This window comes from Candidatus Pelagibacter sp., from assembly GCF_052049575.1.
Lineage (GTDB): Bacteria > Pseudomonadota > Alphaproteobacteria > Pelagibacterales > Pelagibacteraceae > Pelagibacter.
Map to the genome: position 1 here is coordinate 170,945 of NZ_JBNGZQ010000001.1, position 115,343 is coordinate 286,287.

Annotated in this window: 117 protein-coding genes, 3 tRNA genes and 2 other RNA genes (2 of these 122 running past the window's edge); 58 read left to right on the forward strand and 64 right to left on the reverse strand. The window is 28.1% G+C overall.

All coding sequences use genetic code 11. The features are described 5' to 3' along the window. The 3 genes from ACTT9C_RS00890 to thyX all read right to left on the reverse strand — a co-directional run. Positions 1 to 896 carry the 5' portion of a hypothetical protein gene (locus tag ACTT9C_RS00890; RefSeq protein WP_440922626.1) on the reverse strand. It extends 337 nt beyond the left edge of the window, so 896 of the gene's 1,233 nt are visible here — the first part of the coding sequence; it begins with the start codon at positions 894 to 896; its stop codon lies beyond the left edge, outside the window. A 245-nt stretch (positions 897 to 1,141) separates the two neighbouring features. Next, positions 1,142 to 1,528 carry an SxtJ family membrane protein gene (locus ACTT9C_RS00895; protein WP_440922627.1) on the reverse strand — a complete coding sequence of 129 codons (387 nt, stop codon included), beginning with the start codon at positions 1,526 to 1,528 and terminating at the stop codon, positions 1,142 to 1,144. 29 nt (positions 1,529 to 1,557) lie between these two features. Beyond that, positions 1,558 to 2,505: an FAD-dependent thymidylate synthase gene (gene thyX / locus ACTT9C_RS00900; protein WP_440922628.1), complete on the reverse strand. Its 948-nt coding sequence runs from the start codon at positions 2,503 to 2,505 to the stop codon at positions 1,558 to 1,560. A gap of 4 nt (positions 2,506 to 2,509) precedes the next feature. Here thyX and ssrA point away from each other — a divergent pair. Further along, positions 2,510 to 2,811, forward strand: a transfer-messenger RNA (tmRNA) gene (ssrA, locus tag ACTT9C_RS00905). Between the two features lie 78 nt (positions 2,812 to 2,889). On the opposite strand, the gene ACTT9C_RS00910 is transcribed toward ssrA, so the two are convergent. From ACTT9C_RS00910 to ACTT9C_RS00920, 3 genes are all read right to left on the reverse strand, one after another. After that, on the reverse strand, positions 2,890 to 3,801 hold the full coding sequence (locus tag ACTT9C_RS00910) for a hypothetical protein (protein WP_440922629.1): 912 nt from the start codon (positions 3,799 to 3,801) through the stop codon (positions 2,890 to 2,892). Positions 3,802 to 3,815: 14 nt separating this feature from the next. Next, on the reverse strand, positions 3,816 to 4,016 hold the full coding sequence (locus ACTT9C_RS00915; RefSeq protein WP_440922630.1) for a hypothetical protein: 201 nt from the start codon (positions 4,014 to 4,016) through the stop codon (positions 3,816 to 3,818). A 171-nt stretch (positions 4,017 to 4,187) separates the two neighbouring features. Then, on the reverse strand, positions 4,188 to 4,559 hold the full coding sequence (locus ACTT9C_RS00920) for a phosphoribosyl-ATP diphosphatase (protein WP_440922631.1): 372 nt from the start codon (positions 4,557 to 4,559) through the stop codon (positions 4,188 to 4,190). Between the two features lie 53 nt (positions 4,560 to 4,612). Here ACTT9C_RS00920 and fumC point away from each other — a divergent pair, with 53 nt between their 5' ends. After that, entirely contained in the window at positions 4,613 to 6,001 is a 1,389-nt protein-coding gene (gene fumC, locus ACTT9C_RS00925; RefSeq protein WP_440922632.1) for a class II fumarate hydratase, read from the forward strand. Here fumC and ACTT9C_RS00930 read toward each other — a convergent pair. After that, the gene (locus ACTT9C_RS00930) at positions 5,989 to 7,572 is read right to left on the reverse strand and encodes a hypothetical protein (protein WP_440922633.1); all 1,584 of its coding nucleotides are present in this window, start codon (positions 7,570 to 7,572) and stop codon (positions 5,989 to 5,991) included. The two genes, fumC and ACTT9C_RS00930, sit on opposite strands and share 13 nt — an antisense overlap. Before the next feature lie 32 nt (positions 7,573 to 7,604). Here ACTT9C_RS00930 and ACTT9C_RS00935 point away from each other — a divergent pair, with 32 nt between their 5' ends. Together ACTT9C_RS00935 and ACTT9C_RS00940 are read left to right on the forward strand one after the other, a co-directional pair. Further along, the gene (locus ACTT9C_RS00935; protein WP_440922634.1) at positions 7,605 to 9,641 is read left to right on the forward strand and encodes an ATP-dependent helicase; all 2,037 of its coding nucleotides are present in this window, start codon (positions 7,605 to 7,607) and stop codon (positions 9,639 to 9,641) included. Next, the gene (locus ACTT9C_RS00940) at positions 9,638 to 11,335 is read left to right on the forward strand and encodes a M24 family metallopeptidase (protein ID WP_440922635.1); all 1,698 of its coding nucleotides are present in this window, start codon (positions 9,638 to 9,640) and stop codon (positions 11,333 to 11,335) included. The genes ACTT9C_RS00935 and ACTT9C_RS00940 overlap by 4 nt, the downstream gene beginning before the upstream one ends. On the opposite strand, the gene ligA is transcribed toward ACTT9C_RS00940, so the two are convergent. From ligA to ACTT9C_RS01040, 20 genes are all read right to left on the reverse strand, one after another. Then, on the reverse strand, positions 11,328 to 13,349 hold the full coding sequence (ligA, locus tag ACTT9C_RS00945; protein ID WP_440922636.1) for an NAD-dependent DNA ligase LigA: 2,022 nt from the start codon (positions 13,347 to 13,349) through the stop codon (positions 11,328 to 11,330). The two genes, ACTT9C_RS00940 and ligA, sit on opposite strands and share 8 nt — an antisense overlap. Before the next feature lies 1 nt (position 13,350). Next, on the reverse strand, positions 13,351 to 14,184 hold the full coding sequence (locus ACTT9C_RS00950; RefSeq protein ID WP_440922637.1) for an outer membrane protein assembly factor BamD: 834 nt from the start codon (positions 14,182 to 14,184) through the stop codon (positions 13,351 to 13,353). A 49-nt stretch (positions 14,185 to 14,233) separates the two neighbouring features. Continuing rightward, a complete protein-coding gene (lpxC, locus tag ACTT9C_RS00955) occupies positions 14,234 to 15,154 on the reverse strand; it encodes a UDP-3-O-acyl-N-acetylglucosamine deacetylase (RefSeq protein ID WP_440922638.1) in 921 nt (306 codons plus the stop codon). A 63-nt stretch (positions 15,155 to 15,217) separates the two neighbouring features. Beyond that, positions 15,218 to 15,925, reverse strand: coding sequence for a hypothetical protein (locus ACTT9C_RS00960; protein WP_440922639.1), 708 nt, complete (start codon positions 15,923 to 15,925; stop codon positions 15,218 to 15,220). Further along, on the reverse strand, positions 15,915 to 16,589 hold the full coding sequence (locus ACTT9C_RS00965; protein ID WP_440922640.1) for a cell division protein FtsQ/DivIB: 675 nt from the start codon (positions 16,587 to 16,589) through the stop codon (positions 15,915 to 15,917). Before ACTT9C_RS00965 ends, ACTT9C_RS00960 begins: the two co-directional genes overlap by 11 nt. After that, complete coding sequence (locus ACTT9C_RS00970) at positions 16,570 to 17,484, reverse strand: D-alanine--D-alanine ligase (protein ID WP_440923114.1); 915 nt, start codon at positions 17,482 to 17,484, stop codon at positions 16,570 to 16,572. Before ACTT9C_RS00970 ends, ACTT9C_RS00965 begins: the two co-directional genes overlap by 20 nt. Position 17,485: 1 nt before the next feature. Further along, entirely contained in the window at positions 17,486 to 18,394 is a 909-nt protein-coding gene (gene murB, locus ACTT9C_RS00975) for a UDP-N-acetylmuramate dehydrogenase (protein ID WP_440922641.1), read from the reverse strand. Beyond that, positions 18,394 to 19,788: a UDP-N-acetylmuramate--L-alanine ligase gene (gene murC / locus ACTT9C_RS00980; protein WP_440922642.1), complete on the reverse strand. Its 1,395-nt coding sequence runs from the start codon at positions 19,786 to 19,788 to the stop codon at positions 18,394 to 18,396. The genes murB and murC overlap by 1 nt, the downstream gene beginning before the upstream one ends. Then, positions 19,778 to 20,842, reverse strand: coding sequence for a UDP-N-acetylglucosamine--N-acetylmuramyl-(pentapeptide) pyrophosphoryl-undecaprenol N-acetylglucosamine transferase (locus ACTT9C_RS00985; protein WP_440922643.1), 1,065 nt, complete (start codon positions 20,840 to 20,842; stop codon positions 19,778 to 19,780). Before ACTT9C_RS00985 ends, murC begins: the two co-directional genes overlap by 11 nt. Further along, positions 20,839 to 21,966, reverse strand: coding sequence for an FtsW/RodA/SpoVE family cell cycle protein (locus tag ACTT9C_RS00990; RefSeq protein WP_440922644.1), 1,128 nt, complete (start codon positions 21,964 to 21,966; stop codon positions 20,839 to 20,841). Before ACTT9C_RS00990 ends, ACTT9C_RS00985 begins: the two co-directional genes overlap by 4 nt. After that, a complete protein-coding gene (gene murD, locus ACTT9C_RS00995; RefSeq protein WP_440922645.1) occupies positions 21,947 to 23,257 on the reverse strand; it encodes a UDP-N-acetylmuramoyl-L-alanine--D-glutamate ligase in 1,311 nt (436 codons plus the stop codon). Before murD ends, ACTT9C_RS00990 begins: the two co-directional genes overlap by 20 nt. Next, positions 23,257 to 24,342 carry a phospho-N-acetylmuramoyl-pentapeptide-transferase gene (gene mraY, locus ACTT9C_RS01000; RefSeq protein WP_440922646.1) on the reverse strand — a complete coding sequence of 362 codons (1,086 nt, stop codon included), beginning with the start codon at positions 24,340 to 24,342 and terminating at the stop codon, positions 23,257 to 23,259. The genes murD and mraY overlap by 1 nt, the downstream gene beginning before the upstream one ends. Beyond that, complete coding sequence (locus tag ACTT9C_RS01005) at positions 24,343 to 27,186, reverse strand: UDP-N-acetylmuramoyl-L-alanyl-D-glutamate--2,6-diaminopimelate ligase (protein ID WP_440922647.1); 2,844 nt, start codon at positions 27,184 to 27,186, stop codon at positions 24,343 to 24,345. Positions 27,187 to 27,188: 2 nt separating this feature from the next. Then, positions 27,189 to 28,859 (reverse strand): peptidoglycan D,D-transpeptidase FtsI family protein, encoded by a 1,671-nt coding sequence (locus ACTT9C_RS01010; RefSeq protein WP_440922648.1) that lies wholly within the window; start codon positions 28,857 to 28,859, stop codon positions 27,189 to 27,191. Between the two features lie 4 nt (positions 28,860 to 28,863). Continuing rightward, positions 28,864 to 29,175 (reverse strand): cell division protein FtsL, encoded by a 312-nt coding sequence (locus tag ACTT9C_RS01015; RefSeq protein ID WP_440922649.1) that lies wholly within the window; start codon positions 29,173 to 29,175, stop codon positions 28,864 to 28,866. Continuing rightward, positions 29,172 to 30,182, reverse strand: a complete 1,011-nt coding sequence (gene rsmH, locus ACTT9C_RS01020; protein ID WP_440922650.1) for a 16S rRNA (cytosine(1402)-N(4))-methyltransferase RsmH — start codon at positions 30,180 to 30,182, stop codon at positions 29,172 to 29,174. Before rsmH ends, ACTT9C_RS01015 begins: the two co-directional genes overlap by 4 nt. Before the next feature lie 18 nt (positions 30,183 to 30,200). After that, positions 30,201 to 31,667, reverse strand: a complete 1,467-nt coding sequence (ftsZ, locus tag ACTT9C_RS01025) for a cell division protein FtsZ (protein WP_440922651.1) — start codon at positions 31,665 to 31,667, stop codon at positions 30,201 to 30,203. Positions 31,668 to 31,685: 18 nt separating this feature from the next. After that, positions 31,686 to 32,141, reverse strand: a complete 456-nt coding sequence (gene mraZ / locus ACTT9C_RS01030; RefSeq protein ID WP_440922652.1) for a division/cell wall cluster transcriptional repressor MraZ — start codon at positions 32,139 to 32,141, stop codon at positions 31,686 to 31,688. A gap of 149 nt (positions 32,142 to 32,290) precedes the next feature. Then, positions 32,291 to 32,645, reverse strand: an RNA gene (gene rnpB / locus ACTT9C_RS01035) — RNase P RNA component class A. Positions 32,646 to 32,689: 44 nt separating this feature from the next. Further along, positions 32,690 to 33,421, reverse strand: coding sequence for an N-acetylmuramoyl-L-alanine amidase (locus ACTT9C_RS01040; protein WP_440922653.1), 732 nt, complete (start codon positions 33,419 to 33,421; stop codon positions 32,690 to 32,692). Positions 33,422 to 33,486: 65 nt separating this feature from the next. Between ACTT9C_RS01040 and ACTT9C_RS01045 the strand changes: the two genes are divergently transcribed. Both ACTT9C_RS01045 and ACTT9C_RS01050 read left to right on the forward strand, forming a co-directional pair. Beyond that, positions 33,487 to 34,275, forward strand: coding sequence for an MlaA family lipoprotein (locus tag ACTT9C_RS01045; RefSeq protein WP_440922654.1), 789 nt, complete (start codon positions 33,487 to 33,489; stop codon positions 34,273 to 34,275). Positions 34,276 to 34,292: 17 nt separating this feature from the next. Beyond that, positions 34,293 to 34,880 (forward strand): MlaC/ttg2D family ABC transporter substrate-binding protein, encoded by a 588-nt coding sequence (locus tag ACTT9C_RS01050; RefSeq protein ID WP_440922655.1) that lies wholly within the window; start codon positions 34,293 to 34,295, stop codon positions 34,878 to 34,880. A gap of 17 nt (positions 34,881 to 34,897) precedes the next feature. On the opposite strand, the gene ACTT9C_RS01055 is transcribed toward ACTT9C_RS01050, so the two are convergent. After that, positions 34,898 to 34,974 (reverse strand) — tRNA-Ile (locus ACTT9C_RS01055). A 93-nt stretch (positions 34,975 to 35,067) separates the two neighbouring features. Here ACTT9C_RS01055 and ACTT9C_RS01060 point away from each other — a divergent pair. Next, positions 35,068 to 35,925, forward strand: coding sequence for a hypothetical protein (locus ACTT9C_RS01060; RefSeq protein WP_440922656.1), 858 nt, complete (start codon positions 35,068 to 35,070; stop codon positions 35,923 to 35,925). Positions 35,926 to 35,935: 10 nt separating this feature from the next. On the opposite strand, the gene ACTT9C_RS01065 is transcribed toward ACTT9C_RS01060, so the two are convergent. The 4 genes from ACTT9C_RS01065 to ACTT9C_RS01080 form a co-directional block, all read right to left on the reverse strand. Continuing rightward, positions 35,936 to 36,010, reverse strand: a tRNA-Val gene (locus ACTT9C_RS01065). A gap of 3 nt (positions 36,011 to 36,013) precedes the next feature. After that, positions 36,014 to 37,840 (reverse strand): RNA polymerase sigma factor RpoD, encoded by a 1,827-nt coding sequence (rpoD, locus tag ACTT9C_RS01070; RefSeq protein ID WP_440922657.1) that lies wholly within the window; start codon positions 37,838 to 37,840, stop codon positions 36,014 to 36,016. Between the two features lie 67 nt (positions 37,841 to 37,907). Continuing rightward, entirely contained in the window at positions 37,908 to 39,683 is a 1,776-nt protein-coding gene (gene dnaG / locus ACTT9C_RS01075; protein WP_440922658.1) for a DNA primase, read from the reverse strand. Then, a complete protein-coding gene (locus ACTT9C_RS01080) occupies positions 39,683 to 40,144 on the reverse strand; it encodes a GatB/YqeY domain-containing protein (protein ID WP_440922659.1) in 462 nt (153 codons plus the stop codon). Before ACTT9C_RS01080 ends, dnaG begins: the two co-directional genes overlap by 1 nt. A gap of 126 nt (positions 40,145 to 40,270) precedes the next feature. Between ACTT9C_RS01080 and carA the strand changes: the two genes are divergently transcribed. Then, entirely contained in the window at positions 40,271 to 41,464 is a 1,194-nt protein-coding gene (carA, locus tag ACTT9C_RS01085) for a glutamine-hydrolyzing carbamoyl-phosphate synthase small subunit (protein WP_440922660.1), read from the forward strand. Beyond that, positions 41,442 to 44,666: a carbamoyl-phosphate synthase large subunit gene (carB, locus tag ACTT9C_RS01090; protein WP_440922661.1), complete on the forward strand. Its 3,225-nt coding sequence runs from the start codon at positions 41,442 to 41,444 to the stop codon at positions 44,664 to 44,666. Before carA ends, carB begins: the two co-directional genes overlap by 23 nt. Here carB and ACTT9C_RS01095 read toward each other — a convergent pair. Next, positions 44,663 to 45,325: a hypothetical protein gene (locus ACTT9C_RS01095; RefSeq protein ID WP_440922662.1), complete on the reverse strand. Its 663-nt coding sequence runs from the start codon at positions 45,323 to 45,325 to the stop codon at positions 44,663 to 44,665. The two genes, carB and ACTT9C_RS01095, sit on opposite strands and share 4 nt — an antisense overlap. After that, complete coding sequence (locus ACTT9C_RS01100; RefSeq protein WP_440922663.1) at positions 45,312 to 46,262, reverse strand: mitochondrial fission ELM1 family protein; 951 nt, start codon at positions 46,260 to 46,262, stop codon at positions 45,312 to 45,314. Before ACTT9C_RS01100 ends, ACTT9C_RS01095 begins: the two co-directional genes overlap by 14 nt. 21 nt (positions 46,263 to 46,283) lie before the next feature. On the opposite strand from ACTT9C_RS01100, the gene trxB reads away from it, so the two are divergent. Together trxB and ACTT9C_RS01110 are read left to right on the forward strand one after the other, a co-directional pair. After that, positions 46,284 to 47,228, forward strand: coding sequence for a thioredoxin-disulfide reductase (gene trxB / locus ACTT9C_RS01105; RefSeq protein WP_440922664.1), 945 nt, complete (start codon positions 46,284 to 46,286; stop codon positions 47,226 to 47,228). A 1-nt stretch (position 47,229) separates the two neighbouring features. Further along, a complete protein-coding gene (locus tag ACTT9C_RS01110) occupies positions 47,230 to 48,177 on the forward strand; it encodes an ADP-ribosylglycohydrolase family protein (RefSeq protein WP_440922665.1) in 948 nt (315 codons plus the stop codon). Here ACTT9C_RS01110 and ACTT9C_RS01115 read toward each other — a convergent pair whose 3' ends face one another. Beyond that, on the reverse strand, positions 48,178 to 49,368 hold the full coding sequence (locus tag ACTT9C_RS01115; protein WP_440922666.1) for a pyridoxal phosphate-dependent aminotransferase: 1,191 nt from the start codon (positions 49,366 to 49,368) through the stop codon (positions 48,178 to 48,180). 36 nt (positions 49,369 to 49,404) lie between these two features. On the opposite strand from ACTT9C_RS01115, the gene uvrB reads away from it, so the two are divergent. Genes uvrB through pgsA form a run of 5 tightly spaced genes read left to right on the forward strand, consistent with a single transcriptional unit; the run spans position 49,405 to position 55,149 of the window. Beyond that, positions 49,405 to 51,573, forward strand: a complete 2,169-nt coding sequence (gene uvrB, locus ACTT9C_RS01120) for an excinuclease ABC subunit UvrB (RefSeq protein WP_440922667.1) — start codon at positions 49,405 to 49,407, stop codon at positions 51,571 to 51,573. Next, complete coding sequence (locus ACTT9C_RS01125; RefSeq protein ID WP_440922668.1) at positions 51,560 to 52,312, forward strand: SDR family NAD(P)-dependent oxidoreductase; 753 nt, start codon at positions 51,560 to 51,562, stop codon at positions 52,310 to 52,312. The genes uvrB and ACTT9C_RS01125 overlap by 14 nt, the downstream gene beginning before the upstream one ends. Beyond that, on the forward strand, positions 52,309 to 52,734 hold the full coding sequence (locus ACTT9C_RS01130; protein ID WP_440922669.1) for a dihydroneopterin aldolase: 426 nt from the start codon (positions 52,309 to 52,311) through the stop codon (positions 52,732 to 52,734). The genes ACTT9C_RS01125 and ACTT9C_RS01130 overlap by 4 nt, the downstream gene beginning before the upstream one ends. Further along, positions 52,721 to 54,556 carry an excinuclease ABC subunit UvrC gene (gene uvrC, locus ACTT9C_RS01135; RefSeq protein WP_440922670.1) on the forward strand — a complete coding sequence of 612 codons (1,836 nt, stop codon included), beginning with the start codon at positions 52,721 to 52,723 and terminating at the stop codon, positions 54,554 to 54,556. The genes ACTT9C_RS01130 and uvrC overlap by 14 nt, the downstream gene beginning before the upstream one ends. 8 nt (positions 54,557 to 54,564) lie before the next feature. Then, on the forward strand, positions 54,565 to 55,149 hold the full coding sequence (gene pgsA, locus ACTT9C_RS01140) for a CDP-diacylglycerol--glycerol-3-phosphate 3-phosphatidyltransferase (protein ID WP_440922671.1): 585 nt from the start codon (positions 54,565 to 54,567) through the stop codon (positions 55,147 to 55,149). On the opposite strand, the gene ACTT9C_RS01145 is transcribed toward pgsA, so the two are convergent. Further along, on the reverse strand, positions 55,146 to 56,027 hold the full coding sequence (locus ACTT9C_RS01145) for a branched-chain amino acid aminotransferase (protein ID WP_440922672.1): 882 nt from the start codon (positions 56,025 to 56,027) through the stop codon (positions 55,146 to 55,148). The two genes, pgsA and ACTT9C_RS01145, sit on opposite strands and share 4 nt — an antisense overlap. A 69-nt stretch (positions 56,028 to 56,096) precedes the next feature. Here ACTT9C_RS01145 and ACTT9C_RS01150 point away from each other — a divergent pair, with 69 nt between their 5' ends. Genes ACTT9C_RS01150 through ACTT9C_RS01160 form a run of 3 tightly spaced genes read left to right on the forward strand, consistent with a single transcriptional unit; the run spans position 56,097 to position 58,504 of the window. Further along, positions 56,097 to 56,534, forward strand: coding sequence for a MarR family winged helix-turn-helix transcriptional regulator (locus ACTT9C_RS01150; protein ID WP_440922673.1), 438 nt, complete (start codon positions 56,097 to 56,099; stop codon positions 56,532 to 56,534). Beyond that, the gene (locus ACTT9C_RS01155; RefSeq protein ID WP_440922674.1) at positions 56,527 to 57,204 is read left to right on the forward strand and encodes a response regulator; all 678 of its coding nucleotides are present in this window, start codon (positions 56,527 to 56,529) and stop codon (positions 57,202 to 57,204) included. Before ACTT9C_RS01150 ends, ACTT9C_RS01155 begins: the two co-directional genes overlap by 8 nt. A 16-nt stretch (positions 57,205 to 57,220) precedes the next feature. After that, on the forward strand, positions 57,221 to 58,504 hold the full coding sequence (locus ACTT9C_RS01160) for an ATP-binding protein (RefSeq protein WP_440922675.1): 1,284 nt from the start codon (positions 57,221 to 57,223) through the stop codon (positions 58,502 to 58,504). On the opposite strand, the gene ACTT9C_RS01165 is transcribed toward ACTT9C_RS01160, so the two are convergent. Further along, a complete protein-coding gene (locus ACTT9C_RS01165) occupies positions 58,482 to 58,730 on the reverse strand; it encodes a hypothetical protein (protein WP_440922676.1) in 249 nt (82 codons plus the stop codon). The genes ACTT9C_RS01160 and ACTT9C_RS01165 overlap by 23 nt on opposite strands. 50 nt (positions 58,731 to 58,780) lie before the next feature. Between ACTT9C_RS01165 and lgt the strand changes: the two genes are divergently transcribed. Genes lgt through ychF form a run of 7 tightly spaced genes read left to right on the forward strand, consistent with a single transcriptional unit; the run spans position 58,781 to position 64,732 of the window. Continuing rightward, a complete protein-coding gene (gene lgt / locus ACTT9C_RS01170) occupies positions 58,781 to 59,557 on the forward strand; it encodes a prolipoprotein diacylglyceryl transferase (protein ID WP_440922677.1) in 777 nt (258 codons plus the stop codon). Continuing rightward, on the forward strand, positions 59,541 to 60,590 hold the full coding sequence (locus tag ACTT9C_RS01175; RefSeq protein ID WP_440922678.1) for an SAM-dependent methyltransferase: 1,050 nt from the start codon (positions 59,541 to 59,543) through the stop codon (positions 60,588 to 60,590). The genes lgt and ACTT9C_RS01175 overlap by 17 nt, the downstream gene beginning before the upstream one ends. Continuing rightward, positions 60,587 to 61,345 carry a peptidoglycan editing factor PgeF gene (pgeF, locus tag ACTT9C_RS01180; protein ID WP_440922679.1) on the forward strand — a complete coding sequence of 253 codons (759 nt, stop codon included), beginning with the start codon at positions 60,587 to 60,589 and terminating at the stop codon, positions 61,343 to 61,345. The genes ACTT9C_RS01175 and pgeF overlap by 4 nt, the downstream gene beginning before the upstream one ends. Positions 61,346 to 61,354: 9 nt before the next feature. Beyond that, on the forward strand, positions 61,355 to 62,287 hold the full coding sequence (locus ACTT9C_RS01185) for a ribose-phosphate pyrophosphokinase (RefSeq protein ID WP_440922680.1): 933 nt from the start codon (positions 61,355 to 61,357) through the stop codon (positions 62,285 to 62,287). 43 nt (positions 62,288 to 62,330) lie between these two features. Beyond that, positions 62,331 to 63,068, forward strand: a complete 738-nt coding sequence (locus ACTT9C_RS01190; RefSeq protein WP_440922681.1) for a 50S ribosomal protein L25/general stress protein Ctc — start codon at positions 62,331 to 62,333, stop codon at positions 63,066 to 63,068. Positions 63,069 to 63,098: 30 nt separating this feature from the next. Continuing rightward, positions 63,099 to 63,659 carry an aminoacyl-tRNA hydrolase gene (pth, locus tag ACTT9C_RS01195; RefSeq protein WP_440922682.1) on the forward strand — a complete coding sequence of 187 codons (561 nt, stop codon included), beginning with the start codon at positions 63,099 to 63,101 and terminating at the stop codon, positions 63,657 to 63,659. Further along, entirely contained in the window at positions 63,659 to 64,732 is a 1,074-nt protein-coding gene (gene ychF, locus ACTT9C_RS01200) for a redox-regulated ATPase YchF (RefSeq protein ID WP_440922683.1), read from the forward strand. The genes pth and ychF overlap by 1 nt, the downstream gene beginning before the upstream one ends. Here ychF and ACTT9C_RS01205 read toward each other — a convergent pair. From ACTT9C_RS01205 to petA, 3 genes are read right to left on the reverse strand one after another with little or no spacing between them, the layout of a single operon-like run. Further along, positions 64,709 to 65,488 carry a cytochrome c1 gene (locus ACTT9C_RS01205; RefSeq protein WP_440922684.1) on the reverse strand — a complete coding sequence of 260 codons (780 nt, stop codon included), beginning with the start codon at positions 65,486 to 65,488 and terminating at the stop codon, positions 64,709 to 64,711. The two genes, ychF and ACTT9C_RS01205, sit on opposite strands and share 24 nt — an antisense overlap. Then, on the reverse strand, positions 65,485 to 66,750 hold the full coding sequence (locus ACTT9C_RS01210) for a cytochrome b (RefSeq protein ID WP_440922685.1): 1,266 nt from the start codon (positions 66,748 to 66,750) through the stop codon (positions 65,485 to 65,487). Before ACTT9C_RS01210 ends, ACTT9C_RS01205 begins: the two co-directional genes overlap by 4 nt. A 6-nt stretch (positions 66,751 to 66,756) precedes the next feature. Beyond that, positions 66,757 to 67,263: a ubiquinol-cytochrome c reductase iron-sulfur subunit gene (petA, locus tag ACTT9C_RS01215; RefSeq protein ID WP_440922686.1), complete on the reverse strand. Its 507-nt coding sequence runs from the start codon at positions 67,261 to 67,263 to the stop codon at positions 66,757 to 66,759. A gap of 91 nt (positions 67,264 to 67,354) precedes the next feature. On the opposite strand from petA, the gene ACTT9C_RS01220 reads away from it, so the two are divergent. The 3 genes from ACTT9C_RS01220 to greA are packed head-to-tail and all read left to right on the forward strand — an operon-like array spanning position 67,355 to position 69,134. After that, a complete protein-coding gene (locus ACTT9C_RS01220; protein ID WP_440922687.1) occupies positions 67,355 to 67,828 on the forward strand; it encodes a tRNA (cytidine(34)-2'-O)-methyltransferase in 474 nt (157 codons plus the stop codon). After that, complete coding sequence (gene hemF, locus ACTT9C_RS01225) at positions 67,829 to 68,656, forward strand: oxygen-dependent coproporphyrinogen oxidase (protein ID WP_440922688.1); 828 nt, start codon at positions 67,829 to 67,831, stop codon at positions 68,654 to 68,656. 1 nt (position 68,657) lies between these two features. Beyond that, on the forward strand, positions 68,658 to 69,134 hold the full coding sequence (gene greA / locus ACTT9C_RS01230) for a transcription elongation factor GreA (RefSeq protein ID WP_440923115.1): 477 nt from the start codon (positions 68,658 to 68,660) through the stop codon (positions 69,132 to 69,134). On the opposite strand, the gene ACTT9C_RS01235 is transcribed toward greA, so the two are convergent. From ACTT9C_RS01235 to ACTT9C_RS01250, 4 genes are all read right to left on the reverse strand, one after another. Next, the gene (locus ACTT9C_RS01235; RefSeq protein ID WP_440922689.1) at positions 69,131 to 70,405 is read right to left on the reverse strand and encodes a CCA tRNA nucleotidyltransferase; all 1,275 of its coding nucleotides are present in this window, start codon (positions 70,403 to 70,405) and stop codon (positions 69,131 to 69,133) included. The genes greA and ACTT9C_RS01235 overlap by 4 nt on opposite strands. 3 nt (positions 70,406 to 70,408) lie before the next feature. After that, positions 70,409 to 70,482 (reverse strand) — tRNA-Gln (locus ACTT9C_RS01240). 31 nt (positions 70,483 to 70,513) lie between these two features. Then, entirely contained in the window at positions 70,514 to 71,359 is an 846-nt protein-coding gene (locus ACTT9C_RS01245) for a 4-(cytidine 5'-diphospho)-2-C-methyl-D-erythritol kinase (protein ID WP_440922690.1), read from the reverse strand. A gap of 1 nt (position 71,360) precedes the next feature. Then, the gene (locus ACTT9C_RS01250) at positions 71,361 to 73,031 is read right to left on the reverse strand and encodes a tetratricopeptide repeat protein (RefSeq protein ID WP_440922691.1); all 1,671 of its coding nucleotides are present in this window, start codon (positions 73,029 to 73,031) and stop codon (positions 71,361 to 71,363) included. Between the two features lie 11 nt (positions 73,032 to 73,042). On the opposite strand from ACTT9C_RS01250, the gene ACTT9C_RS01255 reads away from it, so the two are divergent. From ACTT9C_RS01255 to ACTT9C_RS01265, 3 genes are all read left to right on the forward strand, one after another. Beyond that, positions 73,043 to 73,762: a uracil-DNA glycosylase gene (locus ACTT9C_RS01255; protein WP_440922692.1), complete on the forward strand. Its 720-nt coding sequence runs from the start codon at positions 73,043 to 73,045 to the stop codon at positions 73,760 to 73,762. Further along, positions 73,762 to 74,322, forward strand: a complete 561-nt coding sequence (locus ACTT9C_RS01260; protein WP_440922693.1) for a ribonuclease HII — start codon at positions 73,762 to 73,764, stop codon at positions 74,320 to 74,322. The genes ACTT9C_RS01255 and ACTT9C_RS01260 overlap by 1 nt, the downstream gene beginning before the upstream one ends. Positions 74,323 to 74,441: 119 nt before the next feature. Next, entirely contained in the window at positions 74,442 to 75,512 is a 1,071-nt protein-coding gene (locus ACTT9C_RS01265) for a site-specific DNA-methyltransferase (protein ID WP_440922694.1), read from the forward strand. Here ACTT9C_RS01265 and ACTT9C_RS01270 read toward each other — a convergent pair. Both ACTT9C_RS01270 and ACTT9C_RS01275 read right to left on the reverse strand, forming a co-directional pair. Beyond that, a complete protein-coding gene (locus tag ACTT9C_RS01270) occupies positions 75,509 to 76,654 on the reverse strand; it encodes an FAD-dependent monooxygenase (RefSeq protein WP_440922695.1) in 1,146 nt (381 codons plus the stop codon). The genes ACTT9C_RS01265 and ACTT9C_RS01270 overlap by 4 nt on opposite strands. Beyond that, a complete protein-coding gene (locus ACTT9C_RS01275; RefSeq protein WP_440922696.1) occupies positions 76,654 to 77,634 on the reverse strand; it encodes an A/G-specific adenine glycosylase in 981 nt (326 codons plus the stop codon). The genes ACTT9C_RS01270 and ACTT9C_RS01275 overlap by 1 nt, the downstream gene beginning before the upstream one ends. On the opposite strand from ACTT9C_RS01275, the gene ACTT9C_RS01280 reads away from it, so the two are divergent. From ACTT9C_RS01280 to rnhA, 15 genes are read left to right on the forward strand one after another with little or no spacing between them, the layout of a single operon-like run. Beyond that, positions 77,635 to 78,120 carry a DUF721 domain-containing protein gene (locus ACTT9C_RS01280; RefSeq protein WP_440922697.1) on the forward strand — a complete coding sequence of 162 codons (486 nt, stop codon included), beginning with the start codon at positions 77,635 to 77,637 and terminating at the stop codon, positions 78,118 to 78,120. Continuing rightward, a complete protein-coding gene (locus ACTT9C_RS01285) occupies positions 78,117 to 78,692 on the forward strand; it encodes a thioredoxin domain-containing protein (protein WP_440922698.1) in 576 nt (191 codons plus the stop codon). The genes ACTT9C_RS01280 and ACTT9C_RS01285 overlap by 4 nt, the downstream gene beginning before the upstream one ends. 7 nt (positions 78,693 to 78,699) lie before the next feature. After that, entirely contained in the window at positions 78,700 to 81,096 is a 2,397-nt protein-coding gene (locus tag ACTT9C_RS01290; protein WP_440922699.1) for a chromosome segregation SMC family protein, read from the forward strand. Positions 81,097 to 81,112: 16 nt separating this feature from the next. Beyond that, a complete protein-coding gene (locus ACTT9C_RS01295; RefSeq protein ID WP_440922700.1) occupies positions 81,113 to 81,385 on the forward strand; it encodes an AtpZ/AtpI family protein in 273 nt (90 codons plus the stop codon). A gap of 12 nt (positions 81,386 to 81,397) precedes the next feature. Beyond that, on the forward strand, positions 81,398 to 82,132 hold the full coding sequence (locus tag ACTT9C_RS01300; RefSeq protein WP_440922701.1) for a F0F1 ATP synthase subunit A: 735 nt from the start codon (positions 81,398 to 81,400) through the stop codon (positions 82,130 to 82,132). An 18-nt stretch (positions 82,133 to 82,150) separates the two neighbouring features. After that, complete coding sequence (locus ACTT9C_RS01305; RefSeq protein ID WP_006997791.1) at positions 82,151 to 82,378, forward strand: F0F1 ATP synthase subunit C; 228 nt, start codon at positions 82,151 to 82,153, stop codon at positions 82,376 to 82,378. A gap of 4 nt (positions 82,379 to 82,382) precedes the next feature. Further along, positions 82,383 to 82,973, forward strand: coding sequence for a F0F1 ATP synthase subunit B family protein (locus ACTT9C_RS01310; RefSeq protein WP_440922702.1), 591 nt, complete (start codon positions 82,383 to 82,385; stop codon positions 82,971 to 82,973). Next, entirely contained in the window at positions 82,963 to 83,460 is a 498-nt protein-coding gene (locus ACTT9C_RS01315) for a F0F1 ATP synthase subunit B family protein (RefSeq protein ID WP_440922703.1), read from the forward strand. The genes ACTT9C_RS01310 and ACTT9C_RS01315 overlap by 11 nt, the downstream gene beginning before the upstream one ends. 40 nt (positions 83,461 to 83,500) lie before the next feature. After that, positions 83,501 to 84,961 carry a phytoene desaturase family protein gene (crtI, locus tag ACTT9C_RS01320; protein ID WP_440922704.1) on the forward strand — a complete coding sequence of 487 codons (1,461 nt, stop codon included), beginning with the start codon at positions 83,501 to 83,503 and terminating at the stop codon, positions 84,959 to 84,961. Further along, the gene (locus ACTT9C_RS01325; protein ID WP_440922705.1) at positions 84,961 to 85,812 is read left to right on the forward strand and encodes a phytoene/squalene synthase family protein; all 852 of its coding nucleotides are present in this window, start codon (positions 84,961 to 84,963) and stop codon (positions 85,810 to 85,812) included. Before crtI ends, ACTT9C_RS01325 begins: the two co-directional genes overlap by 1 nt. Continuing rightward, positions 85,799 to 86,866, forward strand: coding sequence for a lycopene cyclase family protein (locus ACTT9C_RS01330; protein ID WP_440922706.1), 1,068 nt, complete (start codon positions 85,799 to 85,801; stop codon positions 86,864 to 86,866). The genes ACTT9C_RS01325 and ACTT9C_RS01330 overlap by 14 nt, the downstream gene beginning before the upstream one ends. A gap of 12 nt (positions 86,867 to 86,878) precedes the next feature. Further along, positions 86,879 to 87,814 carry a Brp/Blh family beta-carotene 15,15'-dioxygenase gene (locus ACTT9C_RS01335; RefSeq protein WP_440922707.1) on the forward strand — a complete coding sequence of 312 codons (936 nt, stop codon included), beginning with the start codon at positions 86,879 to 86,881 and terminating at the stop codon, positions 87,812 to 87,814. Beyond that, positions 87,804 to 88,748 carry a 4-hydroxy-3-methylbut-2-enyl diphosphate reductase gene (ispH, locus tag ACTT9C_RS01340; RefSeq protein WP_440922708.1) on the forward strand — a complete coding sequence of 315 codons (945 nt, stop codon included), beginning with the start codon at positions 87,804 to 87,806 and terminating at the stop codon, positions 88,746 to 88,748. Before ACTT9C_RS01335 ends, ispH begins: the two co-directional genes overlap by 11 nt. A gap of 1 nt (position 88,749) precedes the next feature. Beyond that, positions 88,750 to 89,715, forward strand: a complete 966-nt coding sequence (locus tag ACTT9C_RS01345) for a homoserine kinase (RefSeq protein WP_440922709.1) — start codon at positions 88,750 to 88,752, stop codon at positions 89,713 to 89,715. Beyond that, positions 89,715 to 90,137, forward strand: a complete 423-nt coding sequence (gene rnhA, locus ACTT9C_RS01350; protein ID WP_440922710.1) for a ribonuclease HI — start codon at positions 89,715 to 89,717, stop codon at positions 90,135 to 90,137. Before ACTT9C_RS01345 ends, rnhA begins: the two co-directional genes overlap by 1 nt. Before the next feature lie 29 nt (positions 90,138 to 90,166). On the opposite strand, the gene ACTT9C_RS01355 is transcribed toward rnhA, so the two are convergent. From ACTT9C_RS01355 to ACTT9C_RS01400, 10 genes are read right to left on the reverse strand one after another with little or no spacing between them, the layout of a single operon-like run. Beyond that, on the reverse strand, positions 90,167 to 90,655 hold the full coding sequence (locus tag ACTT9C_RS01355) for a redoxin family protein (RefSeq protein WP_440922711.1): 489 nt from the start codon (positions 90,653 to 90,655) through the stop codon (positions 90,167 to 90,169). Further along, positions 90,652 to 92,025 (reverse strand): threonine synthase, encoded by a 1,374-nt coding sequence (gene thrC, locus ACTT9C_RS01360; RefSeq protein ID WP_440922712.1) that lies wholly within the window; start codon positions 92,023 to 92,025, stop codon positions 90,652 to 90,654. Before thrC ends, ACTT9C_RS01355 begins: the two co-directional genes overlap by 4 nt. Continuing rightward, the gene (locus ACTT9C_RS01365) at positions 92,026 to 92,679 is read right to left on the reverse strand and encodes an SURF1 family protein (protein ID WP_440922713.1); all 654 of its coding nucleotides are present in this window, start codon (positions 92,677 to 92,679) and stop codon (positions 92,026 to 92,028) included. 8 nt (positions 92,680 to 92,687) lie between these two features. Beyond that, positions 92,688 to 93,476, reverse strand: coding sequence for a cytochrome c oxidase subunit 3 (locus ACTT9C_RS01370; protein ID WP_440922714.1), 789 nt, complete (start codon positions 93,474 to 93,476; stop codon positions 92,688 to 92,690). A gap of 8 nt (positions 93,477 to 93,484) precedes the next feature. Continuing rightward, the gene (locus ACTT9C_RS01375; protein WP_440922715.1) at positions 93,485 to 94,018 is read right to left on the reverse strand and encodes a cytochrome c oxidase assembly protein; all 534 of its coding nucleotides are present in this window, start codon (positions 94,016 to 94,018) and stop codon (positions 93,485 to 93,487) included. Continuing rightward, positions 94,015 to 94,140: a serine protease gene (locus ACTT9C_RS01380; RefSeq protein WP_085149179.1), complete on the reverse strand. Its 126-nt coding sequence runs from the start codon at positions 94,138 to 94,140 to the stop codon at positions 94,015 to 94,017. Before ACTT9C_RS01380 ends, ACTT9C_RS01375 begins: the two co-directional genes overlap by 4 nt. Continuing rightward, a complete protein-coding gene (cyoE, locus tag ACTT9C_RS01385; protein ID WP_440922716.1) occupies positions 94,137 to 95,048 on the reverse strand; it encodes a heme o synthase in 912 nt (303 codons plus the stop codon). The genes ACTT9C_RS01380 and cyoE overlap by 4 nt, the downstream gene beginning before the upstream one ends. 20 nt (positions 95,049 to 95,068) lie before the next feature. After that, positions 95,069 to 96,703 carry a cytochrome c oxidase subunit I gene (gene ctaD / locus ACTT9C_RS01390; RefSeq protein ID WP_440922717.1) on the reverse strand — a complete coding sequence of 545 codons (1,635 nt, stop codon included), beginning with the start codon at positions 96,701 to 96,703 and terminating at the stop codon, positions 95,069 to 95,071. Between the two features lie 2 nt (positions 96,704 to 96,705). Next, on the reverse strand, positions 96,706 to 97,518 hold the full coding sequence (gene coxB, locus ACTT9C_RS01395; RefSeq protein WP_440922718.1) for a cytochrome c oxidase subunit II: 813 nt from the start codon (positions 97,516 to 97,518) through the stop codon (positions 96,706 to 96,708). Positions 97,519 to 97,578: 60 nt separating this feature from the next. After that, the gene (locus tag ACTT9C_RS01400; protein ID WP_440922719.1) at positions 97,579 to 98,280 is read right to left on the reverse strand and encodes an RsmE family RNA methyltransferase; all 702 of its coding nucleotides are present in this window, start codon (positions 98,278 to 98,280) and stop codon (positions 97,579 to 97,581) included. 17 nt (positions 98,281 to 98,297) lie between these two features. On the opposite strand from ACTT9C_RS01400, the gene ACTT9C_RS01405 reads away from it, so the two are divergent. The 4 genes from ACTT9C_RS01405 to ACTT9C_RS01420 are packed head-to-tail and all read left to right on the forward strand — an operon-like array spanning position 98,298 to position 101,072. After that, positions 98,298 to 98,960: a haloacid dehalogenase type II gene (locus ACTT9C_RS01405; RefSeq protein ID WP_440922720.1), complete on the forward strand. Its 663-nt coding sequence runs from the start codon at positions 98,298 to 98,300 to the stop codon at positions 98,958 to 98,960. Between the two features lie 24 nt (positions 98,961 to 98,984). Next, positions 98,985 to 99,224, forward strand: a complete 240-nt coding sequence (locus tag ACTT9C_RS01410) for a CDGSH iron-sulfur domain-containing protein (RefSeq protein WP_440922721.1) — start codon at positions 98,985 to 98,987, stop codon at positions 99,222 to 99,224. Positions 99,225 to 99,260: 36 nt separating this feature from the next. Then, positions 99,261 to 100,097 (forward strand): pirin family protein, encoded by an 837-nt coding sequence (locus tag ACTT9C_RS01415; RefSeq protein WP_440922722.1) that lies wholly within the window; start codon positions 99,261 to 99,263, stop codon positions 100,095 to 100,097. Between the two features lie 3 nt (positions 100,098 to 100,100). Then, complete coding sequence (locus tag ACTT9C_RS01420; RefSeq protein ID WP_440922723.1) at positions 100,101 to 101,072, forward strand: quinone oxidoreductase family protein; 972 nt, start codon at positions 100,101 to 100,103, stop codon at positions 101,070 to 101,072. Here ACTT9C_RS01420 and ACTT9C_RS01425 read toward each other — a convergent pair. Further along, positions 101,069 to 101,473: a DUF2721 domain-containing protein gene (locus tag ACTT9C_RS01425; protein ID WP_440922724.1), complete on the reverse strand. Its 405-nt coding sequence runs from the start codon at positions 101,471 to 101,473 to the stop codon at positions 101,069 to 101,071. The two genes, ACTT9C_RS01420 and ACTT9C_RS01425, sit on opposite strands and share 4 nt — an antisense overlap. Positions 101,474 to 101,525: 52 nt before the next feature. On the opposite strand from ACTT9C_RS01425, the gene ubiA reads away from it, so the two are divergent. From ubiA to ACTT9C_RS01450, 5 genes are read left to right on the forward strand one after another with little or no spacing between them, the layout of a single operon-like run. After that, positions 101,526 to 102,392 (forward strand): 4-hydroxybenzoate octaprenyltransferase, encoded by an 867-nt coding sequence (gene ubiA, locus ACTT9C_RS01430; RefSeq protein ID WP_440922725.1) that lies wholly within the window; start codon positions 101,526 to 101,528, stop codon positions 102,390 to 102,392. Then, entirely contained in the window at positions 102,392 to 104,149 is a 1,758-nt protein-coding gene (locus tag ACTT9C_RS01435; RefSeq protein ID WP_440922726.1) for an ABC transporter ATP-binding protein, read from the forward strand. Before ubiA ends, ACTT9C_RS01435 begins: the two co-directional genes overlap by 1 nt. Positions 104,150 to 104,208: 59 nt before the next feature. Beyond that, a complete protein-coding gene (locus tag ACTT9C_RS01440) occupies positions 104,209 to 105,381 on the forward strand; it encodes a 3-deoxy-D-manno-octulosonic acid transferase (RefSeq protein ID WP_440922727.1) in 1,173 nt (390 codons plus the stop codon). Positions 105,382 to 105,390: 9 nt separating this feature from the next. Beyond that, positions 105,391 to 106,347 carry a tetraacyldisaccharide 4'-kinase gene (lpxK, locus tag ACTT9C_RS01445; protein ID WP_440922728.1) on the forward strand — a complete coding sequence of 319 codons (957 nt, stop codon included), beginning with the start codon at positions 105,391 to 105,393 and terminating at the stop codon, positions 106,345 to 106,347. After that, positions 106,334 to 107,200 (forward strand): lysophospholipid acyltransferase family protein, encoded by an 867-nt coding sequence (locus ACTT9C_RS01450; protein ID WP_440922729.1) that lies wholly within the window; start codon positions 106,334 to 106,336, stop codon positions 107,198 to 107,200. Before lpxK ends, ACTT9C_RS01450 begins: the two co-directional genes overlap by 14 nt. A 1-nt stretch (position 107,201) precedes the next feature. Here ACTT9C_RS01450 and ACTT9C_RS01455 read toward each other — a convergent pair whose 3' ends face one another. Next, positions 107,202 to 107,393 (reverse strand): DUF2093 domain-containing protein, encoded by a 192-nt coding sequence (locus tag ACTT9C_RS01455; protein ID WP_440922730.1) that lies wholly within the window; start codon positions 107,391 to 107,393, stop codon positions 107,202 to 107,204. 24 nt (positions 107,394 to 107,417) lie between these two features. On the opposite strand from ACTT9C_RS01455, the gene purD reads away from it, so the two are divergent. Together purD and rsmD are read left to right on the forward strand one after the other, a co-directional pair. Next, the gene (gene purD, locus ACTT9C_RS01460; RefSeq protein ID WP_440922731.1) at positions 107,418 to 108,683 is read left to right on the forward strand and encodes a phosphoribosylamine--glycine ligase; all 1,266 of its coding nucleotides are present in this window, start codon (positions 107,418 to 107,420) and stop codon (positions 108,681 to 108,683) included. Further along, entirely contained in the window at positions 108,680 to 109,240 is a 561-nt protein-coding gene (gene rsmD, locus ACTT9C_RS01465; RefSeq protein ID WP_440922732.1) for a 16S rRNA (guanine(966)-N(2))-methyltransferase RsmD, read from the forward strand. The genes purD and rsmD overlap by 4 nt, the downstream gene beginning before the upstream one ends. Here the strand turns inward: rsmD and ACTT9C_RS01470 are convergent. The 6 genes in view from ACTT9C_RS01470 to ACTT9C_RS01495 are tightly spaced (at most 2 nt apart) and all read right to left on the reverse strand, a layout consistent with a single transcriptional unit that may run on beyond the window. Beyond that, on the reverse strand, positions 109,237 to 110,394 hold the full coding sequence (locus ACTT9C_RS01470) for a glucose-6-phosphate isomerase (RefSeq protein ID WP_440922733.1): 1,158 nt from the start codon (positions 110,392 to 110,394) through the stop codon (positions 109,237 to 109,239). The genes rsmD and ACTT9C_RS01470 overlap by 4 nt on opposite strands. 2 nt (positions 110,395 to 110,396) lie before the next feature. Beyond that, a complete protein-coding gene (locus ACTT9C_RS01475) occupies positions 110,397 to 110,714 on the reverse strand; it encodes a DUF3035 domain-containing protein (protein ID WP_440922734.1) in 318 nt (105 codons plus the stop codon). After that, positions 110,701 to 111,198 (reverse strand): signal peptidase II, encoded by a 498-nt coding sequence (gene lspA / locus ACTT9C_RS01480; RefSeq protein ID WP_440923116.1) that lies wholly within the window; start codon positions 111,196 to 111,198, stop codon positions 110,701 to 110,703. The genes ACTT9C_RS01475 and lspA overlap by 14 nt, the downstream gene beginning before the upstream one ends. Next, entirely contained in the window at positions 111,195 to 113,912 is a 2,718-nt protein-coding gene (gene ileS / locus ACTT9C_RS01485) for an isoleucine--tRNA ligase (protein ID WP_440922735.1), read from the reverse strand. Before ileS ends, lspA begins: the two co-directional genes overlap by 4 nt. Position 113,913: 1 nt before the next feature. After that, complete coding sequence (locus ACTT9C_RS01490) at positions 113,914 to 114,840, reverse strand: bifunctional riboflavin kinase/FAD synthetase (protein WP_440922736.1); 927 nt, start codon at positions 114,838 to 114,840, stop codon at positions 113,914 to 113,916. After that, on the reverse strand, positions 114,834 to 115,343 hold the 3' portion of the coding sequence (locus tag ACTT9C_RS01495; protein WP_440922737.1) for a TIGR01459 family HAD-type hydrolase. It continues 309 nt past the right edge of the window; the window shows 510 of its 819 coding nt (coding positions 310-819); the start codon falls outside the window, past its right edge; its stop codon occupies positions 114,834 to 114,836. Before ACTT9C_RS01495 ends, ACTT9C_RS01490 begins: the two co-directional genes overlap by 7 nt.

Here is a 115,343-nt window from a genome sequence, read left to right on the forward strand (position 1 = left end):
CTATCTTTAATTCTGGCGAATAAATTTGTAAATAAAATAGCTCTAATTTTTTGTAATTTAAAAACAGATATAATTTTTGTGTACAGGTCATCATCTGAAGAACGCTGACTAGTATCTATTTTTTTTTCAGCCAAATCTAATTTTAAAATTCTCTCATCAACAAATATTGAATAAGATTTCTCAATAGATTTTTGTTTTTTTATCAAATCTTGAGTAAAGTTTTTAGAAAAATATTTATTTAATGTTTTTGATTTTTTTTCCTCAATAATTTCTATTAGGTCATTACCTTCATAATACATCCAAAGAATTATTTTTGGATTAATTGTTTTAGTATATTCCTTTAAAGTAGCTAATTCTAGTAAGGGTCCATTATTTGGCTGAGCCAATCCTAAAACAGTTTTATTAGAAATCTTTTTTAATGTTCCAACAAAATTATTTTCGAAATTTAAATACCCACCATGAATAAAAGAATCTCCTATCAGTGTAATATAAACTTCTTTATCCCAATCATCATCTTGGTTATTAAAGCCATATCTATCTGTTGTATAAAATTTATATTCTCCTGTTTCTGAGCCACCAACGTAGAGTTTTTTTGATAGACCTGATAGTGGAAGTATTCTTTTTGAGTTTTGTTCATCATTATCTTTGTCCTCAAAAATTTTAATTTCATTCTCAATCATCCGATAAGGAGTAACTAATAGTGAAACATCTGTACCTTTTTCTCTTAACTCTTTTTGAACTTGAATTGGGGATCTAACATCAACAACTTTTCCATATTTTTCAAAAATAACCTTAGCTCTATTTTCTCTAATTTTTTTATTTTCTTTTATTGAGTCGCTAGACTCTTTGTAAATAGCTCTTACAAGAACTTCTGTTAAATATATAATAAATATCAAAGTAAATAAAAAAAGTAGAATATTTTTCTTAAACTCAGAATTAAAGAATAATAGAACTGAAAAAAAAATGATGCTTCCTGCTGAAAAAAAATAATAAATTAAATAATGATGAAGTCTAAATGAATTGAAAACAAAATATGACTTGTAATGCGTATATAATAGCAAAACTATTGAAAAAAAAAGAAAAATATAAATTAAAAAGTTTGTAAAATTAAAAATTTTTTTATTATTTAAAATCATTTAATCTAAAATTGATTTTTCATATTACTTTTATCATCCTTTTTTTTTATCCAATATGTTTCATCGCTACTAAATCTTAGATTAAGTAAATCTTTTTTAAATATTCTCATTAAAAGACCTATGGGAGTTACTACTAAAAAAAAAATTATTCCCATTATTATTGGGGAAACAATTTTTGATAACAAAATTCCAAATTTAAACCATAATTTATTAAGTGGGTTTAATAATTTTGAATTTAATAATCCAAGAATTAAAAAAATAAATGCAATTAAAATTGCCCAATATCTTATTTCTCCATAATTAATTAATGGCCATAAACCTATAATTAAAAAAACAAGGCTAAAAACAATTCCAAAATTTCTATTAGATGGGCTTTTAATATTTTGATCCATTGTTTTTTATTTAATTTTTATTGAGATGCTTATATTAACTTATCATTTAAACTAAATGCTATCATTAATTCATTCCACTCCCTCTTTGAAAGTCCAGATTCTTCGATTGAAATACTCTCGCCTTTAATTAAATTTTGTAGAACTTTTTTTGCTTTGGCTGAAACTTCTGTTCCACCTACTCTATAATCCATAAAGGCATCATATGTAATTGGAACCCATTTTCTTAAAGTATTTAACATTATGTCTGCATAAACTCTTATTTCATATTGTGCATGATGATCGGCTCTCAATCTTAAAAAGTTCATCAAATTTAGCAAATCAGTTTTCCAATACCATTGAGTATAAGTATTTAGAGTCAAATTCATTCTTGCAAGTTCTCTTGCTAAACCTTTTTTATTCTCATCGATAGTAGAACCGTCATATCTTTCATTTAGCATTGTTTCATAATTTGAATAAGTTCTTTCTGCATCATTTTTTAAAAGTTCTAAAACTTCTTTTGCTTGCTCACCTTCTAAAATATCACCTCTTCCTTGTCTATTAGATGTAGATTGCGCAGCTAAGTTTTCATTTGTTGGCAAATAAAATTCTTTATCTAAAATTGAGTACCGTGCAGAATACTCATTTACATTTGCAGTCCGATGTCTAATCCACTGACGAGCAATAAAAATTGGTAACTTTATATGATATTTAATTTCACACATTTCAAAAGGAGTACTATGCCAATGGCGCATTAAATATTTTATCAAACCTGCATCAGTTGAAACTTGTTTTGTGCCCTTCCCATAAGAAACTCGAGCTGATTGTACAATTGATGTGTCATCTCCCATATAATCAACTACTCTTACAAATCCATGATCTAGAGCTGGTATTGCCTCATAAAGAATTTTTTCTAATTCGGGAACAGTCACTCTTTTTGTTGAATTACTTTGTGATTGTTGATTTTTTATATCTTCTTGTTGTTCTTTAGTTAATTTCATGAATGTTATTGAATCTCTTGCATTTCCTTTTATATTAATAAAGTTGGATTTCCAACTATGACGATAAACGAATTTCGTAATAACCATTGCGGACGTGGGGGCAGTACCCACCACCTCCACCATTTACAACTTATGGGGGTGAACTAGATTCGACGAGTGACTAAAGGCTATTCTTTCGTTCGGAATTGTTCCTCCGAAAAGGGCTATTTTATAATTGCTAACGAAAGTTATGCACTTGCTGCTTAATTAACTTCGTTAATTAAGTAAACGGGGTTTTGGGGCACCTGGCAACAGAACGCCCCTTCCTTCTTTAAAATAAGTTTTAATTATCAACGTAAATTTAAAAATACAACCTAATGACTCGTCCTGTACTCGTCATATAAACTATAATTTCTTTTTTTCTTTGAAATATTCTTTCTTATAAAACTTTATCTTATATTTTTCAGGATCATTTTTTAATGGAATTCTAAAAAATTTTTTCTCATCAAGATTTTTTATATCATCATAAGAAATTCTTTCACCTTTTTTGAAGGTCATGAATTGTCTTGCAAGTTCTAGAGAAGCTATTTTATTATTGTGGAATAATTTCGCTTTATAATAATTCAAAAGATCCTCGGCACTTTTAAGCTCAAGTTCATATAGAGCATCTTCAATGGTTAATGTACTAATGTCTGCATTAAAAATAAAATTTTGTGGTATTATACTTTGTCGAGTTTGACTCGGAGCTTCAAAAAGAAAAAGAATTGGCTTTCCATTCTCATCAAGCTTATATTTTGGTTTTACTAATGATTTATCTGGGGAAAGAGTTCTTCTGGCTATTTGTTTTTCAATATCGGTATATTCACCTGATCTACATTTAATAAAAAATTTCCATTTATTTAATGATATTCCAGTTTGATCAATTTTAATATTTAATCGAGATATTTCATTATTTTCCAATAATATAGAATTATTATAAATATATTTTAATTCTCTATCATTTTCTTGATCAATTACTTTTAATTCATTTTGATAAGTTATTCTTGTAGTGTCGCCATCGTATTTAATTCCCTCTTCAGGAATACCGGTTAATATAATAATTCTTTTCAGGTCTGATTTATCTAAGACTAACTTTTTATTTGTGTCTACTTCCAACTTAATAACTTTTCCAGCCAGAACCTCTTGTTCTGATTTATCAATTTTCTGCTCTTGAAGATAAAATTCATCGATTAAACAATTAGCTTTTATTATATCGGCTTTAGCTTGAATTATTAAAACGAGTGTTGCCCAAGATATAAAAAGTATTAATTTTTTCATCTAAGTTAAATTATTTAATCATTTGTAACAGACAAACTTGGACCTCTTATTGCAGCACAACTAAATCCAGATCTATCACAAATAACAACTTTTTGGATTTTATCATTTGCATAAGCTTTTCCAATAATACCGCTTCCACCATTCATCATCTGAATATTTATTCCTATAATACCAACTGCAATCACAGCTAATACGCCTTTTGTAAATTTATCCATTTTTCCTCCTCTAATATAATTTCAATAATATCAAAATTAAACTCTTTGGCCGAGTCGATTTTGACTCGTCCTCTACTCGTCCTAATACGTTAAATTTATGTGTTTTTGGAAAAATAATTAGCTATAATCAAACAAAGTTCGGGGCACCTGGCAACAGAACGCCCCTTAATTTTACTCTAAAAATTTTTTTAAATTTGGTTTAAAATAGTTAGGTCCCTTCATTACTTTACCTAATTCATTATATATTGGTTTGCCATTTATATCTAATTTACTCATATTTGAATTTTGAACTTCATCAAAACATTTATCAAGATTAATACCAAAAGCATGTCCTGCCCCATATGTAACATAAAGAATATCAGTTAGTGCATCTGCTATTTCGACTAAATCTTTTTTATTCATTGCATTTTCTAGTTCATCAAACTCTTCTTTAATAAGACTTAATCTCAATTTGTTTATTTTGGCACTACTCATAGAAGGTCTTAATTTTACTTCTTGACCAAAAGTTTTCATAAAAGTGCCAACTTTCTCAAAATTTGTCATTTTGCTCCTGTAAGTTATTTAGTTTTTAATATATAAATAGCCATTAACTATCAATGAAATTTCGTAAAGAATTTGACAGTATTGGATCAATAAAAGTACCAAACGATAAGTATTGGGGTGCATCTACGCAAAGGTCAAAAAAATATTTTGATATAGGAGAATTTTTAGTAAGACCTAGATTAATTAAATCTATTGCCATAATAAAAAAAGCAGCTGCGAAAGTTCACTTAAAAGAAAAACAAATTTTGCCTAAAATTTGTAAAGCAATTATTTCTGCATCTAATGAAGTTATTTCAGGGAAACTAAATGACAATTTTCCATTAAAAGTTTGGCAAACAGGGTCAGGTACACAAACAAATATGAATGTGAATGAGGTGATAGCTAATAGGGCTATAGAGATTTTAGGAGGAAAAAAAGGTACAAAAAAACCAGTTCATCCTAATGATCATGTGAATAAATCTCAGTCTACAAATGATGTTTTTCCAACTGCAATGCATATAGCTATCGCTATTGAAACTAAAAATAAATTGATTCCATCTTTAAAATTACTCAATAAAGAACTAAAAAAAAAAGTTTCAGAATTTAAAAATATTATAAAAGTTGGAAGAACACACCTCCAAGATGCAACTCCGCTTTCATTAGGGCAAGAATTTTCTGGCTATCAGTCTCAAATTGAAGACAGTATTAATAGGATTAGTAAAGCATTAAATGAAATTTATAACCTTGCTCAAGGTGGTACTGCCGTTGGAACCGGAATTAACAGTAAAAAAAACTTTGATAAAAAAATAATTAACGAGATTAAAAAAATTACTAAATTACCATTTAAACCTACAAAAAATAAGTTTGCAGCTTTAGCAGCGCACGATGAAATAGTAAATTTTTCTGGGACATTAAATACAACTGCAGTGAGTTTAATGAAAATCGCGAATGACATAAGATTCCTTGGATCTGGCCCAAGAGCAGGTTATGGAGAACTAGTGCTTCCTGCAAATGAACCTGGCTCTTCTATAATGCCTGGAAAAGTTAATCCTACACAATCTGAGGCAGTGACAATGGTATGTGTGAAAGTAATTGGAAATCATAATGGAATTACGATGGCCGGTTCTCATGGACATTTTGAGTTGAACGTATTTAAACCTTTAATCGCTCATAATATTTTACAATCCATTGATTTATTGTCAGATAGTATTAAAAACTTCACAATTTTTTGTGTCAAAGGTATAAAAGCAGACAAATCTAAAATAAAAGAGTACTTAGATAATTCTTTAATGCTTGTAACAGCACTTGCACCCTTTATTGGATATGACAACTCAGCTAAAATAGCCAAACTAGCTCTTAAAAATAAGACAACTTTAAGAGAAGAGGCTATCAAATCAAAACTAATAAACGAGAAAGATTACGATAAAATTGTCAATCCAAAAAAAATGATTTATCCGGCATAAATTTTAAAAAATTCTTTTACAAAATTTCTAAATGTTACTTTATTAAATATATTGTTTTCTTTTCTATTATAATCTTCAATAAAAGAATTTATTTTTTTATTAGATTTATTATCAACAACTAAATTGTTAAGATAAATTTTATTTTCATTAAAATCATAAACAAAATCAGCTTTAATTTGATTAAAGACGTTTCTATAATTTCTTTTAATTTGAAAATATCTAAAAAATTTCTCAACATCATTGAAATCAAATATTATCTCACCAATAAGTTTTTTTTCATCTTTTTCATTTAGAAATTCAATATCTTTAGATCTTAGAGAAACTGATTCATTCCATTTTACATCAAAATCATTTGCAGTTATTCTGCTATCACCTAAAACAACTTTCATATTCAAATTTTTAAAATAATCAAATTTTTCTACTTTATTTATTTTAATATTGAAAACAGCATTTAAATTTGGATTGTATAATAAATCAGTATTAAGAAGGTCATATATTAAATTATCATTATTAAATATTTTTTTTTGACTAACATAGTCAAAGCTTAAATCTGAATAAAAGTAAAATGGTTTTAAATTTAACGTTCCATTAAAATTATCATTTTTAGATAAAAAATTTAATGTTTTATTTTCAATTTTATAATTGAATGAATTTTTTTTATTAAAGAATAAAATGTCAAACGAGCCCATAATATCTTCGCCATTATGCTTAATTGTTGTTTTACTATCAAGCCGAATTTTTCTAGAACTTAGTTCAATAAGTTTTTTTTTATCATAATCATTTCTACTTACATTTAATTTCAATGGAATATTAAAAATTTCAAATCCAGAATTTAATTTTTGTAGTTGATTTGTATCATCATGAAAAAAGTTAATTTCTTGCAGTTTAGATAAAAATAATAAATCGTTATTATTATCCCTAAAAAATAGCTTATTTTTTTTAAATATTATTCTATTTTCCATTTTTAAATTATTTAAAATCTCATTAAAAAAATAAATATTATCTGAATTTGTATTAAATTCTGTATTTTTGAAAATTAAATCTTTAATCTTTAATTCTTTTAATGAGAAGAAATTATTAAAGGAAATATAAAACTTTACATAATTAGATTTTCCTAAAATATCATCCTCAAATAAGATATTTAAATTCTTTGTGAAAAAATATGGACGAGGAAAAAGTCCATAATTTATTTTTTCATTAAATTTAATATCAATGTCATATTGATCGGAAATTTGGTCAGTAAAAAGTTTTTTTATTTCATCTTTATTATAAAAAGCGGGTATAAAAAAATAAGAAAAAAATAATACAACTATCAAAGCGATAGATATGCTTAATTTAGAATTTAAATAATGTAGTTTTTTCTTGTTCTGATTGAATTTTTTTAAATTTTTAAATTTATCAAAAAAACTCTCAATCCTACTGTCTAGGTGGATTATTTTTTTCTTTAAAGGTATTTGTCTATTAGATTGAGATTTAGATCTATCTATTTCTGTAAAAAAACTTTCTATAATTTTAATTATTGGTAATAATATTTTTCTAAATTTTTTTTTGTAAAAGTTTAAATTAAACATAAATTGTTGAGACTTATAATTAAATTATTCAAATGGTAAACTCTGATTATCTTAAAAATCTCAATGATGCTCAAAAAAAAGCTGTATTATCTATAGAGGGGCCATTATTGATAGTTGCAGGGGCTGGATCTGGTAAAACAAAGGTTTTAACCAGTAGAATTGCTCATATTATTAAAACTAAAAATGCTTTTCCAAACCAAATTCTTGCAGTCACATTTACAAACAAGGCTGCTAAGGAAATGCACAGCAGAGTCAGTAAAATTTTGGGTTCATCAGCAGTTGGACTTTCTTGGTTAGGAACATTTCATTCAATTTGTGCAAAACTATTGAGAAAACATGCACCTGCCGTAAACTTAAAATCAAATTTTACAATTATTGATACTGATGATCAAATAAGGCTTATAAAAAATATTTGTAAAGCTGAAAACATAGACGTTAAACAACTTGCCCCAAGGTATATTATCGCAATAATTGATAAATGGAAAAATAAAGGTTTATATCCTGACGAAGTAAATATAAATAAAAAAGATATATATGAAAAAACTATTTTACCGGTATATAAAATTTACCAGCAAAAGTTAGTTGAATTAAATGCCTGCGATTTTGGAGATCTGATTCTTCATTCAGTAAAAATTTTAGAAAAAAATAAAGATATAAGAGAAATTTATTGTAAAAATTTTAAGTACATTCTTGTCGATGAATATCAAGATACAAACTATATCCAAAGTAAATGGTTAAATCTATTAGCAGAAAGAAATAGGAACTTATGCTGCGTAGGCGATGATGACCAGTCAATTTATAGTTGGAGAGGTGCAGAAATAAAAAATTTTTTAGAATTTGATAAAATTTACAAAGATACAAAAGTAATAAGACTTGAACAAAATTATAGATCTACAGAAAATATTTTAACAGTTGCTTCCTCTTTGATCTCTAATAATGAAAATAGAGTTGGTAAAACATTAAAATCAACAATGGAAGCAGGAGATTTGATACAGTTAAATTGCTTTAAAAATGGGAAAGATGAAGCTATTGGAGTATCAGATGAAGTAGAAAAAATAAAAAAAGATTTTTCACTTAATAATATTGCTATCTTAGTCAGAGCAATTTTTCAAACTAGAGAATTCGAGGAAAGATTTTTAAAAATAGGCATGCCATATAGAATTTTGGGTGGAATTAAGTTTTATGAAAGAGCTGAAATAAAAGATAGTGTAGCTTATTTAAGACTAATTTATCAAGATAAAGATGATTTAGCATTTGAGAGAATTGTGAATAATCCAAAGAGATCTGTTGGGGAAAGTACTATTAAAACAATTCATGAATTTTCTAAAACTAGTAAATTAAGTTTAGAAAATTCGTCAAGAAAGATGATAGAAAAAAATTTGATAAAACCTAAGGCAAAAATCGGTTTAAATATATTTTTAGATTTGATTTCCAAATGGCGTAATGATCTTAACATCAAAAAAATAAATCATGTGAAATTGTTAGAAATTATTCTAGATGAGTCTGGATATTCTGCAATGTTAAAAAATAAAAAAGATCTTGAAAATGAAAATCGTCTTGAAAATATTAAAGAATTATTAAGTGCAATGAAAGAATTTGATAATCTAGAAAGTTTTTTAGATCATGTCTCCTTAGCTACATCTATTGATCAAGATTGGGAAGGTGAAAAAATCAACATGATGACAATGCATGCAGCAAAAGGTTTAGAGTTTGATGTTGTTTTTTTACCAGGATGGGAAGAGGGTTTGTTTCCGCATCAGAAATCGATAGAAGAAAAAGGACAGAATGGTCTGGAGGAGGAAAGGAGACTAGCATATGTTGGTATCACTAGAGCCAAAAAAAAAGCAATTATTTCATTCTCAATGAATAGATTTTATCAAGGGGATTGGATAGATAGTATGGCATCTAGATTTATTGAGGAACTTCCAGAAGATAATTTGGAAAAAAATTCATTTTTTGACGATAATACAAATACATTTGATGAATTTGAATTTAATCAAGATGTTGAACTAGATGACGAGTCCAAAAGAAGTCCTGGTTGGATAAGATATCAAAAAAGAATCAAATGATAAGATCAAGAATAAGAAGATTAAAAGACCAGTTTATAAAATATAATTTAGATGGCTATGTAATCCCAAAAAACGATGAGTTTTTTTCTGAATATTCAAACAAAGATAGATTGGGCTTTATTTCAAATTTTAAAGGGTCAGCAGGATACGCAATAATTTTAAAAAATAAAAATTATCTTTTTGTTGATGGAAGATATACCATTCAAGCTAAAATTGAGAGTGGGAAAAATTTTAGAATTATTGACTATAAAGAAATTCGAGATATAAAAATATTTAAAAACTTAAATTTAGGAATAGATCCGAAATTATTCACATCAGATCAGATTAAAAAATTTTTCTTGAAGAATAACAGGGTAAAAATTATAAATGAAAATCTGGTTGATAATATTTTTAAAGCAAAACAAAAGAAAATTATTCCTTTTTACTCCCTTGACACAAAAGTAACTGGTGAAAATCATTCTCAAAAAATACAAAAAATATTATCATTTTTAAGAAAAGAGAGATTAGATTACATATTTATTTCTGCTCCAGAAAATGTAGCATGGTTATTGAATATCAGAGGTTACGATAGTCCAACAAGTCCAATACCAAACTGTCATTTAGTAATTGGTAAAAAAAGAGAAATTTATTTAATTGTAAATAAAAAAAAATCGAAAAATCTTGTAAAAGAAAAAAAATTAAAAAAAAACCAAATTATCGAATTTAAAAATTTTCCTAATTTTTTTAACAAATTAAATGGAAAAAATATTTTAATAGATAGAAAAACGTGTTCTATCTATTTTGAACAAATCTTAAAAAAAAGATTAAAAATTATAAAAAAAGAAGATCCAATTTATCTTTTAAAATCAATTAAAAATAAGATTGAAATTGATAATATGGTAAATGCACACTTAATAGATGGAGTTGCATTAACAAAATTTATTTTTTGGTTAAAGAACAAAAAAAAATTAAATATCACTGAAGTCGATGCCCAAAATAAATTAGAATATTTTAGAAAACAGAACTCAAATTATTTATTTCCAAGTTTCGATACTATAGCAGGTAGTGGTAAAAATGGAGCAATTGTACATTATAGAGCAACGAAAAATAATACAAAACTTTTAAAAAATAATGAATTGTTCCTCTGTGACTCTGGAGGACAATATAAATTTGGCACAACAGATGTTACAAGAACTATTTGTTTCAAAAATCAAAATAGAAAAATAAAAGATATTTTTACTAATGTTTTGAAAGGACACATTGCTGTCGTTAATACCGATCTCAATAAAAAAAAAACTGGGAGATTAATAGATAGTGAGGCTAGAAAATTTCTTATTAAAAATAATCAAGATTATAACCATGGAACCGGGCACGGTGTTGGTTTTTTCTTAAATGTTCATGAAGGTCCTCAAGCTATTTCAAAACAAAATTCAGTCAAAATTCAAAATGGAATGATACTAAGTAATGAGCCTGGATATTATAAACAAGGTAAATTTGGAATACGTATTGAAAACTTAATTTATGCGAAAAAAGTTAAAAATAAGTTAATTTTTGAAAATTTGACTTTGGTACCAATAGAAAAAGATTTAATCAATTTTAAACTATTAACAAAAAAAGAAAGGGATTATATATTTAAATACCATTTTGAAGTTTATTCAAAGTTATCTCCGTTACTTAATAAAAAGGAAAAGAAGTGGTTAGCTAGCTTTATTTAAGCATTTCTAGCCAAGATGACTGATCTAAAATTTTTACTTTCAATCTTTTTGCGGCATCAATTTTTCTATTTGTAGGTTTTTCTCCAACTATTAAATAATTAAGCTTCTTTGTAACATTGCTAACAATTGATCCTGAATTTTGTTCTATCAAAGATTTTGCTTCTGAACGACTCATGCTTGAAAGTTTACCAGTAAACATAAAAGTTTTGTTACTGAAAATACCATCAGTTTTTTGGTTTTCAGCATTTTTCACTATGATTACTTTTTCTAGGTTTTCTAAAACATGTAAATTTGTACTATTTTTAAAAAAATTTTTTATTGAATTAATCTGAGTCTCACCAATTCCATCAATATTAATCAAATTATCAAAATTATTTTTTTTTGATAAAGAGATAAAATTTTTTAATGATTTTAAATTTTTTGTTATAATTTTGGCATTTTCTAAACCTATATGTCTAATACCCAGAGCGTAAATAAATTTTTCAAAAGAAATTGTTTTTTTTTGATTAATTGAATATTTCAAATTTGCAACTGATTGCTTTCCCCATCCTTCTAAATTTTCTATTTTAGTATAATCAAGCTTAAATATATCATGGGGAAATTTTATTAGATTTAAATTCCAAAAATTTTCAACAATTTTTTTCCCAAAGCCATCAATATTAAAAGCCTCTTTTGATACAAAATGTTTTATCTTTTCTATCGCCATTTTTTCACATTCATAACCCTCACTTGAGCATCTTCTAATTGCATCTTCTTTTTTTGTTGTGAAATTAAAGTCTTTTACAGTTTTGGATCCACAAGATGGACAATTTTTCGGAAAATTAAATTTTTTTGAATCTTTAGATCTCAATTTTAAATCTACTGAAATTACATGAGGTATAACATCTCCCGCTCTTTCAATTAAAACTGTGTCTCCAATTCTTATATCTTTTCGGTTTATTTCCTCTTCATTATGTAAAGTTGCATTTGAAACAACAACACCTCCAATATTAACTGGTCTTATTTTTGCTACTGGTGTTAAAGCACCAGTTCTACCAATTTGAATTTCAATGTTTTCAATTTTCGAAATACTACTGTTAGCAGAAAATTTATGTGCGATAGCCCATCGCGGAGCATTTGCAACATTTCCCAATCTTTTTTGCAATGTGAAGTTATTTACCTTATAAACAATTCCATCAATATCAAAATCTATTTGATCTCTTTTTTTTTCGATTTCATTATAATTTTTCATTAAATCTTTTGTTGTTTTAATGGTTTTATTTAAAGGATTTGTTTTAAAACCCCATTCCTTTAACTTTTTTAAAAAATCTTCTTGAGAGGACACTTTCAATCCTCTCTCATAACCAAAAGTATAAGCAATAAATTTCAGAGGAATCTTTTGAGTTTCCTTGGGATCTTTTTGTCTTAAAGAACCAGAGGCAGCATTTCTCGGATTTGCAAATTTATCTTTTAAATCTCTAAAATCGCTATTTTGAATAAATACTTCCCCCCTTATATCTAGCTCCTTAGGAAAATCTTTAAATTGTAATTCATGTGGTATATCTTTAATTGTTTTTAAATTTTCTGTTATATCTTCCCCCTCTTTTCCATCGCCTCTGGATAGGCCAGTTAAAAATTTTCCATCTTTATAAAATAATGATGCTGATATTCCGTCAATTTTGGGCTCTGCACTATATTCAATATTTAATCCTTTTTCATTATTCAAAAAATTGAAGATTTTTTTTTCAAAATTTATTAGATCTTCCTCAGTAAATGCGTTGCCCAAAGACAGCATTGGTGTTTTATGTTTAACTTTTTTAAAGATTTTAGATGGTTTAAATCCAACAGAATTTGATGGGGAACTCTTATGTTTTAAGAAATTATATTTTTTTTCTAAATCAATTATTTCTGATTTTAATTTATCAAATTTAAAATCATCAACTAACGGATTATTTAGATTATAATAGTGTTTGTTATATTTTTGAAATAATTTAATTTTTTTAAGATATTTTTGATTAATTTTTTCATCAACCATATTAAAAAAGATCTTTTATTTTTCTTAAAATTTTACTTTTCTCTTTTTTAGTTTTAGGAATTGATACTTTGTATTTTTTATTAAAAATTTTGTAAGTTTCCGCATACCACTCACCAGAATTGTAATTATAACCTAATAAAGACGCATACTTAAGTGACTCCTCCTCCATACCTAATTTAAAATAAATTTCTACCAGTCTATGGATTGCTTCTTCCACATGTACGGTAGTTTCATAATTTTCTAATACATTTTTAAATCTGTTTAGTGCAGGTATCCACTTTTTTTTTTTAACATAATGCCTTCCTATATAAACTTCTTTTGCTGCTAATACATCATTAATTAGATCAATCTTAAATCTAGCATCATAAGCATAATCAGTTTCAGGATAATTTTTAATAATAAAATTAAGTTCTTTTTTAGAAAGAGTTAAAGGAGCTAAATCTTTTTTTTCTCCCTCAATTGTTTCATAATAACACATTGCTAACAAATAATGAGCATAAGCAATATTTTCATCATTCGGGTAAGTATTAAAGAATCTTTTTAAATTTTGAATGGCCAAAGAATAATAATCTTGCATATAATAAGAATATGATGCCATTAAAACCGACTTAGATGCCCATTGCGATTGGGGAAATAAAATTTCAGCCTCTAAAAATTTTTTACCAGCTGCATAATAGTCACCCATTTCTAGTAAATTCATTCCCTCCTTATAAGCTGAAATCATTTCAACTTTTTGATTAGTCTCTTTTATTAACTTGATTTTCTCAGGCTCTTTACTACATCCAAACAATGTTGCTAAAGAGAAAAGAACTATTATTATTTTATTTTTGAACATCTATGCAAGTATACATAGTTAAAAAAAAATTATAAAGATGAATATTAAATTAAGCTATTGATCTTAATAAAGTTCTATTGATTAATGTATGAGGAAGTGTTCTTTCTTGAATTTCAATGATGGAAAAATTATCTTTGTTGGCAAATACTTCTCTTAATAAATTATTTGTTAAATAATGGCCTCCTTGCGAACATTTAATACTAGCAATCATTCGATACCCACTTGTAAAAAGATCACCAATACAATCAAGTATTTTATGATTTACAAATTCTTTTGAATTTCTCAAACCGTCTGTATTAAGCACATCCTCACCCTTCACAACAACTGCATTATCTAAACTGCCACCTTTTGCTAAACCGTTTTTCTTAATTGCTTCAATATCCTCATATAAACAAAAAGTTCTTGAATTGAAAATTTCAGTTAGATCATCTTCGTAAACATTTATTTTATTTCTTTGATCACCAATAATTTTATTTTGATACTTAAGTTGGAAATCAATATCCAAGCTTAACTTTGATGGCTCAATTGATATAAACTTATCTTTATTTTTAAATTCTATTTTTTTATTTATTTTAATAATTTTGATCGGTTTATCAGAACAAATTAAACCAACTGATAATATTTTTTCTATAAACTGTTTAGCTGAACCATCTAAAATTGGCACTTCTTCATTATCAATTTCAACCAAAACATTATCAATTCCAATTCCAAATAACGCTCCCATCAGGTGCTCTATTGTTGATACACTAACACCAGTGTTATTGCTTATTGTAGTATTTAAAGCGGTGTTGCTAACGTTTGTAAAATTTGGATATATTAAATTGTTTTCTTTTAAATCAACTCTTTTAAATACAATTCCTGTATCAGGATCAGATGGTTTAATACAAATTTTTACCTGTTTTCCACTATGTAGTCCTATACCTGTGAATGATACAGCTTCTTTTATAGTTTTTTGATTTAAAAGTGACACGAGAAACTTTTAATTCACAAAAACTTGATTTTAAAAACAACTAATATTACGAGAAAATACAAATCATTTGAAAAATTCAAAAAATTTCACAAAAAAACCGTTATTTTTGGGATTTTTGTTGGTTATATAAACCTCGTTTTCATTAAGTCCAAACATAACTTTTTGAGCAATTTCGTAAATATTTTTACTTTTATCGCTTGAAAAACCTTTTAAATAAGAATGACTAAATACCTTGTCTACAGATATTTTATACTCACTTAATAATTTTTTAATATTTTTTAACACATAATCGGGCAAACAGACAAAGCTTAAATCAATTGATAAATTTTTACATTTTTTTTTATCAGGAAAGACATTGTAATAATTATTATCAATATGAAATTGATCAATTTTTATGTGTAAAATATCCACATCCTTTAGTGTATCTTTGCAGTAACTCCTAGCATCTACCAATAGTTCATTCACTATCTTTGTATCTAATGAAATTATATCTACTTTATTTTTAATTGAAAAATATACTGTATAAATATTTTTGTAATCAATTATTAAGTGAACAGTTTCTATGAATTTTTTAAGTCTTTTTTCTACTTCAATAATATTTTTTTTTAAAAAGTCACCTAAAGCTATATAATTAATCTCTTTTGCATCATTAATTTGAGTCTCTTTATAAACTTTTTCAAAAAGAATTTCATTTTTTAAATCAGTAACAGTAAGAATAAATTTATTTGGAGCAACTGAAATAAATGTTTGAAAATCTAAATTATTTTGCATCTAATATTATTTGACCCTTTTGACGAAAATCAATCGTTTTTTTATCATTGAAATTTTTTTCTTTGGACAAACGTATAAACAAATTTAAAACTTCACTTATATTTTCTCTTGGTAATTTAATCAAATATCCATTTGAAGTCTCTATATCCCATCTTTTTGATTTATAGTAATATAAATTTAATATCTGCTTAAATTCAAAATTTGAGTCATCAATATTCTTTTTAAATTTTAAAAATTCACTCGTATTTAAATCACCATAAACATATGGCAATTTAGCTATTGATTTATTTTTCTTTATCAATTTACCATTTTTACCAATAAAGAAATCTTCACCATCTTTTTTTGTAACCGCTAAAAATTGAGTTTTCTTAATATTAACAATTAAAGTAGATGGATAATTTTTAAATATACTTAACTCTTCGATTACATTATCAGAAAAAATGTTTTTTTTTATTTCAAATTGATTAATAAAAAAAATATTTTTGGATTTTAAACTTTCAATTACATTCTTAACTTGATTACTTTGATCTAAATCAAATCCTGAGATTTTAATTCGTTCAATTATGGGTAGTCTTAAATTAATAATTGAATTATTATTTACTGTGACTAGTAAAAAAAATAAACATAAGTAAATAATAACTTTTTTACTTATTAATTGATGCATCTTCTAAGATTAATTTAATTAAGTTCATAAAACTAATACCAACATAGGAAGATATTTCAGGTACTAAAGATAGTTTAGTCATACCAGGCTGAGTATTAATTTCTAAAAGATAGAATTTTCCATTATAAAATTTAAAGTCCGACCTAGTAACACCCCTGCATCCAATCAATTTGTGAGCTTTAAGTGTTATATTCATGAGTTTCCTGTAATCCTTTTTAGATAAATCAACAGGGATAATATGTTCTGTTTTAGCTTTGGAATTATATTTTGCCTGATAATCATAAAATTTTCTCTTTGGTTTTAATTCAATTGCACCAAGTTTTTTTTTACCGATTATCGCAGCTTGTATTTCACGACCTGGTATAAATTGCTCAATTAAAACTTTTTTATAGTCTTTTAATAGTTTTAATTTACTGAAAAGATTTCTTCTTGTACAAATAAAGACATTTACACTAGACCCCTCATTAATTGGTTTAATCACAACAGGAAAACCCAATTTTTTATTAATTTCATAAATTAGCTTTTTGTCTGTTTTATTGAAGGTATATAAAAAATATTTTGGTGTTAAAATTTTATTTTTTTTAAAAATTCTTTTTGAGATTTCTTTATCCATTGCTTTGGCAGATGAAATAACACCGGAATGTGTATAGGGAATACCAATTGTCTCTAATATTGATTGAATGTATCCGTCTTCACCAAACTGTCCATGCAGAGCATTAAAAATAATGTGTGGTCTAAAATTTTTAGTTATAGATAAAAAATTTTTATCTGGTTCACATATTTTTACAACATAACCATTTTTTCTAAGTTCCTTAGCAACTTGTTTTCCTGTATCTATACTAATAATTCTCTCTTTTGAGATACCACCTGAAATTATTAAAATTTTTTTTTTCAAACTATTCCAATATTTTAATTTCATTATCTAGTTTAACACCAGTTTTTTCAAAAACTTTTTGTGATACAAAGTCAATTAGTTTTTTCATATCTTTAAAAGTAGCATTTCCTTTGTTAACAAAAAAATTTGAATGTTTATTAGAAATACATGCGTCTCCAAATTTAGTATCTAATGAAACTGACTCTCTAATTAGTTCCCAAACTTTTTTATTTGTTTGGTTTATTGGGTTTTTAAAAGTACTTCCACTAGTCTTAATTTTAGTTGGTTGATTTTTTTCCTTTTCTATTTTCATTTTTAAAATCTCACTATTAATTTTTTGGACATCACTTTTTATCCCTTTAAATGATGCACTTAAAAAAATTAAATCCTCAGGAATATCATTATTTCTATACTCAAAATTAATTTTTTTTGAAGGTATCGTAATTAAATTACCTCTGTTATCTATTGCTTGGATCGATATAAGAATATCTTTAAATTCTTTACCAAAACAACCTGCGTTCATTCTTATTCCCCCTCCAATAGAACCTGGGATGCAAGATAAAAACTCAAATCCACTTAAATTATTTTGAGCTGCGAACTCTGATAAACTTTTGTCTAAAACTGCACTTCCAGATATTATAACATCCTCTCTTAACAATGAGATTCTATTAAAGTTTTTACTTAGTTTAATTACAACTCCATCAAAAGTGTCATCTGAAATCAAAGTGTTTGACCCTGCTCCAATAATAAAAATTCTTTCTTGATTATTTAACAACTGGAGAAATTTTACTAAATCTTTTAAATTATCCGCTCTAAAAAAAACTTTTGATTTACCACCAATATTAAACCAATTTTTTTTTTTAAGATCTTGATCAAAAACCACATTACTTCCAAAATCCTTCAGTAAATCTTTTAGTTGATTTTTTTGCATTACATTAATTCTGGTAACCTTTTTATCCAATTTGAAATTGAACCAGCTCCCATCCCAATTACAATCTTATTTCCATACATATTTTTTTTTATAAATTTTGCTAATTGAATATTGTTATTCACTAAAAATAATTTTACTTTAGAATTTTTTATAATTTCTTTTGCAAAATTATTATAACTAAATCCCAATTTCATTTTCTCACCAGCAGTAAAAATTGGACAAAGAATAACAATATCTGCGTCTTTAAAAGATTCAGAGAATTCTTTTCTTAAATCTTTTAATCTTGAAATTCTATGTGGTTGAAAAATACAAACTTTTTCACTCTTGTTATAAACATTTTTCACGCCCTCTAAGACAGATCTTATTTCTGTAGGATGATGTGCATAATCATCATAAAAATCAATTTTATTATATGAAAAAATTTTATTAAATCTTCTTTGTACTCCCTTAAAATTTATTAAACCTTTTTTTATATTAGATGGTGAGATACCAACTGTAAAAGCAACTGCTATTGCTGCTGTAGAATTTCTAATATTGTGAATTCCTAGTAATGGAATTTTAAAGTTTTTCAAAACTAATTTCTTTTTATTTGGTAAGCTTACAAATAAATCAAATTTTGAGTATTGTTTCTCTTGTTTTATATTTTTTATAAGAAAATTAGCGTTCGATTTTGTTCCATAAGTATAAAAATTTTTGTTTTTGACAGACCTAATTAGTTCATTGTTAATTTTATCATCAACACATATAAATGATTTTCCAAATGATGGAACTTTTTTAATAAATTTCAAGAAATAGTTTTTCAAATCTTTAATAGATTTATAAAAATCCATGTGCTCTCTATCTACATTTGTTATGATTGAATAAGTTGGCGAAATATGAATAAAACTTCCATCAGACTCATCTGCTTCAAGGATCGACCAATCACTTTTACCAAGTTTCGCTGTGCCTTTAATTGAATTTATAATCCCACCATTTATTATAGTCGGATCTAATTTTGTTTTTTCAAAAATTGAACTTACCAAGGATGTCGTTGTTGTTTTACCATGAGAGCCTACCACAACAATGTTTCTCATTAGCGAAACAAGATTAGCCAACATTTTTCCCCTTTTAATGACAGGTAATTTTTTTCTTTGAGCCTCAATAAGTTCTGGATTATTTCTTTTTATAGCAGAGGAGATTACAACAATTGTTACATCTTTTATATTTTGCTTTTTATGACCAATAAATATTTTAATATTATTTTTTTTTAGTTTTTCTATATTTTTATTAATTGCAATGTCGCTTCCTTGAATTTTGAAACCTTTTGCCTTCATTATCAATGCGAGACCACTCATACCTATTCCACCAATACCTATGAAATGGATAATTTCCTTTTTAGCTAATTCAATTTTCATCAATAGTTTCCAATATTTTTTGGTTTATATCATTCCATGAGTTTTGGAAATTATGTTTTTCTAAATTATTTTTTTTTATATTGTACTCAGACTTATTCATAATTATATGATCTAAAAATTTTTCTAAATTAACCTCATTAAAGTCTTTTTGACTCATAATCCAACAGCAACCTAAATTTTGATAAAAATTTGCATTTTCAAATTGATGATTATCTTTTGCTGAAACTAGAGGGATTGTTAAAAATGGTTTATTCATAATTGATAATTCTGCTAAAGTAGATGCGCCAGCACGAGTAATACATAAGTCTGATTGAGTAATAAAATCTACTAAATTCTCTTCAAAATCAAAAATGGTATTTTCAATTTCAGCCTTATCATAAATATTCTTTAAATTATCAGTATTACTTTTATGAGTTTGTTGGATGATTTTAATTTTATTTTTTTTTGACAAATTTACGATAACATTTTTTATTATATTATCAAAAATCTTTGCACCTTGACTACCGCCAACAACTAAAAGACAGAATACTTTATTTTCTGTTTTAATTTTTTTTTTCTCATAAAAACTTTTTTTAACTAGTGGAGATATTATTTTAATTTTATATTTGAGTTTTTCAGGAAAGTTTTTTAAGTTTCTTGTATAAGTAAAAATTTTGTTACAAAAACCCAAAAAGAGTCTATTTGCTCTACCTAAAACAATATTGGGTTCTAGTAAGTATAGCTTTATTCCTAATAATTTTGCACCAAGACAAACAGGTAATGACATATATCCTCCTGTTGAAAAAACAATATCTATCTTATTTTTTTTTAATAATAAGACTGTTTTAATCACTAAATAAATTACTTGGAGTATTTTAAATATAAAAAATATATTCAGATTAAATTTAGGAGTATTTATCAAAACAATATCATTTTTTTTATCATCTAGATATTTCAACCCTCTTAAATCAGTAGAAATAAAAATATTAAAATTTGATTGCAAATGTTCACGAAGAATTTTTGCTGGCACTACATGTCCTCCTGATCCCCCAGTTGAGATTAAAATATTTTTCATTTAATTATTTTTCTTTTCGTTAAATTCAAAATTATACCAGACATAATAGAAATACTTATAATCGATGATCCCCCATAACTTAAAAACGGTAAAGTCATTCCTGTAGTTGGGAATAATCTAATATTTACTCCTATGTGAATCATTGCTTGCATAAGTATTAAACTAATAGATCCAGTTAGTATTAATTTGATCGTTTTATCATTTTCATTGTAAACTTTTTTCAGAACTGAAAATATTAATACTAGGTAGGTCAACAAAATTAACATTATTAAGATTACTCCAAACTCTTCTGAAATTACTGAAATAATGTAGTCAGTATGAGCTTCAGGGACTCTGTTTTTTAATGTTCCTTCTCCAATACCTTTCCCAAAGAAACCTCCACTTACTATAGCTTCTAATGCTTTATCTGATTGAAAGTTATGAGTACCCATTTCGGGATTAAAGAAAGAAAATAATCTATCTTTTATGTATTTAAATTGTGGAAAAAAACTAATGATGAATACTATCCCAGTTAAAGAAATAAAAAAAACTAGGCTCAAAAAAAATATACTTATACCAGAAATAAAAATCAAAACTAACCAACTAAAACCGATTAAAAGAGTTTGACCGATATCTGGTTGAAGTATCAAAAGACACGATATCAACAAAGTTAATAAAAAAGATAAGAAGTATTTCAAATTAAAATTAGTATATTTTTGAGAACAAATTATCATACTTATTATTACTATTAAAAAAGGCTTTACAAACTCGATAGGCTGTATTCTTGGCAAGATTGGTAAATCAATCCATCTCTTTGAACCTTTAATTTCTACTCCAATTATGGGAACAAGTAATAACAAAACTAATGATAAGCAGAAAAATATTACAGAAATTCTAAATATTTCTTTTTCAGGTATAAAAGAAAGAAAAAAAATCAAAAAGAAGCCAAAAAAAACAAAGACCGTATGTTTAAAAAAAAAGAAATATGTATTTGTATCTAATTTATCTGATGCAATTAGAGAAGTTGATACAAGTGAGAAAAATAAACCAACCAAAAATAAAAGTAAGATCAATGATAAAATAGGTTTATCAATACTTTTCCACCACTGATAAAAAGAAATATAGCTAAATAATTTTTCTTTCATTCAAATGTCTTTTTATTAATTCATTAAAATATAAGCCTCTTTCCTCAAAATTTTTAAAACTATCAAATGAGGCGGAAGCTGGACTAAATAGGATTGTGTTATTTGAGTGTTTTTTTTTAAGGATATTCTTAAAAATTGTTGATAGTGCAAGATTTAAATTTTTAAACTTTTTAAACTCTGTCTTCTCCTTTAAATCTTTTGAGAATTTTTTAAAGTTTTTACCAAAAACATAAATCTTAATATTCTTAAAATATCTTTTTGATAAAAATAATTTATCATCTTTTTTTGGAATACCACCAATTAACCAATGAATATTTTCATACATTTCTAATAATTCTTTTGAAGAAGAATAACTTGTTGATTTAGAATCATTAATTATGATTAATTTATTTTTGTTATAGATAATTTTCTGTCTATAATTCAATCCTTTAAATTTATTAACGCTTTTGAATAATTGATTTGATTTTATATTAAATTTTTTAATTACTTCTAAAACAAAAGATAGATTTGCCTGATTTGATCTTGATAAAAAATATTTATTTCTAATTCTTTTCAGAAGATATTTATTTAATTTTGTATCTACATTTACTATTTTTAACTTTAGTTTTTTTTCTTTAATTCTTTTTTGTATTAAATGATCGTTTTTATTAACAAATCCAATTGCTCCTCTTTTTTGATTATTAAAAATTTTAAATTTTGCTCTTATATAATTATTCAGATTTCCGTGTCTCTCTAAGTGATCTGGAGCAATATTGAGAATGGCAGCAAATTTTGATGAAAAAATTTTACTATATTCTAGTTGGTAAGACGAAGCCTCAATTACAAAAATTGTTTTTTTTGAAATCTTTTTAATAGATAGAATTGGCGTACCAATATTTCCTACTAATCGAACATCTTTTTTTTGATCTTTAAAGATATCATACAAAAGTTTGCAAGTAGTAGACTTACCGTTTGTACCAGTAATTGTAATGGAGATATTTTTATAAAATGCGTAAAAAATATCTAGATCTGTATAAATATCTTTATTTTTTTTCTTTAGTAAATTTTTTAACTTACATTTTTTTATATCAATTCCTGGACTTAATATTATTAAATCAAATTTAATATTTAATAATTCTTTAAATTTGAGAATTTTTTTTTTTAAAGGCTTATTAATTTTAAGGCTAAGATTGTCATCAAACAAATACACTTCGTTTTTATTTTTTAAAAAATTAAACGAAGAAAGACCACTTTTTCCTAATCCATAAATTAAAATTTTTTTATTGAAGAAAATTTGTGAATTATCACTCATTATCTTAATTTTAATGTAGCTAGTCCAATCATCGCTAAAATTATAGAAATTATCCAAAATCTAATTACAACTGTTGATTCGGGCCAGCCTTTCTTTTCAAAATGATGGTGAATTGGCGCCATTTTAAAAACTCTTTTACCAGTAATTTTAAATGATATTACTTGCACAATCACTGAAACAGCCTCAAGAACAAATAAACCTCCTGTAATTGCTAAAACTATCTCATGTTTTGTTATTATACCAACTGCTCCTAGGGAGCCACCCAAAGATAAAGATCCAGTATCTCCCATAAAAATTTTTGCTGGAGGTGCGTTGAACCATAAAAACCCTAAGCAAGAGCCAATGATAGCTCCACAAAATATTGAAACTTCTCCAGTTCCTTCTATGTATGGAATTTGTAAATAATTTGAAAATACAACATTTCCAGTGACATAACTTATAAATGCAAAACAAGCTGCAACAAGTATAACAGGCACTGTTGCTAACCCATCTAATCCATCGGTGAGATTTACAGCATTCGATGAACCAATAATTACAAATATTGAAAAAGGTATAAAAAACCATCCAAGATTAATGATAAGGTTTTTAAAAAAAGGAAAGTATAGATTAGTTAAATCTTGATAGTCATTAAAGTAAACATAAAAACTAACACCAATTATTGCTAGTATTATTTGGAAGGTTAATTTTAACTTTGATGAGATACCTGAAGAGTTACTGTACTTTATTTTTTTATAATCATCGAATGCTCCTAGTAAACCAAAAGAAATTGCGATATATAGACAAAATAGAACATTTAAATTTGATAAATCAGCCCAAAATAATACTGATATCAACAAACCAAACAAAATAATTACTCCGCCCATAGTAGGAGTTCCAATTTTTTTAACTATATGATCTTCCGGACCATCATCTCGGATAGGATTTAAAATCTTTTGTTTTGAAAAAAATTTTATAAAAGATCCTCCAATGATTAAAACAATAATCAATGAAGTAAAAAAAGATAAACCAGTCCTAAATGTCAGGTATTTGAAAACATTCAAAAAACTAAAGGTGTCAACAAAATTAAGTAAAAATTGATAAAGCATTTAATTTAATCTCTTTAGGTTATTTGCTATACTATTGAAACCTGTCGCATTTGAGGCTTTAATCATTAAATAATCATTATTATTTAAATCTTTCTCAATAAATTCAAATATTTTCAATTTATTTACTAAGATTCTTCCTCTTTTTACTTTAGTAATATTTTTAAATATTTCTCTGACCATTTTTCCCATAACAAATACTTTATCAATATTTGTCTTATTTATTAAAGGAGCTATTGAACGGTGAAGTTTTTTTGAATGTACTCCAAGTTCCATCATATCTCCAAGCAAAAGATATTTACGATACTTTTTTGTGTCAATATTATCATAATTCTTTAAAGCTGATTTTAAAGATAGAGGATTAGAATTATAACTTTCATCAATTAAATTAATTTTTTTGTTACCAATCTTTACAATAGAACGATCCCCTCTTCCTGCTGGACTTTTGAAATCTAAGAAAATTTTTTCATTTAATTTAAGTACATTTTTATAAATACTAATTACACTTAAAGCACCTAAAATATTATAAATATTATTTTGAAAATTATTAGATATTATGAAATATTTAAACGTATCATTTATTTTAACTTTAATTTTAAATACTTTTTCAACCTTTTTTATATTTATTAACTTAACATTTGCTTTTTTACTTTTAATCCCAAAAGAAATCACATTAATATTTTTATTAGAGGCAATTTTTTTATGTAATTTAAAAAAACTATCATCTGCATTCAAGACAACGAAACCATTAGGTAATATATTTTTAATTATCTCTGCTTTAGCTAAGGCTATTTGTTTAATATTTTTGAAATTTTTTGCATGTGCATAATTAATATTGGTTATTAAGCCAACATTAGGTTTTATAATATTTGTCAGACTATCAATCTCACCTTTTTTATCCATGCCAGCCTCTAAAATTCCAAATTCATCACTATGTCTTAAATTAAGTAAACTTAAGGGTACTCCAAATTTATTGTTATATGATTTTGGAGAAATACTAACACTAGAAAACTTTCTTAACACATTACCTAATAATTCTTTAAGAGTAGTTTTCCCACAACTTCCTGTAATAGCTATTATATTTGTATCGATATTTTTTCTAAATATTTTTGAAATTTCAGTCATAAATTTTAATGTATTTGTTACTTTTATCTGACGTTTACTATCAAATTTATTTTGAATTTTATTTACTACAACTAATGATGCTCTATTTTTAAATGCCTCTGCAATGAATTTGTTTCCGTCATTTTTTTTTCCTCTTATAGCAAAAAAAATATCATTCTTATTTACTTCTTTGGAGTTGATTCTTGCTTTATCTATTTTTATCAAAGGAATTTTATTTTTGATTTTAGATACTTCTTTAATAATATTTATCTTTAAGTTTTTTGATAAGTTTATATTTTTAAGATTGATACAATTTAAAATAATTTTTTTATCTGAAAAATAAATTTTCCTTTTACCAAAATCTTGTGTTTTTTCATGACCTTTTCCAGCAACTAACAAGATATCACCTGTATTTAAATTTTTGATAGCTTCAGATATAGCTTTTTTTCTGTCAGGTATTTCTTTTATAAAAGTATTCTGAATACCTTTTTTAATATCATTTCTAATTTTTCGCGGATCTTCAAATCTAGGATTATCATCAGTTAAATAGATTTCGTTAGAATAATCACTTGCGATCTTTCCCATTTTATATCTTTTATTTTGATCTCTATTTCCACCACAACCAAAAAGTAAAATTATTTTTTTATTAGGAAATTGCTCTTTAAGGTTTGAAAGACATATTTTAAGCGCATCTGGTGTATGAGCATAATCAAGTATTACTTTTGACTTATTTTTGATTTTACCTATTTTTTCAAATCTTCCATCGATTGGTTTAAGTTTTGATAATACATTTAGAATCTTAATTAAACTTAAATTGCTATTTTTTGCTGCAAGAATTGCCATTAAAATATTTTTTAATTGTATTTTTCCAATAAGATTTAAATTTACTTCTCTTGTAAGATTATTGTATTTTATCTTTAATATTTGTTTCTCACCTCTAAAACTATGAGATAAGATTTGAAATTGATTTTTATTATTATTTAAAGCCAGCAACTTTAATTTTCTAGAAATTGCAATTTTTTTTATTGTTTTAAATTCTGGTATTGTTTCATCTGCTATTACATTTCCTTTTTTTTTTATCAAATTTTCAAATAAGTACTGTTTTGCTTTAAAATATTCTTTAAAATTTTTATGATAATCTAGATGATCTTGAGATAAATTTGTAAAAATACCTGATGAAAAATTTAAACCATCTAACCTATTTTGACTAAGACCATGGCTAGATGCTTCCATAATTACATTATTAACTTTTTGAGATTTTAATTTGGATAATATTTGTCCTATTCGAATAGGGTCAATTGTAGTATTTGGTAAATTGAGTCTAATATTTTTTGATTTTACACCTAATGTTCCAATTGAGGCTACTTTTATTTTATTAAGTTTCAATAATTGAAAATAAAAATCTGAAACAGATGATTTTCCATTTGTTCCAGTTACAGCAATTAAATTATTAGGTTTATTATTATAAATTTTAAAAGCGATTTCTGCTAAAAGTTTTCTTATATTTTTAGTGTGAATAAATAAAACACCCTTTTTAAAATTTATAATTCTTTTCTCGCTGACAATAATTTTAGAGCCTTTTTTAATTGCAGTGGAAATAAATTTATTTCCATCATAATGGTTCCCTTTAATAGCAAAAAAAATATTATCTTTTTTAATATCTTTTGAATTGAATGAAATTCCTGAAAAAAAAATTTTTTTTTTACTACTATCTATATTTGCAAAATAATTTCCTAATAACATTGTTAGTTAACTTCTGCGTATTTTGTGGCTAAAATGGGCCCAATTTTTTCTATAATTTGACCAACAACTTCAACCGAAGTCCAACCCGCAGTATTAAAAGGAGTTCCTTTGTATTTTGTTCCTGATCCATCTCTATAATTATAAACATACTCACTATTTGTTTTAGGCTCGTCCAGCATCACGACTAAGCTATACTTAGGACTTGAGGCAGGAAATACAGATGCAAAAGTATTAATTTTTTTTCGTGAGTATCCACCTTCTAAGATTTTTTCAGCAGTCCCAGTTTTTCCTGCAACTTCATAACCTTCCACGTTAGCTAATGTTGCAGTTCCTTCCTTTGTGGCAACAATTTTTCTCAATATTGTAACAAGATTTGTTGAAACATTTTCCTCTAAAATTCTTTCTCCTTTAGTATATTTTTCTTTTTTTAAAAGAGTAGGATTAATCTTAAATCCTCCATTAGTGATAGTGGAGTAAGCGCTAGTTAATTGTAAAATTGTAGTGGTAATCCCATGTCCATAAGAGGTAGTTGCAAGCTTACATTTTCCCCAATTAAACGATATTGGTTTACCCATTTCCTCTATGTCAAATTTTATTGAATTAGTTAAGTCGAGATCATTTAAAAATTTTTTATATTTTTCAATCCCAATTGCTTGGCCGATTCTTACTGAACCTATGTTGCCTGAGCGAATTAATATTTCTTCAGCTGTTAAGTCAGAGGGAATTTTTTTGTCGTATTCACTTATTTTATTTTTTCCACAAGTAATACTTTTTTCTAAATTTTTAAATTCAGTACTTGGCTCTATTATCTTTTCATTTAAAGCTGCTGCCAAAGTAAAAGTTTTAAAAACAGAACCTAATTCATAAACACCCTTAGTTGCTCTATTAATATAATTTACATCTGTAATATTTTCTCTTTGATTTGGGTCAAAATCAGGCAGTGAAATAATCGATAATATCTCACCATTATTAATATCCATTAAAATTGAGGCACTACCCTTAGTTTTAAATATTTTATTAAACCTTATTAACTCTTCTCTTATCAGGAACTGAATATCTTTATCGACAGTAAGTTGAATAGATTTATCGTTTTTTTTTAAATCTAAATCTAATGATTTCTCTAACCCAGAAATCCCTAAGTTATCATCATCTATTTGTCCTATTATATGACTAAATAAATTTTTTTGTGGATAAACTCTTATAAGATTTTTATGTGGTTTTATTGATTTATCACCCAACATCATAATTTTCTCATAGTTCTCCTCTGAAATTTTTTTTTCAAACCAAAAAAATTTATCTTTTGAAAGTTTGGAATTAATTAATTCAAAATCTTTATCAGGAAAAATATATTTTAGATTAAGTAACAATTTTTTTTTATCTATCGCTTCAACTGGATTTATTCCAATATCGATAGAATTAACAGTTTTTGCTAAAAAATGATTGTTTCGATCTAAGATATTTGCTCTCTGAGTTTTTTTAAAAGAGCTATAATTCTTTAAAATATTAGAATTTAAATCTCTAGACCCCAGATGAGTAAGATGAATACAATAGATTACAGAAATAAGAAAAAAAATAAAAAAAATAAATGCAACTCTATTAAATCTAACATCAAAGTTTTTTTTGTCGCTTTTAAATTTAAATTCTTCTTTGTTTTCTTGTAGAATAAACTTCATATTATTATTTTTCGCTATCCGTAATTTTGACATCGCTTAGAAACATTTTTTCTCTTGTGAGGTCAATTATTTCAATTTCATTTATATTCTTTTGGGTCAACTTATTTTCAAAATAAAGATTTTGATAACTAATCAGTTTTTCTGGAGAGCTTAAATAATCAAATTCAAGTTTTACATTATCAAATTCTAAATTTAAATCTGATATACTCTCTTTTAAACTAAACAATTCCTCATCAATTTTCTTCGTAGAATTTTTTATAAAAGAGGTAATTACAATAAGTGAAAAAATTAAACTAATAGTTAGAATTTTTTTCATAAGTTAAGTCTAAGATTTTCAATTTCTATTAAATCTTTAAATTTGTCTAAAATATCGGTTTTAAAATTGTAAAAATTTTCCTTTTTTATTAAACATCTTAATTTTGCAGACCTAGAGGGAGGGTTTTCTTTTAGTTCTAGATTTGAAGGCACTATTGGCTTTTTTTGATATAACTTAAATAAAATTTCTTCTTGAATTTCTTCAGGTTGGTATCTAGATACACTTTTGTGTTCTGAGAGACTTCTAAAGAAATATTTTACAATTTTGTCTTCTAAAGAATGAAAAGTTACAACAACCAAAAGACCATCTTTTTTTAAAACTTTAGCTGCATGGATCATTCCATGAATTAACTCACTTATTTCTTTATTAACAAAAATTCTTAATGCTTGAAAAACTTTAGTTGCAGGATGAATTTTTTTATTATTTTTTTTTTTTGATTTTTCAATAATTTTTACTAAATGAGGGGTGTCTATTTCTTTTAACAATCTGTCTTTAAGAATATTCTTAACGATTAATTTTGCGTCTCTCTCGTCGCCAAAAGATTTGAAAATTTTAATAAGGCTTTTTCCATCTAATTTATTTATTGCTTCCTTAGCTGAAAACTCATTTAAACCCATCCTCATATCCAACGAACCACTAGAACTAAAAGACAATCCTTTTTTTGAGTCTTTAATCTGTGAGTATGAATAACCTAAATCAAATAATACACCTCTTACATTTTCATTTTTGAGTTTTAAATTTCCTAATTTACTGAAATTTAAATTCTTAAAAATAAATCGATCTGGAAATTTTTTTTCAATTTCTTCTGCAATTTTTAAACTTTCAGAGTCTCTATCAAACCCAATTACTTTATTATTTTTATTCTTAAGTATTTCTCGAGTGTAACCGCCTTGACCAAAAGTACAGTCTATAAATGTGCCACCATATTGAGGGGTAATAATGCTAATAATTTCTTTTAGCAGTACTGGATAATGTTTTGTTTTATCCTGTACTATGGTGGCTTCCATTTATTTTTACGAAGACCATTAATTTTTTTGTCTTCTTAAAAATGCTGGTATCTCTAAATCGTCCTCTTCGTCCTCATTTTCTTGAGACAATAGATTTTCTGATGAAGAGATCTCGTTTTCAGAGCTAAATAAGTCTGGTGCATCACTATCTACTCCAAACTCTTTTAGATCATTTTTTATCTCGTCTTTATTTGTTGATTCACCAATAGCCTCTTGAGTGAAAGAACTTTCCTCATCCTCATTAGCTTTTTCAACTAAGCTTTCAACTTGTTGATTTTTTAATAATTCCTCATGGTATTGATCATTAATTTGATTAATATTGTCATTCACAACAGTTTCGCTAACATTTTCACTTGATATTTCATTCTCTAATTTCAATGCATTAGCACCACTTGAGATTGGCGTGCTAGTTGAAAAATTAAAAGAAGTGTTAGATCCTAAATTTGAAAAATCAGAGTATCCAGGATTTCTATTTTGAATCCTATGTACCATATTAATTACTGATTTTGTTTCAGGTTGTTGTCCATCTAAAGCTGTTGCAACAATCGATACTCTAATTTTACCTTCAAGAGACGGGTCAGTAATTGCACCTATAATTACCTCTGCATCAGCCTCAACTTCAGATCTAATTTTGTTAACTACTTCGTCAACTTCAAATAACTTAAGATCTTTGCCACCAGTTATATTTACTAATAATCCTTTTGCACCTTTTAGAGTATAATCATCTATTAAAGGATTGCTGATTGCCATCTCGGTAGCTTTCATAGATCTACCTTCGCCTTCAGCCTCTCCTGTTCCCATCATAGCTTTACCCATTGATGCCATAACTGTTTCAACATCAGCAAAATCTAAATTAATGATCCCAGGTCTTACCATTAAATCTGTTACACTTTGAACACCATGCATTAAAACATTATTTGATAGATTGAAAGACTCCTCAAATGTAGTTTGTTCATTCGCTATCTTAAATAAATTTTGATTGGGAATTACTATTATAGTGTCTACATGTTTTCTTAATTCCTCTAGACCGATTTGGGCTCTCCTCATTCTTGAAGGACCCTCATATAAAAATGGTAGTGTCACTACGCCAACAGTTAAAATATTTAATTCCTTCGCAGCTCTTGCAATTACGTGTGCAGCACCAGTTCCAGTTCCACCACCCATCCCAGCGGCTATAAAAACCATATTTGCACCTTGTAAAACATTCACGATATCATTTAAAGACTCATCAGCTGCAGCTTGACCTATGTCAATTTTTGCACCTGCTCCTAGACCTTTGGTTAAATTTAAACCAATTTGAATTTTTGATTTTGCTTTACTATGTTTAAGATCTTGTGCATCAGTATTAACAGCAATAAATTCTACTCCTTGCATTCCATTTTCAATCATTTCATTAATTGCATTTCCACCTGCGCCACCAACTCCCATTACCAAAAGTCTTGGTTGTAACTCTCTAATCTCAGGAGTTTTAAAGTTAATTGTCATCTTGTTATCCCCCTCTTTTTATTTATTTAATTGATTCTCCCATTTAAGACTTGCACGATTTAAATTTGCTTTTTTTCTTGCATTGACCTTAAATTTTTCAAAAATTGTTGGTTCCCATATCTGAAAAGTCTTACCTTGACCAACAAATACCATGCTATTTTTAATTTTTGCATGTTTTAATAATTTTGATGTGAGTGAAATTCTTCCCTCACTATCAAATTGTAAATTCGTACTTTCCGATAATATTGAAGTAGCAAAAAAATCTCTTTTTTCTTCAAATGGATTAAGAGTGTCTATTGAATTAGAAATTTTTTCAACTCTGTCTTGAGGCCATGCCTCTATTGATTGATTGTTAAATGATGGATAACAAATCACTCCATTATAACCTAAATTAGATAAGTAAGATCTAAAACTTGCCGGCACTGACACCCTTCCTTTTTTGTCTAATTTGTTTTCGTAGGTTGATAAAAACATAAACCATAAATTCCTTTATCCCCTAAAATGGGAATATATGGGATATTATGGGTTTTTAAGCTAGGTGTCAATACATACAATTTATGGTTTAAATGAGTAAATTTGAGTAATTTATTTCATGATTTGTTAATGATTAAAATTTAGAAAAGTTTGCCAGATAAACTATAAGCCGGGTTCTGTCATTTAAACCTATCATTTCTCTAGGTTTGAAATCACTTCCAAACTCAAGCGACTAACCCAGGTGACTAGCCAAGGACGGCTTTTAGTTTTTCAACAATGTCACCTCTACTTAGTCTTGCTCCCAGTGGGGTTTTCCAGCGTTCATTGTTACCAATAGAACCGGTGTGCTCTTACCACACCTTTTCACCCTTGCCATGTTATGGCGGTTTATTTTCTGTGGCACTATCCCTAGGGTTGCCCCCGCCAGGTATTACCTGGCACTGCATCCTTGCGGAGCCCGGACTTTCCTCTTTAAAATTATAAAGCGATAAGTCATTTATCTGGCGATATTAATTTATAATTAAATTATTTTTTTTCAACAATAATTGTCAAAATTTCAATAAATTCTTACTGATTATTAAGCATTCTTGATCAGAAATTCCATTAATCAACCCTTGTCTGAACCTTCTTTGAAAAGCTATGGTTAAAGTTCTTTTCTGAAAATTTAAGTTTTTTTGTGAAATCCTATTATAACCAATTTTTTTTAAATTTTTCATAAAGTTTATTTGTTCAACAAAATTTAATTTGATTAATCTTTTTTTCTTAATTTTTTTCTCATTTAAATTATGCCACTGAGATAGTTTGAACTTTGCTAATCTTTTCCAAGGAAACTTTTCTCCAGGATCTTTCTTTCGATCTGGAGAAATATCAGAATGTCCTAAAACGTTTTTAAAATTAATATTGTACTTTCTTATTAAATGCTTCAATAATTTTTTAGTTGAAATAATCTGTTTTTGAGAAAAATTTTCATAATTATTATCATGACCAGAATTTTGTATTTCAATACCAATAGAATACTTATTAAGGGATTTTAAATTCTTCCAGCTTGACTTACCAGCGTGCCAAGCTTCATAAAGTGGTGGAACAAGATTTAATACTGAGCCATTTTTTTTTATAAAATAATGTGCGCTAACTTTTGATTTGGTATCACAAAGTCTTTTTAAGGCTGATATTTCTTTGTTCATGCCAGTGTAATGAATAATTATAAATTTAATATTTTTTTGTGATCTTTTGATTGCATTAAAGTTTGGTGAATAATTAAGTGATATTTTAGGCCACATTTAAGCTATAATAATGATTTATTCTTATTTTATTTTAATTAACATTGTAATATACAGAATATTAAATGATAAAAAAAATTATAGTAATTGTAATTACAACCCTTACGTTAATTTCAAATGTTTATGCGGGTTCAGACGGAGAACTTATTTTAAAAAAAAATGAACCTTCAGAAATCAAAGATTGCTCTGAAACTTTCAATAAAGCATCTTTTGCTCTTAATCAAGGATTAGATAAAATAATTTTTAAACCAGTTTCAAGTGTTTACAGAACTTTGCCCTCTCCAATTAAAACTGGAGTAAGTAATTCATTAAATAATTTGTCAAATGTAGTAACAATACCTAACAATATTCTTCAAGGTGAATTTGCAATAGCTGGTGTAAATACTGGGAGATTTTTGATCAATACAACAATTGGCATACTTGGTTTATTTGATGTCGCAACATATTTTGGTTTCAGTGAATATGTTAAAGAAGACTACGGACAAAGTTTAGCCTCACATGGTGTTGGCCCTGGTTGCTATTTGGTATTACCTGTTTTAGGTCCAACCACTGCTAGAGACACAATAGCCTCTTTAACAAATTTTATTGGAGGAGATGCTTGGTATAATGTGACTGTGAAAAACGATACTCACTATTTTAGAGATATTGACTATTATGCATCAAGAGTAACTGCCGGGGTAGATTTTAGAGCTAAAAATTTTGACTCAATAGAAAATTTGGAAAAAAATTCATTAGACTTTTATGCTTCAGTAAAAAGTCTTTATTTACAAGATAGACAACAAAGAATCTTGAATAGTAAAAAAATTATTGAAACTCAAGATGATAGTGATTGGGAAGAGATAGAAACTCAATAATTTTCATTTTATAAATGATGAAAAAAAACTTACTGATATTCTTAGCTATTTTTTTTTCAACAACTTCTCTAACGTTCTCAATTGAGCCTGATATTTTTGTTCAATCAACAGTTAATAGAGCCTCAAAATTACTAGGCGAAGATATATCTAAAGATGAAAAGATAAAGAAGTTAAAATTAATAGCCAAGGAGACAGTGGATATTAAAGGAATTGGTTTTTATACACTTGGTATCAAAAGAAAAAGTCTCAATAATGAGGAGAAAGAGAATTATTCGGAACTATTTGAAGAATATTTTTTGAAAAGTTTTTCAAGTCGACTTGCCGAGTATACTAATCCTGAAATCGATGTAACAAACAAAGAAAAGCTTAGTGATAATTACACTATTGTGAATAGTGTTTTAAAATCTACAAATGAGAGACCTGAAATAAATATAGATTGGAGAATTTACACAAAAGACCCTAAAAACCCTTTGATAAGGGATTTAATAATTGAAGGCCTTAGTTTAGCTAGAACACAAAAAGAAGAGTTTGCCTCTGTCTTGAGTTCTAACAATGACGATATTGAAGCCTTATTTAAAGTTTTAAAAGAGTTTTCAAATAATTAAATTTTCTTTGTTGTATTTGGTGGGCCCGCCAGGACTCGAACCTGGGACCAATACATTATGAGTGTACTGCTCTAACCAACTGAGCTACAGGCCCTAAATAAATTTATGTTTACAATGTTTTTTATGACCACGCAAGTTGAGATATTTCATATTTGATTTATGATGTAGTTCTAATGGATATTCAGATATGAATAAAGATACAAAAAAACTTTTAATTTATAGCTTATTCAAGAATTCAAAAAAATATTCGATAAAGTGGAGTAGCTATTTTCAAGTTTATGAAAAAATCTTATCCAAATATAAAAATAAAAAAATTAAATTTGTTGAAATAGGAGTTGCGAATGGTGGATCATTATTTATGTGGAAAAAATACTTTGGTAAGAAAGCGAAAATAATTGGTATTGATCTTAATCCGGGAGCAAAAAAATTAGAAAAAAATGGTTTTAAAATTTATATCGGGAATCAAAGTAATAAAAAATTTTGGAGTTATTTTTATAAAAAAGAAGGTAAGGTTGATATCATTTTAGATGATGGTGGACACAAAAATATACAACAAATTAGCACTGTACACTACTCTTTACCATACATCAAAGATGGAGGAAAAATAATTGTTGAGGATACAAGTACAAGCTATGTAAAAAAGGAATTTAATAATCCTTCTAAATATTCTTTCATAAATTATTCAAAAAAAGTTATTGATAGCATTCATAGAAGATCACCATTGTTAAAAAAAAAATTAAGCTTTTACTCAAAAAAAATTTTTTTAGTTGAATTTTTTGAGTCAATAGTTGTTTTTTCAATTGATTCTAGAAAATGCTTTCAAAATAAAGAAGTTGCTAATGAGGCAAAGAATGAGTGGGCAATCGATTATCGTAATAATGAATATTTTGGAGAATTAAAATCGAAACTTGATAAAAAATATGGTTCTTTAAATAAGCGAAGTTTTTTTAGAAGAATTATCCGAAAAATCTTTTATAGAAACTTTATGTTTAATCTTTTGGATAATATTAAAATCAAAAAAATTTTTAAAGATTTAGATAACTAGAATCATTTTGTGGTGGGCCGTGTTGGTTACGCTCCAACTACCCCTGCAATGTCAATGCAGTACTCTACTATTGAGCTAACGGCCCAAATTAACTTTCTAAGAAGCTTTTAAGTTGTTTTGACCTACTAGGATGCTTTAGTTTTCTCAATGCCTTTGCTTCTATTTGACGTATTCTTTCTCTAGTAACAGAAAATTGTAATCCAACTTCTTCAAGAGTATGATCAGTATTCATCCCTACTCCAAATCTCATTCTTAAAACACGCTCCTCTCTGGGTGTCAATGTTGAGAGTATCTTTGTTGTTGCTTCACCTAAATTTGATTTGATTGCTTGTTCTAAAGGAGCTAAAGCTTTTGTATCTTCAATAAAATCTCCTAAGCTACTGTCTTCTTCATCACCAACTGGTTTCTCTAAAGATACAGGTTCTTTTGAAATTTTTAAAACTTTTCTCACTTTGTCTAATGGCATTCTAAGTTTTTTTGCTAATTCCTCTGGAGTGGCTTCTCTACCAAACTCACTCAAAATAAGTCTCTGTGTTCTGACAATTTTATTGATTGTCTCAATCATATGCACAGGTATTCTTATAGTTCTTGCTTGGTCAGCAATCGACCTGGTAATCGCTTGTCTTATCCACCAAGTGGCATATGTAGAAAATTTATAGCCTCTTCTATATTCAAACTTATCTACTGCTTTCATTAACCCAATATTACCCTCTTGAATTAAATCCAAAAACTGCAGACCTCTATTAGTATATTTTTTTGCAATAGAGATAACTAAACGTAAATTTGCCTCTACCATCTCTTTTTTTGCTATTCTAGACTCTTTTTCACCTTTTTGAACTCTGCTGACTAGTTTTTTAAAATCAGTTACCGACATACCTAGTTTGTGGCTAATCTCAACCAATCTCTCCCTTATATTCTTAAACTCCTCTTTATTTTTACTAAAAAATTGTTTCCATAAAATATTTGTATCTAAAAATTTTTTTAAGTTAGGATTAATTTCATTTCCGATATAAAATTTAATAAATTCATTTCTCGGTATTTTTTGATTCATTGCTAATCTCAAAAGATTTCCCTCTAAAGAAATTATTTTCTTATTTTCTACGTAATGTTTTTGGACAAGATCTTCTAATACTGATGGAGATAATTGTAGTGACTTAATATTTTCTAAAATATCATTAACAGTTTTTTCGTAACCTTTTTCTTTGGAGGTCGAAAAAATTTTTGAATTAAGAACACAATCTAATTTTTCTTTTTGATATTTTATTAATTTACGATATTCTTTTGTAAGTAAGTGAACTGTTTTTAAAACTTTTGGTTTAATTTCTGACTCCATTGCAGCAAGAGTAGGATTAAAATCATCATCGCTGTCTTCAGTTGAGTTCTCATCTTTTTCATCCTCTCCTGCATTTTTTTGTTTAGCACTTGGGCCAGTATTTTCATCCTCCATATAGTTTGTATCTATATCGATTATTTCCCTTACTAAAATTTCGTCATTTTGTAATTTTTCATCCCAATCAAAAAATTGTTGGGCGGTAATTGGACTTTGAGACAATGCAATTAACATTACATCTTTACCTGCCTCTATTCTTTTAGCTATTGCTATTTCTCCTTCTCTAGACAACAGCTCTACTCCACCCATTTCTCTTAAATACATTCTAATTGGGTCGTCGCTTTTCTCGATTGTTTTACCCTCTTCTTTAGATGAATTTTCTTTTTTTCTTAATACTTTAAAATCAGATTTTTTTTCAACTAATACTATTTTTTCATCCAGAATATGAATAAAAGCTTGAGACAAATTTTCGTCTGAAAGATTTCTTTTTCCTAGAGATTTGCTTAGTTCTTCATGTGTGATAAAACCACGATGGGTTCCTCTTCCCATTAATCTAGCAAATGATTTAGTAATAATTCTTTCCACAGCAAATAAAGTTTGAGAGACTTATATAATGCCAAATAATTAAAAATCCATTGCTAATTTATTCAGATTAGTTGGTTTTTCTCTCATTTTTTAGCTCTTTTAGCGCATTAAATGTTGTTTCACTTAAATCTTCTGAAAACTTCGATTCTAATTCTTGTATTCTCAATTCTAAATCATGATTAAATAAATCTTTTGAAATATCATCTAGTAGCTCTATCACTTTATTATCATTTTTAGGTTTATTTTTAAGAATATGTTTTATTGGTGCAAACTTATTTATCTTATCAATCAATTGTTTATCAAAATTAAGAGTTTTAATATCTATGGGCTCATTAGATTTTAATTTTTCACGTAAGGAATTAAATATCTGTTTATTGATTTCTGTGAATAATTTAACATTTTCGAGTAAATGAATATTTGACTGAAAAAAAGACAAATTATTTAAAAGTAGATATAACAACGAAAACTCTTTTAATTCTACACCAGTAATACCTTGGCTATCATTAAAAAACTTTTGTGTTGATTCAAGTGATTTTGTTTTCTTAACAAAAGACTTATTCTTATTTTGATTAGAATGTGGTGTTAATTCTGCAATTTTCTCCAAAAAAAATTCAAGTACATATTTTTTGATAAAATTATCTTTAATTGTCTTTGCTATTGATCTTAGTTTTTTCTCAAATATTGCCATGGAAGAGGGATTATTTTTAGTTTGTTTTTTATAATGGCTTAAAATAAATTGATGAATTGGCAGCTTGTTCTGTTTTGTAAAATCTAAAAAATAATTTTTACCATTTCTATTTACAAAACTATCCGGGTCCTCTTTATCTGGTAAAAATAAGAATGATATTTGTTTTTCAGGTTTTAATTCTTTTATAGAATTTTCTGCTGCTCTTAGAGCAGCTTTATAACCACTTTCATCTCCATCAAAACAGATAATGATGTCATCAAAGAACTGATTTAATGTTAAAATTTGTTTATCGGATAAAGAAGTGCCAAGATTTGCAACAACGTTTTCAACTCCATTTTTACTTAAACCAACTACATCCATATAACCTTCAACTAAAAAGATATGGTCTAACTTATTAGATAATTTTCTTGCTAGGTCTAAATTATAAAGATTTGAACCCTTTTTAAAAAAGTTAGTCTCTGGTGAATTAATATACTTTGCTAAGTAATCTAAATTTTCAATTATTCTACCTCCCAAAGCGATTGGCTGTCCTGAAATATTGTTTATCGGAAATATCAATCTTCCTTTAAATCTCTCTACACATTTTTTTTTCTTTTCATCAAAATAAAATAAACCACTTTCTAATAAAGTTTTTTCACCAAATTCTTTTTTAAGTTCATCAAAAAAACTTGGATTTTTTTCAACGAAACCAATTTTAAATTTTTTAACTTCATTTTTGCTTAATGATCTATTCTTTAAATATTCTCTGGCGTTTGTGAGTTTTTCATTTTTTAATAGCTGGTTATGATAATAATCAACATATTTGCTATAAATTGATAAATACTCTTTCAAATTTTTTTCTCTCTCTTCATCTTGTTTGGTGAATAGATATGGTTGCATTCCAGCAATATTAGCAAGATATTTTACTGCTTCTCCAAACCTTAAGTTTTGAGTTTTCATAACAAAATCAAAAATATTTCCATGCTCTGAAGTTGCGAAACAATGATAAAATTCTTTTTCATCATTAACTGTAAAGGAAGGGGTTTTCTCATTTTTAAAAGGTGATAGTCCAACAAACTCCTTTCCTCTTTTTTTTAAAGCTACAACTTTTGAAACAACACTAGAAACTTTGAGACGAGTTTTAATTTCATCTAAATATTCTTTTGGATATTTCATTATTTATTTAACAATTGTTTTAACAAAGCTCCAGCTTTTGAAAAATCAATTTCATCAGCATGCTTTTTTTTTAATTCACCCATTACTTTTCCCATATCTTTAATGGAGTTTGCACCTAATTTAGAAATAATTTCCTCACATATTTTTTTTGTATCATCGTCATTCAGCTGTTTAGGTAAAAAACTTGATAGAATATTAAATTCATTTTGTTCAATTTCTAGAAGATCAGAGCGATTATTTTTTTTATAAATATCGATTGATTCGGTTCTTTGCTTCATCATCTTTTTTAACAATTTTTTTATATCTTCATCATCTGTTTCTTTTTTGTTAGGACCAGACCTGTTTGAGATATCGAGATCCTTAATTGATGATAAAATTAACCTATAAGTTGAGATTTTAATTTTATCTTTAGATTTTAAAGCATTTTTATATTCTGTTTCAATTGTTTCTTTTAACGACATAATTTTTTAATCTACTTTAAAGAAAAAATTCTTCAAAAGAAAAATTGTTTTTTTACAATTTTATAATACATCTCTGTTGCGATAATAAATCAATTATTGTATTAACCTTTAACTTATGAGTTGTAATTGATCAAAAAATTAAAAAAAGCTCACCTAAAAAATTCTCAAAAAAATACAGGTATTTTAGTTTTAGAAAATAAAAAGATTTTTAAAGGGATCGGAATTGGATATCAGGGAGAGGCAACTGGTGAGGTTTGCTTTAATACTTCATTAACTGGATACCAAGAAATAATATCAGATCCATCTTATGCCGGACAAATAATAAACTTTACCTTTCCTCACATTGGAAATGTAGGTACGAATAAAGAAGATTTTGAATCTGATAAAATATGGACTAAAGGAGTTATTTTTAATTCTGAAATAACATCACCATCAAATTATAGATCTTTTCAACATTTAGATGCATGGTTAAAAAAAAATAAAATAGTTGGAATTACTGGACTTGATACAAGAAGTTTAACAAATTTTATTAGAGATAAAGGTGCTCCAAGAGGAACCATTGCTTTCTCAAAGAAAAGTAAATTTCATATAAACAAGCTTATCAATTCTACGATTAAATGGAGTGGGCTTAAAAATTTAGATCTTGCAGAAAAAGTTACCACACAAAAAAATTACATTTGGAAAGGACTTAAAACTTGGAAAAAAGAACATGGCTATAGAAAAAATAATCAAAATTCATTTCATGTGGTGGCTATCGATTATGGAATAAAAAAAAATATTTTGAGATATTTTTCTGATTTTAAATGTAAAGTTACTGTGGTTTCTTGTAAAACATCTGCAGAAAAAATTTTATCTCTTAAACCTAATGGTGTCTTCTTATCTAATGGACCTGGAGATCCAGCTGCAACAGGAAAATATGCAATTCAAATAATTCAAAATCTTATTAAGAATAAAATGCCATTATTTGGTATCTGCCTTGGTCATCAGTTACTCGCACTTGCGTTAGGTGGTAAAACAAAAAAAATGAAATTGGGTCATAGAGGAGCAAATCATCCTGTAAAAAATTTGATTAATGACAATGTAGAAATTACTAGCCAAAATCATGGCTTTGAGGTTGTAAGAGAAAATTTACCAAAAAATATTCAGATTACCCATAAATCTTTGTTTGATAACAGTATCGAGGGAATAAGATTAAAGAACAATCCAGTATTCTCAGTTCAATATCATCCAGAGTCCAACCCAGGTCCACAAGATAGTGTCTATTTATTCCAGGAATTTATTAACAACATAAAAAAAAATGCCAAAAAGAAAAGATCTTAAAAAAATTTTAGTTGTAGGTGCTGGACCAATTATCATTGGCCAAGCTTGTGAATTTGATTATTCAGGAACCCAGGCTTGTAAGGCATTAAAAGATGAAGGCTATAAAGTTATTTTAATTAATTCAAATCCAGCAACAATTATGACAGATCCTGATGTTGCAGATAAAACTTACATTGAGCCAATTACTTTAAAGGTTTTAGAAAAAATTCTGAAGAAAGAAAAACCAGATGCAATTCTTCCAACCATGGGTGGCCAAACCGCTCTTAACCTTGCAATGGAAGCAGAGAAAAAAGGGATTTTAAAAAAATACAAAATCGAATTAATTGGTGCAAATTCAAAAGCTATTTCCAATGCGGAAGATAGAAAGAAATTTAGAAAAAACATGATTGATATTGGATTAGATCTTCCGAAATCTGAGATCGTTAACAATATAAATCAAGCATCAAAAGTTTTGAGTAAAATTGGTTTACCAGCAATAATTAGACCAGCTTTTACACTTGGAGGTTTAGGAGGGGGAATAGCAAAAAATAAAAAGGATTACCTTAAGATTATTAAAAATGGTTTGCACGAGTCTCCAGTAAGCCAAGTACTTGTAGAAGAGTGCTTAGAGGGTTGGAAAGAATTTGAGATGGAAGTTATAAGAGATAAAAAAGATAATTGTATAATTATTTGTTCAATAGAAAATGTTGATCCAATGGGAATACATACTGGAGACTCGGTTACAGTTGCTCCTGCGTTGACATTAACTGACAAAGAATATCAAGTAATGAGAAATGCTTCTATTTCATGTTTGAGAAAAATTGGGGTTGAGACAGGTGGTTCAAATGTTCAATTTGCAATAAATCCAAAAAATGGGCGAATGGTAATAATTGAGATGAACCCAAGAGTGTCAAGATCATCAGCCCTTGCATCAAAAGCAACTGGATTTCCCATTGCAAAAGTTGCTGCAAAACTTGCGGTTGGATATACATTAGATGAATTAAAAAATGAAATTACCAAAGTTACTCCAGCATCATTTGAGCCAAGTATAGATTATGTGGTAACCAAAATTCCAAGATTTACTTTTGAAAAGTTTTCAACTTCTCCCGCAATTCTAGGCACATCAATGAAATCGGTAGGAGAAGCAATGGCAATTGGAAGAAACTTTAAGGAGTCTCTTCAAAAAGCATTGGTATCTCTTGAGACTGGTTTCTCAGGATTAGACAGAATATTTAATCTAAATAAAAGACAAATTGAAAAAAAACTAAGAGAAAATATTCCAAATAAAATCTTGCTTGTTGCTGAAGCAATGAGGAAAAAAATTAAGCTTAAAAGAATTTATAATTTATCAAAAATTGATCCATGGTTTTTAAACCAAATTAAAGAAATAATAGAAAATGAAATTAAGATTAAAAATAATGGATTACCTAAAAATTTTGATGATTTTAATCAAATAAAATCAATAGGTTTTTCAGATAAAAAGCTTTCTGAGCTTTCAAATTTATCTGAAGATATTGTGAGAAAAAAAAGAACTGCACTTAAAATTTTACCAGTATTTAAAAAAGTTGATACTTGTGCTGCAGAATTCAAATCATTTACACCATACATGTACTCAACATATCAAAGAAATTTTTCAATAAATTCAGAATGTGAGGCTTATCCATCTGCTAAGAAAAAAATTATGATATTAGGTGGAGGGCCTAATAGAATAGGACAAGGAATAGAATTTGATTATTGCTGTTGTCAAGCCAGTTTTGCCCTAAAGGCTGCTGGTTTTGAGACTATAATGGTTAATTGTAATCCTGAGACTGTCTCAACTGATTACGACACTAGCGATAGATTATATTTTGAGCCTTTAAAGGAAGAATATGTTTTCAATATTATAAAGAGAGAGAAAGATATAGGGAATCTAGTCGGTATAATTACGCAATTTGGAGGTCAAACTCCAATTAAATTGGCAAAATTTTTACATGATAATAATCTTCCAATTTTAGGAACTCAATACTCATCTATTGATCTAGCAGAAGATAGAGATAGATTTAGAAAACTTTTAGAAAAATTAAATCTGAATCAAGCTGAAAGTGGAATTGCAAAAAATTTCGAACAGGCAATAGAAATATCTGATAAAATTGGTTTACCCTTAATGGTTAGGCCCTCTTATGTTCTGGGAGGAAGGGCAATGGAAATTGTTTACGAAAAAAGCCAATTAAAAAATTTTGTAGAGGAAGCCTTTAAAGCAGCAGAAAAAAATCCAATTCTTATTGATAAATTCTTAGATCATGCAATGGAGGTGGATGTTGACGCTATATCCGATGGTAAAGAAGTACATGTGGCTGGTATCATGCAGCATATTGAGGAAGCGGGAATTCATTCTGGAGACTCGGCTTGCAGCTTACCTCCAGTTTCAATAAAACCTTTTTTACTAAAAGAAATTGAGAAACAAACAAAAGATTTAGCCCTAGCTCTAAAAGTAAAAGGTTTCATGAATGTTCAATTTGCAATAAAGAAAGATGAAATTTTTGTTATTGAAGTAAATCCAAGAGCTAGCAGGACTGTTCCTTTTGTTTCAAAAGCTAAAGGAATTCCCTTTGCAAAGATAGCCTCAAGAGTTATGGCTGGTGAAAAACTTTCAAAATTTAATTTAAAAGATAAATCTAAAGGAATGTTTGCCGTAAAAGAAGCTGTTTTTCCATTTAATAAATTCCCAAATAGTGATTTATTGTTAGGTCCAGAAATGAAATCAACTGGAGAGGTGATGGGATTTGACAAAAATTTTGGGATGGCATACGCAAAAAGCCAAATAGCATCGTCTAATTCGTTACCTACTAATGGATTGGCTTTTTTATCATTAAAAGACTCTCATAAGGATGAGGGTCTAGGTCTTGCAAAAGAACTTTTAAAGCTAAAATTCCATTTGTGTGCCACAAAAGGAACAGCTGAATATATTCAAAAACATGGCATGAGGTGTAAGATTATTAATAAGGTAAGTAGTGGGTCACCTCATATCGTTGACGTTCTCGACTCTAAAAAAATTGCGTTAGTAATTAATACTGGTGGAGGCAACACTGAGCATAGATTAAACGATGCTATTGCTTTAAGAAGAGCAACACTTAAAAATAAAGTGCCGTACTGTACAAATATGTCAACAGCGCTTGCATGTATTGAGGGTATTAAATCACTTAAAACAAAAAAATTAGAGGTGACGTCTTTACAAAATATTTAATCAACTTTCCAGTCAGTTTTAAATGTAACATAATTGACTTGAACACATCTTCTTTCTTTAACAATTTTTTTCTTTTCCATCCCGTGCCATGTATTTGGACCACTTGTAAACAAATAACCATAATTATGCTTGTAAGGAACTGTCTTAACTTTTTCTAATTTTTCATTATAAAAATCAGTACCTAGTTCCTCTGATTCATTCGCATTATTAACAAAAATAAGTCCTGACATTAATTTTTCTTTAATATCACAATGTGGCTTTAACCAAAAACCTTCACGATCGCATATAACCTCAAGTCTGACATACGAACTAGATAAATCTTTATTAATCATTTTGGAGATCGTTTCACATGTTTCTTTAGATTGAAGTTCATTAATAAATTTTACTAAATTTGGAAATTGAGAAGCATTTTCTTTTGTTACAAAGCATCTAAATTTTATAGCCTTACCACCTGAAGCTATGCCTTCTCTAAATTCGGCAGCACCACCATCAATTGCTCTTGTACCATCGTAATTGAGATCATGTTTGCTTACATCAGGAATGTCTGCGCCTTCAATTTCTTTAATAGCCTCTTCACTTAAAGCATTATTATATTCCCAGTGATTAAATGGGAATTCATACTTTTTTGAGTTTTTTAATATAGAATTAAGAAAAGTCATAATCTTTAAATTGCTCCTCTATATATCCCGATATTCTATGAGTTTCATTAAGTTTTTTATAATTCCATTCTTCGACTGTATCCTCTAAGTTTTTAATTATGTCTAGGGATTTAAAGAGCTCAAAAAATTTTTTGAAACGAATATTTTTTTTAATAGCTGGCATTTGAGCCACATATATTGGTCTTCCTGACATTGCTGCTTCAGATATCATAGATGTAGAGTCGCAGGTTACAATAATATGATTAGCTAGCTTAAGTGATGACAAATAGGCTTTCTTATCAATATCTTGGATTATAATTTGGTCATCATCAAAAAAATTTTGGGCTTTATCTATAATTCTTTGCGGTGTTCTCATTGAGGGTATAAAAATTAGCTGATAACCTTGAGTGATGAAATTTTTTTTAGTTCTAACAAAAATCTTATCAATTATTTCATCATTAAAATCGTAATACTTATTTGGACCACCTGCAATAAACACTATTACTTTTTCTTTTTTAATTCTAGGTTTTAAATAATTAACATTTTCCTCTAACTCTTTTTCGGTAAGATAATGAATTGCTCCTTTGGTTTTTAGAACATTTGTACCCTCAAGACCATCGTGCTCTGGCGCAATAACAAAATCAAAATTATTTAATGATACTTTTGGATCCTGAATATGAATATTCATTATTTTATTTCCAAATTTTTTTTTTAAAAAAATGGATGGAACTACACTTTTTCTCCCACATGAAATTACAACATTGAATTTTTTTGATATATCATTTTTGAAAACAAAATCTTTTACGGGTGTTAATTTCGGAGGAATCATTTTCCAAAAATTATTTAGTTCAATTTTTTCGTGTATAAATTCAAGATTGAGAGCTTTAGCAAGCCCCTCAACTTGGCTAATCATGCCATGCATACCCTCGGTCAATAATAAACCTTTTAATTTAGTCATTAATCACTATATAGCTTTCATATGAGTCAAAATCCAACTAAACACACAAAAGTGTTAATAATTGGGTCTGGTCCTGCTGGATACACTGCTGCAGTTTATGCAGCGAGAGCTATGTTAAATCCAATTTTGGTTTATGGGTCGGAACCTGGAGGCCAATTAACTACAACGACAGATGTTGAAAACTTTCCAGGATTTGCTGATGTGATTCAAGGTCCATGGCTTATGGATCAAATGAAGGAGCAAGCAAAAGCTGTTGGAACGGAAATGATTGAAGATCATATAAGTTCAGTAAACTTAAAAACAACACCCTTTGAGGCTGTAGGTGACACCGGTCAAAAGTATACTGCTGATAGCATAATAATTTCCACAGGCGCCCAAGCTAGATGGTTAAATATAAAATCTGAACAAGAGTTTAGAGGATTTGGTGTATCGGCGTGTGCAACATGTGATGGTTTTTTCTTTAAAGACAAGGAAGTTGCTGTTGTAGGTGGAGGTAATGCGGCTGTTGAGGAAGCAATGTTTCTTACAAAATTTGCGTCAAAAGTAAAATTAATTCACAGAAGAGATAATTTAAGAGCTGAAAAAATGCTTCAAAAAAAACTTATGGAAAATAAAAAAATTGAAATCATTTGGGATACAGTTGTTGAGGATGTAATTGGAGATAAAGATCCAAAAAACGTTAAAGGAATTAAAGTTAAGAATGTGAAAACAAATAAAATTGATGAAATAAAATTAGACGGTGTTTTCATTGCTATTGGTCATGACCCTGCAACGCAATTATTTAAAGATCAACTTAGTATGGATAATGAGGGTTATTTGATAACAAAACCAGATTCAACAGAGACTAATGTACCAGGTGTTTATGCGGCTGGAGACGTAAAGGATAAAACATTTAGGCAAGCGGTAACTGCTGCTGGTATGGGATGCATGGCAGCACTAGAGGCTGAAAAGTTTTTATCTCATTAAAGTGAAAAATAATCTCCATGTTTTCTTAGGCGCTACAGTTGCAGATGCAGCAGCCAGACCACTACATTGGGTATATAATCAAAAAAAATTAGAAGTTTATATTAAAGGAAAAAAGGACTTTTCTTTCTTAAAAAAAAATAGAAGTCCCTTCTATAATATCAAAACAGGAAAAGTCTCTGGTTACAATGAAATTAGCCAAGTGATGTTTCACACACTACTGGATGGACACAAAAATATAGAGAAACGTTTCAAAAAAAAAATCCTCAAAAACTTTGGCCCTGGAAGTAAATATTGGAAAAATTTAAAACTGAGATCTAAATATAAAAAAGTCAAAGACTGGCGTGGTATAGTCAAGGGACCGTGGATACATCAAAATATTATTGAGACGGTAAAAAATATCAAGTTGAAAAAGAAGATCTCTGGTGGTGTAAAAGTCAATGAGTCAGATGGTTTTTGTGCTACTCTTCCATATTTTCTATATGGTTTTGATTTTAAAAGTTTAGAAAAAATTTTCAAAATTGTAACAGTTTCAAAAATAAGTTTTAAATATGCTATGGCAAAATTTTATTTAATAGATTTTGCGTTAAAGGGAGCTGAAGACCCAATCAAAGAATTCATTAAAAAATTCAATAGAAATCCTTTTTTTAAAGGAATTGTTAATGACATTAAAAAAATAAGAAAATTTGGAACAAAGTTTGATCCAACTACGATAAAGAAACTAGGTATGGCTTGTAGCTATCCAGGAACTTTTAACAGCTCAATATATACAATCATTAATTCAAAAAATTATAAAGATGCTATTTTAAAAACAATAAAGGCAGGTGGTTGCAATTGTTCAAGAGCAAATTTTACTGGAGCATATTTTGCAGCTTTAAAAGGTATAAATTCTATTCCAAATAATTGGATTAAAAAAACAATCCCAGCAAAAAAAATTTTAAATCAAAAATAATTATTTGTTTAGAGCTTCACAAAAAGATTTAATTCTCGACATTGCTTTTTTTAAATTCTTCATGGATGTAGCATAAGAAATTCTAAAATAGCCATCTAAGCCAAAAGCAGAACCTTGGACAACAGCAACATTTTCTTTTTCAAGCAATCTTTGAACAAAATTAGTGTCAGTTTTTAATTTTGTTTTTTTATTTAACAATCCTTTACAGCTTGGAAATACGTAAAATGCTCCATTTGGGGTCAAACAACTTATGCCTTTTATACTATTGAGGCTTTTTACAACAAAGTTTCTTCTGTCTTTAAATGCTTTAGCTCTAGTTTTTATAAATCCTTGTTTTCCATTTAATGCCTCAACAGCTGCAGCTTGACTTATTGAAGAAGGATTTGAAGTTGATTGTGATTGGATTTTTCCAATAGCTTTTATTATTTCCTTTGGACCAGCAGCATAACCTATTCTCCAACCAGTCATAGCATATGATTTGCTTACTCCATTCATTGTAAGTGTCCTATCTTTTAACTTAGGAATTTGAGCAATTGTAAAAAAATTAAAGTTATCATACCTGACATGTTCATAAATATCATCACTCAGAATAAAAATTTTTTTGTTTCTGGTTAAAATTTTTGCTAAATCATTAATTTCTTTTTTTGAATAACCTGCTCCTGTTGGATTTGATGGAGAATTAAGAATGATCCATTTAGTTTTTTTAGAAATTGCTTTCTTTAATTTTTTTGGAGTAAGTTTAAACCCCTCTTGTTCAGTACATTTGATTATTTTTGGTTTTCCACCAGCTAACAAAACCATATCTGGGTATGATACCCAAAAAGGTGCTGGTATAATTACTTCGTCCCCTTTATTAAGAGTTGCCATAAAAGCATTGTAAAGAACTTGTTTTCCTCCTGTGCCAACGGTGATCTGATCTAAAGAGTAGTTAATTTTATTTTCTCTTTTAAATTTCTTAATTATAGCTTTTTTAAGTTCAGGTGTGCCATCTACAGCAGTGTATTTTGTGTCTCCTTTTTTTATAGCTTTGATCGCAGCCTTTTTTATATTTTCTGGAGTGTCAAAATCTGGCTCTCCAGCTCCTAAACCAATTACATCTTTACCAGCTGCTCTTAATTCTCTAGCTTTCTGAGTAACTGCGATAGTTGGCGATGGCTTAATTCTTTTTAAACTGTCTGATATTATGCTCATTGAAATATAAATTAATTCTACTACGTTCTTTAATATATGGAAAATACATATCAAGATTTAATTACTGATATTCAGAGTAAAAGTCCAAAAATCAGTGGAAAACTTGAAGGTGGTAAAAAATTTAAAATTAAATCTGATTTCAAGCCAGCGGGTGATCAACCAGAGGCAATTAAAAAATTAGTAAACGGTGCAAATAAAGAGGAATTTAATCAAGTTTTGCTTGGTGTTACTGGGTCTGGAAAAACTTTTACAATGGCAAAAGTGATAGAGGCAACAAATAGGCCAGCCTTAATTCTTGCTCCTAACAAAACTCTCGCTGCTCAACTTTATGGAGAGATGAAGACATTTTTTCCTGATAACGCGGTTGAGTATTTTGTGTCTTATTATGATTACTATACACCAGAAGCTTATGTCCCAAGATCTGACACATACATTGAAAAAGAGGCATCAATTAATGAACAAATAGATAGGATGAGACATTCAGCAACAAGATCACTTTTGGAGAGAGATGATGTTTTAATTGTGGCCAGTGTATCATGTATTTATGGTTTAGGCTCTGTTGAGGCTTATAGTAAAATGACTCTTACACTCCAAAAAAACTACGATTATAATAGAGAACAAATAATAAAGTCTCTAGTTGCGTTACAATACAAAAGAAATGATCAAAATTTTTATAGAGGTACTTTCAGAGCTCGTGGTGAATATTTAGAAATCTTTCCGTCTCATTTAGAAGACAGAGCTTGGCGATTAAATTTGTTTGGTGATAAATTGGAGAAAATTGAGGAGTTTGACCCTCTCACGGGTGACCAAGTTAGAGAATTAAGTTTAGTTAAAGTTTATGCAAATAGTCATTACATAACTCCTAAACCAACTATTGAGCAAGCGATTTTAAATATAAGAAAAGAATTAGAAATTACTCTTAAAAAACATAAAGCAGAAAATAAATTGCTTGAGGCTCAAAGACTTGAGGAAAGAACTAAATTTGATCTTGAAATGATTGAGGCTACTGGATCTTGTGCTGGAATTGAAAATTACTCAAGATTTTTGTCTGGTAGAAAACCAGGCGAACCACCCCCAACTTTATTTGAATACTTTCCAGATAATACTTTAATTTTTGTTGATGAGTGTCATGTAACAGTTCCCCAGCTTAATGGAATGTACAAAGGTGATAGATCAAGGAAAAGTACGTTAGCTGAATACGGATTTAGACTTCCATCTTGTATGGATAATAGACCATTAAAATTTGAGGAATGGGATTTAATGCGAACACAAACAGTATTTGTTTCAGCAACACCAGGACCTTGGGAATTAGAACAAACAAAAGGGAAATTTATCGACCAAGTTATACGGCCAACTGGATTAATTGATCCACCAGTGGAAATAAGACCTGCTAAAAACCAAGTAGATGACTTAATGCATGAATGTAAAAAGGTAATAGAAAAAAATCATAGAGTTCTAGTTACAACTCTTACTAAAAAAATGGCAGAGGATTTAACTGAGTACCTCCATGAAAATGGAGTGAAAGTTAGATACCTTCATTCCGATATTGACACTCTTGAAAGAATAGAAATTATGAGAGACTTAAGAATGGGTGTTTTTGACGTGCTTGTAGGCATAAATCTATTAAGAGAGGGTTTAGATATTCCTGAATGTGCTCTAGTTGGAATTTTAGATGCAGACAAAGAAGGATTTCTACGATCTGAAACATCCTTGATTCAAACTATTGGAAGAGCTGCAAGGAATGTTGACGGCAAGGTAATTTTGTATGCTGATAAAGAGACAAAAAGTATCAAAAAGGCTATACAAGAAACAGAAAGAAGAAGAAAAATTCAGTTAGCTTATAATAAAAAAAATAAAATAGATGCGAAAACAGTAAAAAAAGAAATTAACGATATTCTAGAAAGTGTTTATGAGAAAGATTATGTAAAAATCAGTGAGGGTTCAAACATTGGTGGAAATTTAAAAAAACATTTAAAAGCTTTGGATAAAAAAATGAAAGAAGCAGCCTCCAATCTTGAGTTTGAGGAAGCAGCAAAAATCAGAGATGAAATAAGAAAATTAGAGAGTACTGAATTAGAAATAACATTAAATCCAAAAATAAGACAGTATGATGTTAAAAATAAACTTTATCCCAAAGGAAGATCCACTATGGGTATGCCTGGCACCAAAGTTACAAAAAAAAAGATAAAAAATGGAAGCACGTAAAATAATCATCACAGGTGGAGCAACAAGAATAGGTGCTGCAATTGCAAAAAAACTTTCAGGTCTAAATAAAGAGTTAGTTCTTCATTTTAATAAATCAAAATCTAAAGCAGTAATTCTCAAAAAAAAATTAGAGGGGATTGGAACTAAAGTTTATTTAGTCAAAGGTGATTTAAGTAAAGAAAAAGATATCATCAAAATTATCAAATTAGCAAAATCTAAATTAAAATATTTTGATTGTCTTGTTAATAATGCTTCGTTATTTGAAAATGACAAATTAGCAAATTTTAATAACAAAAGTTGGGAGAAACATATATCAACCAATTTAAAAGCACCTGCGCTTTTAACTAAAGAATTTTCCAAAAATATTAAAGGAAATAATAACAATATTATTAATATTATTGATCAAAGAATTTTTAAACTAACTCCATATTTCTTTTCTTACACTATTAGTAAATCTGGTCTTTATACTTTGACAAAAACCAGTGCTATGAGTCTTTCTCCTAAAATAAGGGTTAATGGTATTGCCCCAGGACCTACTATTAAAAATCAAAGACAGACTGAAAAACATTTTAAAAAACAATATCTTGCTACTCCTTTAAAAAGACAGGTTGACGTTAATGAGATTTGTAATGCTGTTGACTTTTTTATAAAAAGCAGATCTATTACTGGTCAAGTACTGGCAATTGATAGTGGCCAAAGTTTAAACTGGCAAACACCAGATGTTCTAGGTAAGGAATGAAAAAAAATAATTTTAAGATTGTTAAAATTGATAAAGAAAAATCTCTTTTCAATTACGAAAAAAAGATCCTTATAAACGAGTTAATACTGGATTTAAAACTCGGATATTATGATTTTGAGAGAGAAAATGCTCAAAAAGTAAAATTTAGCCTTGAAATAGATTATCAAGATAAAAAACCATCAAATGATAAAGATTTAAAATCAATAGTGAATTATGGAACAATCGTGAAACTAATAAGAAAACTGGTTAGGAAAAAACATTATAACTTTTTAGAAACTCTTGCAGAGGCTGTATTTGACGAATTATTTAAAGATAAAAGAATTGCTAAGATAATGCTTAAAATTGAAAAATTAGAAATTTTAAAAGAATGCTCATCTGTTGGTATTCAAATTACCAAAAAAAGAAGTCATGATAAGTTCTGATATTGGAAAAGAAATAATAAAAAAAGAACTGCACTTAATCCCAAAACTTCCTGGTGTTTATAGGATGTTGAATGAAAAAGAAGAAATTCTTTATGTTGGTAAAGCCAAAAATTTACCCAATAGACTTAAAAGTTATGTAGCTGAAAAAAACCATATTATTAGAACTGAAAGAATGTTGTCACAAACTAGAAAATTGGAGATCACAACTACTTCTAATGAAAGTGAAGCTTTACTTCTAGAAGCAAATTTAATCAAAAAATATAAACCAAAATTTAATATTTTACTAAGAGATGATAAATCTTTTCCTTTTATATTCATTGGCAACAAAGATAAATGGCCGCAAATAAAAAAACACAGAGGAAAAAAAACTACCGAAGGTTTTTATTTTGGACCTTTTGCATCTGCTGGATCAGCTAACTGGACAATAAAAATGATACAAAAAATATTTCATCTTAGAGTTTGTGATGATACTGTTTTCAAAAACAGAGAACGACCATGTATTTTATACCAAATTAAAAGATGCTCTGGACCATGCGTTGGTTACATAGAAAGTGAGGAATATAAGAAGACTGTTGACGATGCTATTGAGTTTGTTTCCGGTAAATCTAGGAAAATACAAAAAAGCCTCTCAGAGCAGATGGAAAAAGCTAGCGAAAATTTAGATTTTGAAAAAGCAGTAATTTTGAGAGATCGAATAAAGTCATTGAATATTATTCAATCATCACAAAGAATTAATGAAGCTAATCTTATAGAGGCAGATGTGATCGCTGGTTATAAGGAGTCCGGCAAAGCGTGTATTCAGGTTTTTTTTTATAGGTCAAAACAAAACTGGGGTAATCAATCTTTTTTTCCAAAACATGACCCCGATGAGAATTTAAGCAATATAATTAATTCTTTTATCACACAATTTTATGAAAATAAAAGCGTCCCCTCCTCAATAATATTATCTGAAGAGATAAAAGAAAAAGTTTTAATCGAAAAAACGCTTTCTCTTAAAGAAAAAAAACAAATTACTATATCTATAGCTAAAAAAGGATCAAAATTAAAAGTGATTAATCAAGCAATAAAAAACGCGAAAGAGAGTTTAAATAGAAAGCTTTATGAAACTCAAAATAATAAAGATTTATTTGAAGCGGTGGCAAGTAAATTTAATCTGGAGACCAATATTAATCTAATTGAGGTTTATGATAACAGTCATATACAGGGAACAAACAGTGTAGGTGCATTGATAGCTTACGGTGATGATGGATTTATTAAAAAAAGATACAGAAAATTTAACATCAAGCTAAAAAAGAATGAACAAGACGATTATGGAATGATGAAAGAAGTTTTGAATAGAAGATTTAAAAGAGCAATACAAGAAAAAGATAACTATTTAACTTTTCCTGATCTGGTAATGGTAGATGGAGGAAAAGGACAATATTCAGTAGCTAGAGAAACTCTAAATGAACTCGGGCTTCATGATATTCCTATTATTGCCATTGCTAAAGGTAAATATAGAAATAGTGGAAATGAGACTTTCTTTCATAATGGAAAGGAATTTAAATTCATTAAAAATGATCCTACTTTATTCTTTCTTCAGAGAATAAGAGATGAATCTCATCGTTTTGCAATTAGTGCTCATAGAGCAAAAAGGAAGAAGGGTATAAGTAAATCACTGTTAGACCAAATTGACGGAATAGGTTCCATAAGAAAAAGAGCCCTATTAAACCATTTTGGATCAGCCAGGGCAGTTGAGTCTGCAAGTCTAGATGAAATTAAATCTGTAGAAGGAGTTGAAGAAAAAGTTGCAAAAAAAATATATAACTTTTTTCATGAATAAAAAAGATTATGCTTAAAAAAATACCAAATATTTTAACTATAGGAAGAATTTTAATTGTTCCTTTTTTTGTTTTAGCATTTTACTTGCCAGGTTTTTATGGAGATTTGACAGCGTTAATTTTATTCATAGTTGCATCTTTCACAGATTTTTTAGATGGGATGCTAGCAAGATTTCTTGGAGAAGAGTCTAAACTTGGAGAATTACTTGATCCTATTGCAGATAAAATTATCGTTGCAACTGCTTTAATACTTTTGGTAATGGACGGAACTATAAGAAATTATGAAGTAATAGCAGCAATCATTATCTTAACTCGAGAAATTTTGATATCTGGATTAAGAGAATTTTTGGCAAAGGGAAAAATTAAACTACCAGTTTCAAATCTAGCAAAATTAAAAACTGTATTACAAATGATTGCTATTGCACTTTTACTTTCAGGTGAAACTGGAAACAAAATTATTAATTTTCAAGATTATAATGCTCAAACTATTGGAATAATTCTTTTGTGGCTTTCGGCTGCTTTAACTCTTTTTACAGGATATGAATATATGCGAAGAGGTATTGACCACGCGATCTCAGAAGATAATAAAGATTAAGCTGCTTTTTTCTTTCTGACAAGTTTCTGATAACTCTCGTTAAGACCAATAATTAAATCACAAACTTTAAATTCATTTTCAGCGATACACGATACCGGAGTTACCTCTGCTGCAGTTCCAGTTAAAAAACATCCAACAAAATCCTTTAGCTCCTCAGGTTTAATTTTTCTTTCATTTACCTTTATATTTTTGGAATTTGCTATTTCTATTACTGTTCGTCTTGTAATTCCATCCAAAAAGGAGTCTGGAGTTGGAGTATGAAGTTCACCATTTTTATCTTTAAAAAAAATATTTGCACCAGTTGCTTCAGCAACATTTCCCTCATGGTCTAGCATAAGTGAATCCGTAAAGCCATTTTTTTCTGCTTCATGTTTTGAGAGTGTACATATCATGTAAAGTCCTGAAGCTTTTGTATCCCATGGAATAGTATTGGGAGCTGGTCTTCTCCAATTTGAAATATTTAATTTAATTCCCTCAATTTTTAATTTTGGATCAAAATATGAGCCCCACTCCCAAGTTGCTATTGCAACATGAATTTTTGTTTGTTGAGCTGAGATTGCCATCATCTCACTTCCTCTCCACGCAACAGGCCTTACATATCCGTTCTCAACTTTCTGATTTTTAATAATAGAATTAGAAGCATTATTAATTTCCTCTTCACTAAATGGTATTTCAAATCCCATTCTTCTTGCAGAGTGAAAAAATCTTGATGTATGTTCTTCTAATTTAAAGATTGAACCATTATAAACTCTCTCTCCCTCAAATACACAACTTGCATAATGTAATCCGTGGCTTAAAACGTGAACTTTAACATTTGACCAATCAACAAATTCGCCGTTGTACCATATTTTACCTGATCTTTTATCGTAAGGTATCATGTGTGAATTTTAAAAATATTACTGAAAAATATCTATGTATATATAATATGTCAATATAACTTACCTGTGATGAAAGAGCTCTTGTATTTAAAAGATGAACAATTGAAACATTTAATTGAAAAATTATTTGTTGGTTATAGAGAAACATTTTCAGATTCTAAAAAAATTTTAGATAAATATCATATCGGTATAGCTCATCAAAAGACTATACATTTAATATCAATGTATGAAGGTATTTCTATTTCTGAACTAATGAGAAAATTAAAAATTACTAAACAAAGTCTTAATCGAGTTTTGAGAGATTTGATTAAACTTAAGGTGATTTTTTATAGTAAGGATGAAAAGGATACTAGAATAAAACATGTTTTTTTGAATGAAAAAGGAAAAAAAATCTTTAGCGAAATTTTTGAAGTACAAAAAAAAAGAATTTACAATGCGCTCCTAAATTCAAGCTCACAAGAGGTTCTTAATTTTGATGAAGTTTTAAAAAAAATAATTAATGGATAATTTTATAGCACATATATTAGTAGTTGATGATGATGAAGGTATTAGGTCTTTAGTAAAAAAATACTTAGATGAAAAAAATTATTTAGTCACAACAGCACATGATGCAGAAAACGCCTCAGAGAAAATAAAAGTTATCAAATTTGATCTAATTATTTTAGATATAATGATGCCTGGAAAAAGTGGCCTGGAGTTTTTAAATGAACATAAAGAAAATATTAAGACACCAGTTATTTTACTAACCGCCAAAGGTGAGCCTAGTGAGAGAATTGAGGGATTAGAGATGGGTGCTGATGATTATTTATCCAAACCCTTTGAACCCAAAGAACTTGATTTAAGAATCAAAAATATAATTAACAAAATCAAAACAGATAATCTAAAAAGAATTATAGAATTCGAAAAAGTCAAAATTGATTTAAACAAACAAATAATTTTTCAAAATGATCTAGAATTTAAAATAAATAATACAGAAAAAATCATATTAGAAAAAATGATTAATAATCCTGGAAAAGTATTTGCAAGAGAAGAAATCGGTAAATTGATTAATATAGATAAGGAGAGATCGGTTGATGTGATCATAACAAGATTGAGGAAAAAAATTGAAATTAATCCAAAAAACCCAAAATTTCTTCAAACTATAAGAGGAGCTGGATATGTTTTATGGATTGAGTAAATTTTTTAAAAATTTATTGCCTAAAAGACTATTTTATAGAGCATTACTTATAGTTGCTATACCAATAATCTTAATTCAGTTGACTATAACAATTGTTTTTTTTGATAGCCTTTGGATAAAAACTAACAAAGGTATGACAAGAGCAATCGTGGGTGAGATACAAACTTTTATTGAAGTATATAGCAATGATGATTATGAAAAGAATGAAATTAAAAATATTTTCTCTTTATATCAGGATCTAAATATTGAATTTGTTGAGGATCAAAACTTCCAATTTTTATATAATGAAAGATGGTTTAGCCCCTTAGACAGAACATTAAGAAGGGAATTAAAATCTAAATTTGGATCTGAAATTTTTTGGTTTGATACAACTAGCTACAAGGAATTAGTTGATTTAAGAATTAAGTATCAAAATGGATATTTCAAATTTATATTTCCAAAAGACAGACTTACCAGTACATCTGCAAGATTATTTGGATTATGGATAACTGTTCCTGCAGTCATAGTCGTTATTATTTCTCTTATATTCTTAAAAAATCAAACAAGACCAATTACAGCATTGGCCAAAGCAGCTGAAAAATTTGGAAGAGGTGAAAATGTTGATGAATTCAAGCCCTCTGGTGCAGCTGAGATACGTCAGGCAGGATATGAGTTTGATAGAATGAGAAAAAGAATAATGAGACATTTAAATCAAAGATCTGAAATGCTATCTGGGATTAGTCATGATTTGAGAACACCATTAACAAGAATGAAATTACAAACAGAGTTTATAAAAGATAAATCCTTAGCTAAAAGGTTGACCGAGGATATAAATGAAATGGAAAAAATGCTTAATGAATATTTGCAGTTTACAAGTTCATCATTTATGGAAAAGGATGAGCTGTTCAATCTGAGCAATTTAATGGATGATATTATAGGTAAATATAATAATAAAAACATCACAAAAGAAATATTACCAAGTGTCTATTTAAATGGTCGAAAAAATCTAATTAAAAGATGTCTTAATAATCTGATAGAAAATGCAATTAAATATGGGAATAAGATAAATATTGAACTTCAAAAAAAGAAAGCAAGCTTAATAATAAAAGTTGAAGATGATGGTCCAGGAATAGTAGAAAGTGAATATGATAATGTGTTTAAACCTTTCTACAAAATAGACAAGGGAAGAGCAGATTCCAAATCCAGTGTAGGGCTTGGTCTGTCAATAGCATCTGACATTGTGCGTTCTCACGGTGGTAATATAAAGTTGAATAAATCTAATTTGAATGGACTTGAAGTTAAGATTTTTTTACCCGTTTAATCTTTTTTTTCAAAACCTCTTTTTTTTCAAGTTTTTTCTCCAAATTTTCGACTCTTTTAGAGAGAATATCAAACTCATCCTTACTCGTTAATTTCATTTTAAATACAATTTCATCTCTTTTTGATTTTAAAATGTTTACTATCTCATTTTTTAAGTCTCTAGAAGAGATTAATCCTTGTTCTAAAAGTTTAGTAAATTTATCAAATACGAATTTTGAATTTTTCATATATTTATTAAATAAGTTAATATATCTTTACTCTATTATTATAATTAAAAATGTTCATTAATAATTTTGACCCAGTTGCATTTAGTTTGTTTTCTTTAGAGTTTAGGTGGTATTCTATATCGTATATACTTGGAATTCTTGCTGGATGGTTCTTGGCAAAAAAAATTTTTATAAAAGACGATAATTTAAAAGAAAAATTCGACGATTACATTACTTTTGTAATCTTGGGTATTATAATTGGTGGCAGATTAGGTTACGTAATTTTTTATAATTTTGATTACTATTTAGTAAACCCTGTTGAAATTTTTAAAATTTGGAATGGCGGAATGTCATTCCATGGTGGATTATTAGGTGTAATTGTGATGAGTATATGGTTTGCAAGAAAGCATAGTCATAATTCATATATTTATCTTGATGTTGTCTCTTTAGTTGCTCCTATAGGAATCTTTTTTGGACGTATTGCAAATTTTATTAATTCGGAGCTTTATGGGAAAGAAACTGCCTTACCATGGGGAGTTAAATTTGAAAAAATTGATGAATTATATCGTCATCCATCTCAACTTTATGAAGCTTTTTTTGAGGGACTGTTGTTGTTTTTTATATTGATATATTTTCATAAAAGATCATCAGCTAAAAATCCTGGTTTCATATCTGGAATATTTTTAATATTTTACTCTACATTCAGATTTCTGATAGAATTTTTAAGAATTCCAGATGAACAATTAGGTTATGTCTTGTTTAGCTTTAGTATGGGACAAATTTTATGTTTAGTATTTTTTATATTTGGTTCTTATTTGACTTTAAAAAAATATGATCATCAAAAATAATTTTGAAATCTCTTTAGATAAATTTATCAATTTTGCTCTGTATGATAAAAAAAAAGGATACTATATGCAAAAAAGTCCTTTCGGACGAAAAGGTGATTTTATAACTGCACCAAATATTTCAAGAATGTTTTCTGAGATGATAGCTATTTGGATTTTAGGGTTTTGGGAAAATTTAGGAAATCCAAAAAAAATTAATTTGGTAGAGCTTGGTGCGGGAAATGGTGAAATGATGAAAATTTTAATTGAAACTTTTAAAAAGTTTCCATTATTTTTTGACTCCTGTAATATTTTTATTCATGAAAAAAGTTTAAAATTAAAAAAAATTCAAAAAGATAAATTAGACAAAGATAAAATAATTTGGATTTCGGACTTGAAAGAAATAAAAAAATTTCCAACAATCTTTATTGCTAATGAATTTTTTGACGCAATGGCAATAAAACAATTTATTAAAAAAAAAGATTTTTGGTTTGAAAGATATGTAATTTTTAAAAATAAAAAAAAAGCTTTTTTTAATGAAAAAATTTTTAATATGATAAAATTTGAGAAAAAAATTGGTTATAATATTTCAAAAAATCAAAAATTTATTGAATACTCATTAGTTGGAGTAAGTTATTTAAAAAAAATCACTAACATAATTAAAAAAAATGATGGTGGTCTTCTAATAATAGATTACGGGTATATGGAAAAAAAGATGAAAAATACTCTTAAATCAATTTCAAATCATAAACACAGCAATGTTTTAGAAAATATTGGGAAATCAGATATTACCCATAATATTAATTTTTACCTTTTTAAGAAAATAATTAATCAATTGGGTGGCTTAAAAGATTTAATAACAACTCAAGGAAGCTTTTTAGTAAAATTAGGAATAAAAAATAGAGCTGAAATAATTTCACAAAATCAAAGCTTTTCAAAAAAAGCAGATATTTATTATAGATTAAAAAGACTAATAGATGAGAAAGAAATGGGAAATTTATTTAAGGTAATGTTTATTAAAAAGAAAAATAATAAATATAAATTGGGGTTTAATTGATAGTTTCAAAAAAATTATCTAGATTAAAAGAAATCAAACATGGTTTTTTCAATAATAAAGGCGGATGCTCGATAGGTATTTATAAAAGTTTAAATTGTGGACCAGGTTCTAATGACTACAAAACAAAAGTTCTTAAAAATTTAAGAATTGTTAAAAAAAAAATTAGTGAAAATTCAAAAAATATTTTTTTACTCCATCAAATACATAGTAATAAATTTATTTTTATCAATAAGTATTCTAAGTACCTAAAAAAAAAGAGAGCAGATGCAGTTATTACTGACATTCCAAGATTGCCAATTGGAATTCTTACAGCAGATTGCGTACCAATATTAATTTATGATAAAAAAAAAAAGATGGTAGCTGCTATTCATGCTGGATGGAAAGGTGCATATAAAGGAATTATTTCAAAAGTAATAAATTTCATGATTAAAAAGGGCTGTGAAAAAAAGAATATAATTGCTGTTATAGGTCCTTGTATCGCCCAAAAAAGCTATAACGTAAAAGAAGATTTTAAAAGAAAATTCATAAAAAAAGATAAAAGAAATAAAGTTTTTTTTAAAAAAAGAAAAAACTTAATTTATTTTGATTTATCAAAATATGTTAAATTACAACTCAAATTAATGAAAATCACAAATTTAGAGACAATAAATATTGATACTTTTCCCAAAAAAAATAATTTTTTTAGTGCAAGAAGGTCTTTGCATTTAAATCATGATGATTATGGTAGAAATATTTCATTAATTATGATTAATTAGACTTTTTCAATGAAATTATTAACTGGAAACAGCAATAAAGTTTTAAGTAAAAACATTGCTAAATACTTAAAAACTAAACTTGTAAATTCAAGTATTAGAAAATTTGCTGATGGCGAAATTTATATTGAAATAAATGAAAATATAAGAGGAAACAGTATTTTTATTGTTCAATCTATCTCTTCTCCAGCAAATGATAATTTAATGGAATTATTATTATGCATTGATGCTCTTAAGAGATCATCGGCAAAAAATATAACAGCGGTAATACCATATTTTGGATATGCAAGACAAGATAGAAAAGTTGTTCCAAGAACTTCCATATCTGCAAAACTTGTTTCAAATTTAATAACTAAAGCAGGTGCTGATAGAGTAGTAACAGTAGATTTGCATGCAGGTCAAATTCAAGGTTTCTTTGATATTCCTGTTGATAACTTATTTTCAACTCCAATATTCGCAAGACATGCTAGAAAGAAAATTAAAAGTAAAAAAATTATTTGTGTTGCACCTGATGTGGGAGGAACAGAAAGAGCTAGAGCACTTGGAAAACTTTTAAATGTAGGACTAGCTATTGTTGACAAAAGAAGACCTAAACCTGGACAATCACAAGTTATGAACGTCATCGGTGATGTAAAAGGTCAAACCTGTATTATAGTTGATGATATAATTGACTCAGGTGGTACAATTGTTAATGCAGCAAAAGCTTTGAAATCTCGTGGTGCAAAAGACGTTTACGTTTATATTACTCATGGAGTTTTAAGTGGAGATGCAATCAAAAAAATTAAAAGTTCAGTAATTAAAAATTTAGTTATAACCGATACAATAGACAATGTTCATAAAACTAAAAATGTTAAAAATATTGAGGTTTTACCCATATCAGGTCTTATGGGTGAAGCAATAAAGAGAATTTCAAATTCAACATCCGTATCAGATTTATTCAAATAAATTTCTTGATTATTTGTAAACATGGGTTAAAAAACTCTGTTTTATGAATTCAATAGAAGCTAACATTAGAGACAATACTACCAAAGGACAGTTAAACGCTATAAGAAATAGTGGAAATGTTCCGGCTATTATCTACGGTGGTAAAGATAAAAATCAAAAAATATCTATTTCTAAAAAATTACTTAAAACTTTTATTGAAAAAGAAAATTTCTTCTCAAACATAATTACTCTGAAGGTAGATGGTAGTAATCAAAATGTATTACCAAGAGAAATAAAATATCATATTTTAACTGATGAACCAATTCATGTAGATTTTTTAAGAGTGCTACCAGGTGTAAAAATAAAAATTGAAATTCCAGTAAATTTTATTAATCACGAAAAATCTCCCGGTCTTAAAAAAGGTGGGGTGCTAAACATTGTAAGAAGAAAAGTAGAATTAAAATGTCCAAGTGAAAAAATACCTGAAAATTTAACAATAGATCTAGAGGGTGTTGATATAGGTGAAAGTTTTAAAATTTCTTCAGTTAAATTAGATCCAGAAGTTGTTCCAACGATTCAAGGAAGAGATTTTGTAATAGCAACATTAGCAGCTCCAACAGTTATGAAAGAACCTGAAAAACCTGCTGAAGCAGAAGCTGCAGAGGGTGAAGAAGGTGCAGAGGGTGCAACTGCTGCAGCGGCCGATGGAGATAAAGCTGCTCCTGAGGGTGATAAAGGAGATAAAAAAGAAGGTGATGATAAAAAACCTGCTGACAAAAAACCTCCTGAAGAAAAAAAATAATCAACTAAATTGAAAATTAATCAATAGATCATGCTTTTATTTGTAGGATTAGGTAATCCAACACCAGACAGCGAAAATAATCGACATAATGTTGGGTTTAAAATTATAGACGCTATAAACAAAAAATTTAGTTTATCAAAACAAAAACCAAAATTTAAAGGCTTATTAACCACTGGTAATATAGGAAATGTTAAAGTCTATGCCATCAAACCCTTAACCTTTATGAATAATTCGGGAATTTGTATTAGAGAGCTTATTGAATATTTTAAAATTGATGCTCAAGATGTAATAGTTTTTCATGATGATCTGGATATAGAATTTGGAAAAATCAAAGCTAAATTTGGAGGATCAAGCGCAGGACATAATGGAATTGCCTCAATTGATAAGTTTATTGGTAAAGATTATTCTAGAGTTAGAATAGGTATTGGCAAACCCAAAGGAAACATCGAGGTTGCAGATTACGTTTTACAAAATTTTGACGAAGATGAGACACTGGGTATTGAGAAAATATCTAACCATATAAATGACTCAATTTCTTTTCTTGTTGAAAAAAAATTAGATCTTTTTTCTAGTACAGTAAATAATAAATAATGAGTTTCAAGTGTGGGATCGTTGGTTTGCCAAATGTAGGTAAATCTACTCTCTTCAACGCATTAACCAATTCAAATAAAGCTCAAGCAGCTAATTTTCCATTCTGTACAATTGATCCAAATATTGGTGTGGTTAATGTACCTGATTATCGATTAGAAAATTTAGCTAAAATTTCTAAATCAAAAAAAATTGTGCCTACTACTATTTCTTTTGTTGACATAGCTGGTCTTGTAAAAGGCGCATCTAAGGGAGAAGGTTTAGGAAATAAATTTTTATCACACATAAGAGAGGTTGATGCTGTAATACATATGATCAGATGTTTTGACTCTGATGATATTCAAAATGTAAATCCTACAGTTGACCCTGTCAGAGACCTTGAAATAATTGAAACAGAAATGAAACTGGCAGATTTAGAATCCATTCAAAAAAGACTTGAAAAAAATAACAAGAAAAGTATTGAAGAAGATCAAATTAAAATTCTTCAAAGTTCTTTAGACTTAATTAATAACGATCAAGATTTAACAAGTTTAAAATCTGAATTTAGCAAAAAACAACTAAATTTAAGCGGTTTATTGTCTTTAAAACCTAAAATATTTGTTTGTAATGTTGATGAGAAAAGTTTGCAAAATGGAAACAGTTATACGAAATCATTCTTAGAAAAATTCGGTTTAGAAAACACCCTAATTATATCTGCTGATATTGAAAATCAAATCAATGAATTAAATAATGATGAAAGAAAAAACTACATGGAAATGATTGGTTTAAAGGATACTGGCTTAGATATGTTGATTCAAAAAGGTTATGAGATTTTAGAATTAGACACTTTTTTTACCTCAGGTCTTGAGGAAACAAGAGCCTGGACTGTTCAGAAAAATTGTTTGGCTCCAAAGGCTGCTGGTGAAATACATACTGATTTTGAAAAAGGATTTATTAGGGCTGAGACTATTTCTTATAATGATTTTATTGAAAATAATGGATGGGTAAATTCTAAAACAAACGGAAAAATGAGATTAGAGGGTAAAGACTATATTGTTAAAGACGGTGACGTTTTAAACTTTCGTTTCAATACGTGACCAGATTTTCTTCATACTAAAATAAACTAAAACTGTTAATATAATTAAATAAACTATTGCTTTAAAACCCATTTTGTGACGAGTTTCTAAATGAGGTTCTGCAGTCCACATTAAAAAAGTTGTAACATCTTTTGCCATTTGTTCTACAGAAGCATTGGTGCCATCTGAGTATTCTACTAAACCATCAGAAAGTTGATTGGACATTTTAATCTTATTTCCATACATGTATTTATTATAGTAAACACCATCATCTAAAGTCACCCCAGTTGGTGGATCTTCATATCCTTGAAGGAGTGAATAGATATAATCAACTCCACCGCCTCTCGCTTTTACTAAAACAGTCATATCGGGTGGGTATGCTCCACCGTTCGCAGCTTGAGCAGCTTTTTCATTTTCGTAAGGCATCACAAATTTATCCGACAACCTTCCTGGTCTCATAAACATTTCACCATCTGCATTTGGTCCATCTTTTACCTCGAAAGATGCTGCAATAGCTTTTGCTTGTTCCACTGAAAATTCAGGCCCACCCTCTTCCACTAAATTTCTATAACTTAGATATTTCATAGAATGACATGAAGAACAAACTTCTTGATAAACTTGATATCCCCTTTGAAGTGCAGCTCTGTCAAACTTTCCGAAGGGACCCTTGAAACTCCAATCAGTTTTTAAATATTCAACTTTTTCAGCTGCATTAGAGTTAAATTGAAATCCAAGAAATAATGCTATTAAAAACGATATTCTAAAAAAATTTTTCACTGATCTTTAAAACTATCTTTTTTTTTCACCGCAGCAAGATTAGGTGAACCGCCCAAAATTGGTTCAGTAATACTTAAAGGAACGGGTGTGGTCCTCTCTTTGAATCCTAAAACCGGTAATACAACTAAAAAATGAAGGAAATAATATGCAGTAGCAATCCTTGCAATTAACAAATAAAGACCCTCTGCTGGCATTGCTCCAACGTATCCTAAAATTAAAACATCAGCTACTAAGATCCAATAAAACTGTTTATATAAAGGTCTAAAAACTGCAGATCTAATTTTTGAAGTATCTAACCAAGGAAGTGCAGCTAATATTAAAATAGCAGACAACATCGCTATGACACCTAGAAGTTTATCAGGAACTGATCTCAAAATTGCATAAAAAGGTAACAGATACCATTCAGGAACAATGTGAGCTGGTGTTACAAGAGGATTTGCTTCAATGTAATTATCAGCATGACCTAAAATATTTGGTGTATAGAAAACAAAAAAAGCGAAAACAATCATAAACATCAACAATGCAAAGCCATCCTTGATAACTATGTAAGGATGAAATGGAACTGTATCTTTTGAGGGTTTTTTTATATCAATTCCAATTGGATTATTATTTCCAGGCACATGAAGAGCCCAAATATGTAAAACAACTAAACCTAAAATTAAAAAAGGAATTAAGTAGTGTAAAGTGAAAAATCTTGTAAGTGTTGGGTTATCAACCGAATACCCTCCCCATAACCATGTTACTATTCCCTCACCTACCAAAGGAATTGCACTAAATAAATTTGTAATAACTGTTGCTCCCCAAAAACTCATCTGTCCCCATGGTAAAACATAGCCTAAGAAAGCTGCTGCCATCATAAGCAGATAAATGATTATTCCGATAATCCATATAACTTCTCTAGGTGATTTATAAGAGCCATAAAATAAAGATCTAAATATATGAATGTATACTGCTAAGAAAAACATTGAAGCTCCGTTTGCATGTATATATCTTATTAACCATCCATAATTTACATCTCTCATTATGTGTTCGACACTCTGGAACGCCATATCAGCATGTGCGATATAGTGCATCGCTAAAACTAATCCAGTTACAATTTGAGTAATTAAACAAAAAGTAAGAATTCCACCAAAAGTCCACCAATAATTTAAATTTTTTGGTGTTGGATAATCGGTTAAATGGTTTGCCAAAGTTAAAAGAGGTAATCTATCGTTAAACCATTTTCCAACTTTTGATTTTGGTGTGTATTCGTGTTCACTCATAAAAAATTATCCAATCTTAATTGTGTTAGCATCAACAAATTTGTATTCTGGAATTTCCATATTTGTTGGAGCTGGACCTTTTCTAATTCTTCCAGAAGTATCGTAATGAGAACCATGACATGGGCAGAACCATCCATTGTAATCACCTTTTTGATCCAAAGGTACACAACCTAAGTGCGTGCATACTCCAAGCATAACAAGCCATTCTGGATTTTTTGCACGATCTTCATCTTTTTCAGGATGCTTTAAATCTTCCAACTTAACAGATTTAGCTTCAGCTATTTCCTCTTGAGTTCTTCTTCTGATAAAAACTGGCTTTCCTCTCCATAACACAGTTATCGTTTTTCCTGGATTGACCGCGCTCACATCAACCTCAGTGCTTGCTAACGCTTTTACAGAAGCATCTGGGTTCATTTGATCTATCATAGGCCAAATCACTGCACCAGCCCCAACTGCTCCAACCGCATATGTAGCTGTAAATAAAAAATCTCTTCTTTTAGTTTTCTTTTCCACTGTTTATAGGTTCTTATAATTCTATATGTTGATTTAGGTAGTTAATATATGATTACATATAATAAAAAAGTATTATTTTTCTACTGATAGAATGACACATAATCTAATTAATGATGGGCCAAAAATTGCACTATTTGAACCTGATATCCCTCAAAATACTGCTGCGATCATAAGAACTTGCGCCTGTTTGGGGGCGAAATTAGAAATAATAGAGCCTTGTGGATTTTTATTAAACGATAAGAGATTTAAAAGAGTTGTGATGGATTATATGGATGAAAAAGAGATTAGATATTATAAAAGCTCTGATCAATTTTTTGATGAGAAACAGAATCAAAGAATTATACTTATGACTACAAAAGCCTCTAGCCCATATACAAAATTTAAGTTTAAAAAAAATGATACAATTTTATTTGGAAGAGAAAGCGCAGGAGTACCTGAATTTGTGCATAAAATGATAAATAATAGGTTAAAAATTCCGATGCGAAATAATAAACGTTCTTTAAATATTTCTTCTTCTGTTGCTATAATATTGGCCGAGTGTTTAAAACAAAATGAATTAATTTAAATGGATTTAGAAATAAAACAAAAATTGACAAGTAATTGGTTTAAATCTTTGCAGGAAATGTTCTGCAAAACTATTAGTGATTTTGAAAAAAACAAGATCAGTTTTAAGTCGACTTCATGGAAGAGAAATTTAAAAAAAGATGAAGGTGGTGGTGAATATAGAATCTTAAAAGATGGAAAAATTTTTGATAAAGTAGGTGTTAATTTTTCAAAAGTTTATGGAAAATTTCCAAAAAAATTTCAACAAAATATACCTGGTGCTCAAAAAGATCCTAGGTTCTGGGCATCAGGGATATCTGTTGTAATGCATATGAAAAATCCTTTAATTCCTGCGATGCATTTTAATACTAGATATATTTGTACGACTTTTGATTGGTTCGGTGGAGGTATTGATGTTACTCCATCAAAAAAAGATAATAAAGAAAAAGAACAGTTTCACAAAACTCTAAGAGATATGTGTAATCGACATGACAAAAATTATTATAAAAAATATAAAAAATGGTGTGATGAATATTTTTATCTACCTCATAGAAAAGAGCCCCGTGGAATAGGTGGTATTTTTTTTGATTATAAAAAAAACAATTTTGAAAAAAATTTCAAATTTGTCAGAGATGTTGGTGTTACCTTTGAGACTATTTTTCAAAAAATTATAAATAAAAAAATTAAAAAAAAATGGACTTCTAAAGATAAAGAAAATCAATATATTAAAAGAGGAAGGTATGCAGAATTCAATTTACTATATGACAGGGGTACAAAATTTGGATTACAAACAGGTGGTAATGTTGAGGGAATATTAATGTCATTACCTCCTCATGCAAAATGGAAATGATATGGATAAAGAACCAATTACCTTGAATGGCTTAAATAAACTAAAAAAAGAATTAATTTTTTTAAAAGAAAAAAAAAGACCAGAAATAGTTGCCGCAATTGCTGAAGCAAGATCACACGGAGATTTAAAAGAAAACGCTGAGTATCATGCAGCAAAAGAAGAACAGTCTCACAACGAAGGTAGGATAACAGAAATAAATGATGTTATTGCAAGAGCAAATGTCATTGATGTTACTAAAATAAACAATGACGGCAAAGTAATTTTTGGTGCCACAGTATTTTTGGAAAATTTAGATACTGGTGAAAAGATAGATTATAAAATAGTTGGAAAAGATGAAGCAGATTTAAAAAAAAAACTGTTATATTTTCAATCACCGATTGGTAAAGGTCTCATTGGAAAAAATAAAAATGATCTTGTGGAAATAAATACTCCTGCTGGAGTAAAAAACTTTGAAATTAAAGACGTTAAATATCTTTAACCTTTTACAATACTATCGATTTGTTTATCAGAAATTTTGAAATTATTCCTGATCCACTCCTCCTCGATCAATTTCAGCATACTTCCCAAATGTCTTCCCTCTGGTATTTTGTATCTAGTCATCAATAAATCAGCTCCAACAGGCAAACTTGGCGTAATCTTATTTTTATATAATTCTAGTAAGCTCAACAATTTCTTATCTAATTTCTTTGTTTTTATAATCTTAAAATTTATAATATCTAATACTGCTTGCTTTCCATCATAATATAGAACTTTATTTAAGTTCACCTCATTTAAAGTTTTTGATCCATTCTTTTCATTATAAAAGTTACTAATAGCATAAGCTCTTTTTTGATCTTTTTTTGAAATATTATATTTGTACAAAAAGTATTCTAAATTGTCTGTTTCATCTATTATCATTAAAAATAAAGTAAACATAAAATCCAGATCAACAAATAGTTCTCTCTTTACTTTGATTGCATCAATAATACTTTTGATATTCTTTAGCTCTGGAAAAATTAACAATATTAGGTCGATGCTGAATTTATCTTTTGATAAATTTTCTAATTTATTTGATTTTAATAATTTTTTTAACTCATCTAATAGTCTCTCTTTAGATATAATAGAAATACCACTTATATTGATTTTTGTTAGTTTAATTATTTCCTCTTTGTGAGGCTGCTTTGAGTAATTTAAAAAAAATCTTAAGTATCTTAATATCCTTAAATAATCCTCTTTAATTCTTTTTTCAGGATTGCCAATAAAGCTAACCTGGCCTATTTCAATATCTTTTTTTCCATTATAAGGATCGAATAAATTTCCATCCAAATCAGCATAAATAGAGTTAATAGTAAAATCCCTTCTCGCAGCATCTTTTCTCCAATCTTTAGAGAATTTCACTTTAGCGTGTCTACCATCTGTAAAAATATCTTCTCTTAGAGATGTTATCTCAAACTTATGGTCATCTATGATTGCTGTAATTGTTCCATGCTCAATTCCTGACTCATAAAAATTAATATTATTTTTTTTTAAGATTTCAGTGACTTCTAAAGGATTTAAATTTGTTGCTAAATCTATATCATCAACTTTCTCATTATTTAATATTTTTCTTAAACAACCTCCCACGTACCTAATCTCACTTTCAGATGAGTGAGAATTTATAGCCTCAAAAATTTTTTTCACAGGTGTTGTTAATGAAAGTTTTTTGATATTATTCTTAAATGGGTAAAGGTTTTTTGAGCTCGAGAAAATTTTATTTAAAAAGTTTTTCATATTTGGCTGGGGCGCTAGGATTCGAACCTAGGATGCAGGTACCAAAAACCCGTGCCTTACCGCTTGGCTACGCCCCAATCTAATTTCGTATAACACAAAAAAAAGAATTTATATAGTTTTTGCAACTTTACACCAGCAATTTTTATATTTTCTACTAAATTTTTTTTTAACATCGTCGCATAATTTTTTTGATTTAAAATATGCGACAATTGCAGAACCTGATCCTGTCATTCTTACGAAACTCTTATTTGAGGATTTTTCAAGAAAATTTTTGATATTTCTTAATTTGGGAAACTTAGATAGAGAAATCGCCTCAAGAGCATTATTGAGTTTTTTCAAATTATCAAAGCTAAACATTTTCTTAGAGGGTTTATTAAATCTGGGTTTTGTGAATTTTTTTACACTCGAATATATATCTTTTGTCGAACACCCAAAACTAGGTTTAACAATAAGAACATAAAGTTTTTTGCAGTTTTTAAACTCTTTAATCTGATTATTAGATTTAAGAATTGTAAAAGTAGAATTCAGACCCAGAGCTACATCTGAACCTACTGATTTACAGATTGAACTTAATTGTCCTTTGCTGGGATTGGTAAACTTTTTCTTAATCAAATATTTCAATATATTTGCAGCATTCATTGATCCACCTCCTAATCCAGATTTTGATGGAATATGTTTGTTAACTTTTATCTCAAACTTATGACCTGTAATTAATTTTTTTTTCTCTAGAATATTTAATAACTTTGAAATTGTATTTTTCTTGTGAATATTTTTTGAATATTTTCCATTAAATGAAATAATATGTTTTTTAGATTGAATTTCTTTAATAAGAATAACATCGTATAACGAAACAAAACCTACGATACTCTCAATCTTGTGTAATCTTGAGTTTTTTCCAGTAACGTTAAGAGCTAAATTAATTTTAGCAAATGACTTTATCCTGGAATAGCTCATCTTAGAGTCCTTTAATTATTTTTGAATTTATTTTTTGTAATAATTCTTCATCTACATCCTCCATTTTAAATACACTTTTCCAAAAATACCTTGCTTGAATTTTTCTACCCAACATCCAAAGAATATCTCCATAGTGATCATTTACTATCGCATCATCTGGCATTAATTCTACAGCTCTTTTTAAATATGTTTCTGCTTTTACGTAATCTTTTGTTAAATAATAAGCCCAACCAATTGAGTCTATTATATATGGATCATTCTCTGTTAAAGAATATGCTTTCTCTAACATTTCCATTGCCTCTTTAATTTTGTAATCTCTCTCTAACCAAGAGTATGCTAAATAATTAAGAACATAAGCATCATCAGGATCAATTTCTAAAGAAGAAAGCATGTCTCTATCCGCTTCTTTATAATTTCCCATTCGTTCATTGCTCGCTCCTCTTCTATAAAATAAATCTGATTTAACTTCCAAATCGTCGCTGACTATTCCTAGGACAATTGTGTAATATTTTATAGCTTGTTCGTACTCTTTTGCATTTTTATAAAAATTAGCAATATCAAATAAGATTTTTTCATTTGGTTTTTCAATTTTTTCAAAATTAGACTTAATAAATTTTAATGAGTCTTTTGTGCTACTTTCTTTTGAAATAATTTGAGCTTCTTTTTTTAATCTATACCAATAATAGAAATCATCTTCTTTTTCAAATTTTTGTAAAATTTTTTTAACTCGATCAAATTCTTCATTTGAATATAGATTTTCAGCGACTAATGATAAATTATAGTGAAATTTTGGATTTAAATAATTAGATAAATATGAATAAAAGTTAGAATTTATAAAATCATCTTGAGAAGAATGTAAATTAGATATTAAAAATAAAAATTCACTTATTAAGTCATTATGGTTTTTGCATGAAAAAATGGAGTTCATTTTTCTTTCATTGCCTTTTTCAATCCAACTTTTTCCTTGAGACAAAAGTAAAGAAGTATTGATAAATTTAATGTTATCAGTTATTTTTTTTGCTTCCTCTATTTGGTTATTTTCAATTAAATACGCTAAGTAAAAAAAAGTATACCTAGTTAAGTCTGCATCGTCATTACCAACCAGCTTAGAGAAAAAAGTTTTGGTTTTTGCATCTCCTAGATAACACCTTAGAAAGGTTGTTGAAATTATTGATAGATTTCCATAATTTTTTATATCATTGGGTAATCTTTTTTCTTTGAATACAAAAATATAGTCTCTCAAATTATCTAAAATTGCTGAGTTAAATCGGTTGAGTTTAATGTATTTTTTAGACTTAGATATGTAATCCAATGCCTTTGAAAAATCCTCTCGTCTTATACTGTCTATTGTTAATAATAAGTATTTTTCAAAAAATTCTGATTTATTTTTATTTTGTTTAACAATATTTATAGCTTGATTTACTTTATTTTCTAAGACTAGAGAGTAAACATATCTCTTTAAATAGGGCTCGTGTTTATTTAATAAAATCTTTGAAGTATTAAAAAAATTTAACGCTTTTGAGTTATTTTTATTTTCAAATGCTACAATTCCAGAAAAATATTTTGATAAGTTTCTGGAGTCAAAATCCTCAAAACTAGCACTTTTAGAATGCAAGGGATTTTGATAAAGTAAAAATAATATCAACAAAAATTTTAAATTTTTGACAAACATAATTGCACTTTATGACTAAAAAGATGTTAAATCAAAATGCCAAATATGATCAAAGATTTTTAGATAAAGTAGAGCCAAAATTTGAATTTAGTAATAAACCAATAAATAGACTTAAAATTGCAAAGGAAAATAGCGTTCAAAATAAAACAGGGAAAGAAGAGAGAATATTAAGACTAAAGAAAAAAATTAATTCAATTGAAGATTGTAATTTAAAAAATAATTCTAAAAATCTAGTTATGGGAGATGGTGACATAAATAGTCCAATAATGTTAATTGGAGAAGCTCCTGATGAAAAAGAGGACTTGGAAGCTAAAACATTTTGTGGAGATGTTGGTGTACTTTTAAACAAGATGCTTTTAGCAATTAAAATTAAAAGAGAGAAAGTATACTCTACTTACTCAATAAATTTTAGACCACCTAATGATAGAAAGCCAACTACTCAAGAGATAAGGCGATATTCAAATTTTCTAAAAGAACATATTTCAATTATAGATCCTAAAATTTTGATATTGATGGGTACCACTGCAATGGAAGCAGTAACGGGTCTTGGTAATCAAATTTCAAATGAAAGAGGAAATTGGAAAGAAATCATAATTGGAAACAAAACAATTCCCGTAATTATCACTTTTAATCCATCTTATTTAATTAGGTATCCAGATAAAAAGAAATTCTCATGGGAGGACCTTAAAAAAATAAGAAAAAAAGTAGAAGATTTAAATATTATAATTTAATGAAAATAATTGCTGGTGTAGATGAAGTTGGTCGAGGAAGTTTGGTTGGACCAGTCTATGCAGCTGCAGTTATTTTAAAAAAATCTATAAATACAAAATTACTAAAAGACTCAAAAAGTATATCGAGCTCTAAACGGAAAGTCTTATTTAGCCATATTAAAAAAAATTCAATTTGGGCAATTGGAAAGGCATCATTGAAAGAAATTGAACAATTAAATATTTTAAATGCCAGTTTATTAGCAATGAAAAGAGCAATCAAAAAACTGAAGAAAAAACCTTCACACGTATTAATTGATGGAAATAAATTGCCTGAATTAAAAAATTACAAACTTAAATCTATAATTAAAGGTGACCAAAAAATTCCATCTATTTCTGCAGCATCAATTATTGCTAAAGTTACACGTGATAAAATGATCTCAAATTTAAGTAAAAAGTTTAAAGGCTATAGTTGGCAAAAAAATTTTGGATATGGTACTAGTCAACATTTAAAAGCCATAAAAGTTTTAGGGATTACAAAGCATCACAGGAAAAACTTTTCTCCTATAAATAGATTAAAATAGTTTTCACGTAAAAACACAATATGTAGTTATCGCCATGATAAGTCATACAAAACGAGTCTAAATAATTCAATCATAGGTTGACCCAAGAATCTTTTTGGAGTCTAATTTATTTTTTCAAAATGAATTTAGGTTTTAAAAATAAATTAATTAACGGAGATAGCCTTAAAGAGCTAAAAAAAATTCCTGATGAGACTTTTGATTTAATTTTTGCTGACCCTCCTTACAATCTACAATTAAAAAGTGAATTAACAAGACCAGATAGATCTAAAGTAAGTGCAGTAAATGATAAATGGGATCAATTTGAAAATTTTAAAAAGTATGATGACTTTACTTATTCATGGTTAAGTGAATGTAAAAGAATTTTAAAAAAAAATGGAGCTATTTGGGTAATTGGTAGTTACCATAACATTTTTAGAGTTGGAACAGCTATTCAAAATTTAGGTTTATGGATTTTAAATGACGTCATTTGGAATAAAAAAAACCCCATGCCAAATTTTAGAGGAACGCGCTTTACAAACGCCCACGAAACTTTAATTTGGGCATCTAAGTCTGAAAAATCAAAATACACTTTTAACTATCAATCCTTAAAATGTTTAAATGATGATCTTCAAATGAGATCTAACTGGGAATTACCGATTTGTAATGGTTCTGAAAGACTAAAAAAGAATGGTAAAAAAGTGCATTCTACCCAAAAACCTGAGGCACTACTTCACAGAATTTTATTAGCAACGACAAATAAAAATGATTTTGTTTTAGATCCTTTTTTAGGATCAGGAACAACAGCAACTGTTGCAAAAAAATTAGGTAGAAATTATTACGGGATTGAAAAAGAAAAAACCTATTTTAAAGCTGCTGAACAAAGATTAAGGAAAGCAAAACCTATAGAAGATGATTATTTAGATACTTTGCAAAATGGTAGATCTAAACCGAGAATACCTTTTGGATCATTGGTTGAATTAGGAATAATTAAACCAGGCACTACTATTTTTGATAATAAAAAGAAAATCAGTGCAAAAATTATGGCTGATGGCAGTATCAAACATGCTCAAACTGAAGGCTCAATCCATAAAGTAGCAGCTACAATTTTAGGTGCTGAAAGCTGTAATGGATGGACCTATTGGCATTATAATTTGAATGGAAACGCAGTTCCTATCGATCATTTAAGACAAAGATTAATTTCTAATAGTTAGTTTTTATATATTTTGCCCAAATAGCCCTCTAAAAACTTTTTGTTTTTTACTAATCTTTTCAAAAAAATATTTCTTAATAATGTTGTTAAAGGATTGGATAAATGAAAAGTAAATTGATTTAATCTTGAGCGATTATTAACCATTTTTGTTTTATTAACTCTATTTCTGAAAAAGTTACTTTCAGTATTATTCTTTATATTCTCAAATAATTCATATGCACCTTCTATTGATTGTGATGCACCTTGAGCAAATGATGGTGGTAAAGCAAAAAAAGCATCTCCTATTAAATGAATATTATTGTTTTTAACTTTGAAAAAATCATGGCTAATAAATACTGGGTATATCTTTAGATCCTTAATATTATCAAAAAATTTCTTATTTATGTCCGGAACTTTTTCTAAAATCTTTTTAATAAAAATATTGTCATTAAACAACGAGTAATTTTTTTGTTCATCCTTTAAAAATTGATATTTCATTACAGCTATAAAGTTAAAATCTCCATCAGGAGATACTGGATAAATAACATAGTGAAAATTTGAACCTAAAAACAATGAGATGTTTTTTTTATCAGCTATATTTGAAGAGCTTGGTATTATTCCTCTAATAGCTAAGGTATCATTAAATTTAGGTTTAATTTGATTTTTTGATAACAGGTTTTTACTCTTTGAAAAAACTCCATCTGAAATAATTAAATAATCAAATTCATAAGTTTCATTATTTTCAAAAGCGATTTTAATGATTTGATCTTGTTGATCTATCTTGGAAATAGTGTGGTTAAATTTTATTTCTTTTTCTAAATCCTTTTTTAAAAATTTGATAAGTGATGATCTTTTAAGAGTAGTATATTTACAATTTTTAGTATTAAAATCTGATATATTTAACTCACATATCTTATTAGAATTTTTAACTGAGTAAAAATTGATTTTGTCTGGATTAAATTTCTCATTATTTTCTAGTTTATCGAACTGAATTTTATTTAAAAGTTTGATACTGTTTACAGATAATTGAATTCCGTAACCTTCTTTCAAATCGATTAAGCTATTTCTTTCAAAGATAGTTACTTGATACCTTTCATTTCTCTTAAATAAATTCGCAATGAATAGCCCTGAAATACCAGCACCAATTACAGCTACTTTTTTCATTATTTTTTTTCTAAATATTTAACAACTTTCTTAGTGAATGTTGGAAGCATATAATTATCTAATTTTCTTTTATCAAACCAATAAGATGAGGGAAATCTTTTTGCATTTTTGAGATATTCAATTTTTATGTTCATATTCATATTTGACATTTTAAAATTAAGATTTTCGTTAAAATTTTTTGGGTTAGAAAGCTCTTCCATTGGAAAAATTGATAAATTTTTTAGAAAGTTAAATCTTGTGTTTTTTACTAACAAGTATTTTTGATTTTTTTTATAAACTTTAAGAATGAAATATTTTTCTTTATTCTTTTTTGCAATTTTAGCTAAATCAAAATCTTTCTTCTTATAAGATTTGCAATTTTTTGAGATAGGACACCCACTACATTCAGGATTTTTTGGTTTGCATATCATTGCTCCTAATTCCATTAAAGCTTGAGCATAATCGCTTGCTCTTGATGAAATTCCAAAAATAGATTTTTTTTCTATTAGATTGTCTTTTTGTATTTCCTTATCTTTTTTTAAATAAAGATATCTTTTTAAAACCCTTTCAGTGTTTCCATCTAAAGGAATATAGGATTTATTAAAAGCAATAGCTAAAATTGCATTAGCAGTGTAATTGCCGATTCCAGGTAAAGATATTAAATCCTCATAATTATTTGGAACTTCTCCATGATATTTACTAATTATGATTTTAGCAGTTTTTTTTAAATTTCTTACTCTTGAATAATATCCAAGACCCTCCCAAAGCTTTATCAATTCTCTATCTGGGATTTTTGAAAGTTTTTTAAGATTTGGAATTTTATTTATAAATCTATTAAAATAAGGAATTACCGTTACAACTTGTGTCTGCTGCAACATGAATTCACTTACCAATGTATAATAATGTTTTTTTGATTGTGAAACATTTTTTCGCCACGGTAATGTTCTCTTATTTAAATCATACCAATTAAGAATTTTTTTTGTTATTATTTGATCTTTCATATGCAATTCAAAAAATATACTAAGCAGAGAAATAGCATTCAAGGCTTAAGATCCTTTAAAGACACTTTGCCAAAAAATATCAAAAAAGTCATCAATAAGAAAGGGCACGTGTACTCCGAAACTATCAATAATTGGAAACATATTGTTGGAGAAAATTTATTTAAAGTTTGTTACCCTAAGTCTTTTAAAAATTCTAATAAGTTAGGTGTTAGCACTTTGTTAATCAATGTTAAAAGGGGGCATGAAGTTGAACTGGAATATTCAAGAAAAGATATTTTAGAAAAATTAAATAATTTATTTGGTTATTCTGTTGTTGAAAAAATTAAACTAACAAGTTTTGATGATGAAAAAATTAAACCCTCTACAAATGATGAAAGCATTTATAATGTGACAAATCATGATTATCAAAAAAAGATAAATAGTGTTAAAAATGAAAAAATAAAAGAATCTTTAATAAAGTTATCAAAAGTGTTTAAAACAAAATGAAAAAAATATTTTTAATACTAATCTTATTTTTTGGATCTATAAGTATTTTAAATGCCGAAGGAAATAGAATTATAGCAGGAAATAAGAACGCGAAGATTACAATAATCGCTTATGAATCTTTAACATGTAGTCATTGCGCAGATTTTCACAAAAATGTATATCCTCAACTCAAAAAAGATTATATCGATACTGGTTTAGTCAAAATTGAATTTAGGCACTTTCCTCTAGATGTGGCAGCTTTTAATGCATCAAAAATTTCTCAATGTAAAAGTAATGAAAGTTTGAAAATTTTAAATAGCCTTTATTCAAATCAACAGGCATGGGTCAGAGGGAAAAATGTTGAGGAAATTAATCATAATTTAAAAACATTCATTAAAAATCAAGGCTTCGATTTAGATTTTGAAAAATGTATAAATAATAAAAAAATAGAGGATTACGTGTTAAATGATCGAATCGAAGGTACTAAAAAATTTAAAGTTAATGCTACTCCTACGATTATTATTAATAATAAAAAGTTTGAGAAACCCCTTAATTATAAAAATTTAAAAAAATCGCTGGAAAAACTGATATAAACTCCTAATGGAGTTTAAAAAAATCCAATTGAATGGATTTAAATCTTTCGCCGATAAAACTAATTTCTTAATTGAAAATGGTTTAACTGGCATAGTTGGTCCTAATGGATGTGGAAAATCAAACATTGTTGAGTCCTTAAGATGGGTCATGGGAGAAACATCGGCAAAAAGTATGCGAGGATCAGGAATGGAAGATGTAATATTTTCTGGAACATCTAACAAAGCATCTAAGAATATTGCAGAGGTGTCTGTAACTGTAACTAATGAAAAAAATGAGGGACCAATTCAATATAGAGAATTAGATGAGGTAAACGTAAGAAGAAAAATAGAAAAAGATAAGGGCTCAAAATTTTATATAAATGATAAAGAAGTTAGAGCCCGTGATGCTCAAATGTTTTTTGCAGATCTATCAACTGGAGCACATTCTCCATCGATGATAAGCCAAGGTCGTATAGGTGCAATCGTTACAGCTAAACCAGCTGATAGAAGAGCAATTTTAGAAGAGGCTGCAGGGATTTCCGGATTGCATGTAAGAAGGCATGAAGCTGAATTACGACTAAACGCTGCAGAAAATAATCTTAAAAGAGCAGATGAATTAAGACGCCAACAAGAAAGACAACTTGTTAATCTTCAAAAACAAGCTGAGGAGGCAGCTAGATATAAAAATATGTCTGAAGAGATAAAAAAGATAGAGGCAGGCTTATATTATTTAAAATTATTAGAGATTGACAAAGAAATAAAAATAGAAAATGAGATTAATATTGAAGCAGAGACTGAAGTTACAGACTTTAATAATAAGATCGCAGATCTTGAAAATCTTATAAAGACTGAAACTGAAAATGTTACACCCTTAAGAGAAAAAAATATTGAAAACTTATCTAAAATACAGAGGCTTAATCTTGAGCTACAAAGTCTGGATGAAGAAAACACAAGAATACAAGATGAAATTGAAAACATAAAAAAAACACTTCAAACATTTGAAGAAGATATTGGAAGAGAAAAAGGAATAGTAATCGATGCGAACTCAAATGAAAAAAGATTAAAGGAAGAAAAAAATGAATTAATAGAAATTGACTCCAAATATTATGACACTGAAAAACAGTCTGATAATGATTTGAACACCTCTAAAGATAAATTACAAAGTGAAATTGAAAAAATTAAAGAACTTATTAATTCACAAAAAAATCAAGAAGCTATTTCGGCACTTGATAATTGTAAGCTGTTAATTGAAGCATATGCTGGGAGTTATAGTAAGAATGAAAATATAAAAAAAGAGTCTGTAAAAAGAAATGAAAGAATTAAAGTGATTGATAAAGAGATAGAAAGTTGGAAGAACCTATTATTAAATTCTGAAAAAATGGTTTCCCAGCTTACTGAAAGAAGAAGTAAATTGAATGATCAATTAAGTAAGTTAGATAATCAACCAAAATTACAGGCAGAAAAAAAAGGTCAAATAACTGAGGGGTTAAGAATTTCTGAAGAAGAAAAAAGAGAGAATGAGGAGATTATTAATTCAACAGATGAAAAGATAGAAAATTTAAGATCACAATTGAATGAAATCCAAGAGCAATCAATTCAGATTAGAGAGAGAAAAGCAAGTTCAGGTGCAACAGTTGAGGGACTAAAAAAGAGGAAAAATGATTTGATTGATAGGATTAATTCTGAATTAAATTTATCTGAGGAAAATATTTTAGAAAATTCAAATCTTTTTGGAGTTGAGGAACTGCCCGATGCTGTAAATCAAGAGGACTTGCTAGACAAAAAAAAACAAGAAAGAGAAAAACTAGGTTCGGTGAACTTAAAAGCAGATGAAGAAACAAATAAGTATGAAACTGAAATTAAAAAAATGGAGAACGATAGGGTCGATTTAGTCACAGCAATAGTAAAATTAAAAGAAAGTATCAATGAGCTTAATCAAAAAGGAAGGGAGAGATTAATTGAGGCTTTTGATAAAGTTGATAGAAAATTTAACGAGGTTTACACAAAACTATTTAATGGTGGAAGCGCCAAACTTGAATTAGTAGATGCTGATGATCCACTAGAGGCAGGACTAGAGATGTTAGTGAGTCCTCCTGGTAAGCGTCTCCAATCAATAACTTTATTATCGGGTGGAGAACAAGCGCTAACCGCGCTTTCATTAATTTTTGCGGTTTTTTTAACTAATCCATCTCCAATTTGTGTATTAGATGAAGTAGATGCACCTCTTGATGATGCGAATGTCACAAGATTTTGTAGTTTACTTGATGAACTTACAAAAATTACTGACACAAAATTTATAATTGTTACCCACCATGCTTTAACAATGTCTAAAATGAACAGACTATATGGAGTTACAATGCCAGAGAAAGGTATTAGCCAACTTGTAGCTGTTGATCTTCAAAAAGCAGAAAGTATGGTTGCCTAATAAAGCTGATTTTAAAATGTCTAAAGATCCATTTAAAACTCGCTTAGAAATTGCAAAAAAAAAGGCTTTTGAGAGAGAAAATAAGAAAAAACATAATCCCTCTCCCATTGGTAATGCTTTTAAATTAAGCACTGAGCTGGTTTCTGCAGTAGCTGTAGGGACAATTATTGGGTTTATTTTAGACAAGACCTTTGGTACTAAACCCTGGTTAATTTTAATATTTTTTTTTGTAGGTGTAATTGCTGGAATAATGAATGTAATTAAATCTGCAAAAAAAATGCAAAAATAGATCGAAAAAAATATGGCTGCAAATCCAATGACACAATTCGAGGTCTATAGAATTGGTCCTGAAATTAAAGTAGGTGCTTTTGATATTTCATTCACAAACGCCAGTTTGTTTATGATCATAAGTTCGCTAGCTATTTTAATTATATTTAACCTCGGATCAAAAAAAAATTCATTACTACCAAATAAAATTCAGTTGTTAGCTGAATTAAGTTATACATTTGTTTCAAAAATGATTAGTGATACGGCAGGCTCTAAGGCTAAACCTTATTTTTCTTTTATATTCTCTTTATTCATGTTTGTCCTTTTTTGTAACATGTTTGGCATGATTCCTTACACCTTTACAGTTACAAGTCATATTATTGTTACTTTTGTGTTAGCAGCTTTTATTTTTATTGGTGTAACAATAATTGGTTTTATAAAACACGGTATGGGCTATCTTAAATTATTTGTACCGAGTGGAGTTCCTATAGTGCTATTACCATTAATTGTAATTATTGAGATTATCTCATATTTAAGTAGACCTATAAGTTTATCCGTCAGACTCTTTGCTAACATGATGGCGGGTCACACAATGATGAAAGTATTCGGAGGCTTTGTAATAAGTCTTGGGGTAGTCGGTGGATGGCTTCCACTGAGTTTTTCGGTTGCTTTAACTGGCCTGGAGATATTAGTTGCTTTTCTTCAAGCATATGTTTTTGCAATTTTAACCTGCATCTATTTAAATGATGCATTAAACTTACACCATTAATTAACAGAGGAGGATATAATGGAATTAGAAGCAGCAAAAATGATCGGAGCTGGTTTAGCGGCAATTGCCCTAGCTGGTGCCGGTGTTGGTATAGGTATTATTTTTGGTAATTATCTATCAGGTGCGATGAGAAACCCATCTGCAGCGCAAAAACAGTTTCCTAATTTGCTTTTAGGGTTTGCCCTAGCAGAAGCAACTGGTTTGTTTGGATTGGTAGTAGCGTTAATCATTCTTTTTGCATTTTAGATAGATGGTTAAAAAAATATTTTTTCAGTTAATATTTTTTAATCTCTTTTTTTTAAAAGAGGTTTTTGCAGCTGAAAGTGGAGGTATGCCTCAATTAAATCCAGAATTTTGGATTTCACAAATTTTTTGGTTAACACTTACTTTTGGTATTTTGTACATTGTATTATCTAAACTGATACTACCTAAGATAAGTGCAAACCTTGAATTAAGAAAATCGCAAATACAAGAAAATATTGAGGCAGCAGAAAAGCAGAGAGAAAGTAGTGAAGCCAAGCTCAAAGAGTACGATAATATTATTTCAAAAAGTAAATTAGAAGCTAATAACATTTTTAAAGAAGCTAGAGAAAATGTGCTTAAAGAAATAAATGTAAAAAAGGAAACTTTAGATAAACAAATTGATGAGGAAATAAAGAAAGTTGAGCAAGAGATAAATTTACTAAGAAAAGGCGCTTCAGAGAAAATTAATAAAATTGCAATCGAAACTACTTCAGAGTTACTAGTGAAATTAATCGGTACGGAAGTTAATAATAGTAGTATTTCCGCAATCGTAGATGATTTATCTAAAAGAAACGGGGATAAATATTATGGCAATTGATGCAACATTTTGGGTAGCTGTATCGTTTATTATTTTCTTTGGAGGATTAATATATCTTAAGGTTCCACAAAAAATAAATGAAATACTAAACAAATTAATTTCAGATATCAAAAATGAAATTGATGAAAGTGAAAAGCTAAGAACAGAAGCTAAAACTTTATTGGATAATGCTCAAAAAAAACTCGATACAGCTCAATCAGTTAGTAAGGAAATATTGGCACAAGCGAAAAAAGACAGTGATAATCTTATTATTGAATTGAATGATAAATTTCATAAATCTTCAGAAATTAAAAAAAATTCAGCAGAAAATAAGATCAATCAAATGAAAGACGCGGCAATAAAAGAAATAAAAGATGCTTCAATTAAAGTTGCGGTAGATTCAGTTAAAAAGATAATTACAACATCGGTTGACAAGTCCAAGCTTGATAACTTGTTTCAAAAAAATTTGGATGAAACAAAAGAAGAGTTAAAAAAAATCAACTCATAATACTCTTACAATTTTACAAAAAAGACTATAAATTATATAGATGAATTCCATTGTTATAGGTTCAGGATTTGGAGGAATAGCTGCAGCTTTGCGGCTTAAAGCTAAACGGCATAAAGTTACTTTAATCGAAAAACATCGAGATCTTGGAGGAAGAGCTAGAGTATTTCAAAAAAATGGTTTCATTTACGATGGTGGACCAACAGTAATAACTGCTCCATATTTGATAAATGAATTATTTGAATTATTTCAAAAAAAACCAGAAGATTATATAAAACTCACTCCACTAAAAGTTTGGTATCAATTCATTTTCGAAGACAAATCAAAATTTAATTACTCTGGGGACGAGCTAGAGATGAAAAAACAAATAAAAGAGATAAATGAAAAAGATGTCAAGGGTTATGAAAAATTAGTCAACTTTACAAAAAAAATTTTTGATAAAGGTTTCACGGAACTTGCTGCTGTACCCTTTGATAAACCATTTGTTATGATGCAGCAATTGCCAGCACTACTAAAACTAAAAAGTTATAAATCTGTTTATTCTTTGGTCTCCTCATATATAGAAAATGAAAAATTAAGGAGAATGCTTAGTATGCACCCATTATTAGTTGGGGGAAATCCTTTTACTACAACTTCAATTTATGGATTAATCTTATACCTAGAAAAAAAATGGGGTATTCATTACTCAATGGGTGGAACGGGAAATATAATCAAAGGTTTTGAAAAATTAATGGATGAGGTTGGAATTAAAATAATTAAAGGTCACGAAGTTACCAAAATTATTTCAAACAAAAAAAAAATTACCGGTATTCAATTAGATGATAAAACAATAATAGAATCTAATAATGTAATTTGTAATGCTGATCCTCCTGCTGTTTACGAGAAAATGTTAAATGGGAATAAAAGTAATTCATTACTTTTTAGATGGAAAAAAAACCGAATGGAATATTCAATGGGATTATTTGTCTATTACTTTGGTACCAAAAAAAAATACGATAATGTTGAGCACCATACTATTAAGTTTGGAAACAAATATAAAGAACATCTAGAAGACATTTTCAATAACAAAAAATTGAACGATGATATTAGTTATTATCTTCACAGACCCTCTGCAACCGATAAAACTATGGCTCCGGAAGGTAAAGATTGCTTTTATGTTTTAGTCCCAGTGCCAAATAATCAATCAAAAATCGACTGGTCTGTTGAGGGAGAAAAAATGAAAAATTTGGTTATTGATAAAATGCAAAATGATTTAATGCCAGATCTCAAAAATAATATTGTAGAAGATTTTTATTTAACCCCTGATTACTTTGAAAGAGATTTAAATACAAAATATGGTTCAGGTTTTTCAATCCAGCCAAAATTTTCTCAATCTGCATATTTTAGATTCCACAATAAATCAGAAATATACAAAGGACTTTATTTTGTTGGTGCAGGAACCCATCCTGGAGCAGGTGTACCTGGAGTGCTTTCGTCAGCAAAGGTATTAGAAAAGATTTTATGATGTCTGATAAAGATTACTTGTCAGTTTATGCAAAATCTTTTAATTGGGCTGGTTTTTTTTTACCTAAAAAAACATATAAAAAATGCTCTGCGTTGTATGATTTTTGTAGAGTTGCTGACAATATTGCAGACGATGAAGAAAAATTAGAAGTTAAAAAAATTAAATTCAAACAATTTAAAGAAGATTTTGTTCAAAAGAATTTTGATAATCAAATTGTTAAAAATATGTGGGGCCTTATTGATGAATTTAAAATTTCAGTAAAGATTATCGAAGATCTATTGGATGGTATAAATTCAGATATAAAAGATAAAGTGATATTAAATTCAAAAAAAGACCTTTTAATTTATTCTTACAGAGTTGCTGGAACTGTTGGTTTAATGATGGCAAAAATTTTAAAAGTTAATAAAAAAAGCTCACTTAAATCAGCTATTGATCTCGGTATCGCAATGCAACTTACAAATATATCAAGAGATGTAATTGAAGATTCAAAAATAAATAGATTTTATATAAATAAAAATTTTGATGAAATTACATCAATTATAGATCTTGCAGATACCTTTTATAAGAATTCCTTTTATTCTATAAAAGACATTCCAATAAGTTTTAGATTTTCAATTTTAGTCGCAAGAAGGATCTATCGAAAAATAGGCTATAATATTCTAAATAAAAAAACGTTTGAAAATTATGAAAATTCTGGAAAAATTTATGTATCCAATATTGAAAAGAGTATAGAGACTATTTTTGCAATTTTTGATCTTATAAAATTATCTCTAACCAGAATTAAAGAAGATCAAATTCAACATGATCATTTTTTAATTAATGAGGAAATAAATCTAGATGAAAGAATTTGACTATGTTATTATTGGTGGAGGCTGTGCTGGTTTATCTTTAGCATATGAATTGGAAATTCATGAAAAGCTTAAAGATAAAACTTTGGCGATCATAGAGCCAAGAGATGAATACAAAAGAGACAAAACTTGGTCTTTTTGGAAAGTAACATCTCACAATTTTGATGATTGTGTAAAAAAAAATTGGGAAAATTTTTCAATTAATATTCCTAAAAAGATTAACTATTTGCAGTGTAAAAGTTCTCCATATCAAAGTATTGACAGTGGTTTATTCTATGAAAAAATTAACAACAAACTAAATGAAAATAAAAATATTTCCTACTTTAAAGATATCAGTGAAATTAGTTTAAAAAATTCCTTTATTTTTAATAGTGTACCATTCATTAAAAAAGATTATCGAAATCTTTGGCAACATTTTTGTGGAGTGGAAATCGAAACTAAAAATAATTTTTTTGATGATGAAATTTTTAACCTTATGGATTTTGATTGTGATCAAAGGGAAAGTGTTCATTTTTTTTATACCTTACCCTACTCAAAAAATACTGCTTTAGTTGAAACCACTTGGTTGTCTAAAATTAATGACAATTCTCAAAAAGATTATGACAAACAGATAAAAGATTACATTGAAAATAATCTAAATTTGAAAGATTACAGGATAATTTATAAAGAGGAAGGGGCGATACCTTTATTTTACCCAATTGATAAGAATGAAAAAAATAAAATAAATATTGGAACTGCTGGTGGTATGACTAGATTAAGCACAGGTTATACTTTTCTTAATATTCAAGAACATAGTAAATATATTAGAGAAAATATTGAAAATATTGCTAATGTTAAAAAATATAAAATAAGCACCAAATATCAATTTTTAGATGAAATATTTTTAAGAGTTCTTGAAAAACATCCAGAAAAAATGTCCGATATATTCTTTAAAATGTTTAAGGCTTCACCAAAGACTGTTATAAAATTTTTGTCCAATAAAAGCAATTTTTTCGAAGATTTGTCTATTATTTTAAGAATGCCTAAATTGACTTTTATTAAAGCATTATTTTATTAATAGAATTTTAAAATGAATAACAGATCAAAAAAAATAAATTTCAATCATTCTTTCATTTTTTTCTTAGTTTGTAATATTTTTTCATTGATAGCCTTAAAGTTTAACAGTTTGACGATTTCACCATTTATTTGTTTGTTATTAATTTTAAGTATCGGTATATCTCATGGATCACTCGACAATGTAAAAGGAAGAAAACTTTTTCAAATTTTTGAAATTAAAAAATTTTATATTTTTTACTTGGCATATATTTTAATAGCCATAATAGTTATAATTTTATGGATACTCATACCATCAGTTTCCTTAATTATTTTTTTAATGGTTGCCTCATATCATTTTGGGAAAGAAGACACTCAATTTTTAATAGTTGAAAACTCTTATTACAACCAATTTTTATTTTTATTAAAAGGTTCTTTAATAGTTTTTGCACCAATGTATTTCCATTTCGATGAGACAATATCAATATTCAGATTGCTATTAATTGAAAATGAAAATTTCTATAATTTTTTAGATTTAGTGGAGTCTAAAAAGATATTGTTATATTGTATTATTCTATCAACTTTTGCAAACATTCTACTATTTACAAAAAATTTTGAGCTAAAAAAATTCACAATATTTTTAGATTATTTTTCAATTCTAATAATAAATTATTATTTTTCTCCATTAGTAGCTTTTACAATTTATTTCTGCTTTTTACACTCTGTAAGACATAGTATCTCATTAATATCTGAATTAGACAGGGATGACCTTAGTAATGGATTTAAAATCTTTGTAAAAAAAGCTTTGCCACTAACAATCATTACAGCTATTTTTTGTGCAATTGGCCTTTATTTACTAAATAATACTTACAATTTAGAAAGTTCAACTCTCAAAATTATATTTATAGGTTTGGCGTCTTTGACCTTTCCACATATATTGCTTGAGTATTTGATTGAAAAAAATGAAAAATAAACATTTGAAAATATTACTTTCCGCACCAAGAGGTTTTTGTGCAGGTGTTGAGAGAGCTATAGAAATTGTAGAAAAATCAATCAAAAAATTTGGTGCTCCAGTTTATGTTCGCCATGAAATTGTGCATAATAAATATGTAGTCGACGATTTAAAAAATAAGGGTGCCATCTTTGTTGAGGAGCTCGAGGAGATAAAAGATAAAACAAGGCCAGTTATTTTTTCTGCACATGGTGTTCCAAAAAAAATACCGGAAGATGCTAAAAACTATAACATGACTTATGTAGATGCTACATGTCCATTGGTATCCAAAGTACATAGAGAAGCAGAAAATTTACATAAAGCTGGGTATCATTTAATTTTGATAGGACATCAAAATCACCCTGAAGTAATTGGTACCATGGGTCAATTACCAGATGGATCAATTGATCTTGTTCAAAATGAGGATGAGGCTAAGAAATATAAACCTCAAAACAACAAAAAAATTTCATATGTAACTCAAACAACGCTATCAGTAGATGATACAAAAGATATAATTCAAATTTTAAAAAATAGATTTCCTAATATTAAAGAACCAATGAAAGAAGATATTTGCTACGCCACAACAAATAGACAATTGGCTGTAAAAAATATTGCAAAAAAATGTGATTTATTTTTTGTAATTGGTAGTAGAAATTCCTCTAATTCAGTTAGATTAGTAGAGGTTGCAAAAAAATCTGGCTGCTCTAAATCGCTATTAATTCATTCACAAAGTGAAATACCATTCGATTTGATTAACAACTCAAATATAATTGGAATTTCCTCTGGGGCTTCCGCACCAGAAATTTTGGTCAATAATTTTATAGATGAGCTAAAAAATAAATTTACAGTCAGTATAGATGAGGTAGAGGTAATTAAAGAAAACGTTGTTTTCAAAGCACCAAAAAAATTAAACTAAAATGGCTGTTTATACAAAAATAAGTAAAAAAGATATTTCTTATATTAATAGAAAATTTGATATAGAAAAAATTTTAGAATTTAAAGGTATAAAGCAAGGAATTGAAAATACAAACTATTTACTAAAATCAAAGAGTAAAAAATTTATACTAACGATTTTCGAAAAAAGAGTCGCCAAAAATGAATTGCCTTTTTTTATTAATTTAATGGATAAATTAAATAAATCAAAAATAAATTGCCCAAAGCCGCAAATGAAAATAAATGGCGGGTATTTAATTAATTTAAAAAATAAATCAGCATGTATAGTTTCCTTTCTCAATGGGAAAGATAAAAAATCACTTAATTTTAAAAACTGTTATGACATTGGCAAAATGATTGCTGAAATGCACCAATCTACAAAAAAAATTAATCTTACTAGAAAAAACTCTATGGGCGTTAGAAATCTTAATCCATTACTGAAAAGTATAAAATTTAAGTCAAAAAAATTTACTAATGTAGAAAAATTTTTAAAAAATAATTTCAAAGATATCAAAAAGAAATGGCCTAAAAATTTACCGAACGGGATAATTCATGGAGATTTGTTTATAGATAATATCTTTTTTAAGAATAACAGATTGTCAGGAGTAATCGATTTTTATTTTGCAGCTAATGACTATTTTATGTATGAAATTGCAATTTGTGTAAATGCATTATGTTTTGATAAAAAAAAATCTAAGTTTGTGTTGAACAAAAAGAAAGTCAAAAATTTAATAAAAGGTTATGAAAAAGTTAAGAAAATCTCAATTAAAGAAAAGAAATCTTTAAATATTTTATGTCGTGGTGCTGCAATTAGATATTTTATGACTAGACTTTATGACTATTCGAACACTCCTAAGGCAGCATTAATTAAAATAAAAGATCCAAGAGAATATTATCAAAAGCTTGTAATACATAATAATTTAAGAACTTATAAAGATTATTTGATTTAATGATTAAAATATACACTGATGGTTCATGTATTGGCAATCCGGGTAACGGTGGCTGGGCAGCCATAATATTAAATGATGGAAAAAAAACTGAAATAAAAGGGAATAAAAAGAATACTACAAATAATCAAATGGAATTATTAGCACCTATAGAAGCTTTAAAAAAAATTCCAAAAGGAAGCAAAGTTCAAATTTTTACTGACTCTAAATATGTTAAGTCTGGAATAACAGAGTGGATACACAATTGGAAAAAAAATGGATGGAAAACTGCAAACAAAAAAGAAGTAAGCAATAAAACACTTTGGACAGAATTAGATTTACTAAATAATGAGTTTGAAATAAGTTGGAACTGGGTAAAAGCACATTCAACTGATGAATTGAATAATGAGGTAGATTTACTTGCTAGAGATGCTGCCAACTTGTAATTGGGCACCGGGCAAGAGAACGCACCTTCCTAGATTAGATTATTTAATAAGTTCTCTGCTGAAGTTAAATCACATTCTTTAGTTTCTTTTTCAACATGAATATTTACAATCGTGAAATTTTCAATCACCATTAAATAACGATTTGATCTAATTCCCATTCCTTTTGCGTTACGATCAACTTCCGCACCAATTGCTTTCGTAAATAATAAATATGGATCAGATAACATTTTAATTTTATCTCCAGTATTATTAATCTCTCCCCAGCCATTCATTACATAAGGGTCATTGACTGATAAACAAAATATATTTTCTATTCCTTTTGCTTTGATTTTATCTGCATTTGCTACAAAACCTGGTAAGTGAAGTTTGGAGCAAGTTGATGTAAATGCTCCAGGCAAACCAAACAAAACAATTTTTCCATTACCTATGATTTCTCTTAAGTTACTTTTTTGAGGCTCTCCATCAATAAGTTGAAAAATCTCTGTATCTGGAAGTTGATCTTTTGTTTTAATTTTCATATCGAATTCATTACATATTTTTTAACTTTTTCAATATCATTTGAAAGAAGTTCAAATTTTTCTTTTCTCTCATAAACATATTTAAGACTTTCTGGTAAATTTTCAGTTTTTGATATTGCATCTTCTATTGCCTTTGGAAATTTACACGGATGTGCAGTTGATAATACAACACAATTTTTTTCTAATCCTAATTTTCTAACAGCTCCAATACCTACCGCGGTATGCGGATCAACTACCATCTGATGTTCATTATTTATAGTTTTTATCATTTCAACAGTTTCGTTTTCATCAAGCATCTCAGATACAAAATTCTTTTTGATTTTATCTAAATCGTTTTTATCAATTTTATAGGTATTATTTTTTATTTCAGCCATTACATCTTTTGTAACTTCTGAGTTACAATCTTTTATATCATATAAAAGCCTCTCAAAATTACTTGCTATTTGTATATCCATACTTGGAGTATTTGTTTCCTCAACTTTCTTTTGACTATAGTCGCCACCTGATATGGCTCTATGAAGTATGTCATTTTTATTTGTAGCTACGATTAGCTTATCAATTGGAAGGCCTAGTTTTTTTGCTAAGTAACCAGCATAAATATCACCAAAGTTTCCTGTTGGAACAGAAAAGGATAGAGGTTGACCATTTCCAATTTTAAAGTAAGCGTAAAAATAATACACCGATTGAGCAATAATTCTTGCCCAATTGATTGAATTTACTCCTGACATATTAATTGCTTTAGAAAATTTTTCGTCGCTAAACATGGCTTTTACTAAATTTTGGCAATCGTCAAAATTACCCTCCACCGCTATATTAAATACATTACTCTCTTCATGTATTGTCATTAGTCTTCTTTGAACTGGTGAAATTTTATTATTGGGGTGTAAGACAAAAACATTTAAATTATTTTTTCCCTTCAAAGCGTCTATAGCAGCTGCACCCGTATCACCAGAGGTTGCTACTATTATATTAATTTTTTTTTGATCACGATCTAAATGGTATTGATAAAAATTACCAATCAGTTGCATTGCGATATCTTTAAAAGCAAGTGTGGGTCCATGAAATAGTTCTAATACTTTTAGATCTCCTAGACCTGAAATTTTAACAACATCGTCAGATCTAAAATTTGAATATGATTTTGAGATCGTCGAGATTAGATCATCTTTAGACATGAAGTCTCCTATAAATGGATAAATTATTTTAGTAGCTAAATCATTGTAACTAAGATTTTTTAGATTATCTAATTCCTCCTTTTGGAATTGTTTAATTGATTTAGGAACAAAAAGTCCTCCATCGTCCGCCAATCCTTTGAGAAAAACATCTTTAAAAGAAAAGTTTTTTTGATTATTTCTTGTACTAATGTAATTCATTTAATAATTCTTTTTTCTAAAATATAAATATAGCAAAAGAATTGAAAGCGCTAATGAAAACCAAGTAATAGCGTATTTTTGATGATTATTAGAAATATTTGCAGTAATTTTTTTTGGTCTAGGTAACCGATAATTTCCATCTAAATAAATAATATATTTAGAAAAATTTTTACCTGTAAATTTTAAGATATCTTCTCTATTTAAACTAAACCAGTAATTTTCATCTAAATCATTATCTGGCTTAAAGATATTTTTTCTACCTTGTAATTTTAGGGTTCCAATAATATTTTTTTGATCAAATACATTTATTTCTTGAGTGCCCTTCTTTTCGAATGGTATCCAACCTCTATTTATTAAAAAATTTTCATCCCCAATCATAATTGGATTTATTACTTCAAACCCAGGAGTACCAGACTCATTTAAATTGTATAAATAAATTTGCTTATCGAAATCTATAGACCCTGAAGTTTTAATTTTGAGAAAATTTTCTTTTTTTGACTCAGCTAATTCCACTGGAGGATTTTTTAACGAATTTTCAATCTCTAAAATTAAATTATTTTTCCAATTTAGACGGATAATTTGCCATGTACCTAGTCCAATAAAAATAAAAATAAAGAAAATTATAAAGACGGAAAATAAAAACTTATTTTTCAAGGATCAAATTAACTTCCCCAAATATATATTGCAGCAAACAAAAATAACCAAACAACGTCAACAAAATGCCAATACCATGCAGCTGCTTCAAAACCAAAATGATGATCTTTGGTAAAATGACCTAATTTTCCTCTCCATAAACATACTGCTAAAAAAATTGTTCCAACTATAACATGGAAACCATGAAAGCCTGTAGCCATATAAAAAACAGAACCATAAATATGATCTGAAAAAGCAAATGTGGCATGATGATATTCATATGCTTGAAGTGCTGTAAAAAATGCTCCAAGAATTACTGTTAGCACTAATCCTTGTATAAAACCTTTTCTATCACCTTCTAATAATGAATGGTGAGACCAAGTAACTGTTGTGCCTGATAAAAGTAAAACTAATGTGTTAATTAAAGGTATATCCCAAGGATCAAAAGTCACAATATCTTTAGGTGGCCATACGTTTCCTACAAAATCATTTGGGAAAAGACTAACGTCAAAGTAAGCCCAAAACCAAGCAACAAAAAACATTACTTCAGATGCGATAAATAAAGTCATTCCATAACGGTGATGAATTTGGACTACTGGTGTATGATGACCTTGATGTTCTGCTTCAATGACCACATCTCTAAACCACATATATGCGCCATAAATTAAAAGCGCTAATCCAAGATACATTCCCCATGAAACATCTGAATGCATATAATACACAGCACCTATAGCTAATACTAAGCAAGAGAATGAAACATAAATAGGCCAAGGACTTGGGTCCACTAAGTGATAATCATGTTTTTTTTCAGCTGACATTTTTTGAATTATGATTGTTTATAATAATCTGTCGAGAAAAAAGTATACGACATAGTTACATCCTCTAGGTTTTTGACACTTGGATCATTAATCATTTCAGGGTCTAGATAAAAAGTCATTACATAGGTGGCTTTTTCTCCTGCCTTTAATTCTTGTTTTTCAAAACAAAAACAACCAAGTTTACTATAATATTTCCCAAAACTTGCTGGTGATACGTTAAAACTTGCTACACCAGCAGTTGGTTCGCTACTATAATTTTCAACTTCAAACTCTATTTTATTAACTTGGCCAACTTTCACATCCATAACATTTAATTTTGCTCTAAAATCCCAAGGTAAATTATTCACATTAGTATCAAATCTAACACTCACAACTTTGTTAAGAACTATTTTAGGAGCGCTGTTTGAAATTTGAGTAGTACCTCCAAAACCTGTTACTCTACAAAATAAATCATATAAAGGTACTGCAGCATAGGATAGACCTAACATAAATACAAATATCCCTATAAGAACTAATGGTGTAAGATTTTTTTTTTGTATCATATTGCTCTATCAAAAACTCCAGTATTATATAACGTAAATAAAAACAGAAAAATCATGAAAGCAATGATCGCTAATGCTGTCTTGATATTTTTTTTCTTAGTTTTTTTATCTGGTATAATCATAAAATCTTATCTATCAGAAAAAGCACAAAAACCAAAAATAAATATAAAATAGAATAGCCAAATATTGATTTAGCTTTTTTTGCACTAAATTTATTTTTTTTAAATTTATAAAGATCGAAACATAGAAAATTATAATAAATAGTTAATAACAATGACGGAATAAGAAAAACAAGTCCAACAAAGTTAATTATATATGGAAAAATTATCACTGGAAGCATTATCAAAGAGTAGACAAAAATATTTACTTTAGTGCTCTCTATACCATTTGTTAGGGGAAGCATGGGTATATTAGCTCTTTTATAATCTTCTGATTTATATAAGCTTAATGCCCAAAAATGTGATGGTGTCCAAAAAAAAATAATTAAAAAAAATACAAGAGGTTCAAGAGATAAAGATCCAGTAGCAATAGTCCAGCCTATAACAGGAGGAAGAGCTCCAGCCGCACCACCAATAACAATATTCTGTGAGGTTCTTTTTTTCAGCCAAATTGTATAAATTAAAACATAAAATATAATAGTAAAAAGTAATATTCCTGCAGATACTCGATTTGTAAAATAATCTAGTGCAACTACTGAAATAACCGATAAGGTTATTCCAAATATTAGAGCCTGATTTTTATTAACTTTACCTGTTGGTATTGGTCTTAGGCAAGTTCTACTCATTAAAGCATCAAGGTCAGACTCATACCACATGTTTAATGCTCCTGCTGCTCCTGCACCCATCGAAACTAGTAATATTCCAATTATTGCATCTTGGGTTGAAACCATAGTTGGAGCTGTTAATAATCCTACAGCACAAGTAAATATCACAAGCGACATTACTCTTGGTTTCATTAATTTAAATAATTCAGAAAAATTTAGTAAGTCTTCCTGAGATAGATTATCTTTTTTTAATTTCAAACTACTCATCTAATCCAAAACTTTTAACCCTAGCTATGAGATTTTCCAGTCTCTTGATCATCTACAAACTTTGGCAATTCCTCAAAAGTGTGGAAATTTGGTGGAGATGGAACGGTCCACTCTAAAGTTGTTGCCCCTTCTCCCCAAGGATTCTGAGCTGCTGCTTTCTTTTTTGCAAAAGCATAAATCAAATTCACAAAAAATACAGCTAACCCTGCAACTGCTATATAGGATCCTATTGAAGAAATATAATTCCAACCTGCAAACGCATCTGGATAATCTGCATATCTTCTAGGCATGCCTGCTAATCCTAAAAAATGCTGTGGAAAGAAAATCAAATTTACACCAATGAAAGTTAACCAAAAATGTAATTGACCTAGCCACTCTGAATATTCGTAACCAGACATTTTTGAAAACCAATAATAGAAACCAGCAAATATTGCAAATACAGCTCCTAATGAAAGAACATAATGAAAGTGAGCCACCACATAATAAGTGTCGTGCATTGCAGTATCTACTCCTGCATTTGCTAAAACTACTCCTGTCACTCCGCCAACTGTAAACATAAATATAAAACCTAGCGCCCACATCATTGGAGTTTTAAATGAGATCGATCCTCCCCACATAGTAGCTATCCAAGAAAAAATTTTTATACCAGTAGGAACAGCAATAATCATAGTAGCTGCTAAGAAATAAGCTTTTGTATCTGTGCTTAATCCAACAGTATACATATGGTGGGCCCAAACTACGAAGCCAACTATTCCGATTGCGACCATCGCATAAGCCATGCCTAAATAACCAAAAACTGGTTTCTTTGAAAATGTTGAAACAATATGACTAATCATTCCAAATCCTGGTAGAATTAGAATATAAACTTCTGGATGACCAAAGAACCAAAATAAATGTTGAAACAACACTGGGTCTCCTCCAGTTTGAGCTTCAAAAAAGGCAGTTCCAAAGTTCCTATCAGTTAATAACATTGTTATCGCTCCTGCTAGAACTGGTAAAGACAATAACAATAAAAAAGCTGTTACTAGAATTGACCAAGCAAATAATGGCATCTTATGTAAAGTCATTCCAGGAGTTCTCATATTAAGAATTGTTGTGATAAAATTGACTGCTCCTAAAATTGATGAAGCACCAGCCAAATGTAAACTTAAAATTGCCAAATCCATTGCAGGCCCAGGCTGACCAGCTTTTGATGATAAAGGAGGGTAAATCGTCCATCCACCTCCAACTCCAGTTTGTCCTGGAGGGCCATCTGCAAAAATTGATAATATCAATAATGTTAATGAAACGGGTAATAACCAAAAAGAAATATTGTTCATTCGCGGGAATGCCATATCAGGTGCACCAATCATAATTGGAACAAACCAATTTCCAAAACCACCTATCATAGCTGGCATTACCATAAAGAAGATCATTATTAATCCATGACCTGTCACTAACACGTTGTACAAATGATAATTACCTCCCAAAATTCCATCACCTGGATGCATTAACTCCATTCTCATTAAAACTGAAAATGCAGTTCCAATAACTCCTGCAACAATTGCAAAAATTAAATACATTGTTCCTATATCTTTATGATTTGTAGAATAAGCCCAACGTTTCCAACCTGTTGGTGTATGATGATCGTCGTGTGAAGCTGTTTGTGTATACATATTTATTTACTCACTAATTTAAGATTATTATTTTCTATTTCCTCTTTTGCAAATTTTTTCTTTGCCTCAGATAACCAATCCTCGTATTCCTCTTCAGTTACAACTTTAACGGAGATGGGCATAAACGCATGCTTAATACCACAAAGTTCAGAGCACTGACCATAATAAGTTCCTACTTTTTCAGCTTTGAACCATGTCTCGTTAATTCTACCAGGAACAGCATCTCTTTTTACACCAAACGACGGTAAAGCCCAAGCATGTAATACATCGTTCGCGGTGATTAAAACTTTTACAACTTTATCAACTGGCACAACAACTTCGTTATCTACTGCTAGAAGTCTAGGTTGATCTGGTCTTAGATCTTTATCTTCAACCATGTACGACTCAAAAATAATATTTTCATCAGGATATTCATATCCCCAATACCACTGATAACCGATTGCTTTAATTGTTAGATCTGCTTTTGGTATTGCATCTTGTTTGTATAGAATTTTAAATGAAGGAACTGCAATTACAATTAAAATTAAACATGGTATTAATGTCCATAAAACTTCGACTGCAACGTTGTGAGTTCTTTTAGATGGATTTGGATTTGCTGAAGCTCTAAATCTTACACACGCGTATAACATTAAAAATAAAACAAAAACACTTATTGCAACTATTATAGGTAATAATAGGTAATCATGAAAAGCAACTATTTCTCTCATTGACTCTGAAGCAGCTTTTTGAAAACCTAGTTGCCAGTCAACAGGCTGGTTAGCAAAAGCCTTTTGTGATACGAACAGCGATGAAAATATAAATAAAAATTTTTTCATTTTTAATAGCTATATAAAGCTCTTTTATAAAAATTACACTTTAGTTTTCGCGACAATTTATCAATTAATCACATAATTTACGATCGAAATTGTAGATATGACAGCCGTTTCTGACCTTAAAATATTCTCATTAATTTTAATAGGTTGAACGCCCTTAAAAGAGAGAATCTTCTCTCTTTCAGTCTCTGAAAAATCTCCCTCTGGACCTATAATTATACAAACAGGCTTATCTGTAAATTTTGATTTATCAATTTTTTTAATATTTGAATTCAAATCTGTAAAAATTAGATCCATCGAATTTTTTTTTAAAAAACTATTTAAATCTTGAGCACTTTCAATTGTTGGTACATTGATACGGTTTGATTGTTCACTAGCTTCAATTACAATTTTTTCGATGCGATCTTTATTGATCTTTCTAACAACTGTTCTATCAAAAATAATTGGTAAAAATTTTGTAACTCCAAGCTCTGTGGCTTTTTGCAACATAAAATTCTGATAGTTTGATTTGATAGGAGAAAATGCTATCCATAATTCTTTAGTTATCTCTTTTTGTCTTAGCTGTTTTATTATTTTAAATTCAACAGTATTTTTAAATATTCCTAAAATTTTTGCCTCCCACTCTCCCTCTTTATTAAACAATGAGAAAATCTCATTTTCTTTTACTCTCATTACTTTACTTAAATAATGTGATTGATCCTTATTGAGTTTATCAATCATGTTTGCTGATAAAGTATCAGAAAAAAATAATCTAATATTACTCATTTGTGTTAAGTTAATTTATGAAAAATATTAAAGCAATAATTTTTGATGCTTATGGTACATTGTTTGATGTCAATTCAGCTGCTGAACAATGTAAAGGTAAGATTGGAGCCAAGTGGGAAGGTTTTGCAAATTTTTGGAGAACAACTCAACTAGAATACACCTGGCTTAGAAGCCTAATGGGAAGACATAAGGATTTTTGGCAAATTACAGAAGATAGTTTAGATAAATCAATGAAAACTTTTGATATAGACTCCTCAATGAAAAGTGAATTATTGAATTTATATAAAGTTCTTTCACCTTTTAAAGAGGTTCCAGAAACTCTTAAAAAATTAAAAGAAAAGAATTTTAAATTAGCTATACTTTCAAATGGAACCCCATCTCTTTTGAAAGAGTTAGTTGAGAGTAATAATCTAGTAAATTTATTTGATGATTTATTTTCAATAGAGGAAGTTGGAATTTATAAACCAAATTCAAAAGTTTATGACTTGCCTATCAAAAAGTACAAAATTAAAAGCACTGAAGTAGCTTTCTTAAGTGCGAACACTTGGGATGTCTCAGGAGGTGGAAATTATGGTTATTATTCTATTTGGGTAAACCGTAATAATAATATCTTTGACAATCTTGATTACCAACCCAATAATCAAATCAAAAATTTAAGCGAACTTATAGATTTAATTTAAATAGAAATGCAGATAATATGAATTATGAATAAAGGACAAAGAGCTGGAGATAGCGCATTAGCTATAGAAGTTGAACAGGGAAAATCTTATTACTGGTGTAGTTGTGGTAAAAGTTTTATGCAGCCATTTTGTGATGGTTCGCATAAAGGAACAGAATTTAAACCCTTGGCTTATAAAGCTGAGTTAACAAAAAGAGTGTTCTTTTGTGTATGCAAACAAACAAATGATCAACCTTTTTGTGATGGCTCACATAACAAAAAGTAATATTGCAAATCAAAATAGATTAACTATTTTAATCTGATGAAAAATATTGAAGTAAACAAAATTATTGATCCAACACCAGCATCAGATGGAGCTGGAGTTAAATTAAAAAGAAGTATTGGTGTGGAACCAAATTATTTTGATCCTTTTTTAATGCTTGATGAATTTGGTTCAGAAAATAGTGAAGATTATATTGCAGGGTTTCCTCCACATCCACATAGAGGAATTGAAACTGTAACTTATATGCTTGCTGGTGACTTTGAGCACGAAGATAGTACTGGCGGAAAAGGTAGAATGACAGCTGGCGATGTTCAATGGATGAAAACAGGAAGTGGAATTATTCATTCTGAAATGCCTGCTATGAAAGAGGGAAAACTCCATGGATTTCAATTATGGATAAATATGCCAGCAAAATTAAAAATGAGTAAACCAGAATATATATACATTGATGCAGATAAAATGAGTGTTCACAAAGATGATGATAAGCAAGTAAAAGTTATTGCAGGTAAATTTGAAAAAGCTGAAGGTCCGGTTAAAGGGCATAATGTTGCGCCCATTTATTTTGATGTCGAATTAGATAAAAATAAAGATTTTAAATTTAGTCTTCCAACTACGCACAATACATTTATCTATCTTATAAAAGGTGAAATAAAAATTGGTGAAAAAAAACATGAAAAAGTTAAAGATAGTACTTTGATCTTACTATCAAGAGGTGAGGATTTAAAAGTTAGAGCACAATCTAATGCTAAATTCTTAGTCATTTCCGGAAAGCCTATTAATGAGGAAATAGCTAGAGGTGGACCATTTGTAATGAATACTAAAGCAGAGATCTTGCAAGCTGTTCAAGACTATCATAATGGTACATTCGTAAAGTAAATAATGAGATCAATTCAAATAGATAAATTTGGTGGACCAGAAGTTTTGGTTATTAAAGATGTTAAATTGGGAACGCCTGGACCAAAAGAAGTTTTAATTAAAAATTTATCAATTGGTCTCAACTTTATAGATGTATATCATCGAACAGGTCTTTATCCTATTCCATTACCAAGCGGTATTGGACTTGAGGCTTGTGGGGTAATTGAGGAAGTTGGTTCTGAAGTAAAATTATTTAAAGTTGGCGATAGAGTTACTCATGCATCAATGCCTATTGGGGCATACTCAGAGAAACAAATAATGCCTGAAGAAAAGTTGGTTTCTGTTCCTGATGGAGTTTCTGATGAAGTAGCATCTTGTGTTACATTAAAAGGAATTACTGCAGAGTATCTATTGTTTAGAGCTTATCCATTAAAAAAAGGTGATAAAGTTTTATATCATGCTGCTGCAGGTGGATTAGGCCAGATTTTATGTCCATGGGCTAATGCATTAGGTGCTGAAGTTATTGGGACTGTTGGCTCAAAAGCCAAGGAGGAAATTGCTAAAAAAAATGGATGCCACCATGTAATTAATTATTCTGAAAAAAATTTTGTTGAAGAGGTGGAAAAAATTGTTGGTAAAAACGGTATTGATGTTGTCTACGATGGTGTTGGCATCAAAACGTTTAAAGGATCAATCGAAACTTTAAAGATTAGAGGAATGATGGTAGCTTTTGGAAATGCCTCAGGTTATGTTGATACCATAGATGTTAAAAAAGATATAAATGCAAAAGGTCTTTTTTTTACAAGACCATCTATTGCTCATTACACCGTAAAAAGAGAGGAGCTTGTAGAGTCAGCAAAAAAAGTTTTCGACGCAGTTTTATCAAAAAAGTTTAATATTGAAATTTCAAAGAAGTATTCACTTCAGGATGCTACTCAAGCTCATAAAGATCTAGAAGCAAGAGAATTAACTGGTCCAGCGGTTATAATTCCTTAATCAACATTTACATCCATATCAGACATGTGTAACTTGAGAGCATTTGTTGAAATGTGAATCTCTCTAATAAAAAATAGTATTGAAACAATCATCGACAAACAACATGACCCGAAAATAATTCTCGCTAAAAAAACTTCATCAAAGTAAAGAGCAAAAACAGTTAACATGTTAAACAGAAAGCCAAAAGATGCAAATAAAATTGTCCACCTTAAAAGAGTTATTCTTCCACTTAAATTTATAAACTGCTTTTTCCACTCGGGTGGTATATGCTTTTCATATACATGCTCATCGTGAAGTTGTCTTATAAGGATACTTAATGAATGAAATCTATTACTATAAACTGCCATCATCAATGGTATTGCGGGAAACATTAATGCAGTTACAGTATAATCAATATTCATACGAATCAGTTTGATTATCAATCTTGGCTTTGTTATTTACAAGTAAAATTTTATGAACCAGTTTAATCTTTTTTTAGAACTTACCAGACTAAAGAGGCCAATAGGATATATGTTGTTATTTTGGCCTTGTGCATGGGGGTTAACAATAGCATATGATTTTTCATCAACACTTGGTGTTTACTTTTTTTATTTATTGTTATTTTTTTTAGGATCTGTTCTGATGAGATCAGCAGGATGTATTGTAAATGATATACTTGATAGAAAATTTGACGAGAAAGTTTTTAGAACAAGGCATAGACCTATAGCTTCTGGGAAAATATCTGTAAAACTGGCTCTGCTTTATTCTACTTTTTTATGTTTCACAGCATTCTTGGTGCTAATTAACTTTAATCTATTTACAATTATTATTGCTTTAGCTTCAATGCCTTTAGCCTTTACCTATCCACTTATGAAAAGATTTACTTATTGGCCACAGTTATTTTTAGGGATAACATTCAATTATGGTTTAATATTAGGTTGGACTTCCATAAATGCTGAAATAAATTTATTACCAGTCATATTCTATTGTGGAGCCATATTTTGGACACTTGGATACGACACTATTTACGGGTTTCAAGATATTAAAGATGATGAAATTATTGGAATAAAATCGACATCAATAAAATTTAAATCAAATCCAATTATTTTTTTATATATATGTTACACACTGTTTTTATTAAGTTTAATTGTAATAGGTTATTTAAATGAATTTAGTAAATTATATTTTATTTTTTTATCAATAATTATTTTCCACATGTATTTTTTTCAATTAAGAAAATTTAAATCTACTAACCCATTGATTTGTCTTGAAATATTTAAGTCTAATAATTTTCTTGGAGCTTTAATATTAATCTTGTTATTCATAGGAAAGTTTAACTAATGACAGATGTTCAAATTTTAAAAAGACTTTACAAAGATTACACTAAAAAACATTTAAAAAAAATAATTTTAGCTTTATTACTTTCAGTGGCTGTTGCCGGAAGTACATCTGCAATAGCATATTTACTGGATCCTGCGATAAAAGAAATTTTTATAAAAAAAGATCAAACAATGATTTTAATTATCCCGATTTTGATAGTGGTAGCTTTTGCTACAAAAGGGCTATCATTATACGTTGCAAAAACTACTATGATCTGGGTTTCTGAAGAAGTTAGAAAAGACGTTCAAGTTCAAATGCTTAATAACTTAATTGATGCTGATACAAAACTAATTGACAATAAGCACACTGGAAAATTTATTTCTAATATCACAAATGATGTAGCGCATTTAACTAATCTAATAAGCACTGCAATTTTAAATCTTTTTAAGGATACTTTAACTTTAATTGGTTTATTAGGTGTAATGTTTTTCCAAAATTGGGAATTATCACTTATTGCGATCATAATGATACCACTAGCTTCTTTTGCAGCTAGATCTTTGGGAAAAAGAATTACTAAAGTGTCATTTGAACAAATGGAATGGGCAGGGGTATTAAGTTCATATTTAATTGATATGTTTAAAAATCATAAACTGATAAAAATTTTTCAGAAAGAAATGTATGAAAAAAATAGAGCAGAAGTTTTTTTAGATAAAGTGAAAGAAAAAGGAAAAAAAATGGCGATTGTTTTTGTTAGAGCTTCTCCAATTATGGAAATAATGACTGGAATAATAATAGCTATATTAATTTACTACTCCGGCAGATTGGTAATGAATAATGAAATAGAAATTAGTAATTTTTTTTCTTTTTTAGCTGCAATGATGCTTGCTTATCAACCAGTCAGATCATTGGCCACCTTAAATATTGTTATTAATCAAGGTCTAACTTCATCTAAAAGAATACTTCCAATTATTGACGAAAAATCAAAATTGAAAAGTAGCAAAGATGACAAAGAACTTAATTTAAAAAATGGTAATATTGAATTTAAGAACATAGAATTTTCATATGATAACGACAGTGAAAAAAATGAAACAAAAAAAATGATAACCTTGAGAAATATCAACCTGAAAATGATGGGTGGAAAGATGACGTCATTGGTTGGCCATAGTGGTAGTGGTAAATCTACAATACTCAATTTAATTCCTAGAATTTATGATGCTGACCTCGGTGAAATAACTATTGATAACCAATCAATTTATAAAACTAAGCTTAAATCTTTGAGAAATAATATTTCTTTTGTAAGTCAAGATACAAATTTATTTGATGATACAATTAAAAATAATATTGCCTATGCAGATATGGATGCTACAGATGAAGAAATATACAACGCTGCCAAACTCTCTTATGCATCAGAATTTATTGATAAATTAGAAAATAAATACGAGACAAAAATTGGCGAGAATGGAATTAGATTGTCTGGGGGTGAAAAACAAAGATTGTCAATAGCCAGGGCTATATTAAAAAAAAGCAAAATAATATTATTAGATGAAGCAACATCCTCGTTGGATGCTGAAACTGAAGATAAAATTCAAAAAGCAATAAGTTTCCTTACAAAAGACAGAACAACAATTGTAATTGCACACAGATTATCAACTATATTAAATTCAAACAAAATTTATGTGATAGATTCTGGTGCTGTTGTGGCAGAAGGTAATCATCAAGAATTAATGAGCACCTCATCAATTTATAAAAATTTTTACAATAAACAAATTAAAGTTTAATGTTTTTTATTTATAAGGTTTTAATAAATATAGTATTTCTTTTTTCGCCTCTAATTATATTGATCAGATTAATTAAACGTAAAGAAAACATTAAAAGATTTATAGAAAAATTTGGTTTCTTTACAAAAAAAAGAATTTCAGGAAAATTAATTTGGTTCCATGGCGCGAGTGTGGGTGAAATTCAGAGCATTATACCGCTGATAGAAAGACTTGAGAAAGATAGAAAAATAAATCAAATTTTGATAACGTCGAATACTCTTAGTTCATCTATTATTATAAATAAATTAAATCTTCGGAAAACTATTCATCAATTTTTTCCTATTGATTGTAATTTTATTTCGTCTAAATTTTTAGATTATTGGAAGCCATCAAAAGTTTTTTTTGTTGATTCAGAGATTTGGCCGAATACTATTAATAATTTATTTGAAAAGAATATCCCAATTATACTTCTGAATGGTCGAATAACAAAAAAAACATTCAACAGATGGATGAAATTTTCAAATTTTTCAAAATTTGTTTTCAGTAAATTCAATTATTGTTTATCTGCTAACGAAGAGTCAAAAAAATTATTAAAAAAGCTTGGTGCAAATAATGTAAAATTTTTTGGTAATTTAAAATTTAGTCAATCAGAAAATCAGAGTGTTAAAGTAGATAAAAATTTAAAAAAGTTTCTTTTAAAAAGAAATTCTTGGTGTGCATCGAGCACTCATTATAATGAGGAAAAATTTTGTGGACTTGCACATCTTAAATTAAAAAAAAAATATAAAAATCTTTTAACCATAATTATTCCAAGACATGTGGATAGAGTTCATCAAATTAAGACCGATTTAAATAAACTAAACCTTAATGTTCATTTAGATCATCCTAAAGAAAAAATTAAACCCAATACTGATATATACTTAGTAAATTCCTATGGAAAAACAAAATCTATTTTTAAAATATGCAAAAACGTATTTTTAGGAGGCTCACTTATTAATCATGGAGGTCAAAACCCTTTGGAGGCAGCGAGATATGGTTGCTGTGTTTTTCATGGTCCTCATGTCTCAAATTTTAAAGAAATTTATGAGCATCTCCAAAAAAAGGAAATTTCATTTAAAGTTAAAAATCAAAACCATTTAACCAATTTACTTCAAAAAAAACTTGATAAAAAAAACTTTTCAAAAAAATCAATGAAAAATTTAAGTCTAGAAGGAATAAAAATTTTAAATAAAATCTTTAATGAAATTTGTTAATATTTTTTGATGAAATTTAAAAAACCTAATTTTTGGGATTATAAAAAACCTAACCTTGTTGCATATTTACTTAGTCCTCTTAGTTTAATTGTCAGAATTAATAATTTAATTTTAAATACAAAACCAAAAAAGAAATTCGAAAATATTAAAACCATCTGCGTAGGAAATATTTATTTGGGTGGTACAGGCAAAACTCCCACAGTTATAAAACTATACGAAATATTTAAAAATAATGGTATTAAAGTTTGTACAGCTAAAAAATTTTACCCCGACCAAAAAGATGAGAATTCTATTCTTAAAAATAGATCTAAATTTATATCCTTAGATAGTAGACAAAAAATTGTTCAGAAAGCAATAGAAGAAAATTGTGAATTATTAATTTTTGATGACGGACTTCAAGATAGACAAATTGATTATAATTTTAAATTAGTGTGTTTTGACTATGAAAAATGGATTGGTAATGGTTTTCTAATACCCTCAGGTCCTATGAGAGAAAAAATTGATAGTTTGAAAAAATATGATGCGGTAATTATAAAGAATATTAATAAAAAATCTGACCAAAATGAAATCTATAAATCTATCAACAAAATAAATCCAAATATTCGGATATTCAATTCTTTTTTTAAAATAAAAAATAAAGATGAATTTAATTTGAATGATAAATTTTTGATATTTTCAGGTATTGGAAATAGTAATAGTTTTAAAGAAATATTAATTAAAAATAACTTTAATATAATCAAAGAAATTGTATTTCCAGATCATTTTAATTATAAAAAACATGATATATTGAATTTGATAAAAATTGCAGAAAATAAAAATATAAAAATTATTACAACAGAAAAAGATTTTGTAAAAATTCCTACAAGTTTGAGAGAAAAAATTAATTTTATAAAAATAGATTTAGAGATTTTGGAACAAAAACAATTAACAGAATTAATTCAGTCGAAAATCAGTGAAATTAATTAAATACACTTTTGAATTCATAATAATTATTTTATTATTTTTGATATTTAAAATAGTTGGAATAAAAATATCTCGAAATGTTTCAAGTTTTATATTCAAAAATTTCGGTTCATTTTTTAGATCAAAGAAAACTTCTCGTGCCAATTTATCTATGGCCTTTCCGAACTTTAATGAAATAGAGAAAGACAAGATTCTTACAAATATGTGGGTTAATTATGGGAAAATTTTTGCAGAATATATGTTCATTAAAAAATTTAGAAAATCTAAAAAATTTTCAAGTCAAGTTATAATTGAAAATCAAGAAGAGCTTGAAAAAATTAAATCATTCAATAAACCAGTAATATTTATCTCTGGACATTTCAATAACTTTGAATTAATGGCAATGCATTTAGAGAAATCTGGTATTGATCTAGCTGCAATATACAGACCATTAAATAATTTATTCCTAAATCCAATAATGGAGAAAATTAGAAAAAAATATATTTGTAAAAAACAAATTAAAAAAGGGATCACTGGCACAAAAGAACTCTTAAAAGAATTTAAAAAGGGAACATCTATAGCGCTAATGATTGACCAAAGAGTTTCTGAGGGAGTAGAAAGTGATTTTTTTGGAAAAAAAGCTTTAACAACTACAATTCCAGCGCAATTTATAAAAAAATTTGATGTTGCTGTTGTGCCTATTTACATTGAAAGGTTAGTTGATGACAAATTTAAACTAAAGATCTTTGAGAATGTAAAATTTTCACAGGATGATTCTGTAGATAAAATTACATTAAAATTAAACAAAATTTTAGAAAAAATGATAATTACTAATCCTGATCAATGGATTTGGACCCACGGTAGATGGAAAATTTAATTTAGTCGTTATTACTCTCTTTTTTCAAATGGGCTTCTTTATAAGAATAATAAGCTTCTTGATCTTTTACATTCCAATAATTCAATTTATCAAGTGGGATTTGCTTTCCAGATATTGCACATAAAACATAATCTCCCTTTTCAATTATCCTAAAGTTATTAGGTAAATATTCTAATTTAGCTAATTTTTTCATTATTTTTAGTTTATATATATTTATATGAAGATAGGAATAATTGGAAGTGGAGGTAGAGAGCACGCTATTTGTACTTTTTTAAAATCATCAAGTAAGGTGGATAAAATTTATTGTTTTCCAGGAAATGCGGGAACAAATTTTATTGCGGAAAATATTAACATAAATTTAAATAATTTTCAGGAAGTAAAAGATAAAATTAAAGAACTTAAGATAGATATTGTTATAGTTGGACCAGAAAAACCTTTGGTTGATGGAATTGTTGATTTTTTAGAAAAAAATGAAATTAAAGTATTTGGCCCCAATAAAATTTCCTCTCAATTGGAAGGCTCAAAGATATTTACAAAGAAATTATGTGAGAAATACAAGATACCAACTGCTAATTTCGGTGTTTTTGAAGATAAAGAGAAAAGTTTAAATTTTTTAAAAAAATGCAAATTTCCAATAGTTGTTAAAGCTGATGGTCTAGCCTCAGGAAAAGGGGTTTATATTTGTGATAATTTTGAGCAATCTAGGATTGCTGTAGATGAAATTTTTAACGGAAAATTTGGAAAAGCTAAAGAAATTTTAGTAGAAGAGTTTTTAAAAGGTGAGGAAATGAGTTTTTTTATAATTTCTGATGGTAAAACTTACAAAAAATTTGGATCTGCACAAGATCATAAAAGAGTATTAGAGGGTGATAAGGGTAAAAATACAGGTGGCATGGGTGCATACTCACCATCTCGGCTCGAAAATGAGGAATTAGATAAAAAAATAATTGAGAGAATAATTGATCCAACATTGAAGGGTTTAAAAGATTTGAACACTAATTTTAAAGGTTTTTTATACGCAGGTCTGATGATTGTTAATAATAATCCTTACCTTATTGAGTATAACGTTAGAATGGGGGATCCAGAGTGTCAAACTATTCTGCCCAGAGTCGAAACAGATTTTGCAGATATCATTTATGCATGTGTAAATCAAAATCTAAGCTCTGTAGATATTCAGTTGTCTAATAAAAAAAGTATCTGTATTGTACTTTGTTCAAAAGGTTATCCTGATAAATTTGAAAATAACATTAAAATAAATACGATTAACCAAATAAAACTTCAAAAGGATAATTACATTTTTCACGCAGGTACTAGAATAGATAATTCAATAATCTATTCTAACGGTGGACGAGTACTTAACTTTGTAATTAAGTCTGCAAATCTAAAGGAAAGTAGAGATCAAGCAATAAATTTAATAAAAGCATTAAATTGGGAAAATGGATTTTTCAGAAAAGATATTGGTTATAAAGTAATCGAGCAATGAGAATTATTTCAGGAAAGTTTAAGGGAAAAAAATTGTTTTTACCCTCTGATAAAAATACACGACCATTAAAAGATATTGTAAAAGAATCTATATTCAATCTTCTGGAGCATTCTAATAAATTTGGCTTAAGTTTATCTAATTCATCTGTTTTAGATTTATTCTCTGGTTGTGGGTCCTTTGGGATTGAATGTATTTCGAGAGGATCAAAAAATGTTTATTTCTTTGAAAATTATCTTAAAGCATTAGAAATTTTAAAAAAAAATTTATCAAAAATTGCTCAAGATCAAAATTACAAAATATTTGAAAGCGATTGTTTTACTTTTTTCAACTCAAATAAAACTATAAAAGAAAAATTTAATTTAATTTTTATTGATCCACCTTATAAAGAATTAAGAATAAACGATCTAATTGAAAAAATTATTGAAAAAAGAGTGCTTTGTAAAAAAGGATTATTTATAATTCATAGACATAAAAAGGATAAATTGCCTATAACAGAAAAGATAAATATTCTAGATGTGCGGACTTATGGGATTTCAAAAGTCTACATTGCTAACTAGGAATTAACCAAAATTTTATTTGTTTCTTTTTTAATTAGTTCTACTGCTGGTTGATCATATGGATTTATTTTCAATGCTTTGGCTATCAGAATAGTTTCTACAATAAAAAAAGTAAACAGTTCACCTAGAGTTTCCTCTTTTCGAGTTTTAAGAAAAAAGCTTCTGAATGGTATCTTTTTTATTTTAAATACCTTTTGAGTTGCTAAAATCTTGGAGTCTAAAATATCTTGTATATTTTTATTTATTAAAAAGTTTTTTGACCTCGAAATTGTCTCTTTATTAATTTTAGGAGAAATTTTATCAGCACTACTAAAAAAGGTATAAAAGTTATTTTTTTGGCCATCTAAGTATAATTGCATCAAACTGTGATTGTCTTTTGGCATTGTTGAAATTATTGGAAAAATTCCTTTAGCCTTTTTTCCTATACTCTCTGCTAGGAGTTGTTGATACCATTTTAGAAAATTATCTAAACTTTCATCATAATTTAGAATTACTGCATTAGATTTTTTTTTGTTTATTAATTCCACAATGTTGGTGACATTGCTTATGATCGCGTTAAAAAAGTATTTATTTTTTAATAAGCTATTAAATTGTTTAAATTTTTTTTCATTTAACCCCATTAATTCTGCTGGAAGCATTCCCACCTCAGATAAGACTGAATATCTTCCACCTATAAAATTGTTATGATCAATTATTTCACTTTTCAATTTAATACCCATATCCCTTAGATAGCTGATTTTATTCTCGGTAATTACAATATTTTGATCTTTTTTTGATATATAAATATTGGAATTAACAATTGTCTCTAAAGTATTTCCAGACTTTGAAATGATGAGATTTAAATAATTTTTTTTTGTGGAAAATTTTCTCTTTTGTAAATTTGATAAAAAATAAAAATTTTTTTTTATTTTATACTTTAAAAAATCATAAATAGCGTTAGCTCCTAGAGATGAGCCTCCCATTCCAAAAATTCTTATGTCCTTACATTCTTGAAATTTTGCAAGGTTTTGTTTTGTATAACTATAATAGTAATTACTAGTCAATGACTTAATAATTTCATTTTTAGAAACTATAAGTTGCTTAAAATATTTTCTTAGACTTTTATTATTTTTTTTTCCTTGAAAATTTTTAAATAAAAAATTTTTAGTTATCATTTTTATTTAATCTTATCCAAAATACTTTTTTTTAAATCAGATTTTTGATTAATTTTATTGTCGTTATTTTCATCATTTTTGGAGTTCCCCTCACTAAAAACATTATCAATAACCAATTTTTCTTCCTCATTATCCTGATTTTCAATCTGCTCGTTTGGTTCTGGTAATTTTGAGAAGTCAGGTGGCAAAATTAAGGGATCTTTTTTTTGTATTAAGAATTCCTCACCAGAAGTAGATTTTTTTTTCAATTTAAATCCCGCACAGGAGTAAATAAAAAAACTAACAGTTATGATAAGTAAAATATTTTTAATTATTTTCATTTTTTTGTTTTTTTGAACTAAATATTTCAATACAAATTAGAAATAATATACCTAAAGTAATGAATATATCAGCAACGTTGAATATAAACCAATGATAATTATTGTAATGTATATCTATAAAATCTGGTACAGCGGAGTAATAAATCCTGTCATAAATATTGCCCAAAGAACCCCCAATTATTAAAAGAAAACTAACTTTTTCAAATCCTTTTGATTTTAACATTAACCAAATTATTATTAATATGATTAAACATATAATTATTGTAAGCAAATTGTAATAAAACTTTTCATCAAAAGAAAATAAACCAAAAGCGATACCTTCATTCCAAATCAAATTTAAATTCAAAAAAGAAGTAACACTAATGCCATATTGTTCATAAGTTTCTGGAGAACTAATAATCAATAATTTGCTTACTCGATCGATTAAAAAAATAAAAATAATTATAGAAAAATCTACCAAATGTTTTTTTAACATTTTATTTATAATTTATGTCTTTCACAGGGTGTGCTGCTAATTTTCCAACACACCGGACATTTTTCACCTGTTGCTTTTATTGTTTCTACAATTATTTCATTTGTATCACTATTCTCAATTTTCACTGAAGAAGTTATACAAAGTTCTGAAAGATCAATATTTTTCAAAAATTTCTGATTTTCATTGTTTATTTTCAAAATTAATGCTGCCTCTAAACTAGATCCTATATCTTTACTTGCTCGCTTTTGCTCGATACTAAGATTGCAGATATCTCTTATTTTGATTAATTTTTCCCATTTAGAATTGAGACTAGAATTATCAAATTTTTTAGGAAAATTTAAAAATTTTTCAAGATGAATACTTTTATTTTTTTTTGAGATAAGTTGATAAATTTCTTCAGTTGTAAAAGATAGGATTGGTGCAAACCATCTTATTAAAGAATTAAGAATAACATTTAACAATATGAGTGTAGATTTTCTTTTTTTGGAATTTATTGGATCACAGTATAAAGTATCTTTTCTTATATCAAAATAAAAGGCAGATAAGTCTACAGTGCAAAAATTTAATAATTCTTTATACAAATTATGAAAATCATAATCCTTGAAATACTTGTTAAATTTAGAGTTTAAATTGTAAATTTTATGAAGCATAAATTGCTCCAGTTCTGGTAAGTCTTCAATTTCAATTTTTTCTAAATCTATTTGTTCAAAATTATCATTAAGGTTTCCTAGCAGATATCTAAATGTATTTCTTATTTTTCTATATGATTCAGCATGTTGATCAAGTATTGAATAGTCTATCCGAAGATCCTCAGCATAATTTGAGGAAGCAACCCAAATTCTAAGAATATCAGCTCCATATTTTTTTAGGATATCTTCAGGCGCAATTACATTTCCCAGAGATTTTGACATTTTTAAACCTTTACCATCAACTACAAAACCATGAGAGAGAATAGATTCAAAAGGCGCACGATCTCTTGTTCCACAAGACTCTAAAAGAGATGAATGAAACCAGCCCCTATGTTGGTCAGAACCCTCGAGATACATAGATGCAGGCCATTTTAAATCTTTTCTTTTTTCCAATACAAATGAATGTGTAGATCCACTATCGAACCATACCTCTACGATATCACTTAACTTTTCAAAATCCTCAGCTTTATATTTTTTTCCAAGAAATTTTTGTGGATCATCCGAAAACCAACAATCAGATCCTTCTTTTTCATAGATTTTTGCTATATTTTCAAAAACTTCATCATCAATTAAAATTTTATTTGTTTTATTGTTGATAAAAATAGGCAATGGAACTCCCCACACTCTTTGTCTTGAAACACACCAATCAGGTCTTGTTTCAATCATCGATTTTAATCTTTCTTTTCCTTTACTAGGATAGAAAGTTGTTTCATCAATCGCTTTTAAAGCTTTATTTCTAAGCTTATGACTATCCATAGAAATGAACCATTGAGGAGTTGCTCTGTGAACTAATGGTGCTTTAGACCTCCACGAATGAGGATAAGAGTGAACAAGTTCGCCGCTTGATAATAATTTTTTTTGATCTTTTAATTTTTCAATCACAATAGAATTTGATTTGAAAATATGTATCCCCTCAAAAAGCGCTACATTTTTTGTATATCTTCCATCATCGTCAACTGTTTCAATTGCTTTAATTCCATTATTCATGCACAAATTAAAATCATCAGGACCATGACTTGGCGCACAATGGACGATTCCCGTGCCTTGTTCTGTGGTAACAAAACGAGCCTCTAACATAGGTATGTCATATTCATAACCAAGTTTTGAAAAGGGGTGATTACATATTGTTCCTTTCAAATCTTTACCTTTAAAATTTTTTAATTTTTGGAAACTTTGGATTTTAGTATCTTTTACAACTGAGTCTATTAATGCATCTGCAATAACAATTTTTTTGTTTTTAAAATCTCCATCATCATTTACTTTAACTAATGAATAATCTAAACTTTCATTGTAAGCTAAGGCTTTATTGGCTGGGATAGTCCATGGTGTAGTTGTCCAAATTACAATTTCACTATCGTTTAATTCTTTGATATTTGATGATTTAACTGGAAAAGATGCATATATAGTATCTGATTTATGATCTTGATATTCAACTTCTGCATCTGCTAAAGCTGTTTTTTCAACAGTTGACCACAAAACAGGTTTAAAACCTCTATACAAACTTCCTTCTTTTAAAAATTTACCTAACTCTCTTACTATTTGAGCTTCTGCATCAAAACTCATAGTAGAATAATAATTATCCCAATCTCCCACAACTCCTAATCTTTTGAATTGATCTTTATGAATATCTATCCATTTTTCCGCAAAAGCCCTACACTCTTTTCTAAACTCAACGATTGGAACTTCATTTTTGTTTTTTTTATTTTTTTTGTATTGCTCTTCAATTTTCCATTCTATTGGTAATCCATGACAGTCCCATCCTGGAACATAGACAGAGTCTTTACCATCCATCTGATGAAATCTCACAATTATATCCTTTAAAATTTTATTCAAAGCTGTACCCATGTGTATATTGCCATTTGCATAAGGAGGACCATCGTGAAGAACAAATTTTTCTTTTCCTTTTCTCGATTTTCTTAATTCATCATAAAGGTTTATTTTTTGCCAAAATTTCAAAATTTCTGGTTCCCGTGTTGGTAAATTTGCTTTCATCGAAAAAGCAGTTTTAGGAAGATTAATTTGTGATTTGTTCATTTTATTTTTTTGCTATCAGTAAATCAGTTTTAATTTGTCTTCTAAGCAGTTCAACATTTTTAAATTTTTTTTCTCTTCTAATAAATTTTTTAAATTCTACTGTTAAATACTTATTATAAAGATTTCCAGAAAAATTAAATAGATGAACCTCTAATAATATTTTTTTTCCATTAAATGTTGGTCGATAACCTAAATTAGCAATTCCTTTTAAATAATTATTTTTACCATTCCATTTTACTTTTACTGCATACACGCCTGGGCAGGCTAAAATATAATCTTTAATATCAATGTTTGCGGTTGGAAAACCAATTTTTTTTCCTAGCTGTCTTCCCTTTTGAACCTTTCCTACAATTGACCAGTTTCTATTCAAAATTTTATTAGCTTTTTCTAATTTTCCTTTTTGCAAAAGTTTTCTAACCAGTGATGAAGATGCTATTTTCTTATTCGTTAACAATGGTTGGGGTTTGATTACCTTATAACTACATGTTCTCTCAAATTTGATTAATTGTCTAACGTTACCTTCTCTCTTATTCCCAAATCTAAAATTATTGCTAACAAAAATAAATTTTGGTTTTAATTTTTTTCCCAAAATTTCTTTTATGAAAGTTATAGATTTTATTTTTGAGAATTTTCGATTAAATTTTTTAATTATCAAAAAATCTACATTGAGATCCTGAAGATTATCAATTTTTTGCTGCAGACTTGATATTCTAAAATTATTAAGATTTTTATTAAAAAACATCTTTGGCATTGGTTCAAAAGTTAAGACACCAATTTTTGAGGAATATCTTTTTTTATATTTCTTAGCTAATGAAAATAATTTTTGATGTCCTTTATGAACTCCATCGAAGTTACCGATTAAAATAATTGAATTTTTGTATTTAGTATTGATATTAAAATTTTTATATATGTTTTTTGAATTTACCATTTCAACTCTGATTGAATATAATTACAAATAGCTTCGTAAGATTTTGCAACTTTTGCAATTCCTTTTTCTTTGATCTCATCCTTATGAATTCCATTTGAAATTATTAAAGAATCATAATTTAAAAGGTTTGCTCCTTTTATATCAGTATTTAAATTATCACCTATGGATAGAATTTTTTTATTTTTATTATTCGTAGATTGATCATAAACCTCAGGATAAGGTTTTCCAAAGTAAACTACTTCTCCACCCATTTTTTCAAAAACCATTGCAACAGAACCAGCACAAAATTCTCTTATATTTCCTCTGTCCACAATTAAATCTGGATTTGTACAAATCATTTTTTTTTCAATATTTTTTTCAAATAAATTTTTATAATAATTTAAGTCTTTATTATGATCATCGAACAATCCAGTACATAAAATATATTCGCTTTTTTCTATATTATCTAATTTCATTTTTTTAAAGTCTTTAAATAAATCAAAATCTCTTGGTGGCCCTACATG

What these genes read in the sequence shown, in the direction of transcription:
- uvrC (WP_440922670.1), top strand. Translation starts at nt 52,721, where the DNA reads ATGATAAGTTCTGATATTGGAAAAGAAATAATAAAAAAAGAACTGCAC.
- ACTT9C_RS01345 (WP_440922709.1), top strand. Translation starts at nt 88,750, where the DNA reads ATGGCTGTTTATACAAAAATAAGTAAAAAAGATATTTCTTATATTAAT.
- ACTT9C_RS00990 (WP_440922644.1), bottom strand. Translation starts at nt 21,966, where the DNA reads ATGAAAGAAAAATTATTTAGCTATATTTCTTTTTATCAGTGGTGGAAA.
- ACTT9C_RS00915 (WP_440922630.1), bottom strand. Translation starts at nt 4,016, where the DNA reads ATGGATAAATTTACAAAAGGCGTATTAGCTGTGATTGCAGTTGGTATT.
- mraY (WP_440922646.1), bottom strand. Translation starts at nt 24,342, where the DNA reads ATGCTTTATCAATTTTTACTTAATTTTGTTGACACCTTTAGTTTTTTG.
- ACTT9C_RS01210 (WP_440922685.1), bottom strand. Translation starts at nt 66,750, where the DNA reads ATGAGTGAACACGAATACACACCAAAATCAAAAGTTGGAAAATGGTTT.
- cyoE (WP_440922716.1), bottom strand. Translation starts at nt 95,048, where the DNA reads ATGAGTAGTTTGAAATTAAAAAAAGATAATCTATCTCAGGAAGACTTA.
- ACTT9C_RS01330 (WP_440922706.1), top strand. Translation starts at nt 85,799, where the DNA reads ATGAAAGAATTTGACTATGTTATTATTGGTGGAGGCTGTGCTGGTTTA.
- ACTT9C_RS01315 (WP_440922703.1), top strand. Translation starts at nt 82,963, where the DNA reads ATGGCAATTGATGCAACATTTTGGGTAGCTGTATCGTTTATTATTTTC.
- rsmD (WP_440922732.1), top strand. Translation starts at nt 108,680, where the DNA reads ATGAGAATTATTTCAGGAAAGTTTAAGGGAAAAAAATTGTTTTTACCC.
- ACTT9C_RS01125 (WP_440922668.1), top strand. Translation starts at nt 51,560, where the DNA reads ATGGAAGCACGTAAAATAATCATCACAGGTGGAGCAACAAGAATAGGT.
- thrC (WP_440922712.1), bottom strand. Translation starts at nt 92,025, where the DNA reads ATGAATTACATTAGTACAAGAAATAATCAAAAAAACTTTTCTTTTAAA.
- fumC (WP_440922632.1), top strand. Translation starts at nt 4,613, where the DNA reads ATGAAATTTCGTAAAGAATTTGACAGTATTGGATCAATAAAAGTACCA.
- dnaG (WP_440922658.1), bottom strand. Translation starts at nt 39,683, where the DNA reads ATGAAATATCCAAAAGAATATTTAGATGAAATTAAAACTCGTCTCAAA.
- murD (WP_440922645.1), bottom strand. Translation starts at nt 23,257, where the DNA reads ATGAGTGATAATTCACAAATTTTCTTCAATAAAAAAATTTTAATTTAT.
- carB (WP_440922661.1), top strand. Translation starts at nt 41,442, where the DNA reads ATGCCAAAAAGAAAAGATCTTAAAAAAATTTTAGTTGTAGGTGCTGGA.
- uvrB (WP_440922667.1), top strand. Translation starts at nt 49,405, where the DNA reads ATGGAAAATACATATCAAGATTTAATTACTGATATTCAGAGTAAAAGT.
- murC (WP_440922642.1), bottom strand. Translation starts at nt 19,788, where the DNA reads ATGAAAATTGAATTAGCTAAAAAGGAAATTATCCATTTCATAGGTATT.
- ACTT9C_RS01275 (WP_440922696.1), bottom strand. Translation starts at nt 77,634, where the DNA reads ATGAAAGATCAAATAATAACAAAAAAAATTCTTAATTGGTATGATTTA.
- ACTT9C_RS01155 (WP_440922674.1), top strand. Translation starts at nt 56,527, where the DNA reads ATGGATAATTTTATAGCACATATATTAGTAGTTGATGATGATGAAGGT.
- ACTT9C_RS01185 (WP_440922680.1), top strand. Translation starts at nt 61,355, where the DNA reads ATGAAATTATTAACTGGAAACAGCAATAAAGTTTTAAGTAAAAACATT.
- ACTT9C_RS01175 (WP_440922678.1), top strand. Translation starts at nt 59,541, where the DNA reads ATGATCATCAAAAATAATTTTGAAATCTCTTTAGATAAATTTATCAAT.
- crtI (WP_440922704.1), top strand. Translation starts at nt 83,501, where the DNA reads ATGAATTCCATTGTTATAGGTTCAGGATTTGGAGGAATAGCTGCAGCT.
- murB (WP_440922641.1), bottom strand. Translation starts at nt 18,394, where the DNA reads ATGCAAAAAAATCAACTAAAAGATTTACTGAAGGATTTTGGAAGTAAT.
- ACTT9C_RS01145 (WP_440922672.1), bottom strand. Translation starts at nt 56,027, where the DNA reads ATGATACCTTACGATAAAAGATCAGGTAAAATATGGTACAACGGCGAA.
- ACTT9C_RS01005 (WP_440922647.1), bottom strand. Translation starts at nt 27,186, where the DNA reads ATGTTATTAGGAAATTATTTTGCAAATATAGATAGTAGTAAAAAAAAA.
- ACTT9C_RS01490 (WP_440922736.1), bottom strand. Translation starts at nt 114,840, where the DNA reads ATGGTAAATTCAAAAAACATATATAAAAATTTTAATATCAATACTAAA.
- ACTT9C_RS01260 (WP_440922693.1), top strand. Translation starts at nt 73,762, where the DNA reads ATGAAAATAATTGCTGGTGTAGATGAAGTTGGTCGAGGAAGTTTGGTT.
- thyX (WP_440922628.1), bottom strand. Translation starts at nt 2,505, where the DNA reads ATGAAATTAACTAAAGAACAACAAGAAGATATAAAAAATCAACAATCA.
- ACTT9C_RS01010 (WP_440922648.1), bottom strand. Translation starts at nt 28,859, where the DNA reads ATGAAGTTTATTCTACAAGAAAACAAAGAAGAATTTAAATTTAAAAGC.
- ACTT9C_RS00920 (WP_440922631.1), bottom strand. Translation starts at nt 4,559, where the DNA reads ATGACAAATTTTGAGAAAGTTGGCACTTTTATGAAAACTTTTGGTCAA.
- ACTT9C_RS01060 (WP_440922656.1), top strand. Translation starts at nt 35,068, where the DNA reads ATGAATAAAGATACAAAAAAACTTTTAATTTATAGCTTATTCAAGAAT.
- ACTT9C_RS01220 (WP_440922687.1), top strand. Translation starts at nt 67,355, where the DNA reads ATGACACATAATCTAATTAATGATGGGCCAAAAATTGCACTATTTGAA.
- ACTT9C_RS01325 (WP_440922705.1), top strand. Translation starts at nt 84,961, where the DNA reads ATGTCTGATAAAGATTACTTGTCAGTTTATGCAAAATCTTTTAATTGG.
- ACTT9C_RS01290 (WP_440922699.1), top strand. Translation starts at nt 78,700, where the DNA reads ATGGAGTTTAAAAAAATCCAATTGAATGGATTTAAATCTTTCGCCGAT.
- ACTT9C_RS01375 (WP_440922715.1), bottom strand. Translation starts at nt 94,018, where the DNA reads ATGATACAAAAAAAAAATCTTACACCATTAGTTCTTATAGGGATATTT.
- ACTT9C_RS01295 (WP_440922700.1), top strand. Translation starts at nt 81,113, where the DNA reads ATGTCTAAAGATCCATTTAAAACTCGCTTAGAAATTGCAAAAAAAAAG.
- ACTT9C_RS01235 (WP_440922689.1), bottom strand. Translation starts at nt 70,405, where the DNA reads ATGAAAAACTTTTTAAATAAAATTTTCTCGAGCTCAAAAAACCTTTAC.
- ACTT9C_RS00940 (WP_440922635.1), top strand. Translation starts at nt 9,638, where the DNA reads ATGATAAGATCAAGAATAAGAAGATTAAAAGACCAGTTTATAAAATAT.
- ispH (WP_440922708.1), top strand. Translation starts at nt 87,804, where the DNA reads ATGAAAAATAAACATTTGAAAATATTACTTTCCGCACCAAGAGGTTTT.
- ACTT9C_RS00895 (WP_440922627.1), bottom strand. Translation starts at nt 1,528, where the DNA reads ATGGATCAAAATATTAAAAGCCCATCTAATAGAAATTTTGGAATTGTT.
- ACTT9C_RS01165 (WP_440922676.1), bottom strand. Translation starts at nt 58,730, where the DNA reads ATGAAAAATTCAAAATTCGTATTTGATAAATTTACTAAACTTTTAGAA.
- lgt (WP_440922677.1), top strand. Translation starts at nt 58,781, where the DNA reads ATGTTCATTAATAATTTTGACCCAGTTGCATTTAGTTTGTTTTCTTTA.
- lpxK (WP_440922728.1), top strand. Translation starts at nt 105,391, where the DNA reads ATGAAATTTAAAAAACCTAATTTTTGGGATTATAAAAAACCTAACCTT.
- ACTT9C_RS01355 (WP_440922711.1), bottom strand. Translation starts at nt 90,655, where the DNA reads ATGAAAATTAAAACAAAAGATCAACTTCCAGATACAGAGATTTTTCAA.
- ACTT9C_RS00935 (WP_440922634.1), top strand. Translation starts at nt 7,605, where the DNA reads ATGGTAAACTCTGATTATCTTAAAAATCTCAATGATGCTCAAAAAAAA.
- ACTT9C_RS01475 (WP_440922734.1), bottom strand. Translation starts at nt 110,714, where the DNA reads ATGAAAATAATTAAAAATATTTTACTTATCATAACTGTTAGTTTTTTT.
- ACTT9C_RS01250 (WP_440922691.1), bottom strand. Translation starts at nt 73,031, where the DNA reads ATGTTTGTCAAAAATTTAAAATTTTTGTTGATATTATTTTTACTTTAT.
- ACTT9C_RS01455 (WP_440922730.1), bottom strand. Translation starts at nt 107,393, where the DNA reads ATGAAAAAATTAGCTAAATTAGAATATTTACCTAATAACTTTAGGATA.
- ACTT9C_RS01280 (WP_440922697.1), top strand. Translation starts at nt 77,635, where the DNA reads ATGCAATTCAAAAAATATACTAAGCAGAGAAATAGCATTCAAGGCTTA.
- ACTT9C_RS01100 (WP_440922663.1), bottom strand. Translation starts at nt 46,262, where the DNA reads ATGACTAAATTAAAAGGTTTATTATTGACCGAGGGTATGCATGGCATG.
- rsmH (WP_440922650.1), bottom strand. Translation starts at nt 30,182, where the DNA reads ATGGAAGCCACCATAGTACAGGATAAAACAAAACATTATCCAGTACTG.
- ACTT9C_RS01190 (WP_440922681.1), top strand. Translation starts at nt 62,331, where the DNA reads ATGAATTCAATAGAAGCTAACATTAGAGACAATACTACCAAAGGACAG.
- ACTT9C_RS01040 (WP_440922653.1), bottom strand. Translation starts at nt 33,421, where the DNA reads ATGTGGCCTAAAATATCACTTAATTATTCACCAAACTTTAATGCAATC.
- ACTT9C_RS01050 (WP_440922655.1), top strand. Translation starts at nt 34,293, where the DNA reads ATGAAAAAAAACTTACTGATATTCTTAGCTATTTTTTTTTCAACAACT.
- ACTT9C_RS01435 (WP_440922726.1), top strand. Translation starts at nt 102,392, where the DNA reads ATGACAGATGTTCAAATTTTAAAAAGACTTTACAAAGATTACACTAAA.
- ACTT9C_RS00960 (WP_440922639.1), bottom strand. Translation starts at nt 15,925, where the DNA reads ATGCAAAATAATTTAGATTTTCAAACATTTATTTCAGTTGCTCCAAAT.
- ACTT9C_RS01410 (WP_440922721.1), top strand. Translation starts at nt 98,985, where the DNA reads ATGAATAAAGGACAAAGAGCTGGAGATAGCGCATTAGCTATAGAAGTT.
- ACTT9C_RS01255 (WP_440922692.1), top strand. Translation starts at nt 73,043, where the DNA reads ATGACTAAAAAGATGTTAAATCAAAATGCCAAATATGATCAAAGATTT.
- ACTT9C_RS00985 (WP_440922643.1), bottom strand. Translation starts at nt 20,842, where the DNA reads ATGAAAAATATTTTAATCTCAACTGGGGGATCAGGAGGACATGTAGTG.
- ACTT9C_RS01370 (WP_440922714.1), bottom strand. Translation starts at nt 93,476, where the DNA reads ATGTCAGCTGAAAAAAAACATGATTATCACTTAGTGGACCCAAGTCCT.
- ACTT9C_RS00950 (WP_440922637.1), bottom strand. Translation starts at nt 14,184, where the DNA reads ATGTTCAAAAATAAAATAATAATAGTTCTTTTCTCTTTAGCAACATTG.
- rnhA (WP_440922710.1), top strand. Translation starts at nt 89,715, where the DNA reads ATGATTAAAATATACACTGATGGTTCATGTATTGGCAATCCGGGTAAC.
- ACTT9C_RS01415 (WP_440922722.1), top strand. Translation starts at nt 99,261, where the DNA reads ATGAAAAATATTGAAGTAAACAAAATTATTGATCCAACACCAGCATCA.
- ACTT9C_RS01150 (WP_440922673.1), top strand. Translation starts at nt 56,097, where the DNA reads ATGAAAGAGCTCTTGTATTTAAAAGATGAACAATTGAAACATTTAATT.
- ACTT9C_RS01420 (WP_440922723.1), top strand. Translation starts at nt 100,101, where the DNA reads ATGAGATCAATTCAAATAGATAAATTTGGTGGACCAGAAGTTTTGGTT.
- pgsA (WP_440922671.1), top strand. Translation starts at nt 54,565, where the DNA reads ATGCTTAAAAAAATACCAAATATTTTAACTATAGGAAGAATTTTAATT.
- ACTT9C_RS00965 (WP_440922640.1), bottom strand. Translation starts at nt 16,589, where the DNA reads ATGCATCAATTAATAAGTAAAAAAGTTATTATTTACTTATGTTTATTT.
- ACTT9C_RS01095 (WP_440922662.1), bottom strand. Translation starts at nt 45,325, where the DNA reads ATGACTTTTCTTAATTCTATATTAAAAAACTCAAAAAAGTATGAATTC.
- ACTT9C_RS01425 (WP_440922724.1), bottom strand. Translation starts at nt 101,473, where the DNA reads ATGAATATTGATTATACTGTAACTGCATTAATGTTTCCCGCAATACCA.
- trxB (WP_440922664.1), top strand. Translation starts at nt 46,284, where the DNA reads ATGAGTCAAAATCCAACTAAACACACAAAAGTGTTAATAATTGGGTCT.
- ACTT9C_RS01080 (WP_440922659.1), bottom strand. Translation starts at nt 40,144, where the DNA reads ATGTCGTTAAAAGAAACAATTGAAACAGAATATAAAAATGCTTTAAAA.
- ACTT9C_RS01470 (WP_440922733.1), bottom strand. Translation starts at nt 110,394, where the DNA reads ATGATAACTAAAAATTTTTTATTTAAAAATTTTCAAGGAAAAAAAAAT.
- ACTT9C_RS01015 (WP_440922649.1), bottom strand. Translation starts at nt 29,175, where the DNA reads ATGAAAAAAATTCTAACTATTAGTTTAATTTTTTCACTTATTGTAATT.
- ACTT9C_RS01045 (WP_440922654.1), top strand. Translation starts at nt 33,487, where the DNA reads ATGATAAAAAAAATTATAGTAATTGTAATTACAACCCTTACGTTAATT.
- ACTT9C_RS01400 (WP_440922719.1), bottom strand. Translation starts at nt 98,280, where the DNA reads ATGAGTAATATTAGATTATTTTTTTCTGATACTTTATCAGCAAACATG.
- ACTT9C_RS01270 (WP_440922695.1), bottom strand. Translation starts at nt 76,654, where the DNA reads ATGAAAAAAGTAGCTGTAATTGGTGCTGGTATTTCAGGGCTATTCATT.
- ACTT9C_RS00930 (WP_440922633.1), bottom strand. Translation starts at nt 7,572, where the DNA reads ATGTTTAATTTAAACTTTTACAAAAAAAAATTTAGAAAAATATTATTA.
- purD (WP_440922731.1), top strand. Translation starts at nt 107,418, where the DNA reads ATGAAGATAGGAATAATTGGAAGTGGAGGTAGAGAGCACGCTATTTGT.
- ACTT9C_RS01305 (WP_006997791.1), top strand. Translation starts at nt 82,151, where the DNA reads ATGGAATTAGAAGCAGCAAAAATGATCGGAGCTGGTTTAGCGGCAATT.
- mraZ (WP_440922652.1), bottom strand. Translation starts at nt 32,141, where the DNA reads ATGTTTTTATCAACCTACGAAAACAAATTAGACAAAAAAGGAAGGGTG.
- ACTT9C_RS01380 (WP_085149179.1), bottom strand. Translation starts at nt 94,140, where the DNA reads ATGATTATACCAGATAAAAAAACTAAGAAAAAAAATATCAAGACAGCA.
- ACTT9C_RS01245 (WP_440922690.1), bottom strand. Translation starts at nt 71,359, where the DNA reads ATGAGCTATTCCAGGATAAAGTCATTTGCTAAAATTAATTTAGCTCTT.
- ACTT9C_RS01300 (WP_440922701.1), top strand. Translation starts at nt 81,398, where the DNA reads ATGGCTGCAAATCCAATGACACAATTCGAGGTCTATAGAATTGGTCCT.
- ileS (WP_440922735.1), bottom strand. Translation starts at nt 113,912, where the DNA reads ATGAACAAATCACAAATTAATCTTCCTAAAACTGCTTTTTCGATGAAA.
- ACTT9C_RS01405 (WP_440922720.1), top strand. Translation starts at nt 98,298, where the DNA reads ATGAAAAATATTAAAGCAATAATTTTTGATGCTTATGGTACATTGTTT.
- ACTT9C_RS01335 (WP_440922707.1), top strand. Translation starts at nt 86,879, where the DNA reads ATGAATAACAGATCAAAAAAAATAAATTTCAATCATTCTTTCATTTTT.
- ligA (WP_440922636.1), bottom strand. Translation starts at nt 13,349, where the DNA reads ATGGTTGATGAAAAAATTAATCAAAAATATCTTAAAAAAATTAAATTA.
- ubiA (WP_440922725.1), top strand. Translation starts at nt 101,526, where the DNA reads ATGAACCAGTTTAATCTTTTTTTAGAACTTACCAGACTAAAGAGGCCA.
- greA (WP_440923115.1), top strand. Translation starts at nt 68,658, where the DNA reads ATGGATAAAGAACCAATTACCTTGAATGGCTTAAATAAACTAAAAAAA.
- ACTT9C_RS00910 (WP_440922629.1), bottom strand. Translation starts at nt 3,801, where the DNA reads ATGAAAAAATTAATACTTTTTATATCTTGGGCAACACTCGTTTTAATA.
- ACTT9C_RS01115 (WP_440922666.1), bottom strand. Translation starts at nt 49,368, where the DNA reads ATGAGCATAATATCAGACAGTTTAAAAAGAATTAAGCCATCGCCAACT.
- hemF (WP_440922688.1), top strand. Translation starts at nt 67,829, where the DNA reads ATGGATTTAGAAATAAAACAAAAATTGACAAGTAATTGGTTTAAATCT.
- ACTT9C_RS01130 (WP_440922669.1), top strand. Translation starts at nt 52,309, where the DNA reads ATGAAAAAAAATAATTTTAAGATTGTTAAAATTGATAAAGAAAAATCT.
- ychF (WP_440922683.1), top strand. Translation starts at nt 63,659, where the DNA reads ATGAGTTTCAAGTGTGGGATCGTTGGTTTGCCAAATGTAGGTAAATCT.
- ftsZ (WP_440922651.1), bottom strand. Translation starts at nt 31,667, where the DNA reads ATGACAATTAACTTTAAAACTCCTGAGATTAGAGAGTTACAACCAAGA.
- ACTT9C_RS01265 (WP_440922694.1), top strand. Translation starts at nt 74,442, where the DNA reads ATGAATTTAGGTTTTAAAAATAAATTAATTAACGGAGATAGCCTTAAA.
- ACTT9C_RS01310 (WP_440922702.1), top strand. Translation starts at nt 82,383, where the DNA reads ATGGTTAAAAAAATATTTTTTCAGTTAATATTTTTTAATCTCTTTTTT.
- ctaD (WP_440922717.1), bottom strand. Translation starts at nt 96,703, where the DNA reads ATGTATACACAAACAGCTTCACACGACGATCATCATACACCAACAGGT.
- coxB (WP_440922718.1), bottom strand. Translation starts at nt 97,518, where the DNA reads ATGAAAAAATTTTTATTTATATTTTCATCGCTGTTCGTATCACAAAAG.
- ACTT9C_RS01285 (WP_440922698.1), top strand. Translation starts at nt 78,117, where the DNA reads ATGAAAAAAATATTTTTAATACTAATCTTATTTTTTGGATCTATAAGT.
- pth (WP_440922682.1), top strand. Translation starts at nt 63,099, where the DNA reads ATGCTTTTATTTGTAGGATTAGGTAATCCAACACCAGACAGCGAAAAT.